The sequence below is a fragment of the Mycobacterium sp. ML4 genome, from assembly GCF_054515735.1.
In genome coordinates this window covers 1-103,973 of the sequence record NZ_JBTNSY010000020.1, presented here as the reverse complement: position 1 = coordinate 103,973, position 103,973 = coordinate 1, and the positions used below count along the sequence as shown (strand labels likewise).

The following is a 103,973-nucleotide window of genomic DNA, read 5'->3' as shown; positions in this document are numbered from 1 at the left end:
CGACGGCGACCCTGGCCAGCAGATCGGGGTTGGCCACGACCGCCGACAGTTGCGCGGCGGCCTGGGTGAGCGCCGCCGGGTTGGCCGCGACCGCCGACAGTTGCGCGGCGGCCTGGGTGAGCACGGCCGGGTTGGCCGCGACCGCCGACAGCTGCGCGGCGGCCTGAGTGAGTGCCGCCGGGTTGGCCGCGACCGCGGACAACTGTGCGGCGGCCTGGGTAAGCACGGCCGGGTTGGCGACGACGGCCGACAGTCGCGCGGCGGCTTGGGTGATCGAAATCGGGTCGGCGGCGATCGCGGCAAGCACTGTCGGGGCCGCGCTCACCGCGGACAACTGCAATGCCGCCTGGCTCAACACTTTCGGGTCCACAACGGTGGCGGACAACTGGGATACAGCCTGGCTGATCAACGCGGGGTTGTTCGCGACGGCGGAGAGCTGCGCCGCCGCCTGGGTGATCAACGCCGGGCCGATCTTCACCCCTGGCACCACCTGCGCCGCCCGGCTGAGGGCGGCGGACCAGAAGGGAAGATCAGGCAGGTTCGCACCGAGCCTCAGGCCGGAAGCAAGCCGCGGACCCAACAGGCCAGCGATGAGACCGTACTCAACCGCGGTGGCCGCTGGTGCCGGTGGCAAAGGAGTCGATCCCAGTCCGGTCGCGGCGGCGACCTGGGACGGCAGGCTACTCAAAGCCCGCTGCCACGGTGCCAACTGCTGGGCCACCGCTGAGGCCCCGCCGTGGTAGCCCACCATCGCAGCGACATCGGTGGCCCACATCTCTTCGTATTCGAATTCGTTTGCGGCGATGGCCGGCGCATTCAGGCCGAAGATGTTGGACCGCGCCAGAGAGATGAGACGGTTGCGATTGAGCGCGATCTCGACAGGGTGGATAACGGCGGCCCGTGCCGCCTCGAAGACCGCGGCCACCGCCTTGGCGCCACCGGCGGCCCCCAGAGCTTGGATCGCGGCACTACCGAGCCATTGGGCATACGGCGCGGCGACGGCTGTCATCGCCGACGCCGCCGGCCCCTGCCACCCCGATGAAGTCAGTTGCGAGATGAGCGACCCGAACGAACTCGCCGCCGTGTCGAGTTCGTCGGCCAATCCCTCCCATGCGGCGGCAGCCTCCAACATCGGTGCCGAGCCCGGGCCGGTGTATATCTGCGCTGAAAGGCTTTCCGGTGACGCCACCAAGAAGCTCATCTAGTCATACCTTTCTGATCAGCGTTCCCGGTCCGGCCGGCGGCCGCCGCCCGGCTTTTCAGGGGGTGACTTTGTATCTGATGCCACTACCGGCGCGGAATGCGCGGCTGGTGTCCCGGGCGCGTCATCGATGGTCGCCATTTCCATCCGCATCACGACCATTACGTGCGTCCTTCGTCTGAAGCGCTTAGCGATCGACCCGATCACCGGGAAATCACGACATAAGAAAACATAATGGTCCTTGCGGCGAATGTCAGCCCCTTTCTGCGCCTCAAATCATTCTCAGATTCGGAATGCCATTCGAGTATCCCCAGAACGGTTCGGGTGAGGCGTGGTGCGGTCCGGCGTGCAGTCATCGCGGCGGCCCGGTTTCGGTGTCACGAACCGAAATATCCCGTCGGCCCGCCACTATTTGAATGGATTCAACTCATCGCGAAGGTCCACGATTTGGAGGGCGGCGATCTCTTTCGTGAGGCAACCGGAGTCTGCGCAACCCGACCGAATGGCGCTCGTAGCGTCCCCGAAGGCCGGCGTCACCGGCGCAACCGACTCGGACACTACGACCGACAAGGCCGTCTCTTCGGCTGGCGCGGGGCGGACCCCGTCGTCGGGTCGACGTCAACGTCTCACGCTGCCAAGTGATTTCGGGCTGTCCCGCGTCCTGTGCGATATCGGGTCGCCTCGCGGTCGCCTCGCCCGCACGCCCATGCCCGACATGAGTGCGCCGCCGGGTCCTGCGCGCGCAATGCGGCCGACCCGCGGCACCGGTCCGATTAAATCCATCTGCGTCAGCCCGGTCCCGCCGAGCATGCAGTAACCTTTCGGCAGCTTCGGGATGACGGAGCGTGTGTCGCCGCATCGCGCTCGCGACGATCGCATCAGTGACATCGGGGGGCGAGAAATCACCGCGGGCCAGACTGCACACCCTGCCGCTGAGGCTGCCCTTGACGCGGTGCTGTTTGACGCCGCCTTCGGTGGGAGTCCGGGCAGTTGGCCACTGCCGACAGCCACTACTGTGCGCCAGCTCTGGTTGCGTGCCGTTGCCGCCGGCGGACAGGGCCGCTACGGCAGCGCGTACGCCGACCTGGCCACGCTGCGGGGTCAGGTGCCCGCCCGCCCGCTGGCGTCGCTGGCTCACAGCACGCACGGCTCGTTTCTGCGCCAATTGGGTTGGCACACGCTGGCGCGTGGCTGGGACGGGCGGGCTTTCGCCCTGGCGGGAGACGACCCCGAGGCTCGGACCGACGCTCTGGTCGGACTGGCGGCGGACGCGCTGGGCGTCGGACGCCTCGCGGCGGCGTCGACGCTGTTGACGCGTGCGGACGCCGCACTGCGGGGAGCCGAGTTGGGGCCGCTGACGGCAGACCGGCTCATGGTGCGCCGGGGGTGGGTCGGCGCCGAGCTGGCGATGGCTGCCGGTGACGGATCGACGGCCGTTCGCCGCGCAGAAGAAGCGGTCGAGAAGGCGCGGAACATGACCGGGGGATCGGCGCGGCACCGCGTCAAGAGTGATGTGGTGCTGGCTGCCGCCCTGTGCAGCGCCGGAGCCGTAAAGCGGGCGCGCGCCGTCGCCGAACGGGCATTTCAGGATGCGCAACGGCTGGGACTCACACCGCTTCGGTGGGCGCTTGCTTGCTTGCTGATCGATACCGGAAGCGTCACGGTTGAGCCACAGGGGCTGCCCGAACTCGCCGAAATTCGGGATATTTGCGCAGGTGAAGTACAACGCGCCGGTGGCACCTGGCGTACCCCCTGAAATCCTGTCCGCCCGATATTGTCGCTCAACGAGTTAGCCCGGGATGAGTCCCGTCCGTGACTTTGGAGAAACCACCGTCGATGACAATGCAGGGAGAACGTCTCGACGCTGTGGTTGTGGAGGCCGCCGCAGGGGACCGCAACGCGCTTCGGGAGGTGCTGGAAACCATCCGCCCGATCGTCGTCCGATACTGCCGAGCGCGAGTCGGCACCGTCGAGCGCGGCGGATTGTCCGCTGATGACGTGGCTCAGGAGGTGTGCTTGGCCACCATAACGGCGCTGCCGCGCTATCGGGACCGAGGACGCCCGTTCCTGGCATTTCTGTACGGCATCGCCGCGCACAAGGTCGCTGACGCCCATCGCGCCGCCGGTCGCGATCTGACGTATCCCGCAGAGGAAGTACCCGAGCGCCGCTCGTCGGACGCGGGCCCGGAACAGCGGGCCCTCGAGGCCGATTCGGTAAGCAGGATGAACGAACTGCTCGAGATCCTGCCGGCGAAGCAACGCGAAATCCTGATTCTGCGCGTCGTGGTGGGCCTGAGCGCCGAGGAGACCGCTGCCGCCGTCGGCAGCACGACGGGTGCGGTTCGGGTGGCCCAACACCGTGCACTTCAAAGGTTGAGAGACGAGATCGTCGCGGCAGGTGAATATGCGTAATTCTGATTTCGGCAACTCCCGCGGTGATCAGCCGGCCTTCGACGAGGTGGCCCACACCGACCTGCTTCTCGACGCGCTGGCCGCACGCACCGAGGTCGCGCTCGGCGATCCCGACGGCTTCGATGATCAGGCGCTGACTGCATTGTTGGGTGAGTGGCGCGACGATCTGAGGTGGCCGCCGGCCAGTGCGCTGGTGTCGCAGGACGAGGCCGAAGACGCGCTGCGGTTGGGGATGATGGACCGCAACGGGGGCCGGCGCGGGCTGGCCGCCGTCGGATCGGTGGCGGCGAGCCTGCTGTTGCTGAGCGGTTTCGGCGCCGTGGTGGGCGACGCCCGGCCCGGCGACCTGTTGTACGGCCTGCACGCCATGATGTTCAACGAGCCGCGAGTCAGTGACGATCAGATCGTGTTGTCCGCCAAGGCGGACCTGGCCAAGGTCGAGCAGATGATCGCACAGGGCAAATGGGATCAGGCCCAGACGCAGCTGGCTGAAGTTAGCACCACCTTGCAGTCTGTCAACGACGGAGGCCGGCGGCAGGGCCTGCTCGATGAGGTGAACCAGCTCAACACCAAGGTCGAAAAGCGCGATCCCTACGCCACCCCGCGGCCCGCCGCACCGCCGTCGGAGTTGGCAGTTCCGGAAGCTCCGGCGAATTCCCGGACGCCGCAACCGTCGGCGCCCGGCACCGAGACGCCACCGCCGATCGCGGTCGACGAGTCGACGTTCCCGCAGCAGCCCGGCCCGGCCGCATCGAACAGCCCGGCACCCGACCAGACGACGACCCTCGCGCCGCCGGCGGCCACGACCACATCTGCGACACCGTCGACGACCACATCCAGGCCCAAGGCGTCGACCACGACGCCGTCCACGTCGCCGACGCCGTCCGGCACGCCCACCACGACCACTCCGACGCCCAAGAGCAGGTCCAAACCGGGCACTGCTGTGACACCCAGCGCGACACCCAACTCACCCGTTGCCGGCCCGAGCTCACCGGCTTCGTCGACACCGCCGGGAGGATTGTGGGACAGGACTTCCGGGCCCGCTGCGCCGAGAACGCCCTTCCCGACCGGCACACGGCCTTGAGTCGGAACGTCAAGAGATCAGAGGTGGCGGAACCCGTCCGCGTCTGATGTCGCTTCGTTGAGCGAGGCGTCGGCGTACCCGCGGCAGTAGTCCCACGTGACGTAGGCGTCCGGCTCCGGGTCATACGCCGGCTCGTGTGGACGGACGGTGCCGTCGATCAGCAACTGCAGGAGATTGGCGCGCAACATGTCCCAGTCGTGGTAGTGATCCTGCTGACACTCGTCGCAGCAGACCACCAGGCCGCGGATTCCCCGGTGCGCCAGCAGCGCCTCGTAGACCGCCAAGTCGGCCAGGTCCGCCTCGACGGCCATCCGTTCCTGCTGATCCAGCGGCTGGCCTGGCTCGACGGCCTCCAGAGCCGCCGACGGGTCGCAGGGGTCGTCGGCGAAGGGATCGGGCGGCAAACCCGGCGGGAGGTGGTCACGCACCCCCATAGCCTACGCAGGCCGGTAGTGATAACGCCAGAAATTGCCGAGGCACGTCGAAGGACACAGCGAAGTCGCCAGACGGGCCGTCTCCCCGAGCCGATAAGATGATCTTTCTCACCCCAGCCTGCATTTTGGAGGGCCTCGCCGATGTCACGTGGCATGTCCGGCCTCGAAGACAGCTCCGACCTGGTCGGCAGCCCGTACATGCGGGTGGGCGGTCTGTCCGGGGACTCGGTGCCCACCGGCGGGGACGACCCGCACAAGATCGCCATGCTGGGGCTGACCTTTGACGACGTTCTGTTGCTGCCGGCCGCTTCCGACGTGGTACCTGCCACCGCGGACACCTCCAGCCAGCTGAGCAAGCGCATCCGGCTCAAGGTGCCCCTGGTCAGCTCGGCAATGGACACCGTGACCGAGTCCCGGATGGCGATCGCGATGGCGCGAGCCGGCGGTATGGGCGTGCTGCACCGCAACCTGCCGGTCGCCGAGCAGGCCGGCCAGGTCGAGATGGTGAAACGTTCGGAGGCCGGCATGGTCACCGATCCGGTCACCTGCCGCCCGGACAACACGCTGGCCCAGGTCGACGCCCTGTGCGCGCGGTTCCGCATCTCCGGACTGCCCGTCGTCGACGACGACGGCGCGCTGGTGGGGATCATCACCAACCGGGACATGCGCTTCGAGGTTGACCAGAACCGCCAGGTCGCCGAGGTCATGACCAAATCCCCGCTGATCACCGCCCAGGAGGGCGTCAGCGCATCGGCGGCGTTGGGTCTGCTGCGCCGCAACAAGATCGAGAAGCTGCCCATCGTGGATGGGCACGGCCGGCTGACCGGCCTGATCACGGTGAAGGACTTCGTCAAGACCGAGCAACACCCATTGGCCACCAAGGACAGCGACGGCCGGCTGCTGGTGGGGGCGGCGGTCGGCGTCGGCGGTGACGCCTGGGTACGCGCGATGATGCTGGTCGACGCCGGAGTGGACGTGCTGGTGGTCGACACCGCACACGCGCACAATCGCCTGGTGCTCGACATGGTGAACAAGCTCAAGCTCGAGGTCGGCGACCGGGTGGAGGTGGTCGGCGGCAACGTCGCCACCCGTTCGGCGGCCGCGGCGCTGGTCGACGCCGGTGCCGACGCCGTGAAGGTGGGCGTGGGACCGGGCTCGATCTGCACCACCAGGGTGGTAGCCGGTGTCGGTGCACCTCAGATCACGGCGATTCTGGAGGCCGTCGCGGTGTGCCGCCCGGCAGGTGTGCCGGTGATTGCCGACGGCGGCCTGCAATATTCCGGCGACATCGCCAAGGCGCTGGCCGCGGGCGCGTCGACAGCCATGCTCGGCTCGCTGCTGGCCGGCACGGCCGAGGCGCCCGGTGAACTGATCTTCGTCAACGGCAAGCAGTACAAGAGCTACCGCGGTATGGGTTCACTCGGGGCCATGGCAGGACGGGGTAGTTCCGGCGGCGGGGGCAAGTCTTACTCCAAGGACCGCTACTTCGCCGACGATGCGCTCTCCGAAGACAAGCTGGTTCCCGAGGGAATCGAAGGGCGGGTGCCGTTCCGCGGTCCGCTGGGCTCGGTGATCCACCAGTTGACCGGTGGCCTGCGGGCTGCAATGGGGTATACGGGCTCACCCACCATCGAGGTGCTGCAGCAGGCGCAGTTCGTCCGGATCACGCCGGCCGGGCTGAAGGAAAGTCACCCGCACGACGTCGCCATGACCGTCGAAGCACCGAACTACTACGCACGCTGACGGTGGCCATGGTTGAGATCGGCATGGGCCGCAGTGCCCGTCGTACCTATGAACTCAGTGAGATCAATATCGTGCCGTCGCGGCGCACCCGCTCGTCGCAGGACGTGTCCACGGCGTGGCAGCTGGACGCTTACCGGTTCGAGATCCCGCTGCTGGCCCACCCGACCGACGCCCTGGTCTCCCCGGAGTTCGCCATCGAATTCGGCCGCCTTGGTGGTCTGGCGGTGCTCAACGGCGAAGGCCTGATCGGCCGGCACTCCGACGTGCAGGCCAAGGTCGCCCAGCTCATCGAGGCGGCAACTAAGGAGCCCGAACCGTCGGCGGCGATCCGGTTGCTGCAGGAGTTGCACGCGACCCCGCTGAACCCCGAGCTGCTGGGCGCGGCGGTGGCCCGCATCCGCGAGGCCGGCGTCACCACCGCGGTGCGGCTGAGCCCGCAGAACGCCCAGGCGCTCACCCCGGTGCTGCTGCAGGCCGGCGTGGACCTGTTGGTCATCCAGGGCACCATCGTCTCGGCCGAACGGGTGGCCAGCAACGGCGAGCCGCTCAACCTCAAAACCTTTATCTCCGAACTGGACATACCTGTTGTCGCGGGCGGCGTGCAGGACCATCGCACCGCCCTGCACCTGATGCGCACCGGCGCGGCGGGCGTCATCGTCGGTTACGGCTCTACCAGGGGCGTGACCACCACCGACGAGGTGCTGGGCATCAGCGTGGCAATGGCCACCGCGATCGCCGACGCCGCCGCTGCCCGGCGCGAGTACCTGGACGAGACCGGCGGGCGCTATGTGCACGTGCTGGCCGACGGCGACATCCACAATTCCGGTGAGCTGGCCAAGGCCATCGCCTGTGGTGCCGACGCCGTGGTGCTGGGCACCCCGCTGGCCGAATCGGCCGAGGCCCTGGGCGAGGGCTGGTTCTGGCCGGCGGCCGCGGCGCACCCGTCGTTGCCGCGCGGCGCGCTGCTGCAGATCGCTGTCGGGGAACGCCCGCCGCTGCAACGCGTGCTCAACGGGCCGTCCGACGACCCGTTCGGCACGCTGAACCTGGTCGGCGGTCTGCGCCGGGCGATGGCCAAGGCGGGGTATTGCGACCTCAAGGAGTTCCAGAAGGTCGGTCTGACGGTCGCCAGTTGAGGCCCCCGTTCGATCGCGAGCAGACACAAAATCGCATGGTTTGGAGCCAAAACGTGCGATTTTGTGTCTGCTCAGCACACCTCTTGACGGGTCTGATGTAAAGCGGGTCATACTGCACCGATGAAACCGGACTTCGACGTCTTGATCATCGGTTCAGGCTTCGGGGGCAGCGTCAGCGCGCTGCGCCTTACGGAAAAGGGTTACCGGGTCGGCGTGCTCGAAGCCGGCCGCCGGTACGCCGACGAGGACTTCGCCAAAACCTCCTGGGACCTCCGTAAATTCCTCTGGGCGCCCAAGCTGGGCTGCTACGGCATCCAGCGCATCCACCCGCTCAAGAACGTCATGATCCTGGCCGGAGCGGGCGTGGGCGGCGGTTCGCTGAACTACGCGAACACGCTGTACATCCCGCCGGACCCGTTCTTCAACGACCAGCAGTGGAAGCACATCACCGACTGGCGTGACGAGCTGATGCCGCACTACCAACAGGCGCAGCGGATGCTCGGTGTGGTCTCCAACCCGACCTTCACCGATGCCGACCGCATCTTCAAAGAGGTCGCTGACGAGATGGGCTGCGGCGACACCTGGGTGCCCACTCCGGTCGGGGTGTTCTTCGGTCCCGACGGCAAGCAGACGCCGGGGCAGACCGTGCCGGACCCGTATTTCGGTGGCGCCGGACCGGCGCGCACCGGCTGCCTGGAATGCGGCTGTTGCATGACGGGTTGCCGGCACGGTGCCAAGAACACGCTGCTCAAGAATTATCTCGCCCTCGCGGAATCCGCCGGCGCGCAGGTGATTCCGATGACGACAGTAAAGGGATTCGAGCAGCGGCCCGACGGGTTGTGGGAGATCAAGACGGTTCGCACCGGCAGCTGGGTGCGCCGCGACCGGCGCACCTACACCGCGTCGTACCTGATCCTGGCCGCCGGCACCTGGGGCACCCAGCATCTGCTCTTCCACATGCGTGATAAGGGAAAGTTGCCCAAGCTGTCCGAGCGGCTGGGTGTGTTGACCCGGACCAATTCCGAATCGATCGTCGGCGCGGCGACGCTGAAGGTGGATCCCAAGCTGGACCTGACCCACGGCGTGGCGATCACTTCGTCGATCCACCCGACCAGCGACACCCATGTCGAGCCGGTCCGCTACGGCAAAGGTTCCAACGCGATGGGGTTGCTGCAGACGCTGATGACCGATGGCCCGGGCCCGGAAGGCCCCAAAGCTGGGGATGTGCCGCGCTGGCGGCAGTTGCTGGACCAGGCCCGCGCGCATCCCAGGCTGATGCTGCGGATGCTTTATCCCAGGCAATGGAGTGAACGCACCACGATCGCACTGGTGATGCAGCACCTGGACAACTCGATCACCACGTTCACCAAGCGCGGCAAGCTCGGCATCCGCTGGTACTCGAGCAAGCAGGGCCACGGCGAGCCGAACCCGAGCTGGATCCCGGTGGGCAACGAGGTGACCCGGCGCATCGCGGAAAAGATCGACGGCGTGGCCGGCGGCACCTGGGGCGAGTTGTTCAACATCCCGCTGACCGCCCACTTCCTCGGCGGCGCGGCGATCGGCGACAGCCCGTCGAACGGGGTCATCGACCCCTACCACCGGGTGTACGGCTACCCGACGCTGTTCGTTGTCGACGGCGCCGCCATCTCGGCCAACCTGGGTGTCAACCCATCGTTGTCCATCGCCGCCCAGGCCGAGCGGGCCGCGTCGCTCTGGCCCAATAAGGGCCAGAACGACGAGCGGCCGCTGCAGGGCGACGCCTACCGCAGGCTTGACCCGATCGCCCCGGACAACCCCGTGGTGCCCGCCGACGCGCCGGGCGCGCTGCGGTGGTTGCCGATCGACCCGGTCAGCAAGACCGGCTGATCAGCTCGCCAGCGCCAGGGGCGCTCCACTGACAACACGGCTGCGCTGCCCGTACACGTCCACCGGCACGTCGCCCATCAGCGTGATCCGGTTCATCAGCCGGTACTGGTCGTCGTAGTCGTCGACCGCCCGGTGCTGGGTGGCCCGGTTGTCCCAGACGGCCACGTCGCCCGGCTGCCAGTTCCAGCGAATCGTGTTCTCCGGTTGGGTGATCCGGTTCTGCAGGATGTCGAACAGCGCGCTGGATTCGCGGCTGTCCAACCCGACGAAGCTGGAAACGAAACCGCCGGCGACCAGCGTCCGTTCGCCGGTCTCCGGGTGGACCCGCACCACCGGGTGTTCGGTCTGGAAGTCGGGGGTCTCGAACGCCTGCCGGAACGCGCGCTGCAGGTCGGTCATCGATTCGGTCTGGACGTAGTCGTAGCGGTTGGTGTGCAGTGCCCACAGGTTGTCGGCGAGACACTTCAGCGGCTCGGGCAACTCGGCGTAGGCCGTCGCGGTGTTGGCCCACAGTGTCGAACCGCCGTAGCTGGGCAGGGTGACTGCCCGCAGGATCGAGGCGGCCGGGTAGTTGGCCGCGAACGTGACGTCGGTGTGCCAGCGGTTGGCCTTACCGAACTCGGAGTTGATCGGCGTGACGACCGGGGCGTCCGGAGCCAGCGAGGTGGCCGCCGGATGGCCGATCGGAGTGCCCAGCAGAGTGGCGAACGCGAGTTGCTGCTGGTCGTCGAGGTGATGCTGGTCGCGGAAGAAGATCACTTTGTGGGTCAACAACGCCGCGCGGATTTCGTCCACCGCCGCGGAGGAGAGGTCGCCGCCCAGGCGGACACCGTCGATCTCCGCGCCGATGCGGCTGCCCAACTTGTGCACTGCTATCAGGTTTGTCATCGCTGTTCCTTCACGGAAGAGGGGTGTAGTCAGTTGACTACCTGCCGGCGAGTGTAGTCAATTGACTACGCCGCGGCAAGGGGACTCCGCTGGTTACCGACGGCGCTCGGCGCTGACCGGCGCGTCACCGAGGAGGGTGAGGCGGTGTATGAGCCGGCGCTGGCCGCCGAAGGAGATCACCTGGTGGGTCGGCAGCGGCTGGTGGATCTCGTCGACGGTGGCCTCGTCCAGGTCGCCACCCAGGCGCACCCCGTCCAGGCGGGCGCCGATGCGGCTACTCAGCGTGGTGACGGCTACCTTGTGCGCCATCTCTGCTCTTTTGCGGGCGATCTGGTGTAGTCAACTGACTACCACGTTAACGTAGACGCGTGACTACGCGGGCGGCAAGCGTTTCGCGCGGCGCGATTCCCACCGGTCGAGAAGAGGTGGCGGCCGCGGTGCTGCAGGCGGCCGCCGAGCTGTTCGCCGAGCGAGGACCCGCCGCGACCTCGATTCGCGACATCGCCGCTCGGTCAAAGGTGAACCACGGCTTGGTGTTTCGTCACTTCGGCACGAAGGAGAAACTGGTCGGCGCGGTGCTCGACCACCTGAGTGCGGCCACCACCGCGGCGCGGCAACGCGGCGCCTCGGAGGCCGAGGTCGAGCAAGCCGTAGAGCAGCATATGCGGGTGATCGCGCGCACGCTGCTGGACGGCTACCCGGTAGGGCAGCTGCAGACGCAGTTTCCCGGCATGGCGCAGCTGCTCGAGGCGGTGCGCCCCCATTTTCCCGATGATCGCAGCGCGCGGCTGGCGGTGGCCAATGCCGCTGCCCTGCAATTCGGCTGGCGCCTGTTCGAGCCGTTCCTGCGGGCGTCGACCGGGCTGGACGACCTGACGGACGCCGAGCTGCGGCAGTCCGTCATTGCCGAGTTGGCCCGTATGGTCCAACCGCACTGAGTCCGCGGCGCCGCTGAGAACTGGGCTGCCTGCGGCGCATGAATTCCGCAGGGATTTCCCAAAGATCTGGCCAGCGCTTGAGCCGATCCTCTGCATCATGACGATGAAGGCAGCAAACCAGTTGGGATTCGCGGGCGCGCTGGTAACGCTGGCGGCCGCATCAGTGATCGCATATCCCGTTGCGGCGCAGGCTAATCCGGGGCGCGACGGCGCCCGGATGTATGGCGACCCCACCGCGGCGGCACCTTTCTGGCGCCGGCAGCACGGCTTGGACTGCGCAGAGGTCGCGGTGGCCGATGTGGTCGGTGAGCTCACCGGCAACCAACCCAGCGAGGACGAGGTCAGGGCGCTGTCCGAGAACACCCCGAGCTCGGTTCGGCCTGGACCGATCTTTCAAAACGGGGGCACCGACAATCGGGACATACCGATTCTGCTGGGGCACTACGGTATTGCGACCGTAATGGGCCTGTTCACCATTGGGTCGCTGGCACCGGAGTTGGGCGCGGGCCGCAAGGTGATCGCCGGGGTCAACGGCGAGACTTTGTGGAATCAGCGTGGTGACCGTACCCACGAAAACCACTTCGTCGTCGTCACCGGCATCGACACCGGGGCCGGTGTTGTGCACCTCAACGACAGCGGCATCGACTGGGGCCGCGACGAGGTGATTCCGATGGCCGTATTCGAAGCGTCGTGGGCCACCAGCAACCACTTCGCCGTTGTGGCCAAGTGACGGGTGGCGGTGAGCCCTAAGTGATCCGTATCAACGATCGCCGGTGAATCGGTTCACGACCCGGCGGCTGGATCGGCGCAGGCAGCAATGCCTCGCGTCGACGCACCGCGATGGTCGACGGCTCTTCGGTGGTCAAGGTGACCTCCTCACCGGCGTGCTGGATGACCAACTCGCCGTCGGGACCGTCACGCAGCGAGTAGGTGACGTTCTCGTGGTCGGCGTCCACGGTGACCCGAAAACCGCGCCAGCGTAACCGGAAGCGCAGCCGCGAGATGCCGTCGGGCAGTTGCGGGTCGAGGGACAGAATGCCCTCGTCGTCGCGTAGTCCGCCGAACCCGGCGACCAGTGCCGTCCACGCGCCGGCCAGGGAGGCCATGTGCAGACCGTCGCGGGTGTTGCGGTGCAGATCGCGCAGGTCGATGAGCGCGGCCTCGTAGGCGTAGTCGTGGGCCAGTTCCAGGTGGCCGACCTCCGCACACATCACCGCCTGGGTGCACGCCGACAGCGACGAGTCGCGGACAGTCCGCCGCTCGTAGTAGTCGACGTTGCGCGCCTTCTGTTCGGGTGTGAACTCATGGCTCTGCCACTGCATGGCCAGCACCAGGTCGGCCTGCTTGATCACCTGCGCGGGGTAGAGCCGGACGTAGGCTTCGTGCATCAGCAGCGGATAGGTGGCGTTGTTCTGGAAGTCCCATTCGGCGAAAGTGGTGAATCCTTCGCACTGTTGATGGACGCCCAACTCCTCGTCGTAGGGGATGTGGGCGGCACTGGCCGCGTCGCGCCAGGCGGCCATCTCCTCGGTGGTGACACCCAGCGCGCCGGCCTTGTCGGGGTGGCGCTTGGCGGCCTCGGCGGCGATACGCAGATTGTTGGCCGCCATCAAATTGGTGAAGACGTTGTCCCGGACGATCGCGGTGTATTCGTCGGGGCCGGTCACCCCGTCCAGATGCCACACGCCGTGCCGGTCGTGGTGTCCCAGCGACATCCACAGCCGGGCGGTCTCGATCAGCACCGGCAACCCGCACTCCTCCTCGAGCGAGTTGTCCCCGGTGACGACGCGGTAGCGCTCGAAGGCCATCGCGATGTCGGCGTTGATGTGCCAGCCTGCCGTGCCGGCCGGCCAGTAGGCCGAGCACTCCTGCCCGCGGATGGTGCGCCAGGGGAAGGCCGCACCGTCTAGACCGAGTTCGGCCGCCCGCTCCGTGGCCAGATCCAGTGTCGACGCTCGCCAGCGCAGCGCGTCGGCGACCGCATGTGGGACGGTGTAGGTGAGTACCGGCAGCACGAAACCTTCGGTGTCCCAGAATGCGTGGCCGTCATAGCCAGTTCCGGTGAGTCCCTTGCTGGGAATGGCCCGGCGTTCGGCGCGCGCGCTGGCCTGCAGCAGGTGGAACATGCCGAACCGCACGGCCTGCTGGCTTTCCGGATCCCCCTCGACTTCCACGTCGGCCGCGTCCCAGAACAGGTCCAGGTAAGCGCGTTGGCCGTCGATCAGACCCTGCCATCCGCTGTAGCGGGCGCTGGACAGTGCTGCGGCGGCCTGGTCCCGCAGCCCTGGACGGGACCGCAGGCTCGACCAGCCGTACGCCAGGTATTTGACGATGCGCAACTTCTGCCCGGGCCGCAGGCCGCAGATCACCGTGGTGCGCGCCAGGTCGGCGCGGACGTCGGTGCTGATCTCACACCGGCCCGGAACCTCGACCTCGTGATCCATCGCGGCCGCCATCATCAGCGCGCTGCTGCGGGTCCGGTGCATGAGAAGCGCTCTGCCCTCGGTGATTTCGTGATCGACGGCCTCAAGTGGATTCTCCAGGATGGCCGAAACGCGGGGGTCGTCGGAGGTCTCGGGCTGGTCTTCGTTGGTGACCAGTTCTGATTGCACGGTGACGCGGGAGAAATCGTCAATGGCTTCGACCACGTACTCGATGGCCGCGACACCGCGGTGTGCCAACGACACCAGCCGGGTGGAGGTCACCTTCACCTGCTTGCCGGTGGGGGAGCGCCAGTGTGCGCAGCGGGTCAGCGTTCCGGCGCGCAAGTCGAGAATCCGCTCGTGGTCCAGCAATTCGCCGTAGCGTACGTCGAAGGGCTCGTCGTCGACCATGAGCCGGATGATCTTCCCGTTGGTGACGTCGACGACGGTCTGCCCGGCTTCGGGGTATCCGTATCCCGCCTCGGCATAGGGCAGCGGCCGGATCTCGTAGAACGAGTTCAGATAGGTACCGGGTAAGCCGTAGGGTTCGCCTTCATCGAGGTTGCCGCGTAATCCGATGTGCCCGTTGGATAAAGCAAACAGCGACTCCGACTGGGCCAACAGGTTGAGATTGAGACGGGTTTCGCGGATCTGCCACGGCTCGACCGGAAACGCTTCCTCGGAGATCATGATGCTTCCCCGTCGTCGTCGAGCAGTTCGGCCAGATCGGTCACCACGACGTCGGCGCCGTTGTCGCGCAGCTCGTCAGCTTGACCCACCCGGTCGACACCTACCACGAGTCCGAAGTTACCGGCCCGGCCGGCCTGCACGCCGGAGATTGCGTCTTCGAAAACCGCGGCGGCCGCCGGCTCGACATCGAGAAGCTGGGCGCCGCGCAGGTAGGAGTCCGGGGCCGGCTTGCCGGCGATGTTCTCCTCGCGCAACGTCACGCCGTCCACGCGCTGCTGGACGAACCGGTCCAGGCCGGTGATCTCGAGCACGTCGCGGGTGTTGGCGCTCGATGACACCACGGCCACTTTGAGGCCCGCGGCCTGCACCGCCTCCAGGTAGCGCCGGGACCCGTCGAACACCGTGACACCGTCTTTGCGCAGAACCGCTTGAAATGCATCGTTTTTCCGGGTGCCCAGACCGTGCACGGTCTCGGCGTCGGCTGGATCGTCGGGGCCGCCGTCAGGAAGGTGGATGTCGCGGCTCCGCAGGAACGATCGGACGCCGTCCTCCCGCTTCTTGCCGTCCACGTACTGGCGGTAGTCGGAGTCCGCATCGAAGGGCACGAATCGTTCCCCGGACTCCTCGGCGCGCTGCCTGAGGAAGGCGTCGAACATCTCCTTCCAGGCCTTGGTGTGCACGCTCGCGGTGTCAGTGAGCACTCCGTCGAGGTCGAACAGACAGGCCCGCACTTCCTCTGGCAGACCGAGCGTCGATACCACTGGCACAACCCCACTTCCCATGTAGTTTGGCGATGTAGTTGGCAACACCCCTCCACATGCCCGGTGCTGCGCCGGCGGCAAACTATGAATCTATCAAGCCGTGTTTGCGCGCCACCTCTTCGAAGCTGCTGCGCACCGCGAGGATCTGCTGGGCATTCAATGCCGGCGTTATGTGTAATAGCTTCTCGGTTATTGTGTGCCGGAATTCCTCGGGCGAAAGCACATCGAAATATTCGTCGCCAGCGCCTGACGGATCGTCTTCAACGGGCGCAGAGCTGTTCGACAAGCGTACTTCCCGGGCGAATTTCCCGCGATTTCCCTCGTCAATTTCGAAAGACACCCGGGCGCCACGCACTGCGAGCTGTTTGTCCACTTCAAGGTCGTTGACGTGGAGAAACACGTCTTCTCCGCCGATATCCGGCGTGATGAAACCATAACCGCGCACCCCGTCGAAACGCACAATTCTACCCGTGACCCGCACCCTTTTGACCCCTGATTGATCCGTCACCTACTCCGGCGATCATACCGGGGGAGACCGGTCTGACGATGCGGGGGCGAATCGCTGCAAGCGGCAGAAATTGACGTCGGCCGCGCCGGCGGGGGGTCAGGTTCCGGCGGCGGTCAGCAACTGCAATGACGAACGATCGAAGTAGACATCATTTCGCGCCAGGTGGTCGCCATCGGCCAGCGCCAGGTCCATGCCGTCGATCTCCACCTGCATGTCGTTGCCGGCGAGGCGGAAGGTGGCGCGCCACAGAACGGCGGCGCCTTCCCCGTCGCGCAGCGGATACGCCTCGCGCAGGGCCCAGTGCATCTGCCAGCGGTCGAACAACTTCGTCAGATAGCGGCGCATCGCGTCGGCGCCCTCGACAAAGCCGCGGGTGTTGGGATCGCGGTAACGGACGTCATCGGTGTAGCAGTCGACGACGCGTTTCACCTCCTGGGTGTTCCAGGCTTGGAGGAGCCGTTCGGCCAGCGCTGTGGCCCGTTGGTGGTCCATCATTTCCCTCCTAGAGCAATGCTCCATATTAATGGAGTGATAGTCTAGCAGTGTGGCCGCCACCCGTACAGCCCGTCGCGCCGGCGCCGACCGCCGGTCGGCGATCATCGACGCAGCATTGAATCGGTTTCTCGCACAAGGCATCAGCGCAACGTCGCTGCGGCAGATTCAGCGCGATGCGCAGGCCAGCAACGGCAGTTTCTTCCACCACTTCCCGAGCAAGGAGTCGCTTGCGGGCGCGGTGTACGTCGACTGCGTGACGAAGTATCAGCAGGCTTTCCTGGTCGAACTCGCTCAGCAGGCAGGCGCGGAGGCGGGCGTGCGGGCGATTGTCGCCATGCATCTGCGGTGGTGTACCGATCACCCGCAGATGGCCCGGTTCCTCATCACCATGACCGAGCCGGCGGTCCTCGACGCGGCGGCGACCGAGCTGAAGGAACTCAACGAGCGCTTTGCGGGCGCGCTGCAGGCGTGGTGGCGACCCCACGCTCACTACGGGACGTTGCGGCCGCTACGACCCGCGCACAGTCAGGCGCTCTGGTTGGGTCCAGCTCAGGAATTGGTACGCGCCTGGCTGCTGGGCGTGCTGGCGGATCCCCCGGACAGCGAGGACGCCATCGTGCTCGCCGACGCGGCGTGGGTGTGCCTGCGCGCCGACGGTCTACAGGATGCCGGCGACATCGCTGACGATCGACCTGGCCGCGCTGTAGTAGGCGTAGGCAAGGAAGAAGCTCAGGAAGGTCAGTAGTCCGGTGTCGGCCGCGACGGGATATCCGACCGCGTTGAGCAAGCCTGCGGGATCGCCGTCCACCGCTTGCCGGATGCCGTCCAGGAAGAGGTTCACATCGTAGGACGGCAGCGAGAAAGCAATGGCGCTCAAGGTATCGGCGGTCGGAAGCAGCGTCGAGTAGGCCGTGGCCGTGGCACTCGTGACCGCGCTTGCGAGGCTGGTGTTCGCCGTCTGCATGCCGTCGATGACACCGTCGATCGACGGCAGCGAGAATGCCGGCTGGGTCAGGCGTGGGACGCCCGACGGGGACAGGCTCGGCAGCGACGGCAGGTGCCAACCGCGCAGATCGGTCGCGGCGGAATCGATGCCCTGCTGCGTGCCGCTGAGCAGGTCGTTGCACACGGTCACCGCGCTGACGTCCGGGAACAGCCCGAACGGGGTGGGGACATTGGCCGGACCGGTCGAATAGCCGTAGTCGGGGTTGCCGTAGCCCAGATTCACGATCACCTTCAAATCGGGCTGAATCAGATCGGCGATGGTATTGCCCACGAACGTCGTCCGCAGCGGCTCGAGTAGCGGCAGATTGTGAGTGGGAATCATGTAGTAGGTGGTCATCGTCAATCCCTCGGTTGGCAGTTGGACAGCCGTGGCGACCTGCGCGGGAGTAAGGGTGGGATACAGCGGGTGGACATAGAGCGCGCCGAGCATGGCGTTGGCGTCGGCAACGACATTGAGCGGGTACTGGGGAAAGTCCGCGAAGCCGTCGTACTCGATCGTGTACATGACGGTCGGATAGTCATTGGCCGGGGTGGACCCCGGGAACGACTTGCCCAGACTCGGCAGGGTCAGACCGTCGAAGCGCGAATACAACCCTCCGTTGGGGTTCATCGGGTTTCCGACCAACGAAAAGCTCACCGCATCGCTGGGCACGCCTGCGGCTTTGAGGTTGGCCATCTCCAGCGATGCGATCCCGGCGCCCTGCGAGAAGCCCTGAACGACCACGTGATTTCCGGCTGCCAGCTGTGCATCGATCGCCTTGTCGAGGATCTGCAGGCCCTGCGCCCACGACGCGTCCTCGGTGAGAGTCTTGACGCCGGTGATCCAGTAGGACTGTGCCGGTGTCTGCAACGCCTGGGCGTTGGTCACGGTGAAGCCGGGGAAACGGGGTGTGACGTAGTCGGCCAGCACGGTGTTGACGTAGCTCTGCGACGGCAACGGGAATCCGCTGCCGCCTATCACCAGGGTGACGTTGGACGCGGCCGCCGGAGCCGACTCGGTCGCCGCGCCGGCGCTATATGCCGTCGCGGCGCCCGACGGCGGGCTCAGCGGCGTCTGCCATCCCGTGAGCCGGGCGACCGCGGCCGAAGTCGCGCCGTAGTAGTCCGACATGGCGACCACATCCTGGGCCCACATCCGTTCGTACTCGGCCTCGGTGGCAGCGATCGCTGGTGCGTTGAGCCCCAATATGTTTGACACGACCAGCGAAAGCAGCTGAGTCCGGTTGCCCGCCAACGTCTCCGGTGGCACGGTGGCGGCCAGTGCGGCGTCGTAGGCCGCTGCCGCGGCCGTTGCCTGGCGGGCGCTGTGCGCGGCCCCCGTCGCCGCGTCGCGCAGCCAACGCGAATACGACGACGCCAGTTCGGTCATGGCTGTCGCCGAGGTTCCCTGCCATGCCGATCGCGTCAGATCCGATACCACGGACGTGAATGCGTTCGCCGTGGACGTCAGGTCTTCACTCAATCCCTGCCATGCCGATGCCGCCGCCAGCAGGGGCAGCGGTCCCGGTCCATGCGCGATGCGGGCAGAAGTGACCTCCGGCGGCGAGACCATGAAGTCCACCACAACCACCTCACCTGCCCCCTTCGAACTGACAACCTGAGTAGACGATTCATGGGACTATAGGAGCGGTCCTCAGTTCCGTCAACTATGGTTGACAAAGATCGGACTCGTTGCATGGCTAAACTCGATGCCCGTGGAATCAGCCTCGCCGCGGCCCGTGTTGGTGGTCGACTTCGGTGCCCAGTACGCCCAGTTGATCGCCCGCCGGATCCGGGAGGCGCGGGTGTTCTCGGAGGTGATCCCGCACACCGCGTCGGTCGAGGAGATCCGGGCCCGCAATCCGTTGGCGCTGGTGCTCTCGGGCGGTCCGGCCAGCGTGTACGCCGACGGCGCCCCGCAACTGGATCCGGCGTTGTTCGACCTCGGTCTGCCGGTGTTCGGCATCTGCTACGGGTTCCAGGCGATGGCGCAGGCGCTCGGTGGCACCGTTGCCCACACCGGCACCAGCGAGTACGGCCGCACCGAGTTGAAAGTCTCTGGCGGGGAACTACATTCGGATCTGCCCGGAGTTCAGCCGGTATGGATGAGCCATGGCGACGCGGTCACCGCTGCGCCGGAGGGATTCCAGGTGGTGGCCAGCAGTGCAGGGGCGGCGGTGGCCGCCTTCGAAGCGCGCGACCGTGGTCTGGCCGGCGTGCAGTACCACCCCGAGGTCATGCACACCCCGCACGGGCAGCAGGTGTTGAGCCGGTTTCTGCACGAGTTCGCCGGAATCGGTGCGGAGTGGACTCCGGCCAACATCGCCAACGCTCTCATCGAGCAGGTGCGCGAGCAGATCGGCGACGGCCACGCGATCTGCGGGCTCTCGGGTGGGGTGGACTCGGCGGTCGCCGCCGCACTGGTGCAGCGCGCCATCGGCGACCGGTTGACGTGCGTCTTCGTCGACCACGGTCTTTTGCGCGCCGGTGAGCGAGCGCAGGTGGAGCGCGACTTCGTCGCCGCCACGGGAGCCAATCTGGTCACCGTCGACGCGGCGCAGACCTTCCTCGCGGCGCTCTCGGGTGTCAGCAATCCCGAGGGCAAGCGCAAGATCATCGGCCGGCAGTTCATTCGTGCCTTCGAGGGTGCGGTACGGGATGTGTTGCACGGCAGCACGATTGATTTCCTGGTGCAGGGGACGCTGTATCCGGATGTGGTGGAGTCCGGCGGCGGGAGCGGCACCGCCAACATCAAGAGCCACCACAACGTGGGTGGTCTGCCCGATGACCTGAAGTTCACCCTCGTCGAACCATTGAGGTTGCTGTTCAAAGACGAAGTGCGCGCGGTCGGACGCGAGCTGGGCCTGCCGGAGGAAATCGTTGCGCGCCAGCCATTCCCGGGTCCCGGCTTGGGCATCAGAATCGTCGGCGAGGTGACCGCCGCGCGGCTGGAGACGCTGCGCCGGGCGGACTTGATCGCGCGGGAGGAGCTGACGGCGGCGGGCCTGGACAACCAGATCTGGCAATGCCCGGTGGTCCTGCTGGCTGACGTCCGTTCGGTCGGCGTGCAGGGTGACGGGCGCACTTACGGACACCCGATCGTATTGCGCCCGGTATCCAGTGAGGACGCCATGACCGCCGACTGGACCCGGGTGCCCTATGAGGTGCTGGAACGCATCTCGACCCGCATCACCAACGAGGTCCGCGAGGTGAACCGGGTGGTGCTCGACGTCACCAGCAAACCGCCCGGAACCATCGAGTGGGAATAGCCCGACGACGATGCGGGCCGCGTGCGGCCCGAGGAGAAGTCGGGCCGTCGGGAATAGCCCGACGACGATGCGGGCCGCGTGCGGCCCGAGGAGAAGTCGGGCCATCGAGTGGGAATAGCCCGACGACGATGCGGGCCGCGTGCGGCCGGTCCTGCACTGGGGCGGGCGCGGCAGCCGGCTGGGAACTGCGCCGCGGATCAGCGCCGCCTTCGAGTTCCAGCGTGCCGACCGTGCACCGTTCAACAATCCGCTATTGGATCCCGCCGGGTTGCCGACGTTTCATGTGCGGCTCGGGTTGATCGGCAAGCAGGTGCTGCAGCACCGCCATATGTACCCCTCGGCGATGAGATCGCGCGGCGATTGCGACGTCCCTGTTCCAGCGGTTCATGCCGGGTGTCCCGATGCCCACCGCGTTTCCCGTTCCGTCCGGCGTGGCCGCTAACTCAACCGCTACCTGCTCGGTAACAGTATTTGCTGGATCAGGGGTCACAACAGCGCCACCAGCTATCAGCCGCCACATCAGCACCAAGCGCTGCCACCCGGTGGCCCGACCGCGTCTTGACGCTGTCGGGGGGTGGGTGTTTACTCGAAACGTATCGAACATACTTTCGAAAGAGTTTGATGGGGAGGCTGGTCATGACCGCGGCTGTTGCCTCTGATCAACACCGGGAAAACCGGGTTGAGCAGCTGAAACAGCTGCGACAGAAGATCGCTGCGCTGTCTGGCAAAGATACCGCCCGGCTTGATGAGCCGGTATCGGCGGGTCCGGCGCTGTTGCCGCGTGGCACGGTGGCGGTGGTGTCGGGAGCGCGGTCGTTGGTGTTGCGCATGGTGGCCGATGTGACGGCCGGCGGGGGGAACGCGGTCATCGTCGGCCAGCCGGATATCGGGTTGCTGGCCGCGGTGGAAATGGGGGCGGACCTGAGTCGTCTGGCGTTGATTCCGGATGCCGGAAACGATCCGGTGGAGGTGGCCGCGGTGCTCGTCGACGGGATGGATCTGGTGGTTCTGGGCCTGGGCGGCCGTCGGGTGACGCGGACCCGGGCGCGGGCGGTGGTGGCCCGTGCCCGCCAGAAGGGCTGCACGGTCCTGGTCACCGACGGTGATTGGGAAGGGGCGTCAACGCGATTGGAGGCCCGGGTCTGCGGCTACGAACTCACTCCGTCTTTCGGGGGCGAGCCACCCCCCGGGGTCGGGCGCATCAGTGGGGTGCGGCTGCAGATCCACCGGTGCGGCCGGTCGATCGGCCGAGCCCGAACCGGGTGACGCTGATGGCTTCTCGAGCGCTGGCGATCTGGTGCATGGACTGGCCGGCGGTCGCGGCGGCAGCGGCCGCGGGCCGGTCCGCAACGGATCCGGTCGCGGTCACCGTGGCCAACCGGGTGATCGCCTGTTCGGCGACGGCCCGGGCGGCCGGGGTACGGCGCGGCCTCCGACGCCGGGAAGCGGCGGCGCGGTGTCCGCAACTGCACATCGCGGCCGCCGACGTGGACCGCGACGCCCGCTTCTTCGAAGGGGTGATCTCCGCGGTGGAGGATCTGGTGCCCCGTCCCGAGGTGCTGCGCCCCGGGCTTCTGGTGTTGCCGGTGCGCGGTGCGGCCCGGTTTTTCGGATCGGAGCAACAGGCGGCTGAGCGGTTGATCGACGCGGTGGCCGCAGCCGGTGCCGAGTGCCAGGTCGGGATCGCCGACGGGCTGTCCACCGCGGTCTTCGCCGCGCGCGCGGGTCGCGTGGTGGAGCCGGGAGGGGATGCGCGGTTCTTGTCCACACTGTCGATCCGTCAACTCGCCACCGAGCCGAGCCTGTCCGGTCCGGGTCGCGATGAATTGACGGATCTATTGTGGCGGATGGGAATTCGCACCATTGGACAGTTCGCCGCGCTGTCCCGCACCGACGTCGCCTCCCGGTTCGGAGCCGACGCGGTGACTGCGCACCGGTTCGCCCGCGGCGAATCGGAACGGGGTCCCTCGGGGCGTGAACCGCCGGCGGAACTCGGTGCCGTACTGGACTGCGATCCGCCGATCGGCCGGGTCGACGCCGCGGCATTCGCCGGCCGCTCGCTTGCTGCCACATTGCACCAGGCGCTGCTTGCCGCCGGAGTGGGGTGCACTCGGCTGGCCATTCACGCGGTCACCGCCAGCGGCGACGAGCTGAGCCGGGTATGGCGGTGCGCCGAACCGTTGACCGAGGACGCAACCGCCGACCGGGTGCGCTGGCAACTCGACGGGTGGCTGAGCCATCGGATCGCGCGCGGTCGCCCACTGGACGCACCGGTGACGCTGTTGCGGCTCCAGGCCGTGGAGGTGGTCTCGGCCGAGGCGCTGCAGTTACCGCTCTGGGGTGGTCTTGGTGAAGAGGACAGGCTTCGGGCCCGCCGGGCGCTGGTGCGGGTTCAGGGGTTGCTGGGCCCGGAGGCGGTGCAGGTGCCGGTGCTGTCCGGCGGCCGCGGACCGGCCGAACGCATCACGCTGACTCCGTTGGGCGACGAGCCGGTGCCCCGGGCTGACCCTGCTCAGCCGTGGCCCGGCCAACTGCCCGACCCGTCGCCGGCGGTTCTGGTCGACGACCCGGTGGAACTGCTTGATATGCAAGGAAGCCCGGTCCGGGTGACCAGCCGGGGACTGTTCTCCGCCGAACCCGCGCTACTGGCTGTCCAGGGCCGGGATGACCGGCTGCGCTGGTGGGCGGGACCGTGGCCTGTCGACGAGCGATGGTGGGATGACCGGCCTGAGGCCGGTCACAAGGTTGGCCGCATCGCTCGTGCCCAGGTGCTCTTGGAAAGCGAGCGTGCGCTCTTGCTGTGTTACCGGCAGAGGAGGTGGTTCTTGGAGGGCATCTATGAGTGACTCACTTGCCGCAGGGGGTGGGGTGACCATCGGTCATGGCGTCTGATCAGCGAAAACGCCGCGGATTTACCGACGGGCAAAAATCCGGCCGAACCCGTGCGCCTCGTGCGGCCGCGAACCTGTTGTGGTGCAGGCGAATTCGCCGATCCAGGCCGGCGTACCGCTCGCAACGTAACAAAAAAGTAATGATGAGATGAACGGCGTGGGTCTCAGCCGGCGCTGCGAGAATTGCGCTTGTTCAAGAACGACGACCAGGACACCACATCGGGATGTTCCTTGAGCAGGGCCCTGCGTTGCCGTTCGGTCATCCCGCCCCACACGCCGAATTCGACCTTGTTGTCCAGAGCATCTGCGCCGCACTCCCGCAGCACCGGGCAGTGCCGGCAGATCGTCGCCGCCTGACGCTGCGCCGCCCCGGTCACGAAGAGCTCGTCCGGGTCTTTTGTCCTGCACAGACCCCTCGATACCCAGCCTCGTTCGCCGGCATCTTCGGCGAGCTGGGTGTTACTGACGGCGACAAGGTTCAGCCGTCGCGCGGCCGGGCGTGTTCCTGACACGAGATGGTCCCCTTAACTATCCGGCCGCGCTGTGCGACCGCCTCCCTCGGTGCAGACCAAGTTGTGACCGTTGCTCCATTGCTTTATAGCGCCACACGTGATCCGAATCTCACCGTTCCTCCAAATTAGGGGGTCGAGGGTCGATTGCGCAACAGTTCAACCATATTTTTTGGCACGGTTGTCCCATACTGTAGGTATGGTTTACGGGCCTGACCTTCACTTTCGGTATTTTGGCTGGTGAGCAGCGCATCGGGCGTCAGGTCGGTCAGCGACGGGTTTTCCTTGCGGGGGCAAACCCCAGCGCATGAAAGCCGCGCCGTTAGCCCGCCGAGTGTGGTCGTCACCGGCTCCGTCCGCGAGCTCGGGTGACCGCCGGCCGGCGACCCGTCAGCTCAGCCGGCTCGCAAACGCACCGATCCGGTGTATGAACCGGTCGAAAAAAGCTCTGGAATCGACGTCAATGCCTATCTGCGCGTTCGGCGTTCGTGTGCCACCCCAGTCGGCTGTGGTCATCCCGCGGTCGTCGGTGAGGTCGACGTCCACCGTGGCCGCCCGCGTCACGATCAGGTGGGGGTCCAGCGCTACGGCTGCGGCGAGCGGATCGTGCAGATGGGCCAGGTAGCCGAGGCCGCGGTCACGGTAGGTCTCGAAGTAGAACCGCATCGCGTCCTGGATGAATCCGGTCAGCGGCGACGGCCCGGACAACCCACCGAGGCGTTCGGGCGTCATCACAACCTTGCGCGTCAGGTCCAGTCCACACACCATAGGAAGTCGTGGGCGGCCGGTCCAGGCGGAGAACACCTCGGCCATCGCCTGGGCGTCGACTCGGGCGTTCCATTCGGCGGGGCCGCTGCCGTCGAACACTCCACCCATGATCACCAGTCGCTGCAACAGCCTCGGCATTTCCGGCTCGATGCGCAACGCCAGCGCCAGGTTGGTCAGCGGGGCGGTCGCCAACCCGATCAACTCGCCGGGATAGGCGCGCGCCGCGCGCACCCAGGCTGTAGCGGCATCGTGCTCGGTGAGCCGCCGATCGGTGTGCGGCAGCACCGCATAGCCTAATCCGTTGGGACCGTGTGCATCTCCACGCTCGGGAGGGTGCCCGTGCAATGGCGTGTCGGCGCCGCGGGAAACCGCGACGGGGCCGGCCCGGCACAATTCCAGCAGGCCGAGGTTGTTGGCGCACACCCGTTCCACGGGGACATTTCCGCCGGTGGAGGCGATACCCACCAGCTCGGGGTCGCTGGCCAGCAAATAGATCAGGGCAAGTGCGTCGTCGATGCCGGTGTCGACGTCGGCGAACACGGCGCTCACCGGGGACACGATACGCTGACCCGATGCCCGATGATCTGACCCCACACTTCGACGACGTGCAGGCGCACTACGACCTGTCCGATGACTTTTTCCGGCTGTTCCTGGATCCAACCCAGACTTACAGCTGTGCGTACTTCGAGCGCGACGACATGACGCTGGAAGAGGCGCAGATCGCCAAGATCGATCTCGCACTGGGCAAACTCGGACTACAGCCCGGCATGACTCTGCTCGATGTCGGCTGCGGCTGGGGCGCCACCATGATGCGCGCGATCGAGCGCTACGACGTCAACGTTGTGGGCCTCACCCTGAGCAAGAACCAGGCCAATCATGTCGAGGGGCTGTTCGCGAAATCCGACAGCCCCCGCACCAAACGCGTTCTGCTGCAAGGCTGGGAACAGTTCGACGAGCCGATCGACCGCATCGTCAGCATCGGCGCGTTCGAGCATTTCGGGCACGAACGTTACGACGCGTTCTTCACGCTGGCGCACCGCTTGCTGCCTGACGACGGCATCATGCTGTTGCACACCATCACCGGGCTGCACCCGCTGGAGATGAAGGAACGCGGCCTGCCCCTGACCTTCGAATTCGCCCGGTTCGTCAAATTCATTGTCACCGAGATCTTTCCGGGCGGCCGGCTGCCGTCGATACCGATGGTGCAGGAGCGCGCCACCGCCAACGGGTTCAACGTCACTCGCGTGCAGTCGCTGCAGCCGCATTACGCCAAGACTCTCGACATCTGGTCGGCCGCGCTGGCAGCGCAGAAGGATCAGGCGATCGCGTTGCAGTCCGAGGAGGTTTACGAACGCTACATCAAGTACCTGACCGGGTGTGCCGAGATGTTCCGCATGGGCTACATCGACGTCAACCAGTTCACCTGCGAGAAGTAGGCGCAACGGTCATCACCAGCACATCGCGTTGCGCCGGCCCTGAGCCGTCGATCGGCCGCATAGGCGACACACCGTGCAGCGTGCGGCGGTCGTCGCCGACCAGCAATGCACCGGGCTCGGCCAGCGTGGTGGTCAGCAGTGGGCGCCCACTCGAATCGCACTGCGCCGTCACGGCCACCGGGTCGGGGTGTCGTCTGTGATGGTTGCGGATGGGGCTCACGGATACCGCGCTCGGACACGGCTAAACGCCGGCCCGCAGATTTACCAATGCACCCCGGGCACCCGCCGTGCCAACCGCTTGACCGGCTTGGGTACCCCGACGCGCGGGACCGCCCGGACCGGCCGTCTTGGCCGAGGCGGTTGTGTGGCAACAGGTTCGGTGAGGCCGCGCGCGGCAGGCGAATCGGGGTAGCCGAGGTAGAGCTGATGCAGGATCCGGCGAGACAGCCTCGGTGCGAACTGGTGACCGGCCTGCGCGAGGGTGCCCATCGGGGTGTCGATGCGGACGGGCTTGTCGACCAGGCCGCGCACCACCATCGCCGCCGCGCGTTCGGCGCTGATGGGCGGCACCGGGTTGAGCCGGTTCGAGGGGGCGATCATCGGGGTCGCGACCAGCGGCATGTGGATGTTGGTGAAGGTGATGTGGTCGGACAACGTTTCGGTGGAGACCACGTCAGCGAACGCGTCCAGCGCCGCTTTGCTGGGCAGGTAAGAACTGTACTTCGGGTTGCGGGCTTGGACCCCGGCGCTGGAGACGTTGACGACATGACCGAACCGGCGCTCTCGCCAGTGCGGCAGCAACGCCAGCACCATCCGCACCGCACCGAAGTAGTTGACCGCCATCACCCGTTCGTAGTCGTGCATGCGGTCGCATGCGTTGACCACCGAGCGGCGGATCGAGCGGCCGGCGTTGTTCACCAGATAGTCGACGTGGTCGAAGCGGCCCAGGATGTCTTTGACGGTGTGCTCCACCGACGCCGCATCGGTGATGTCGCAGGTGAACGCGTAGGCCTGCCCGCCCTGCGCGCGGATCTCGTCGACCAGCTCGTCGAGCGCCTCGCCGTTGCGGGCCAGCGCGAAGACGGTGGCGCCGCGCTCGGCCACGGCTATCGCGGAGGCCCGCCCAATGCCGCTGGACGCGCCGGTGATGATGACGTGCCGCCCAACCAGCGGGCCGGTGGGATCATCGCGCCGGGCGCGGTCGGGATCCAGATGCTCGGCCCAGTAGCGCCACAGCCTCGGCGCGTACGTCGCGAATGCGGGTACTTCAATGCCGCTGTCGCGCAACGCCTCCTGCGTCCGGAGGTTGACGAACGTGGGAGCCAGATCGATGACGTCGAGAACCTCGGCGGGTACCCCCAATTGGGTGGCGGCCATGTTGCGCACCACCTTGGCGCGCCCGCCGGCCTTCAGCACCGAGGTCGCGACCGACCGCGGCAGTGACCCGCGCAGCGGGGGCAGACCCGCTTCCCGTGCGATCCCGCGATAGATGCCACGCAGCCCGACGCTATCGGGCGCGGTCAGATGGAAGGTCTGCCCGTCGCGACCCTCGGCATGCATGAGTGCCACCAGCGCATCCGCCACGTAGTCGACCGGGACGATGTTGGTGCGCCCGGTGTCGGGTAGCAGCACCGGCGTGAACGACGGCAGCACGGCGAGCTTGGCCAGTACGCCGAAGAAGTAGTAGGGCCCGTCGATCTTGTCCGTCCCACCGGTGCGCGAATCTCCGACGACCACGGCCGGGCGGTAGATGCGGTAGCGCAGCCCGTGGGTGTCCCGTATCAGCGCCTCGGCTTCGAACTTCGTCCGGTGATACGGGGTCGGCAGTCCCTGGCCGACGTCGAAGTCGTCCTCGGTGTACTCGCCGCGGAAGTCGCCGGCCACCGCGATCGATGAGACGTGATGGACGGTCGCGCCGAGCCGACCCGCCAGCGCGACGACGGCGCGGGTGCCTTCCACGTTGGCTTCCCGCTGCTCCGCCTCGCCGGCGGTGATGTCGTAGATCGCCGCGCAGTGCACCAGGTGGTCGACATGACCGAGCTCCGCGATCACCTGGTCGGCCAGATTCAGCTCGGGCAGCTCGCCGACCAGCGGCTTCACCCGTTCACCCCAGTCCAGGGCGAGACGCTCGAAGCGGCCCAGCGAACGGCTGCGGACCAGCACCCAGACCTGTGCATCGGGCTGGTCCAGCAGACGGGAAACGACTTGGCGGCCAATAAACCCGGTACCGCCGGTAACGACATACCGCATGCTGCCCATCGTGGCGGCATCCGGGCGCGCACGTCAACCGTGACGCGCGAAGCAAGCGTGCAGCCGTTTCACCCAGACTGAAAATCTGCAGCGGAATGCGGGGGTATCGGCCTGCTGAAATACAGCCTTTGCGAGGCGGGCGAGTCGGCTGCGATCAGCTGAAGCTGCGCACGCCGTCCCAGTCCACCAGGGTCCAGCCGGTGACGGGGTTGCCGGTGATCACCACGCGTCCGACATTGGGCAGCGGGTGGCTGTTGAGCAGACTGAGCTTGGGATTCTTGACGTTCATCAGCGTCCACACCATGATCGCCGTGCCCTGGGAGAACACCGCCGGCTTGTTGTGTCCGCTGTCGTAGATCTTGCGGATGGCCGTGCTGAACTGGGAATTGAAATCGCTGCCGCTCACCGAGCCCGGGATGCTGGTGTTCACGTCGCCGTCCACCCAGCGGACCGGTGCCAGCATGTATGTCGAATTGGCCATCGACTCGGGTTTGCCGTTGTACCAGCCGGCGTTGATCGACTGCAGGCCCTGCAGGACCTCGACCTGCCGGCCGACCTCGGTGGCCAGCGGCCCGGCGGTCTGCTGATCGGCGGCCATGGGGGAGGAATACAACGCGTCGAACTCGGTGTGTCCGACCTGATGGGCGAGCTGTTGGGCCTGGCCCTTGCCGTCGAGGGTGAGGCTGGGACCGGGGACCGCGGTGTCGATGATGCCGTCGGCGTTGGCCTGGGATTGCGCGTTGCGGATGAACGTCACCGTGATGCTGCGTGCCTGCGGGTTGCTGCTGCCGCAGGCGCCGACGGCCACCACTACCGCGGCGACAGCAACGAATTGGGACGCCCGCCGAATCAATGTGCGCTTCACCATGGCGATAGCCTGCCCTGCCGACACCGTCGGAGGGAAGGGTTTGCGATGGTTACTTCAGCGAAATTGCGGAATTGAAATCTGGAGGAGACGCATGGCGATTGACCCGAGTGCCGTCGGTGCGGTGACCGAGCCGCAGTTGTTCGAGTGGACCGACCGCGACACGCTGCTGTATGCGCTGGGAGTCGGTGCCGGGATCGAGGATCTGTCCTTCACCACCGAAAACAGTCACGGCATCCCGCAGCAGGTGTTGCCGACCTACGCCGTGATCTGCTGCCCGGCGTTCGGAGCGGCCGGCAAGGTCGGAACGTTCAACTGGGCCATGCTTTTACACGGGTCACAGACCGTCCGGCTGCGCGCGCCGCTGCCGCCGGCGGGCAAGCTGTCGGTGGTCTCCGAGGTGACCGACATCCAGGACAAGGGTGAGGGCAAAAACGCCATCCTGATGTTGCGCGGAACAGGCACCGATCCCGAGACCGGGACACTGGTCGCCGAAACGCTCACCACGCTCGTCATCCGCGGCGAAGGCGGCTTCGGTGGTGAGAAGGGGGAGCGGCCGGTGGCGCCGGAGTTCCCTGAGCGCGAGCCCGACGTCCGCGTCGAACTACCGACCCGCGAGGATCAGGCACTGATCTACCGGCTGTCGGGAGACCGCAACCCACTGCACAGCGACCCCTGGTTCGCCACGAACCTGGCCGGATTTCCCCGGCCGATCCTGCACGGACTGTGCACGTACGGGGTGGCGGGCCGCGCTCTGGTTGCCGAACTGGGTAACGGCGTCGCGGCCAACGTCACCTCGATTGCCGCGCGCTTCACCAAGCCGGTGTTCCCCGGGGAGACCCTGTCGACGCTGATCTGGAAGACCGGACCGGGCAGGGCGGTGTTCCGCACCGAAGCATCCGGGGCCGAAGGTCACGGGCCGCGGTTCGTGCTCGACGACGGTGAAGTGGAGTACGCGGGCTGACACGGCGATCGCAAGCGCGGCGGAGCCGGGCGCTGGGGGCACCTCCCGCTTGCGGGGGACGGGTCGTCGTCATCGGGACGGGCGATCGCGGCGCGCGTCAGCCGGTGCGGTCGGTCGCCGCCACCGGGCCTCGCGTTCGGTGGACCGGTAGTAGTGGATGTAGGCGGCAGCGGGCACCGCGATGAAGGTGCCCGCGATCAGCACGATCGAAAAGTAGTTGGCACCGCCTTGCGGGGTCAAGAGTATGGTCCGGTAGTCGAAGGACACCGCCAACGCCCCCGAGATGACGACGGCAACTATCGGTAACACCTTGTCGGTCAATGGGTTTCGGTTCCCCTCGGGTTGGCCTGCGGGCCGCCCGCGCGCCAGTTCCATCAGCGCGATCGGAACGATGATGAATTGGATGAATCGGGCGATCACCGCCAGCCCGGTCAGGTTGTCGTTGTCGAAGCGCAGCGCCAGCGGAAATGCCAGCGCCAGTGCCGCGGTGATGCCGAAAGCCGTCATGGGAACCCCGAATCGGTTCTTCTTCGAGAGTGCGGGCGGCAAGGTTCTGGTGTCCGCCAATGCCGTCCACAGCCGGGGTGCGCCGAATGATGCGGCCACATTGATGCCGAACATCGATACCAGGGCGCCCAGAATGACGATGGTGCGGAACGCGTCGTTGCCGATGGCCGCCGCCAGCTTCACCGTAGCGGTCGATTGGACGATCTTGTTGGATCCCAACAGCATTGCCACCGTGACCGCGAGGGCGTACACGGTGCCGACGGCCAGGATTGCCAGCGGGATCGCTCGCGGCAGGGTGCGTTCGGGTTCTTCCATCTCCTCGGCGGCGTTGGCGATCGATTCGAAACCGGTGAACGCATACAGTGCGGCCACGGTGGCCAGGACCACGCCGCTCAGGCGGCTTTGCCCGAGGTCGACGAAACCGAACAAGGCGTATGGGGCGGGTTGAAAGACGCCCGGGTCGCTTGCCGTGCCGTAGTTGTTCACATGCTGGGTCGCGACGACCCACAATCCGCCGGCGATGAACACGGCAAGGGCGGAAACCTTGCCCGCGGTGGAGATTCCGTTGGCCCACCTGATCACCCGGTTGCCGAACAGGTTGATCGCCAACAGCACCGCGATGAAGAGCAGGAACGTCAACGTCTTGACGCTGACCAGATCCGTGTCCTGATCCCAATGTTGTTGCGGAAAAGCAACTCGCAGCAGCGTCGAGACGAACAGTGACGCGAGTACCCCCCACGCGATGGACGCGATGACGGCATGCGTGACGCCGACGTAGATGGCGACTCGCTGGCCGAATGCCGCGTTTGTGTAGGCATAGGAGGCGCCGTTGGTCTTCACGTACCTTGCCGCTGTCGCGAAGACGATCGCCATGATGCCGGCGAACAGGCCCGCCAGTAGGTAGGCGACGGGCGCCAGTGGACCCGCGAGTTTGATGACCGCGCCGGGGGTCAGGAAGATGCCTGCCCCTATGATCGCGTTGATGCCGAGCATGACAACGCTCGAGAAGCCGAGCTTGCTGATAGCGCCCTCCCTCACCGCGCGTTCCCAGCGCCAAAGCTAGAGAGTGCCATACAGGCGGCGCCCGGCCGGATCAGGTGCCGTTGCCGCCGTGCGCGCCGGCAATGCCGAACAGCGTGCCCTTGTTTCCGCCGGCGGCGCCGAGCCCGCCGGTTCCAGGGACGAGACCGGTTCCGCCGTTGCCGCCGTTGCCGATCGTCTGCGCGCTGCCGCCGTTTCCGCCGGAGCCGCCATTGGCGCCGTTGCCGGTGCTACCGCTGGCGCCGCCGCCGACACCGACCCCGGCATTGCCGCCGTCGCCGAACCAGGCGCACAGCGTGAACCAAACGGCGGCTACGCGGACTGTTGCGCCGTGCATTTCACACTCGGCGCGTGGTCAGGGCTGCCGCACGCCCGTGCCGAGAGTGCCGGCGTTCATCGTGCCCGTGTGTTACCCAACGCTGACCCGACACGTTGCCGCACCGCACCCGAAATGTGCGGCGACGGCGTTGCGGTCACGACGACATACCAAACGGAAGCCGCCAGCGTAGGCCCGGAAATCGAGCGAATGAGCGGTCGGTGGTAATCCACGTCGCGCCGTTTTCGATTGCGAGCGCGGCATGATAGGCGTCGGGGACAATGTTGGCCTTGGCGCCGACTTCGGCGCATAGGGATTCGAAGATGCCCCAATGACGAGGTCCTGGCCGTAACGCGACGGCGGCTGGTGCTGAACGCAACGCACGACACGAGTCCAACGCTTGCCGCGTGGTGCTCGGCTGCCGAAACACTCGATGGTTGGTGAGCAGCCGAACTACCGAAGACAGCGCGAGTTCGCTTATCCCTACCGGTTCATCGCCGGTAAGAATCTCGGTAAGCCAGGTCCGGTATGTCGGATGGTCTACGCTGTTGTCCTCGCGAATAGCGAAAATGCAGACGTTCACATCAAGGAGCAGCATTGTCGCCCATCAGTTCGGCGAGGGCTTCCTTGTCGTGCAGATCGAGGCCGGTCTGAAAACCCCCGGCGCCGTGCGTTGGCAGCCGGAACTCGCGGCTACCACCGTTGTCCTCCTCGCGCCGAAGCATGGCGCGTAACGCGTCCTCCAGAACAGAGCCGAGTGAACGGGATGTTCTCGCGGCTATCACCTTCGCTTCGGCCAGCAGGTGGTCCGACAGGTTGCTCTCAAGAGTGAACGGGGCGCCGAGCGTGAACTTCACGACGGCCAAACGGCGCGTCGCGTCGTGTATTTTACCTACGGCGGCCCGATTTGCGCGACGTGGCAGTCCTCCCGAACGAACTGCCCGGGAGACTGACTCGGATCGCGAAGCCGCATACGGATTTCGGCTAGCGGAATTGCGAAGTTTCAGTGGTTAATTCACGTCAGCGTCAGATAATTGCCGGGCCAGTCGACGGGTGAACTCGGCGACCTGGGCCGGACTGTCGAGAGCGAACAGCGCCGCGGTGGCTCGATCGCCGTCGTCGTTGTGCCGCACCAGAATTGGGATGCCGTCGGCACGCACCGCGTCGAACGCGTCCTCGTCGGTAATGTCGTCGCCGAGATAGACCGGCAGGAGCTGGCCCGCCCGGGCACCGAGATGGTCCATCACCCAGCGCAGCGTCTTGCCCTTGTCCCAGTCGAGGTCCGGGCGCAGCTCGATGACTTCGCGACCGGTGGTCACCCGTAACGCATCGCGCTGTCCCGCAGTACGCACCGCCGCCGCCACCTCACCGACCCGGTCGCGGGCGGCGTTGCGGTAATGCACGGCCACGCCAAAGCGCTTGTGCTCCACCACAACACCGGGAACCGGTCCGAGTTTCCCGCGCAGCTGGGCCGCGGCCTCCTCGAGCACCGGTATGGCCGCCGCCGCTTCCTCGTTCTGGTGATGGGTGCCGTCGGGTGCGGTCAGCTCGAACCCGTGACTGCCGGCATACCAGATGCCGGGCAGGCCCACGCGTTTGGACACATCGGCCAGGTCGCGGCCGCTGAGTATGGCGACCGGACATTGCGCGGCCAGCTCCTGCAGTGCCTCCGGCGCACCGGCGACGGGCCGGGCCGCGTCGGGATCGTTGACGATCTCCGACAGGGTGCCGTCGAAGTCGAAGAACACCGCGGGCGCCCGGCCGGCCAGGTCGACCGCGACCCGCGCATCGGGAAGCTCGGACATGTGCTTGTCTCCGGTGCGAACGCGGACCTCATCTTGCGCGGCAACCACCGCGTCGGCGCCATCGACCGGCGCGCGGCCGACGGCGATCACCAGCGCGAAACCGGCGCGCCGGGCGGTCGCGACACCGGGTGCATCCGATGCGACGACCGCGCATCGGCCCGGCCGGGTACCCAACCGCTGGGCCGCACCGACCATCCCGTCGGGTGCGCAGACGGCGGTACCGACCCGAACATCGTGCAGGCGGTCGAGCAGCGGTGGCGAAGACGGCAAGGCCGCGTCGAACAACACCGCATCGTGATGGCGTGGATCGATGGTCACCGGCATGCCCCACCTTCTCACGGTGGTCGATGCGGGTGTTCGTCAGTGGCGTACTCGCGCGGGCGCCGGTGACGGCCGCCACCGTGCCGCGCCGTTGGGCAGTGCGCGGCGCTTGCGCCGGCGGTCGAACAGCACTACCGAGTCCCGGCTGAACGCGATCAGCCGCGCCATGCCCGATTCGATGCCGGCGGCAAGCCGGTCGATGTCCAGGGCGGCGTCGTAGTCGGCGGTGATGCCGAAGACCAGGTCGCCGTCATAGCTGAGCACCGTGACCCCGATACCCGGGTGGGTAGGTGGGATCGGCAGGATCCGCTCGAGCCGTCGACCCATCAGCCGCAACCGGAATCGTGGTCCGGGAGCGGCGGCAGCCAGCGTCACGGCGTGTCGCGGTGAACGGGTCAGCGCCTGAAATGCCCTGGCGCACAATGCGAAAGGGGACGCTGGTGCGGCGCTGGGACCGGTCTGCCCGCACAGCGCGCGCAGCTGCTGGATGGGGTTCTGGTGATCGACGGGCAGGTGCGTCAACGCCGGCCCGGACACGCGCAGCGAATCTGCCCGCGGCTGTTCACCGCGTTGCATCAGCACCGCGCGGAATGCCGCGGTGATCGCCGTGAACGCGACGTCGTCGGCAGGGACGCCGAACTTGCGGGAGAGGTGGTCGACGGCGCCGCGGGGGACGACCACCGCACGGTAGCGCCGCATGGTGGGCGGCCGATTGCCGGCCCGTGCAGGGCGCAGGGCACCGCTGACGGCGCGGCTCGCCGCCTGCCTCACGATGTCGGCCCAGCTGGCCGACCCGACGGGTGAACGGGTTTCGGCGGCTTGTGGATCGGTGTACATGTCGCTGGCGTCCTCGCAGAGCCGGGCGAGTAGGTGTGCCGCAGCGGACTCTTGAGCCGATTTGATCAGGACCGCCCAGCAGTCGTCCGGCAGACCTTCGATGATCCAGCATTCCCACGGTGGGCGGTCGGCGTCGAGCGGCCGTTGCAGGGCCTGGGCGATGACGCCGAACAGTTCGCTCTCGTCGCCGGGGACCGGGAGAGCCGCTCGTTGCACGTGCGCAGAGATGTCGTATGACAGCGCGAACCGTTGCGCCAGCAGATCTTTCATCTCGCTGGGGCCGGGGATGGGGCCGGCCACCACGGCGAGTGCTCCGGTGGTCATTGCGGCGTGTCGGCCCGAGTCCGGAGCTCTGGATTGTCCCGGGTGCGGTGTCGTCTTGTCCGGTGTCGTGTGTCGTGCCATGCCCAGCCCCCGCCGTCGTTTCTCCAATCTGTACCAGTATCGGGGCGGTGCCCGCACCTGGGGAGGTCAGCCAGGTTAAGAACGTGTTTTGCAGATAAAGGCGCTTTTAACAGCGGCGATGCGCCGGCGCGCGGCGCTGTTCGCGAATCGTTCGGACGCCGTTGTCACACTGTTCGAGGGGCCGTCGCGTGCCGTAAGCCTAACTGGCTGATCGAACAGACGTTCGATAAGCTGGACGACATGGGTTGGTATCACGGGCCACCGAGTTGGGCTGAAATGGAACGGGTGCTCGACGGCAAGCCGCGCCATGCCGGTGAGGTGGTTCCCGTCGTGCCGGCCGGTGACGCTCCGTTGTCGCACAAGCGCGGGTCCTACACCGCTAAACCGGCCGGCCCGCCGGCGCGGTCGTCGGTCGCCTACGCCGAGCTGCATGCGCATTCGGCGTACAGCTTCCTCGATGGAGCCAGCACGCCGGAAGAGATGGTCGAGGAGGCCGCCCGGCTGGGTCTGCGTGCCCTCGCGCTGACCGACCACGACGGCCTCTACGGGGCGGTGCGGTTCGCCGAAGCGGCTACCGAACTCGGCGTGCGCACGGTGTTCGGCGCCGAGCTGTCGTTGTCGTCGGTGGCGCGCACCGGGCAACCGGATCCACCCGGTCCTCATCTGCTGGTGCTGGCGCGTGGTCCGGAAGGGTACCGACGGCTGTCCCGGCAACTGGCCGCCGCGCATCTGGCCGGTGGCGAGAAAGGCAGGCTGCGTTATGACGTCGACGCCTTGACCGAAGCGGCCGGCGGACACTGGCACATTCTCACCGGATGCCGCAAAGGGGCGGTGCGGCAAGCGCTTTGCGCGGGCGGCCCGGAAGCGGCGAAACGGGCGCTGGCCGATCTGGTGGACCGGTTCACCGCCGAACGGGTCAGCATCGAACTCACCCATCACGGTCAGCCTCTCGACGACGAACGCAACGCGATGCTGGCCGAACTTGCGCCGCATTTCGGGGTCGGCGTCCTCGCCACCACCGGGGCCCATTTCGCGGCACCGTCGCGACGCCGGCTGGCCATGGCGATGGGTGCCATCCGAGCCCGGCAATCCCTGGACGCCGCTGCCGGATGGCTGGCCCCACTGGGCGGCTCACACCTGCGCTCGGGTGAGGAGATGGCCCGGTTGTTCGCCCAGCGGCCCGAGGCGGTGGCCGCCGCCGCCGCGCTCGGCGAACAGTGTGCCTTCGGCCTGGCGTTGATCGCGCCACAGCTGCCGCCGTTCGACGTCCCGCACGGCCACACCGAGGACAGCTGGCTGCGCACGTTGACCATGGCGGGCGCCGCCGACCGCTACGGGTCGGCCGACCTCGCCCCACGGGCGTATGCCCAGATCGAACATGAACTGAAAGTCATTGCCCAGCTACAGTTTCCGGGCTACTTCCTGGTGGTGCACGACATCACCCGGTTCTGCCGGCGTAACGACATTCTGTGCCAGGGCAGGGGGTCTGCGGCCAACTCCGCGGTCTGTTATGCACTGGGGGTGACCGCGGTCGATCCGGTGGCCAACGATCTGCTGTTCGAGCGGTTCCTGTCACCTGCCCGCGACGGGCCGCCCGACATCGACATCGACATCGAGTCGGATCAGCGCGAAAAAGTGATCCAGTACGTCTACGACAAATACGGTCGCGACTATGCCGCTCAGGTGGCCAACGTCATCACCTACCGGGCGCGCAGCGCGGTGCGCGACATGGCGCGCGCCCTGGGGTTCTCGCAGGGACAGCAGGATGCGTGGAGCAAACAGATCAGCCACTGGAGCGGGCAGCCCGCCGATATCGAGGGCATCCCGGATCAGGTGGTCGACCTGGCCGAGCAGATCCGCAACCTGCCACGGCACATGGGCATCCACTCCGGTGGCATGGTGATCTGCGACCGTCCCATCGCCGATGTGTGCCCGGTGGAATGGGCGCGCATGGAAAATCGCAGCGTGCTGCAGTGGGATAAAGACGACTGCGCGGCAATCGGTTTGGTGAAGTTCGACCTGCTGGGGCTGGGTATGCTCTCGGCGTTGCACTACGCGCGGGACCTGGTGGCCGAACACAAGGGCATCGAGGTGGATTTCGCCAGACTCGACCTCTCCGAGCCCGAGGTGTACGAGATGCTCTCCCGGGCCGATTCGGTGGGCGTGTTCCAGGTGGAGTCGCGGGCCCAGATGGCGACCCTGCCGCGGCTGCGGCCCCGGATTTTCTATGACCTGGTGGTGGAGGTTGCGCTGATCCGTCCCGGGCCCATCCAGGGCGGGTCGGTACACCCCTACATCCGGCGACGCAACGGCCTGGACCCGGTGGTCTACGACCACCCCTCCATGGAGCCGGCCCTGCGAAAGACGCTGGGCGTGCCGCTGTTTCAGGAACAGCTGATGCAACTGGCGGTCGACTGCGCCGGATTCTCCGCCGCCGAGGCCGACCAGCTGCGGCGCGCCATGGGTTCCAAGCGCTCGACCGAACGCATGCAGCGGCTACGCGGCCGGTTCTACGACGGCATGCGCTCCCTGCACGGCGCCTCCGATGAGGTGATCGACCGGATCTACGAAAAGCTGCAGGCGTTCGCCAATTTCGGTTTCCCGGAAAGCCACGCACTGTCCTTCGCGTCGTTGGTCTTCTACTCGTCGTGGTTCAAGCTGCATCACCCGGCGGCGTTCTGTGCGGCACTGCTGCGTGCCCAGCCGATGGGTTTCTATTCGCCGCAGTCGTTGGTGGCCGACGCGCGCCGGCACGGGGTGCTGGTGCACGGTCCGGACGTCAACGCCAGCCTGGCGCATGCGACCTTGGAAGACGCGGGGAATGCGGTCAGATTGGGGCTGGGCGCCGTCCGCCATATCGGCGACGACCTGGCCGAGAGGCTGACCGAGGACCGAAAAGCCAAGGGCCCGTTCATCTCTTTGCTGGACCTGACGTCCCGGCTGCAACTCACCGTGCCGCAGACCGAAGCGCTGGCCACGGCCGGAGCGCTGGGCTGCTTCGGAATGTCCCGACGGGAGGCGCTGTGGGCGGCAGGGGCCGCGGCCACCCAACGTCCGGACCGGCTGCCCGGGGTGGGCTCGTCGTCACACGTCCCCGAGCTGCCCGGGATGAGTGAGCTGGAGTTGGCCGCCGCGGACGTATGGGCCACCGGCGTCTCCCCGGACAGCTATCCGACCCAGTTTCTGCGGGCCGATCTCGACGCGATGGGGGTGGTGCCGGCGGCCGAGCTGGGTTCGGTGCCCGACGGAGACCGGGTACTGATCGCGGGGGCGGTGACGCATCGCCAGCGGCCCGCGACCGCCCAGGGGGTGACGTTCGTCAACCTGGAGGACGAGACCGGGATGGTCAACGTGCTGTGCACGCCGGGGGTGTGGTCGCGGCACCGCAAGCTCGCGCATTCGGCGCCGGCGTTGCTGATCCGGGGCCAGGTGCAGAACGCCAGCGGGGCCATCACCGTCGTGGCCGAGCGGTTGGGCCGCATCAGCCTGGCCGTCGGCTCGAAGTCCCGGGACTTCCGCTAAGCCGTTTCACCGGAAGTGATTTCACAGCGGGAAAATTCCTCAATGCTGAGCAGGCGCATAAAAGCGCCTCGTCCACGGCTCGCAACGTTAGGGTGGTTCTCGCTGCACGACGCATGGAGGGTGAAGATGGCTGCTTCGGGTGTCGGTGGCCCCGAGCGGCCAACGGATGCGGCGCTGTTCGTCGGCGACAGCGAAATGGCGGCGCGGATGGCCCGCTTCGACTGGTCTTCGTCAACACTGGGGCCGACCGAGGACTGGCCGGCCAGCCTGCGCGCCGCTGTTGGCATCTGTCTGAGCTCCAGGTATCCCATGGTGATCTGGTGGGGTCCCGACCTAGTGCTCCTCTACAACGATGCCTGGATTCCGATCCTGGGACCGCAGAAACACCCCGCGCTGGGCCGACCGGGTAGGCAGGTCTGGCCGGAGGTGTGGCATATCGTGGGTGCCCAGCTCAACAGCGTGCTCGAGACGGGCAAGGCGACGTTTTCCGACGACCAACTGTTGCCGACGTTCCGTCCCGGTTATCTCGAAGAGTCCTATTTCACCTATTCCTACAGCCCGATACACGACGAATCCGGAGCAGTGGGCGCTGTTTTCACCGCGGTCGTGGAGACCACCGAACGGGTGATCAGAGAGCGCCGGCTGCGCGGGCTACGGGCTCTCGGGGAAAAGACGGCGTCGGCTGCCACCCAGGATGGGGCCGGCGTGGAGACGGTGTGCGTAGCCGCTCTATCGGCACTGGCCGAGGACCGCTCGGATATCCCCTTTGCGGTCGCCTATGCGCGTGGTCCCGGTTCGGAGACGCCGTGCCTTATTGCATCGATGGGCCTCACGGACTCGTCGCCCGTATCGACCGTGCCCCCGTCGTTGCTGGACGGAGGGTGGGGTGGTGACTCCGCGCCGTCAGGTGGTGCCTCGGTGCGGTTCGTCTCGATGCCACCCGAGTGGCAGGTGTCCACCGGAGCGAACGCCGTCGGGGACGACCGGCCGGCGACGGTGGCCATGCTCTTGGTGCAGCCGGGGGATCACGATCTGCCTGCGGTAATGGTGGCGGCGGGCGTCACACCGCATCGGGTGCTCGACGACGAGTTTCGGGGGCATCTGCAACTGGTATCGGCCCAGTTGGGCCGCGCGATCGGCGATGCTCAGGCGTATGAATCATCGCGCCGCCGTGCCGAAGCGCTGGCCCAACTCGACAAGGCCAAGAGCGATTTCTTCGCCAACATCAGCCATGAGCTGCGGACCCCACTGACCCTGATCGCCGCGCCGGTCGAAGACAGCTTGCACGACGTGCGCGAGCCGTTGGGGCCGCTGCAACGGCAGCGGCTCGAAATCATCCAACGTAACGCCACCCGGCTGCGTCGGCTGGTCGATGATCTTCTCGATTTCGCCAGCATCGAAGCCGGCAAGAAGCAACCCGAGCGCCAATTCGTCGACCTGAGCGCGGTCACCAGAGAGCTGGTCGATTCCTTCGCCCCGGCCGCGGAGCGAGCGCGGTTGCGGCTGTTCAGTTCCATCGATACCTTCGCGCAACCGATTGCCGTCGACGTCAGCATGTGGGAGAAAGTCGTGCTCAACTTGCTGTCCAACGCGGTCAAATACACCCTGGCAGGGGAGATCGAGGTAGTGCTGCGCCAGGGTGCCGGCGTAGTGGAGTTGTCCGTGCGCGACACCGGAGTTGGTATCGCCGACGAAGAGCAACCAATGCTGTTCGACCGGTTTCACCGCGTACGGGGACGCCCCGGCCGCAGCCACGAGGGCACCGGAATCGGCTTGGCTCTGGTCGCCGAAATGGTGCGTCTGCACGGCGGCAGCGTGGGTGTGGTTTCCGAAGAAGGCGTCGGTAGTACTTTTACGGTGCAATTGCCCCTGCACTGCGAGGCCATCACCAGCGAGGTGATGGCGCCCGCCGCGTCGACTCGTGCGGCGATGTCGGCTATCGACGCGTTGTGGGATGACGCGAAGGACATACCCGCCCGCAAAGATGGTGAGCCCGCCGGTACGACGGACGACGCGGCAAAGGCGTGTGTTCTGGTGGTCGAAGACAACGCCGACATGCGCACGTTCATCGCAGGTGTACTCACCGCGCACTGGCGGGTGTTGCAAGCGGCCGACGGCCTTGAAGGTATCGAACTAGCACTGGCCCACCGCCCGGACCTGATTCTGACCGACGTCATGATGCCGAAACTTGACGGCTTTGGGCTGTTGAAGCAATTGCGTGCGGATCCGCGCACGGCTTCGCTGCCGGTGATCATGCTCTCGGCCAGGGCCGGCGCGGAGGCAGCCTTCGGTGGCCTTTCCGCGGGGGCGGACGATTATCTGGCCAAGCCATTCTCGACCGCCGAACTCCTTGCCCGGGTGCAGTCCAACGTGGAGATGGCGGCGTTCCGCAATCGGGAGGCGGAGTTTCGCCGCACCTTGACCGACTCGATGCAGGAAGGCTTCTTCCTGGCCGACGAACGCGGAACCGTCATCGAGGCCAATCAGGCCTTTTTGGCGATGACCGGCTATGACGCGGGTGGACTTCCCTACCCCTGGCCGCAACCGTGGGTGCCGACAGCCCAGTCCGATCCGCAAGCTTGGTCGCTCGTCGAGGATGCCCACAAGCAGGCTCTCGACGAGGGCCGTGGTCACTTCTGCCTACCTTTGCGCCATCGCGACGGGCGTCGGGTGTGGATCGACTGCACATCCGCGACGGTGACCGATACTCATGACGGCCGGCGAATGTTCGTTGGAACCGCGCGAGATGTCACCGTCGAGCGCCTCTTCCGGCAACGTGAGGCGACGGTGTCGCGTTTCGCGGCAGCTTTGGCGCCCAACCGGTCAACACGCGCTCTGCTCTCCGCGGCGGCTGAGCAGCTGATGAGCATTTTCGGAGCGATTCAGCTCGTCGCTTCGTGGACGCTGGACCCTGGCCAGCGCATGCTCCTCAGCTGGCCAGACGCAGTTGAGGACGGCGAACTCGATCCGCAAGTGCTGGAAGCCCTGGGTGCCGCCCTGAATCGTCCCGCCGCGTCGGTCCGGAGCGAGCCGACCACGCGTGGCACCCGGCTGCTTACCGCCTCGCTGGGCCGACCGGGAGCGGCGGCGGCACTCGCGATGGAACTGGACACAGAGGTCGAGGACGGTGACCTCTTTCGGGACCTGGCCCGAGATCTGGCCCATGCGTTGATCATCGCTCGCGAGGACGAACTGACCCGGGCAGCGGCTCTCACGTTCCAGCACGCCATTCTGGGGCCGACGCAGCTGCCGCATGGGTTCGCCGTGCGGTACACCCCGGCGACCGAGCCTTTGGCGGTGGGTGGCGACTGGTATGACGTCGTGGTACTCGACGAGACCCGCACGGGAATCATGGTCGGCGATTGTGTTGGTCACGGCCTACCGGCCGCGGCCGTCATGGGACAGCTGCGATCCGCTGCCCAGGCGCTGCTCCTGCGAGCAGCCGAACCCGCTCAGGTGCTGACCGACCTGGACCTGTTCGGGCGCCGCATGCCGGCGGCGATGTGCACCACTGCGTTCTGCGCGGTCATCGATAAAGCCACCTCCACCATCCGTTACAGCAGCGCCGGCCACATACCCCCGATCGTGATTGCCCCCGGTAACTACCTGCAACTGCTCGACAGCGCGATGTCGCTGCCACTGGGAACGACTGCCGATCTGCCGCGCCCGGAGGCGCAGATGGTGTTGCCGGCCGGTGCGACTTTACTGCTCTACACCGATGGGCTCATCGAGCGCCGGGGTGAATCCCTGACCGTGGGTATCGACAGAGCGGCTGCGCTTCTTGACCACTGCGCCGAACTGCATCCGGAGCAGGTGGCCGACCGCGTGGTGACGGAACTGATGCCCCCGGACGGATACGACGACGACGTCGCGGTGTTGATCTATCGTCATGCCCCGCCGGCTTTGCGGGTGCGGCTGCCCGCCACCGCGTCGAATCTCGCCGCAGTGGGCGCCCGGCTGCGGCGTTGGTTGTCAACTGCGGCTATTGATGGCGATACCGCTGGGCAGGTGCTGTTGGCTATCGGCGAAGCGACATCCAACTGCGTCGAGCATGCCACCCGAGAAAGCTCCGGCCCGGTTCTGATGGACGTGACAGCCGAACTCACGGCGCAGGGGCTGGCGGTGACTATCGCCGACAATGGTCGCTGGCACCGGCCGCGGGTCGTCGACCCTCATCGTGGTCACGGCATCGTGGTGATGAGGGCCAAGTTCGACGTGGTTACGGTCATCCCCACCGACGACGGGACCAGAATCGAGATGCTGAAGAAATTGTGAGTTCGCTTGGCGCCGATTCAGGTTGACGGTCAACGCTGCGTGCGCAAGGTGCGCCGGCTGGATGTCGCGTGTGCAGCTGCGTCTGTGCCAGAATTCGCCGGCCGGAGCCCGAACAATGAATAATGCCTGCATGAGCGGGCCGCATTTCACTGTGTCTGGCGGTACTCCAACCGATCCGGCGACGATCACCGCCGACGGCGACATCGATCTGGCGAACGTCGAAGCATTCGGCTCTCTACTCGAAACGGCGGCTCGCAGCGCCTCGTCGCTCATCGTGGATCTTCGGAGCGTCACCTACTGCGACAGCGCCGCGATGCGAGCCCTATTTTCCGCGGCAGCGCTCACCAAGGTGACGCTGCTGACTCCCTCGTCGGCTCCTATCACCACCTTGCTCGAAATCTCGGGGCTGGACCGCATCACGACTGTCAGAAAGACGGACTGAATCCAGCGGCGATTCGAACGTAGGCGGCATCGGGAAGGCGTGCCGAGGTGAATGCACTCGAATCACAGGTCTTGGCTCAGTCGCCGTTGATCATCGTGCTGAACGCGATACTCGAGCGCATCAGCGACGACATTCCCGGCGTGATCGGTTCGTCCATCGTGTTTAACGAAGCAGCGGGCGACGGCAATCTCGCTGTTTGGCCGCGAGCGGAGTCGAGTCCGGTCTGATCGCCGCTCAAGTGAAAGGGTCAGCCGGCCCGCTTGTCGACGCTCTTCGCCATGAGGTGCCCGTCATCAGCTTGGACCTCTGGTCGGACGAACGTTGGCCGCACCTGAACAGGGAAGCCTTTGCCCGGATAGAAGGCGGGGCGAAACAGGCTTGGAACGACGTCAAAGGCGCCGCTGCGTTGCCGGGAATCTGCGGGCCAGGCTGCACCATCGCACTCACCTGCACCCTCAGCGGACCCGCCGATGCCAGCACAATCACGACGCTGATCGGTTATGAACAAGTCGTTTGTGCAGCGCTCATCGTCGCGACCGCTCAAGATGGTGCCGCCGTTGATGATGCGTTGAAGCTGGTGGTCTCGCGCAGTGCCATCGATCGAGCCAAGGCGCGATCATGGGTCGATTGTCCTGCAATGCGGAATTGGCCTGGGCGAGACTACGTGCCGCCGCTTGGGAGATGGATGTCGACGTGCAGGACCTGTCCATCGCCTTGCTCGATTGCATCAGCGACGCGCCAGTACGAGAGCCGGACTCCTCGGCGACCACATGTCTGCCTGATCAGCGGACCCGTGATGCGGCCCGACGGTTCTGGTCGACGCTGTACTGCCTGCAATGAGCCCCGACGGTAATCTCCACGGGTGGCTCTGAACCTGACTGTCGACGAAGTCCTCACCACCACCCGCTCGGTTCGCAAGCGCCTCGACTTCGACAAGCCGGTGCCGCGCGAGGTGCTGCTGGAATGCCTCGAACTTGCCCTGCAGGCGCCGACCGGTTCCAACTCCCAAGGGTGGCAGTGGGTGTTCGTCGAGGACGCGGACACGAAGAAGGCCATCGGCGAGGTCTACCTGTCCAACGCCAGCGGCTACCTCAGCTCACCGGCACCCGAGTACGACGACAGCCGCGGCGAGCGGATGGCAAAGGTCCGCGACTCGGCGACCTATCTCGCCGAGCACATGCACGAGGCGCCGGTCCTGCTGATTCCGTGCATCAGCGGCCGGGAAGCCAGCTCGCCGATCGGTGGGGTGTCCTTCTGGGCATCGTTGTTCCCGGCGGTGTGGAGTTTCTGCCTGGCGTTGCGCTCGCGGGGGCTGGGCTCCTGCTGGACCACGCTGCACCTGCTCGACGACGGCGAACGCACGGTGGCCGACATTCTCGGCATCCCGTACGACGAGTACAGCCAGGGCGGATTGTTTCCGATCGCCTACACCAGGGGCACCGACTTCCGCCCGGCCAAACGTCTGCCGGCCGAGAGCCTGACGCACTGGAACACCTGGTAACCGGTGCACCGTCCCCTGTTTGTCCCCCAGTCGGTGGACACGGAGTTCAACCCCCAACAGGGCCTATCGGGGGACCCCGCTGATGTCCTGCGTCGGGCAATCTAAGTGACAACAAAGACATCGCAAAAGCTTCGCCTGAAGGGAGTAGCAAATGAGCCACGAGATTCTGTTCCAGGAGACCGAAGACGCTTACACCGCCCCTGCCTTCCACGCGGAGGACTGCGCCTGATATCTGCGCCGACATAACGGCGCCCCCAAGCTGTGGCACGTTTCCCCCTGCCCCCCCAAAACGTGCCCTGTGGAAAGCAGGCTCGTGCTCAGCACGAGCCTGCTTCTGCGTGTGCGAGGCCTGCTACCGGCCGCCACGCGTCCGATCAGCCTCATCTCGCCACGCCCGCCCGGCCGGATCCGCGGTTGCCGACCAGCCGCCCGGCCAGGCGCCGCCCCGTCGGCGCCACGCAACGTGCCCGCGGTCGGCGCCCCGATACGCGCAGGCCCGGCGGATCAGACCGCTCCGGGATATCCCTGCTGCCGCCACGCCTCATAGACCGCCACGGCGGCGGCGTTGGACAGATTCAGTGAGCGCCGCCCACCGAGCATCGGAATCCGCACCGTAGCGGTGACGTGCGGATCGGCCAATATCGTCGCGTCCAGCCCCGTGGGCTCCGGGCCGAACATCAGCACGTCGCCGGGCCGATAGGCGACATCGGCGAACCGCACGGTGGCCCGGGCGGTGAACGCGTAAACCCGCGCCGGTGCCAAAGCCTGCCATGCCTGCTCCAGCGAACCGTGCACGGTCACCGACGCCAGGTCGTGATAGTCCAGCCCGGCCCGGCGCAGTTTCGGTTCCGACAAATCGAAACCCAAGGGTTCCACCAGATGGAGCTCACAACCGGTGGCCGCGACCGTCCGGATGGCATTGCCGGTATTCGGCGCGATGCGCGGGGAATGGAACAGCAGCCGAAACATCCGTCGATCATGGCAAAGCGCCGGCGCGGCTTGCGAAATCCTTGCGCGTTTCTTGGCGTGGGCGCCAAGCACTTTTCAAGAACTCATCAAGGGCCCTGCCGAAACCTTGGGACATACCCACCGGGGAGGTGCCGAGATGTCAGTCGAGTCAGTCCAGGTCAACAACGTCTACCCGCACACCGACAGCCGCTACGAGAACGTGGAGGCGACGGTCACGTTCGCCGTCGACCCCGAGTACCGGGCTAACGAGCGCATCGCCGACCTCGACCTGGCACCACGCGACAGCGACGGGATGGTGCGCTTCGAGGCCGACCTGCGTCTGATCCGCCCGGTCAGCGGCGGCAACGGCAAGCTGCTGTTCGTGGTGCCCAACCGCGGCGTTCCGACCAACGCGCCCTGGCTGAAGAACGGATTCCTGCTCGAGCGCGGCTGGACCATCGCCTCGTGCGGCTGGCAGTGGGATGTGCAGCGCGGTCCGGCGATCCTGGGGCTGACCGCACCGCAGGCCGACGTGGAGCCCGGTTTCATGCGGCTGGAATGGCGCTCGGACTCGGCGCACGACGACCACCGGCTCAGCTTCTCCGCACCCGAAATCGAGTCGATCCCCGGCGCTGACGTGCTGTTCAACTTCACCGACTACCCGACCATCGACCTGCAGGACCCCGACGCGGTACTGACCGTGCGGACCGCCCCCGACGCCGACCCGACCGTCGTTGCACGCCAGAAGTGGCGTTTCACCGACCAGACCCACGTTGCCCTGGACGGCGGGTTCCAGCCCTTCCACTGGTATGAGTTGGTGTACCGGACGTCGCTGGCCCCGATCGCCGGCTGCGGATTGCTGGCGATCCGGGACGTCGTTTCCCACCTGCGGGCCGACCACCTGCTGAGCATCGAACACACCTTCGCCTACGGCGTCTCCCAGGCCGGCCGGCTGCTTCGCCAGTTCCTGTCCGATGGCCTGAACATCGACGAGTCCGGGATGCGGGTGTTCGATGGCGTCTTCAGTGACTTCGCCGGCGCCAACCGCGGCGAGTTCAACCAGCGGTACGCTCAGCCGTCCACGCCGGGCGGGGGCAAGGCCGGGGCAGCCGGCCCGGTCGGCAACGCGGATCTGCTCGCTCGGCAGCGCGAACTCGGCGGCGTGCCCAAGGTCGTGTTTGCCAACAGCGCCACCGAGTACTGGCAGGGCGATGGTGCGCTGGTGCACGTCGACCCGCGCACCGGTGCGGATCTGCCCGAGGACCCCGACGTGCGCACCTACCTGTTGGCCGGCACCGACCACTTCGGCAGCAGCAAGATCAAGAACGCCCTGCCCGCTGCCAACCCGGTGCACCACATCGACGTCACTCCCGTCACCCGGGCACTGCTGATCGCGCTGGAGGCCTGGGTCGTCGACGGGATCGAGCCGCCGGCCAGCCGGGTGCCACGGACCAGCGACGGCACCGCGGTCGCCCGCAAGGAGGTGCTCTCAGGCTTCGGCTACGCGAACACCCCGGCGCCCGCCTGGCTTCCCTGCTCGTCACACGTCGACCTCGTGTCGGCGGTCGACGAGGACGGCAACGAGGTGGCCGGCATCCGGCTGCCCGCGGTCGCGGCGCCGCTGGCTGCCTACACCGGCTGGAATGCCCGGCAGTTCGTCGAGGAGCTGCCGGACGTGCTGTACGAGCGCATCGGCAGCAAGCTGCCGTTCGCGCCCGGGTGCCCGCCGATCGCCCAGCGCTACCCGACCCGCGACGACTACACCGCCGCCGTGCGGCGTGCCGCCGAAGGGCTGGTCGCTGACCGGTTCCTGCTGGCCGCGGAGCTCGAGTCGGTGGTGAACAAGGCGGTCACCGACTACCCGGGTCTCGGCGAATGAACCCACGAGCATTTGCTGAGTGGTCCGCACCGCCGGTTAGCCGTGAGCTTGGTGTCCTGGCAGAACACGATGCGATCGCGCCGCCGGACGGCGACGCGCGACCCCGCCCCGCTCTGGCCAAATTCAGATCTTTCGGTATAAAAGCTTGTCGCCCAATGCCTTTGGACTGTGCTGGCGCCACGCAAGCGGAGCCGGAAGCCAAAAAACTTGGTAATGTCTCGCCAGGTCGCCGAGCGGACACGGGGGAGCTGTCGACAACCATGCTGATGCGCAGCCATGCTGACCGGGCCGCCGGTGGCCATAAGAAGCATTTGCTGGGCTACGGCGCCGTGCTGGCGCTGACCGCGGGCTTCGTCAACGCGGTGGCGCTGTTGATCCTGGCTTTTCCGGTCGGCAACCTGACCGCGGTGACGACGCAGATCGGCATGAACACCGCCAACCCCTGGATGTATGAAGGCCACCTGCTGGTGGCCATCCTGTCGGGGTTCCTGGTGGGTGCGGTGCTGGCAGGACTGCTGCTGGGCCCTTCTCAAACCCCTGCCGACCGGCGTCACGCCGTGGTGTTGGTCCTCGAAGCGGTGCTCTTACTGGTCGCCGCCGGAGTGGAGGAGAACCTGATACGGGCCCAGCTCGCGGCGCTCGGGGTGGAAGAGTCGGTGTTTCAGGCGATGTTCGCCGCGGCGGCTCTCGGTCTGCAGAACGGACTGAGCTCGAGTTTCCGGGGAATGGCCGTGCGCACCACGCACTTCACCGGCACCGTCACCGACCTCGGGCTGATCATCGGTCGCAGCGTCCGGCACCGGACCGAGAAGTGGAAGGCCGCGATCCTCGCGGTGACACTGCTGCTCTTTGCCGCCGGTGCGGTGGCAGGGGTCGTCTTCGGAGCGCGATTCGGGTCGCACGCGCTGATCGTGCCGGCCGTCATCTGCATGATGGCTGCGACGGTCAGTGCCTGCCAGAGCCGCGTGCACCGGTCTCGGGCCAATCGGTGACACCGGAGCCGTCGACGCATTAGGGCGGAGTTTGCCCGGTCGGCTCGGCAGGTCCGCGGACCGGTTGCGGCGAACCTTATCTACTCAGTAACAATTATGGAGACCTCGGCTGGGGGCTGTCATACTCGTCGAATTGCCAGGCATTGCACGCCCGCGGCCATCGGCCGGCGCAAAAAAGCAGCAGGAAGTTCCATGAGCCTCTCGTTTCACGCGACGCCATCCGAAGGTGCGGCCGCCCCGGCCGCCACCAAGTGACGATGTTCGCCCGCCCGACCAGCCCGGTCGCGGCGGTCCCACCCGGTGCTCCCGCTGTCCCTGCGTCCGTTACGGCCCAGCCGCACAAACGCCCGCCCAGATGGTCGTTGGGCAACTGGCCGGTGCGCTGGAAGGTGCTGGCGATCGCCCTGGTGCCGCTGCTGCTGGCGACGACGTTCGGCGCGTTGCGTGTGCAGTCCGAGATGGCCGGCTCCGGGCGCCTGCGCCTGGAAGCGGCCCGCGCCAACGTGATACCGGCGATCACCAAATACATGTCGGCACTCGATGTCGCCCTGCTGGCCAGTTCCACCGGACGCGACGTGGAGGGCGCGAAGAAGAACTTCTCGGCCCGCAAGTACGAGCTGCAGACCCGGCTGGCCGACACCGATGTGATCCCCGACGTCCGGTCCGGAGTCAACACGCTGCTCAACGGTGGGCAGTCACTTCTGGACAAGGTGCTGGACAACAGCATCGGCCTGCGGGACCGGATCACCACCTACGCGCCGCTGCTGCTGGCCGCCGAGGACGCGATCAACGCGTCGGTGCAGGTCGACAGCGAGCAGATCCGCGCCCGGGTGGAGGGACTGAGCCGCGCCGTCGGTGCCCGCGGACAGATGACGATGCAAGAAATACTGGTGACCCGTGGCGCCGACCTGCCCGAGCCGCAGTTGCGCACCGCGATGATCACGCTGGCCGGCACCGAACCGTCGACCCTGTTCGGGATGAGCGAAGTGCTGGGCACCGGTTCACCGGAGGCCAAGAACCTGCAGCAGCAGATGGTGGCCCGGATGGCGATCCTGTCCGATCCGGACAGTTCACTGGTGGACAACGCCGACCTGCTGCGCTCGATACACACCACCCAGGGCGTCGCCGAGCAGATCATCGGTGACGCCACAACTTCGGTGACCAAGTCCGTGGGGAGCCAGGCGACGGCGCGCCGCGACGCAGCCGTCCGCGACGCGGTACTGGTGTTGATCGCTATCGGGGCCGCGCTGGTGATCGTCCTGCTGGTTTCGCGGGCCCTGATCAAGCCGCTGCGGGTCCTGCGCGACGGCGCTCTGCAGGTGGCCCATACCGACTTGGAGGCAGAGATCGACCGGATCCGGGGCGGCGCCGAGCCGGTCCCGCAACCGTTGGCCGTTTACACGACCGAGGAGATCGGGCAGGTCGCTCACGCCGTCGACGAACTCCACACCCAGGCCCTTCTGCTGGCGGGTGACGAGGCGCGGCTGCGGTTGCTCGTCAACGACATGTTCGAGACGATGTCGCGGCGCAGCCGATCGCTGGTCGACCAGCAGCTTGCGCTCATCGACCGGCTGGAGCGCAACGAAGAGGATCCCGAGCGCCTGGACAACCTCTTCCGGCTGGATCACCTGGCGGCGCGGCTGCGCCGAAACAGCGCCAACCTGCTCGTTCTGGCCGGCGCCCACATTGGCCGCGACCAGCGCGAACCGGTGCCGCTCGGCACGGTGATCAATGCCGCGGTCTCCGAGGTCGAGGATTACCGCCGGGTCGATATCGGTTCGGTGGCCGACTGCACTGTGCTCGGGGCGTCGGCCGGCGGCATCATCCATCTGCTCGCGGAGCTGATCGACAACGCGCTGCGTTATTCGCCGCCCGACACCCAGGTCAAGGTTTCCGCGGTGCGGGGCAGTGAGGGAGGCGTGCTGCTGCGTATTGCCGATTCGGGCCTGGGCATGACGGAGTCCGACCGGCGGATGGCCAACATGCGGCTGCAGGCGGGGGGCGAAGTGACGCCGGAGAACGCGCGGCACATGGGGCTGTTCGTGGTCGGACGGCTGGCCGCCCGGCACGGGCTGCGGGTCGGGCTGCGGGGACCGGCGGCCGGCGAAGCCGGCCGCGGGACGACGGCCGAGGTCTATCTGCCGCTGGCGGTGCTGGTCGAGGGACAGACGCAGCAACAGGCGCCGCAGCGGCAGTTCTTCGCGGTGCGCCCCCCCGAACCCGAGCCTGCCGCGGTCCCGCTGCACCCTGGCCAGACCGGAACATCGGTGACGTCGCTGCCGCGGCGCAGTCCCGGGTCCAGCGGTATCACCGGCGCCGCTACGGAAGCCCCTGCCACAGCCGGGCAGCCACAGTCCAAGCGCCCGCTGCCGACGCCGTGGTGGGAGAAGGCACCCGCGCAGCCGCCGGCATCCGCGCAGCAGCCGGCCGCACCCGCCCAGCAGCCGGCGCAGTCCGAGGCCGCCACAGCGTCGGACACCTCGTCCTTCTTCGCGCGGCGCCCGGCCGCCGCGCCGAACGCCGCCAAACCCGCGCCGCCGGACCTCACACCGTCGGGACCGCAGGACGACGACGTGATTTATCAGCGGATGCTGTCCGAGATCATGGGCGACCCGCACGACCTCGTCCAGAGCCCGGACCTGGACTGGCAGACCGTCTGGGACCGGGGCTGGTCGGCGGCCGCCGAGGCCGAGGACAAGCCCGTGCAATCCCGTACCGAGCACGGCCTGCCGATGCGAACCCCCGGAGCGCGGCTCGTCCCCGGAGCAGCCGCCGTCGATGAGCCCGCCGCGTCGAACGGCGGTCTGCGCGCCCGCGATCCCGACGCCGTTCGCACCTCGATCGGCAGCCACTTCAGCGGCGTGCGCTCGGCCCGCTCACATGCCCGCGAAACCGGTGAGGAAGGCCAGCAATGACGGTTCAGTCGTCGTACAGCCCCCTGGACTGGCTGGTGTCGAAATTCGTGCGCGAGGTTCCGGGCGTCGCGCATGCGCTGCTGGTGTCGGTCGACGGCCTGCCGGTGGCGGCAAGCGAGCACCTGCCCGCCGAGCGCGCCGACCAGTTGGCCGCGGTGGCGTCAGGACTGGCCAGCCTTGCCACCGGCGCGGCGCAGCTGTTCGAGGGCGGGCAGGTGCTGCAGTCGGTGGTCGAGATGCAGAACGGGTTTCTGCTGCTGATGCGTGTCGGTGACGGTTCGCACCTCGCCACGCTGGCCATGTCGTCGTGCGATATCGGTCAGATCGGCTACGAGATGGCCATCCTTGTCGAACAGGTGGGCAACGTGGTGCAGTCCGCCCGCCGCGCCGAATCCGGGCCGCAATGGACCAACTCGAGCCGCCGGTAACCCCCGGTCAACCGAACCTGGTCCGCCCGTACACTTTGACGGCCGGGCGGACCGGTACCGACGTCGACCTGCCGTTGGAGGCGCCGGTGCAGACCCTGCAGGCGGGACTGGTTCACCAATGGCCGCCCGGTGACGCGCGCGGCAGGATCCTGCAGCTGTGCGTCAGCAGTCCGTCGGTCGCCGAAATCTCGGCCCGGCTGGATTTACCCGTGGGTGTTGCGCGCGTCCTGGTCGGCGATCTGGTCACGGCCGGTTACCTTCGGGTGCACAGGACCTTGACCGACCGTTCGACGCGCGATGAGCGGCACGAGCTCATAGGAAGGACCCTGCGTGGCTTACGAGCACTATGAGGGGGGTGCTGTCCAGCGCGACACCGCGTCGACCAAGATCGTCATCGCGGGCGGCTTCGGCGCGGGCAAGACCACCTTTGTGGGCGCGGTGTCGGAGATCATGCCGCTGCGGACCGAAGCGATGGTCACCGACGCCTCGGCCGGCGTCGACATGATCGAGGCCACCCCGGACAAGCGCACCACCACCGTGGCGATGGACTTCGGCCGCATCACCCTGGCCGACGACCTGGTGCTGTACCTGTTCGGCACCCCGGGGCAGCGACGGTTCTGGTTCATGTGGGACGACCTGGTGCGCGGGGCGATCGGTGCGATCGTGCTGGTCGACGTCCGGCGCCTGCAGGACAGCTTTGCCGCCGTGGACTTCTTCGAACACCGCCGGCTGCCGTTTCTGGTCGCGGTCAACGAGTTCGACGGCGCCCCCAGGTACCCGGTAGACGAGGTGCGCAAGGCACTGACGCTGTCCGGCCACATCCCTGTCATCAGCGTCGACGCCCGCAACCCCCGGTCTGCCCGCGATGCGCTGATCGCGGTGAGTGAGTATGCGCTGGCCAGTTTGGCGAGCAGCTGACCGTCTTGGAGTGGACTGACCGCGAATTCACCGGCGAGGACTTCCGTGATTTCCAAGACGGGGACCTCAGCCGGTTGCACACCGACCGCGTGGTGTTCACCGAGTGCGACTTCAGCGGCGTGAACCTGGCCGAATCCCAGCACCGCGGATCGGCCTTCCGCAACTGCACCTTCACTCGAACAACGTTGTGGCACAGCACCTTCGCCCAGTGCAGCATGCTCGGCTCGGTGTTCGCGCAGTGCCGGTTGCGGCCGGTGGCGTTCGACGAGGTGGACTTCACCCTCGCGGTGCTCGGTGGCAACGACCTGCGCGGCGTCGACCTGAGCGGGTGCCGGCTGCGCGAGACCAGCCTGGTGGAGACCGACCTGCGCAAGAGCGTGTTGCGCGGCGCCGACCTGCGTGGCGCCCGCACCGCCGGCGCCCGGTTGGACGACGCCGATCTGCGGGGCGCCAGCGTTGACCCCGCGTTGTGGACCACCGCGTCGTTGCGCGGGGCCCGCATCGATGTCCCGCAGGCGCTGGCCTTTGCGGTGTCGCACGGGCTGCTCCTGGACGCCTAACCTAACAGGTGCCGAGCAGACGCAAAATCGCCCAAAAATGGACCATTTTTGGGCGATTTTGCGGCTGCTCGCGCACACCACGTCAGCGCTTGAGCCGGATGCGCCACCACACCAACGCCGAGTAGACGACCGACAGCGCGGCCAGCATCGCCATGTCGAACAGCCAGGCCGGACGCGAGTGGGTCCAGTGACTGTCCTCCGGGCTCACGGATCCGGGCACCAGGTCGCGCAGATCGACCGTTGCCGCCGACGCCGCATAGCCCCAGCGCGCAGGCACCAGCCAGGACAGCTGGTCGAGGAACATCCGATTGGTCACCGGGACTACGCCCCCGGCCAGCACCAGCTGCAACATCAGCGACACCACCAGCAGCGGCATGATCTGCTCGTTGGACCGCGTGATGGACGACAGCAGCAACCCGAGAATCGCCGAGGCCACACATGTCGCGGCGATGCTGACGAACAGTTCGAAGCTGGGATTGCCCAGCAGCAGCGCCCGTTGCGTCGGTGCGCCCTTGCCCAGTAACACGATGGCGGTCGCGATCGCGGCCTGCACGATGGCGAAGGCGCAGAACACGCTCACCTTGGCGCCGAGGTAGGCCGAGGTCGACAAACCCACGGCCTGCTCACGCCGGAAGATCGGACGCTCGCCGATCAGGTCGCGGATGGTCAGCGCGGTGCCCATGAACACGGCGGCGATGCTGAGCAGGTTGAGGATCTGCGCGGCCTCGTCCGGGGTGTCGCTGTTCGCCTCGGCGAACCCGAAACCGCGGTCACCGGGAACCGTCAGCGACAACGCGCCCAGGATGAACGGCAGCACGGCCAGGAAGATGAAATAGGCGCGATCGGCGATGACGAGCCGAACCTGGCGCCGGGCGATCGTCGAGAACTGGCGCGCCGCACTGGTGTGGGCGGGGGCGCCCAGGTCAGTGGGCGTCTGCGCCGCTGTCGACACGACCGGCCGGCTCTGAGCCAGGAAGCGGCGGTTAGCTTCGTCCGGGTCGGCACCCACTTTGGCGAAGATGTGCGCCCAGTTGGTGGTGCCCATCGCGGCACCGATCTGGTCGGGCGGACCCAGAAACGCCGTCTTGCCCCCCGGCGCCATCAGCAGCACCTGGTCGCACACCTCGAGGTAGGTCAGCGAATGCGTGACCACCAGCACCACCCGTCCCGCGTCGGCGAGCTGGCGCAACATCGTCATGACCTGCAGGTCCAGGGCCGGATCCAGGCCCGAGGTGGGTTCGTCCAGAATCAGCAGCGACGGGCCGGTGAGTAGTTCGAGCGCCACCGACGCGCGTTTGCGCTGACCGCCGGAGAGCCGGTCAACCCTGGTGTCGGCATGCTGGGTGAGCCCCAGTTCCTCCAGTACCTGGGCGATGACCCGCGTCCGGTCGGCCTTGGTGGTGTCCGGAGGCAGCCGCAGTTCGGCGGCGTATCCCAGCGCCTGATTGACCGTCAGCTGCCGGTGCACGACGTCGTCCTGGGGCACCATGCCGATCCGGCTGCGCAGCGAGGCGTACTCCTTGTGGATGTCATGCCCGGAGAAGGTCACGGCGCCCGAGCCGGGCGCGGTATAGCCGGCGATCAGCCGGGCCAGGGTGGTCTTGCCGGCGCCGGAACCACCGATGATGGCGGTCAGGGTGCCGGGGCGCGCGGTCATTGACACCTTCTGCAGCAGTGCCTTGCCGTCGACGCTGAAACTGACCTCGTTCACCTCCAGTCCGCCGGTCTGGGTCGCGGCTTCGGTGCGCCGGACCAGAGTGCCGCCGGCGAAGGTCAGATCGACGTTGCCGATCGTGACGACGTCACCGTCACTGAGCACCGCGGAGCCCACCCGGATGCCGTTGACGAAAGTGCCGTTGATGCTGTGGTTGTCGCGGATTTCGGTGCCGATCGCGGTCTGAGCCAGGTAGGCGTGCCGGCGCGACGCCAGCACGTCGGGGACGACGATGTCGCACTCCGCCGCACGCCCGATCCATGCGGTGCGCCCGAGCGGCGGGGCCAGATTTTCGGCGGCGCCGAACACCGTGATGCCCCGGGTGGGGAACTGGGACACGCCGGTGACCGGCCCGATCCGGCTGGTGGTCGACGGTGCCGCTGCCGGCTCGGCGTCCGGGCCGCTAGGCGGCCTCAGCGGAATGGCGGAAGTCCGCCCCGGGTCGGCCACCGGGTTCGGATGCTGCCCGGTGGGCGGGTGCCGGCGCAACCGCCGCGGTGGCGGCCCCGACGGCAGGAACAGCCGCGGAGGCTGCCGGGGTCTGGCGGCCGCAATCCGGTCCGTCTCCGGAACCGGGCGCGCGATGCTGTCGGGTCGGCCGACGTCGAATGTGACCCGCGGTCCGTCGGGCTGGGCGAGGTTGACCGTCAGGCCGTCGTGGATGTCGACCAGCGGCACCCGTTTACCGCTCACGAAGATGCCAGTCGGCGAGTTGTTGTCGATGGCGACCCAGCTGCCCTGCTCGAAACGCAGCAACAGATGTGCCGAGCCCACCACCGGATGCGCGATCCGCACGTCGGCGTGCAGATCGCTGCCCACTATCACGTCACGACCGGCGGAGAAGGTGCGGTGCACCGGGCCAGTCCGAACGGTCAGCACTGGCTGCCCGGCTGGGGTCATGTGTTTCACCCTAAGCGTCAGCGTCGCTTGAGCCGGATCCTCCACCACACGACGACGCTGTACAACACCGAAAGAACGGCCAGCATCGCCATGTCGAACAGCCATGCGCCGCGGGTGTGCGTCCAGTGACTGTCTTCCGGGCTGAGCGAACCGGGCACCAGCTCGCGCAGGTTCACGGTGGCTGCCGACGCCGCGTAACCCCAGCGTGCGGGTATCGCCCAGGACAGCTGGTCCAGGAAGATCCGGTTCGTCACCGGGATCATGCCGCCGGCGAGCACGAGTTGCAGCATCAGCGACACCACCAGCAGCGGCATGATCTGCTCGTTGGACCGCGCGATCGAGGACAACACCAGCCCGACGACCGCCGAAGCCACACAGGTGGCGGCAACCGTGGCGAACAACTCGAAGCCGGGATTACCCAGAACCAGCGCCTTCTGCGTCGGAGCGCCCTTGCCGACCAGCACGATGGAGGTGGCGATGGCGGCCTGGATCACCGCGAACGCGAAGAACACCGTGAGCTTGGCGGCCAGATAGGCCCAGGTGGACAGGCCGACGGCCTGCTCGCGCTGGAAGATCGGGCGCTCGCCGATCAGGTCGCGGATGGTCAACGCGGTGCCCATGAAGACGGCGGCGATGGAGAGCAGCGTCAGGATCTGGGCGGCTTCGTCGGGTGTGTTGCTGGTCGGCGAGGCCATATGAAATCCGCTGTTGCCGGGCACGGTCAGCGCCAGCCCGCCCAGGATGAACGGCAGGATCGCCAGGAACAGGAAGTAGGCGCGGTCGTTGATCACCAGCCGCATCTGGCGGCGGGTGATGGTGGAGAACTGGCGACGCACGCTAGTGTGCGCGGGGGCGCCCAGGTCCGCCGGCTGGGTGGCCGGCGAGGTCGGTGGCGGCTGCTTCTGCGCGAGAAACCGCCGGTTCGCCTCGTCGGGGTCGGCGCCGACCTTGGCGAAGATGTGCGCCCAGTTGGTCGTTCCCATCACGTCGCCGATCTGGTCCGGCGGCCCGAGATACGCCGTTTTGCCGCCGGGCGCCATGAGCAGCACCTGATCGCAGACGTCCAGATAGGTCAGTGAATGGGTGACCACCAGTACCACGCGGCCGGCGTCGGCGAGTTGCCGCAACATGGTCATGACCTGCAGGTCGAGCGCGGGGTCCAGGCCCGAGGTGGGTTCGTCCAGGATCAGCAGCGACGGTCCGGTCAGCAGTTCCAGCGCCACCGAAGCACGCTTGCGCTGCCCCCCGGAAAGGTTGTCGACGCGGGTATCGGCGTGCTTGGTGAGCCCCAGTTCGTCGAGAACCTGCGCCACGACCTGGTCGCGGTCGTCCTTGCTTGTGTCGGGCGGCAGGCGGAGCTCGGCCGCATAGCCCAGGGCCTGATTGACCGTCAGCTGCCGGTGCACGACGTCGTCCTGCGGGACCATGCCGATCCTGCTGCGCAGCGACGCGTACTGCTGGTGAATGTCGTGACCCTCGAACGTCACCGCGCCGGAGCTGGGTGTGGTGTTGCCCGCGATCAACCTGGACAGGGTGCTCTTTCCGGCACCGGACCCGCCGATGATCGCGGTCAGCGTTCCCGGCCGCGCCGTCATCGACACGTTGTTCAGCAATCGGTTGTTGTTGATCGAGAAGATGATGTCGCGAACCTCGAGGCCGCCCGTGCGGGTCGCGGCTTCGGTGCGCCGCACCAGGACGCCGCCGACGAACGCCAGATCGACGTTGCCGATGGTGACCACGTCGCCGTCGGACAGGATCGCCGATCCGACCCGTATGCCGTTGACGAAGGTGCCGTTGATGCTGTTGAGGTCCCGGATCTCGGTGCCGACGGGGGTGGGGGACAGTTGCGCGTGGTAGCGCGAGGCCAACACGTCGGTGACGACGATGTCGTTGTCGGACGCGCGGCCGATGCGGGCGGCCGCGGCGCGGACGGCAGTGCCGGGCGCCACGCTCGGGGTCCGGACCGTGCCGGTCTGCAGCTGCGACACGGTCTCGTCCCCGGCCGTGTGCGCGGGTGGTTGCCGGTGGGCGGGCGTGATCGTGGGGATGGCGGTGGTGCGCTCCACGCTGTCGGGCGCAGTCGAAGGCCGGCCCGGCCCGGTCGGTCGGCCCTGCCGTGGCCCCCCGGGCGGGCCGATCACCGGCAGCCGCTCCGTCGGCGGCAACGCGCCCACGCTGCCCTGATAGTGCCCGACCTCGAAACTGAGGCGTGGGCCGTCGGACTGGCCCAGGTTGATGGTCTGCCCGTCGTGGATGTCCAGCGCCGGCACCCTTCTCCCGTTGACGAAGATGCCGCCTTGCGAGTTGTTGTCGATCGCGTGCCATCGGCCTTGATCGAAGCGCAGCAGCAAGTGAGCACGGGAGATCAGGGGATGCGCGACCCGCAGATCGGCGCGCAGGTCGCTGCCGATCACGACATCCGGCCCGGCGGCGAACTCGCGGTGCGAGCGATCCGCTCGAACTGTCAGCACCGGTGGAGTTGGATTCATCAGGACAGATTAAGGGGGCGCAGGCGCCGCTAACGGCGCTTCAGCCGGATCTTCCACCACACGATGGCGCTGTACACCAGGCACAGCAGTCCCAACATGGCCATATCGAACAGCCAGGCGCTCGGGGTGTGGTTCCAGTGCTGGTCCTTGGGGTCGGTCGGGCCGGGGGTGAGGCGGTGAGTGTCGATGGTCGACGACGCCGCCGCATAGCCCCACCGGGCGGGGGTGGCCCAGGACAGTTGGTCGAGGCCAGTCCGATTGGTCACCCAGATCATGCCGCCGGAGAACACCAGCTGAGACATGATCGCGGTGACCAATAGCGGCATGATCTGGTCCTGCGACCTGGCGATCGCCGACAACGCCATGCCCAGGATCGCCGACGCCACGCAGGTGGCGGCGACGGTCACGAACAGTTCGAACCTGACGTCGCCGAGCACCACCGCGTCCGAGAGCGGCTTACCCCAGCCCACCACCGCGATCGTGGTCGCGATGAAGGCCTGCATCACCGCGAAGGCGCAGAACACCACGACCTTGGCGGCCAGGTAGGCCCCGGTTGACAGGCCGACCGCCTGTTCGCGCTTGAAGATCGGGCGTTCACCCACCAGGTCGCGGATGGTCAGCGCGGTGCCCATGAACACCGCGCCGACGTTGAGCATGACCAGGATCTGCCCGGGCTGGTTGGGTGCACTGCTGAGCGGATCGGCCATGCCGAACCCGGTCTTGCCGCGCACGGTCAGGGTCAGCACGCCGATCAGGAACGGCAGCAGCGCCAGGAACACCGTGTAGCCGCGGTCGGAGACCACCAGCCGCACCTGGCGGCGCGCGATGGTGGAGAACTGGCGGAACCCGTTGTTGTGGACCGGCTCGCCCAGGTCGGCCGCGGGACTGGTCTGCGACGGACGTTCGGGCTGCCGGTTGCCTTCCAGGAAGCGACGGTTCGCCTCGTCGGGATCGGCGCCCACCTTGGTGAAGATGTCGGCCCAGTTGGTGGTGCCCATCGCTGCGCCGATCTGGTCGGGCGTGCCCAAGAAGGCGGTCTTACCGCCCGGGGCCAGCAGCAGGATCTGGTCGCACACATCGAGGTAGGACACCGAGTGGGTGACCACCAGCACCACGCGGCCGGCATCGGCCAGCTGGCGCAGCATCATCATCACCTGACGGTCCAGCGCCGGGTCCAGCCCCGAGGTCGGTTCGTCGAGGATCAGCAGCGACGGGCCGGTGATCAGTTCCAGGGCTACCGATGCGCGTTTGCGCTGACCGCCGGACAATTTGTCCACCCGCGTGTCGGCGTGTTTGGTCAGCTCCAGCTCCTCGAGGACCTGGGCGACCACCTGGGCGCGGTCGGCCTTGCTGGTGTCGGGGGGCAGCCGCAGCTCGGCGGCGTAACCGAGCGCCTGGTTGACGGTCAGCTGCCGGTGCACGACATCGTCCTGGGGAACCATGCCGACCCGGCTGCGCAAGGAGGCGTATTCGGCGTGGATGTCGTGGCCCTCGAAGGTCACGTTCCCGGTGGTGGGGCTGGTATATCCGGCGATCAGCCGCGACAGTGTGGACTTTCCGGCGCCGGATCCGCCGATGATCGCCGTCAGTGTCCCCGGCCGGGCCGTCAGCGAGATGTGGTCGAGCAGTTGCTTGCCGCCCTCGACGGTGAACGTCACCGAGTTCACTTCCAGGCCGCCCGTGCGGGAGGCCACCGCGGTGCGGCGCACCAGGGTGCCGCCGGTGAACACCAGGTCGACGTTGCCGATGGTGACCAGGTCGCCTTCGGTCAGGATCGCCGATCCGACCCGCACACCGTTGACGAACGTGCCGTTGACGCTGTTGTTGTCGCGGATCTCCGCGCCCAGCGGCGTCAGGCTGAGGAACGCATGGTGCCGGGAGGCCAGCACGTCCTGAATGACGATGTCGTTGTCTGTCGAGCGGCCGATGGTGACCGAACCGGCGGGCTTCTCGTGGGTGCCCGTACCGAGTAAGGCCTGGAACATCTTGGTGGCGATGTTGCTCTGCTCGGGCGGCTTGGCCCCCGCGGGCGGTCCCGGGACGCGGGCGGGCTGCCTCGGCGACGTCTGCTGCGCCGGTGGCGGGTGCGGTATGTGCGCCGATGAATGCGGAGGCGGTCCGCTCGACGGATAACCCGGAGGTGCCCACGGAGCGGCGCTGCTCGGGTACATCGGTTGGGCCGACGGCGGGGGCGGCCCGCCCGGGCCCGCGCGCCCCGGCGGCGGGCCCACCCACGTGGGCTGGCGCCCGCTGAGCTGCGCCGGCGGATGCCCGGGCACCGGGCCGGACGGTCCAGCCGGACCCGACGGCAGGATCGGCAGCGATTCGGTTTGCGGCGGGCGCCCTGCGGGGCCGCGGTGCCGCCCCACTTCGAAGGTCAGTAGGGGGCCGTCGGGGTTGCCGATGTTGACGGTCTGGCCGTCGTTGATGTCGACCACCGGCACCCGGCGCCCGTTGGCGTAGGTGCCGTTCAGTGAGTTGTTGTCGATCGCCAGCCAGCGGCCCTGATCGAAGCGCAGCAACAAGTGGGCGCGCGAGATCAGCGGATGAGTTATGCGCATGTCGGCACGCAGGTCCCGGCCGACCACCACGTCGTGGCCCGCCGCGAAGGTGCGCTCCGACCCGTCGTACCGAACGGTCAGCGCTGGCGGGACGGCTGGTGTGGGCATCGCTGACAACTTTAGCTTCTACGCATTGCCGGCAATTGCGGCGAAGGGCGGCGCCCGTTCCCGCGCCGTTCGCGGGAGCCCGTTTGTGCACGCTAACTTTATGAATCAATTACTCAACGTGCCCGTGCATTGCTGACATACGGCTGGCCCGGTCCCACCCTCACGGTATGCGCACTACCGCGTACGACTCGACGCCGGACTTGAGCGCAGTAGCAGCCTTGCGGCTGTCTTCGAAGCGTGTAACGTGATTTTTCGTCCGACGCACTGATGATCATCGGATACCAGCCGGGTTTTGGACAGATCTGGGAGCGTGCCGCAATGTCCTTTGTCGTAGCTGTGTCGCAGGAATTATCAACGGCCGCAACGAATTTGACCACTCTTGGCACGTCGGTGGGTGCGGCTAACGCGGCTGCGCTCGCTCCCACGACGACGGTGTTGGTCGCGGCCGGGGATGAGGTTTCAGCGGCTATCGCGGCGCTGTTTTCCGGGCACGCCCAGAACTATCAGGCGCTCAGCGCGCAGGCGGCGGCGTTTCACGCCCGGTTCGTGCAGGCGTTGACGGCCGGCGCGGAGTCTTACGCCGCCGCGGAGGCCGCGAGCGCGGCGGCGCTGGCGGCGGCCAACCCGGTGCAGGCTTTTCAGCAGCAGGTGCTGGCCGCGATCAATGCCCCATTCCAGGCACTGACCGGGCGGCCGCTGATTGGCAATGGTGCGCCCGGGGCTGCGGGGACGGGTCAGAACGGGGCGGCGGGTGGGTGGTTGCTCGGTGATGGTGGGGCCGGCGGGTCGGGTGCGCCGGGCCTGCGGGGCGGCGACGGTGGGGCTGCCGGGTTGTTGGGCAGCGGAGGGGCTGGCGGGAGCGGCGGAAGCTCGGTGGTCGGTAGTGGCGGGGCCGGCGGTAATGGCGGCGCTGGTGGGTTGTTGTTCGGCGGCGCCGGGGTGGGCGGGGCCGGCGGGGTGGCGACCACTGCCGGGGCCGGTGGGGCCGGCGGAGCCGGTGGGGCCGGTGGACTCTGGGGGGCCGGCGGGGCCGGTGGCGCCGGCGGAGCCGGCATCACGGCGGGCGGGGTCGGAGGCGCCGGCGGAACCGCGGGGGTGCTGGCCGGGCTGGTCGGAGCTCCCGGCGGGCAGGGCGGCAACGGCGGATTCAGCCTTGCCGACGGGGGTGCCGGCGGTGCCGGCGGGGCCGGCGGCCTGCTGGGCGGCGCGGGTGGCGACGGCGGAGCCGGCGCGCTCGGTGGGGCTGCCGGTGGCGCGGGCGGCGCCGGCGGAAAAGCGGGCTTCCTGTTCGGCGCAGGCGGGGCCGGCGGGGCCGGCGGCCAGGGTGTTGGCGCGGGAGGGGCCGGTGGACAGGGTGGCGACGGAGGTCTGCTGCTGTCCAGCGGCGGCGTTGGCGGGGCCGGCGGGATCGGCCTCACCGTGGGTGGGGCCGGCGGGACCGGCGGCAATGCCGGCCTGCTGGGCGTCGGCGGGGCCGGCGGGGTCGGCGGGTTCTGCACCAATGCCACCGGCGGTGCCGGTGGCATTGGTGGCCGGGGCGGGCTGCTGTTGGGTGGTGGCGGTGCGGGTGGCGAAGGCGGCCAGAGTCTTACGGCGACCGGTGGTGTCGGCGGGACGGGCGGGGCCGCGGTGCTGCTGGGCACCGCGGGCAACGGCGGCAACGGCGGATTCGGTGCCACCCTCGGCGCGAGCGGCGTGAACGGGGCCGCGGGACCACTACAGCCGGTGTTCAACGTTATCAATGCGCCCACCCAGGCCCTGCTAGGCCGGCCGCTGATCGGCAACGGCATCAACGGCACTGCGGGGACCGGGCAAAGCGGCACGCCCGGCGGATTCCTGCTCGGCGACGGCGGGGCAGGCGGGTCGGGCGGGCTGGGTCAAAACGGCGGTGCGGGTGGGGCTGCCGGGTTCCTGGGCAGCGGCGGTGCCGGCGGCACCGGCGGGGCTTCGTCGACCGGCAGTGGCGGGTTCGGCGGGGCCGGCGGGGTCGGTGGCCTGCTGGGCACCGGCGGCGGCGGCGGGGCCGGCGGACCCGCATTCGGTTTGACTGGCGGCGGTGGCAACGGCGGGGCCGGCGGGGCCGGCGGCCTGTTCGGCGGCGGCGGGGCCGGCGGGATGGGTGCCACGACGGCGGCCACCGGCGTAGCCGGTGGCAGCGGCGGCAATGGGGGGGCAGCCGGCGCGCTGGCCGGCCTGGTCGGCGCGGGCGGTGGCCGCGGTGGTGACGCCGGCTTCGGGGCTACCGGCGGTGCGGGCGGCGCCGGCGGCAACGGTGGCTTCTTCGCCGGGGCTGGCGGTGCCGGCGGCAACGGCGCACTCGGCGGCGACGGTGGAGTCGGCGGGGCGGGTGGCAAAGCCGGGCTGTTGTTCGGCGCTGGCGGGGTCGGCGGGACCGGCGGGGGCAGCACCGGCGCCGGCGGGGCGGGTGGGGTCGGCGGCGACGCGGGGCTGCTGTTCTCTACCGGCGGATCCGGCGGCGCCGGTGGGTTCGGCCTGGTTGGCGGGGCCGGCGGGGCGGGCGGCAACGCCGGGCTGCTGGGGTGCGGCGGGATCGGCGGAGCCGGTGGATACGGCACCTTCAACGTCACCGGCGGGACCGGTGGCGCCGGTGGCGCCGGCGGCAGGGGTGGTCAGCTGCTGGGCAGCGGCGGTGCCGGAGGCGCCGGCGGCCAAGGCGACGTCGTCGGCGGTGACGGCGCCAAGGGTGGCGATGCGGCGCTGATCGGCAACGGCGGCAACGGCGGCAACGGCGGCATCGGCCCAACACCCGCTACCGGCGGCACCCGCGGCGCCGGCGGCACCGGTGGTCTGCTGTTGGGTTTGAACGGAATCGACGGCCGGCCCTAACGCAGTTTGCGAGAACAGCCAGACATGTCAACCGGTCTCACAGCCTCATCGGGGCACCGGCCGCAGGTCCGGCGCTCCGGTGACCACGCAGTGCGTGCGCGTGTAAATGGTGGGCATGCACTTGTTGCAGTGCGTGCAGGCCGACCGGACGCCCGAGCCGTCGCGGGCGATCCGGTTGATCAGGTCCGGTTCGGCCAGCAGCGCCCGGCCCATCGCCACGAAATCGAACCCCTCGGCCATCGCCAGGTCCATCGTCTCGCGGTTGGTGATGCCGCCGAGCAGAATCAGCGGCAGTTTCAACTCGGCGCGGAACAGCTTGGCCTCGTCCAGCAGGTAGGCCTCTCGATACGGGTATTCGCGGAGGAATTTCTTGCCGGTCATGCGCATGCCCCAGCGCAGCGGCGGCTTGAAGGCGCCGGCGAATTCTTTCAGCGGCGCATCGCCGCGGAACAGGTACATCGGGTTGACCAGTGAGCTGCCCGCGGTGAGTTCGATGGCGTCCAGCCCGCCGTCTTCCTCCAGCCATCTGGCCGTGATCAGCGACTCCTCGTTGGAGATGCCGCCGCGCACGCCGTCGGACATGTTCAGTTTGGCGGTGACCGCGATCTGCCGCGGTCCCTGGTCGACGGCGCGGCGCACCGCCATCACCAGTCCGCGGGCGACCTTGGCCCGGTTGGCCAGCGAGCCACCGAACTCGTCGGTGCGACGGTTGATCAGCGGAGACAGGAACGCGCTCGCCAGATAGTTGTGGCCCAGATGGATTTCGACCGCATCGAAGCCGGCCTCCACGGCCAGCCGGGCGGCGCGGGCATGGTCGGCCAGCACTTCGTCGATGTCGTCCGCACTGGCCTTCCTGGCGAACCGCATGCCGATCGGGTTGAAGAAGCGCACCGGCGCCAGGGCGGTGGCCTGGTTGCTGCGGGCGTTGGCGACCGGGCCGGCGTGGCCGATCTGGGCGCTGACGGCCGCGCCTTCGGCGTGGATCGCGTCGGTGAGGCGACGGAAGCCGGGCACCGCCTCGGGGCGCATCCAGAGTCCGTTGCCCTCGGTGCGGCCGCCCTGGGAGACCGCGCAATAGGCGACGGTGGTCATGCCGACCCCCCCGGCGGCGGGCTGGCGGTGGTATTCGATCAGGTCGTCGGTGACCAGCGCATTCGGGGTGCGGGCTTCGAACGTCGCGGACTTGATGGTCCGGTTCCGAAGGGTCAGGGGACCGAGTTTGGCAGGGCACAAGACGTCTGGGGCGGCAGACATATAGGCAGCCTAACGGCTCGGGTGCGGGACGCGATCGCGCCCGGCCATGCCAAACTGTCTGGCGTGGGCGCAATCACGCTGGACGGCAAGGCCACCCGCGACGAGATCTTCGTCGACCTCACCCAGCGGGTCGCGACGTTGACCGCAGCCGGACGCACCCCTGGATTGGGCACCATCCTGGTCGGTGACGACCCGGGCTCGCAGGCCTACGTCCGGGGCAAGCACGCCGACTGCGCCAAGGTGGGCATCACCTCGATACGGCGCGACCTGCCCGCGGACATCTCGACCGAAACGCTCAACGAGACCATCGACGAGCTCAACGCCAACCCGGAGTGCACCGGCTACATCGTGCAGTTGCCGCTGCCCAAGCAGCTGGACGAGAGTGCGGCGCTGGAGCGGGTCGACCCCGGCAAGGACGCCGACGGCCTGCACCCGACCAATCTGGGCCGGCTGGTGCTGAACATGCCGGCGCCGTTGCCGTGCACGCCGCGCGGCATCGTGCATCTGCTGCGGCGCTACGAGGTGCCGATCGCCGGGGCGCACGCGGTGGTCGTCGGGCGCGGCGTCACGGTGGGCCGGCCGCTGGGGCTGCTGCTCACCCGGCGCTCCGAGAACGCCACAGTCACCTTGTGCCACACCGGAACTCGTGATCTGCCGGCGCTGACCCGGCAGGCCGACATCATCGTGGCCGGCGTCGGGGTGCCGCACATGCTGACCGCGGACATGGTCCGTCCGGGGGCCGCCGTCGTCGACGTCGGCGTCAGCCGGGTCGACGGCAAACTCACCGGGGACGTGCATCCCGACGTGTGGGAGGTCGCCGGCCACATCTCGCCCAACCCCGGTGGCGTGGGGCCGCTGACCCGCGCCTTCCTGCTCACCAATGTCGTCGAGCTGGCCGAACGGCGGTGACTTTCCGATGACGCTTCGGGCCATCCTGGGGCGCGCATTGCGCGCCCAATGGCCCATCCTGCTCGTCGGGCTGATCTTCCTGGTGGCGTTCGTGCTGGCGGGCGCCAACTTCTGGCGCCGCGGTTCGCTGCTGATCGGCATCGGTGTCGGGGTGGCGGCCGTGCTGCGGCTCGCCCTGCCCGATGAGCGCGCGGGCCTGTTGGTGGTACGCAGCCGGGGGACCGACTTCCTGACCACCGCGTCGGTGGGTGCGGCGATGGTCTACGTCGCGTGGACGATCGACCCGCTGGGGACCGGTTAGTTCCCGGGCAATCCCGGGATGTTGGCCAGTCCCGGAATGCTTCCCAAGCCCGGGATCTGCTGCAGCGCGCCCGGCACCTGGCCGCTGGCCACGTCGGCCAACACCGACGGGCAGTACATCTGAATCGCGATCGTGGTGAACATGCCGGCCATCTCGGGCGACATCATGCCGCTGCTGCCTCTGACGCGGGTCGCGGCCGCGGCGAAGTTGCCGCCTGGCTGGGCGAGCATCGGGCAGACCGACTGGCCCAGCGCTTCGGCGTTCACCGGGTCGCCGTAGTTGATGCCGGCACTGCTCAGCGCGGTGATGAACGCGTCGTCGACCGGGCTCGCCTCGGCGGGGGCGGCGAAGGCCGCACCCGCGGTCAGCAGGGCCGCGGAACCCGCCAATAGTCGAACGCTCAGGGGCTGGTGGCGCCATGGCTGCATATCAAGCTCCGTAATGTTGGAGAGCACCTTTATGCGGCACTCAAGCGACCAAGTGAACTGTTGTCGATGCCGGTCTCGTTCGGGACACGATGGCGTAAAGGTTTGGCAGGACCGGCGTTTTGTGACCGGCCGGACACAATCGCGTCACGCTGTGGCCGACATGTCGCCGGACCCTCGGATTCTACGTGGCGGCGTTTAACAATGCGCCTCATGATTTCTCGTCAGGCTTTTCTGCGGGGCGCCGCCGGGGCGTTGGCGGGTTCGGCACTGTTCGGCATATCGCGGCCCCGGGCGTGGGCGGAACCGACCGGCGCCTGGAGCAGCCTGGCCTCCTCGATCGGCGGCAAGGTGTTGCTGCCCGCCGACGGCGCCGCCTTCACCACCGGCAAGCAGGTCTTCAACTCGAACTACAACGCCGCCACGCCGGCGGCGGTGGTGGTGGTCACCTCGCCTTCCGACGTGGCGAAAGCGCTCGCGTTCGCGGCCGCCAACAAGCTTAAGGTGGCCCCCCGCGGCGGCGGGCACTCCTACATCGGCGCCTCGACCGCCAACGGCGCCATGGTGTTGGACCTGCGCGGACTGAGTGGCGGGGTGAACGTCGACAACGGCGCGGGCACCGTCACGGTGCCCGCCGCGACGGACCTGTATGCGGTGCACCAGGCGCTGGCCGCCGCGGGCCGGGCGATTCCCACCGGCAGTTGCCCCACCGTGGGTGTGGCGGGCCTGACGCTGGGCGGCGGGATGGGGGCCGACTCCCGGCACGCCGGGTTGACCTGTGACGCGCTGCGCTCGGCTTCGGTGGTGTTGCCCAGCGGCGAGACGGTCACCGCGTCCGCCGAGGAGCATCCCGACCTGTTCTGGGCGCTGCGCGGTGGCGGCGGCGGCAACTTCGGCGTGACGACGTCGTTGACATTTTCCACGTTCTCCACCTCGGACTCCGACGTGGTGCGGGTGGATTTCGCCCCCGCGGCCGGCGCGCAGGTGCTGACCGGATGGCAGAGCTGGCTTTCTGCCGCTGACCGCAACACCTGGGGGCTGGTCGACCTGTCGGTCAATGGGACCGAGGGAAGCTGCCATGTGCTGGCGACGTGCCCGGCCGGCTCGGGTCAGGCGGTGGCCTCGGCGATCCAGTCGGCGGTCGGGGCGCAGCCCACCGCGACCGAGCACAGGACGATGGCTCACATGGACCTGGTGATGTACCTCGCCGGCGGCAGCGCGACGAGCTCGCCGCGCGGCTTCGTGGCCGGTTCCGACGTGATCGGCACCATGAATTCGACTGCGGCGCAAGCGATTGTCGCCGCCCTGGGCAAGTGGCCGCCGGCCGGGGGGCGGGCGTCGGTGATCGTCGACACGTTGAGCGGGGCGGTCGGCGACGTCGACCCGGCCGGTTCGGCCTTCCCGTGGCGCCGGCACGCCGCCGTCGCGCAGTGGTACGTCGAGAACGGCAGCGGCCAGACGTCGACGGCCAGCACCTGGGTGGCCACCGCCCACACCACCGTGCAACAGGTTTCCGCCGGTGGCTACGTGAACTATCTGGAACCGAACACGCCGCCCTCGCGGTACTTCGGGTCGAATCTGGCGCGGTTGGCGTCCGTGCGGCAGCAGTACGACCCGAACGCGGTGATGTACTCGGGGCTGACCCTGTAACCGCGCACCCGCCGACATGTCATCGGCAGTCCTGCCGATTCCGCCCACCGACAATCCCCGGCCCGGTTCAATGTGCGTATCGCCCGGGATGAGTCGTCGAGTCCGGGGTCCGGTGGCAGCAGAGCAGTGGAATAGGGGCGCGTCGGTTGGAAGCGAGCGAGTTCGGTCGATACCGACTGTTCGAACTGATCGGCCGGGGCGGTATGGGCGAGGTCTACAAGGCCCATGACACCATCATGGGACGCGATGTGGCCATCAAGATCCTGCCTGCCGACCGCGGTCGCGACGCGCATTTTCGTGAGAGGTTCAGCCGGGAGGCGCTGATCTGCGCGCGGTTGACCGAACCACACATCATCCCGATCCACGACACCGGCGAGATCGACGGTCGCTTGTACCTGGTGATGCCGATCATCAACGGTGTCGACGTCGACACCGCGCTCAGGCGCGACGGTCCGATGGCGCCCGCGCAAGCCGTGCGGGTCGTCGAACAGATCGCGGCGGCGCTGGATGCGGCTCATGCCCACGGCCTGGTGCACCGCGACGTCAAACCGTCCAACGCGCTGATCGCCGATCACGACTTCGTCTACCTGATCGACTTCGGTGTCGCCTACGACAGCTCGGCCGCCAAATTGACCACCGCGGGCCGCACCGTCGGCACGTGGGCTTATATGGCTCCCGAACGGTTGATGACCGACGTCGCCGACGCCCGTACCGATGTGTATGCGCTGGCATGCATGCTTTACGAATGTCTCACCGGGGAGCGGCCGTTCGCCGGCGACCTGGTGGCACAACAGATGACGGCGCATCTCACCGCACCCCCGCCGCGGCCGAGCGAGCGCCGGTCCGGCGTCCCGGTCGGCTTCGACGATGTCGTCGCCCGGGGCATGGCCAAGGAGCCGGGCGAGCGCTACCCGAGCGCCGGCGATCTGGCGGCGGCGGCCGCGGCTGCGCTGGCGACGCCGGTGCGCGGCAGCAGCGGCGACACCGCACACCCCGGCCAGGTTGCCCCGGTAAACCCCGGCGAGGCACCGCGAAGCGGCGCCGCCCGGCCCGGATTGGACTCGCCGCGCGGCGCTATCGGCGCGGCGTCGTTCCCGTGGCCGCCGCCGTCGGAGCCCGACCGACCGCCGTACCGCGGGTGGGAACCCTTCCAGCCGATCGACGCGGGAGTATTCTTCGGTCGCGACGCCGAGCTGGTGCGCGCGATCGATGCCCTGCACGGGATGTGCGAGAGCGACGAGACCCTGTTCGTCGTGCTCGGCGCGTCGGGAGCAGGCAAGTCGTGTTTCCTGCGCGCGGGCATCGTGCCCCGGCTGCAGAAAGAGGCAGGCAGTTATCTCGTGCTGGACATCGTCCGGCCGGAACTCCGGGCGCTCACCGGAGCTTGCGGCCTGGCGCAGGCGATTTGCGCCACGCGGCAACGGGCAGGACTGACCGAGCCACCCCTGGGTGACATCAAGGACGCATGTACCCGCGGCGACGCCGCGCAGCTGCGGACCTGGCTGGTGCAGTGCCGGGACGCCGCCGGCGGACCGCGGTTCGACGCGGCCGCCGACTGCGCGCCGCCCACCATCGTGCTGCCACTGGACCAGGCCGAGGAGTTGTTCCTCGCCGATGCCGGCGGGGAGGCCGCCGGGTTCCTGACGCTGATACGGGATCTGGCGCTCGGCGCGAACCGTCAGGACAGGTTGCCGTTCGTCGTGGTGGCGACCGTCCGCACCGACTGTTACGGGCTCATGCAGACCGCGCCTCAGCTCGCCGGGCTGCAGACCAAGCAGTTCGATCTCCGGCCGATGGACGCGACCCAGTTCCACCGCGTGATAACGGGGCCGGCGCAGCGATCGACCGACGGCGGACGGCCGCTGTACCTCGACGAGGATCTGGTGCGCCTGCTACTGGCCGACGCGACCGCGGGCGCGGACACACTTCCGCTGCTCTCGCTCACCCTGGCATGGCTGTATCGCGACTACGGATCGACGGGCCGGCTCACGGCCCAGCCCTACGTCGAGCGGGGCGGTATCGACGGCGTCGTCCAAGCCGAGATCCGCGAGCTGCTGTCATCGGAACCGGGTGAGCGCGCCGAGCAACTGAAACGACTCCGGGCGGCGTTCATCCCGTGGCTGGCCACCATCAATCCCGACAACGACCAGCCGATGCGGCGTCTGGCCCGCTGGGACGACCTGCCGCGGGACAGTCGCCCGCTGCTGGAGCTCTTCATCGCCCGGCGGTTGCTGATGAAAGACCTGCGCGACGGCGTGGTGGTCGTCGAGGTCGCCCTGGAAAGCCTGCTGCGTCATTGGGAAGAACTGGCGGGCTGGCTGGCCGAGGAGTCCGAAGACCTCAAGGCCGCCGACGCCCTGGAACGCAGTGCCGCCGAATGGCACAAGAAACACCATGAGGACGCCTGGCTATTGCACGGTCCCCGGCTGTCCGCGGCCGAAAACCTGGCCGGCAAGCCAGGATTCCGCGACCGGCTCAACATCGTGCGCGACTATCTGCTCGCCTCGCGACAGCGTGAGAACGACCAGGCTGCGCGGGAAAAGCAGCGCCAGCAAGCCGAACTCGAGGCCGCCAAGAAGCTTGCCGCGGCGGAGACCCAGGCGCGCGAACAGGCTCAGGACAGCGCCGTGGCGCTGCGACAGCGCAGCCGGATCCTGCGTGCCGTCCTCGCCGGAACGTCCGTCATCGCCGTCCTCGCCGTCATCGGCGCCGCGGTGGCCGTGGCCAGCTTCAAGCAGGCCACCCGTGAAGCGCGCAATGCACTGGCCGCTGAACTGGACGCCCAAGCCGCTGCCGTGTTCTCCGGAACCATTACCGACAGCAACATCCGCGCGCTCACCGCCACTCTGGCGGCACAACGCATGCGCTCGGACCCGGCTGCCGGCCGCGGCGCGTTGTACACCGCCGCCGCGGCGCTGAACACCACTCGCATCATCATCTCCACGCAAGCGCCGGTCGCTACTGTGGCGGTGAGTCCCGACGGGCGTGTCCTGGCCTCCGGTGGTGGCGATGGCACCGTGCGGTTGTGGGATGTCACCGACCCGGCGCACCCGAGCTCACTGGGCGGGCCGCTGCAGGGCCCGGACGCGGGCGTGGCCAGTGTGGCATTCAGTCCCGATGGGCACGTGCTGGCCTCCGGCGGCGCCGACGGCACGGTGCGCTTGTGGGACGTCGCCGATCCCCGGCACTCCGGTCCGCTCGGCGCGGCGCTGCTGGGCCCGGGCGCCGGTGTGGCCAGTGTCGCGTTCAGCGCCGATGGGCGCCTGCTGGCCTGCGGCGGCGGTGACGGCGCGGTGCGCTTGTGGGACGTCGCCGATCCGCGACACTCCGGTCCGCTGGGCGGGCCGCTGCCGGGCTCGGGCGCCGGTGTGACCAGTGTGGCGTTCAGCCCCGACGGGCGGATCCTGGCCTCCGGCGGCGGCGATGACACTGTGCGTCTGTGGAACCTGGCCGACCCGGCACATCCGACTGCGCTGGGTGAACCGCTACGCGGACACACCCCGTTCGTCCAGGATCTGGCTTTCGCCCCCGATGGCCGCACCCTCGCTACCGGCAGCGGCGACGGCACCATCCGGTTGTGGAATGTCGCCGACCCGGCACACCCGAGCCCGTTCGGTGAACCGCTGCGGGGCCACACCGACCTGGTGGCAAGTTTGGCCTTCAGCCCCGACGGGCACATCCTGGCCTCGGGCAGCGACGACGACACGGTGCGACTGTGGGATGTCACGGATCCGGCGCATGCCGGTCCGTTGGGCCGCCCCCTGGCCGGTCACAGCGGCAACGTGCCCAGTATCACGTTCAGCCCGGACGGGCACACGCTGGCTTCCGGAAGCCGTGACGGCACCATCCAACTGTGGGACCTCGACGCGGCGCTGCCCCTGCAAGGACACGCCGGCCCGGTGCGCAGTGTGGCGTTCAGCCCCGATGGGCACACCCTGGCGTCCGGCAGCGGCGACGCCACCATCCGGTTATGGGACCTCGCGGACCCGGATCACGCGCGGCAGCTGGGCCAGCCGCTGCGGGGTCAAACCGGCGCCGTTGAAAGCGTGGCGTTCAGCCCCGACGGGCGCACGCTGGCCTCGGCAGGTAAGGACGCGACCGTCCTGTTGTGGGATCTGGCCGACCGAGCGCACCCGGTGGCGTTGGGCGGGCCCCTTTCCGGTCACCGCGCTGCCGTGCGCAGTGTCGCGTTCAGCCCCGACGGGCGCACGCTGGCCTCGGGAGGCGACGACGCGACCGTCCTGTTGTGGGATCTGGCCGACCGAGCGCACCCGGTGGCGCTGGGCGGGCCCCTTTCCGGTCACCGCGCTGCCGTGCGCAGTGTCGCGTTCAGCCCCGACGGGCACACACTGGCCTCCGGAGCCGACGACGCCACCATCCGGTTGTGGAATCTCACCGACCGCAACCACGCGAGACCGTTGAGCCAACCCTTTCGTCGCTACATGAGCGTCGTGTTCAGCGTGGCCTTCAGCCCCGACGGCCGCACCCTCGCGTCCGGCAGCAGTGATGACACCGTGTTGCTGTGGAACCTGACCGATCCGGCGCATCCGAGCCCACTGGGTCGTCCTCTGCACGGGCACACCGGATACGTGTATCAGGTGGCGTTCAGTCCTGACGGTCACACGCTGGCCTCCGGCAGCGCGGATCACGCAGTGCAGTTGTGGAACCTCACTGATCCGGCTCACGCGGCGCCGCTGGGACAAGCCTTGATGAGCGACACCGACGCCGTTCTCAGTGTCGCGTTCAGCCCCGACGGGCGCAGCCTGGCTTCCGGCAGCGCCGACACCACCGTGCGCCTGTGGCCCACCCCGCTCGATGCCACCGTCGAGCTTCTCTGCTCGAAACTCACCTCCAACGTCAGCCACGAGGACTGGCAGCAGTGGATATCACCCAAGGTCGGCTACCTCACCCTGTGTCCCAAGCTGCCGGTTCCGCAGTAGGGGCGGTGATGGCACCGGGCATTCTGTGGCGGTCCGGGGCGTGATCACCAGGTGGGCTGCCTGGGCCTGGCGGTAATACTGCAACCGCCGCCGCCACAGGGCGATGTGCTGCAATTCGACTGTCGCGAAGGTTCGTTGCAGGTAATAGCGCCACGCGAAGCGCGCAAGCACCGCCGCCGGCGGGGCGCCGGGCAGCGCCTGGGCACATCCGCCGACGATCAGTCGTCGGGACCTGGTGTCGTCTCGCTCGCCGCCCAACAGCAGGGCCACCCGCGGGCAACACGCCACATTGCGGACTGCCCATGACGATGCCGAGGTCGTCGCGTAGATGCGGCCGTGGTGGGCCACGAACCACAGCGGTACCGCGAAAGGGGTTCCGGTCCGGGAGCGGCTGGCCAGGATCATCACTCGCGATTCACGCACCGCCGCGTCAAGTTTCGCCGGGAAAACCTGACAGGGGTCGCTTCCCGCATCGAGGACCGAAGCCGACGTTTGTTGCGCCGCGGCGGGCCGGGTGGGTGGGGCGGGTACCTCGCGGAGCGCACCGTAGTCGTAAGCCACGACGCGGATGGGCTCAACCCGGTAGGTAAGAGTCTCCACGGGTTCGGCGATTCCCCTGATCGTCAACGAGCGCAACCGAAACCATTGCGGGCCGTCGTCGGCGACCAAGACGACCTTGCGGCCCGAGAGGTCGGGCCCCCCGGCGGGGAGTCGCACGATACGCGCCGACACCGCTGGACATGCTGGTGCTTCGAGCTCCACGCCCACCGGCACCACGACGACCCCGTCGTCCGCGATCGTGGCCAACGACGCACGAGACGGTCGAAGAGCCAAGTCAGCGACCGCACTCACCGCGACATCCCGGATAATCACCGACGGTGCGCCCTTCCGTGGAAGTGTTGCCGTAGACAGTATGCCGCTCGGCTCATCGGCCGGCGCGGCAGCGATATCGGCCCTTACCCGTCGAGCTCCACGGTGCATTGCCAGAATCCCGGCGCAGCGATGGGCGGCCGCATTGTGTAGGTCTCATCCCGTTGACGACGCCGGTTCCGGTCACATCCGTGCTACCCCGTTCGTCGTCATAGAAGAAAGGGGATAACACCACGATGACCGACATCAGCGAACTGCATCGGGCGCTCGTCGCCCGCATCCTCACGGGCCCGGCACAGGCACCCACCGAGCTGCGCAGGGCCGCGTTCGACAACGCGGGCCTCAGCGAGCCGGTCCGCACACTCGTCGACACGATCGCCTACCGCTCCCACCAGGTGAGCGACGACGACATCGCCATGCTGCGCGCGGCCGGATTCACCGAGGACCAGATCTTCGAGATCGCGGTGTGCGCGGCCGTCGGCCAGGCGGGCCGTCACTACGACAGCGCACTGGCCGCACTGGCAGCAGCCACCGGAGCAGGCCGATGAGGCTGGCGATCCTGGATCGCGGCCATAGCATCCCGACCAAGGCACTGTTCGCGGTGATCCGCCTGATGACCCGCCAGCCCGTCGTCGACGCCGCCAAGCTGGCCCGCTACCGGACCGAATTCTACGGCGCCGGGCCCCTGACCCACGAGGCCATGCGGGGACCCTCGCAATGGTCTGTCGGCGACCGGGAGTTGATGGCAGCGGTCGTCTCCCAGGCCAACGACTGCCCGTTCTGCATCGCCGCACACTCCGCCACATCAAGCCAGTGGTACGGCGACCCGGCCAGGGTGCAGGCCACCCTGGCCGACCCGGGCACCGCGCCGGTCGACGACCCGCTGCGCGCCACCCTGCGGTTGCTGGAGAAGCTCGCCCGCCGGCACACCGTCGGCCCGGACGATGTGCAGGCCGTGCTGGCCCACGGTGTTTCTCCGCAACAGATCACCGACGCGCTGGCGGTGGCGCTGGCCTTCGACATCACCAACCGGCTGGCCAACGCCTTCGCCTTCGAGGTGGCCGGCCCGGCGGCGATGAACGCCGGGGCCAGACACCTGCTGAAGCGAGGCTATCGCTGAGGTCCCGCCACCGAGAAGATCTGCGACAGGGCGTTGCGAGCGGCGATGCGGCCCGCCTCACGAGCCCGGTCGATCTGGTGGTACTCCATGAGGCCCACGTCGTGCGGGTTGGGCCTGATCACCACGTCGGCCTGCTGCAGCGCTGCCGCCGAGGCCATCGCCCCGCTGATCGTCATGGTGCGCATCAGGGTGTCGACCATGCCGGGAACCCGCGGAGTGCGCCCGTGCCTCGGTCCTGACGTCTGGCCGGGGTTGCCGCCGGTGGCGACGCTCACCGCGACCAGCGGACCGTCGGGCCCCGCCAGCGAGGTGACCGGCACGTTGTCCAGCACGCCGCCGTCAACGTGCAGCGCGCCCTTGTAGACCATCGGCGCGTACAACACGGGCAGCCGCAGCGAGCACGCGAGAACGTCGGCGAGCCGGCCGCTGCGGTGCACAACGGGTTGCCGGGCCAGCAGATCGACGCTGACGCAACGGAATTCCTTCGGCAGTTCCTCCACCCAGGTATCGCCGAAGGCGGCCTGCAGCGCGGCCGTGGTCCGGCGCCCGCGGATCAGGCCCTTGCTCGGCAGGGTGTAATCGCCGTGGCTTCGGCGAACGAAGTACTCGTAGATGTGAGCGTCCACACCGGCGGCATCCAGACCACTGGCCGCCAGCGCGGCGATGATCGCGCCCATGCTGGTGCCGGCGAAGCGGTCGATGACGATGCCCGCCGACTCGAGCTCCTCGAGCACGCCGATGTGCGCCAGGGCCCGCGCACTGCCACCGCTGAGCACCAGCCCGACGGACTGGCCGGCAATCCGCGCGGCCAATGGGCGCAGGTCGTCGTGGCAGGTGTGCGGGCTCACCGCGTGCATCGACCGCGGCGTGATCAATTCCTCCCACGCCCGGCGGTCGGCGCCGGGCCGGGGCAGCACCAGGTCGGCGTGCCGGGCGCGGGGCGGCAGCGTTTCGGCAGCCGGAACGGAGTCTCCGGCTACCACCACGACGCGGTCGGCGACGCGCAGACAGAAGTCACGCCACACCGGTTCGTCCACCGTTGCCTGCAACACCACCCGGTCGGCATCGCGCTCGGCCCGCTCCAATCCGTCGCGGTCCACGCGTCCGGGGGCGACCACCCGCAGCCGGTCCGAGAGGGCCACGCAGAGGTTGGCGGCGACCATCGCCACCGGGGCGGTGTGGTCGGCGCCGATGACGGTCACCACGGCTTCGGGGGTGGACCGGTACGTCGCGCGGGGAGGCTGGTGTTGGCGCTGGGCCAGCACCCTCAGCAATGCCCCCAGTATCCGGGCGTCGGCGATCCGCTCGAACTCGTCTCTGGTCAGCTGGGTCAGAACCGAGTCTCGCAACGCGCGCACTGACGCGAACCGCGGGGTTCCGATGAGCGCGCCGCGCTCGCCGACCACGTCGCCACGGCCCAGTTCGGCGACGACGCCGTCGGAGTCGAGCACCTGCAGACGGCCCTCCTGCACGATGAACAGCGAATCCGCCGCATCGCCGGCGTGAAACAGATACGAGCCGGCGGTCAGCACGACCTGCGTCCCGTTGCGTCGGAGCTGTACCAGGATGGCCGCATCCAGGGCTGTCGACGGCAGCTCGACGGTCGGACGGCTCGGCGGCGGCTCCGGCGCCGGGGGCAGCGGGTCGGCGGGGTCGCCGGCAGTATCGGGCACCGCGGGGGTCTGGGGGCGACCCAGGAAAACCGCCCCGAGTGCAACCACCGCCAGGCAGACCGCGGCCATCACCCAGCCGCGACGGAGCACCGCTTCGGCGGCACCGGGTGCCGGCGTGCCGATCAGGATCACCAGCAGCGCAACGCCGATCACGGCGCCGACCTGACGGACAGTGCCGGTCACCGCCGACGCGGTGGCGTAGCTGCCGCCCGAGACCAGTTGCGACAACGCCGCGCTTGCCAGCAGCGGAAAGGTGGCGCCCACCCCGACCCCCTGCAGCAGCTGGCCGGGCAGCCAGGCACCGAGAAAGTCGGGCGTGGACCCGACGCACTCGATGTACCACACCAGGCTGCCGGCCCATATCAGCGCGCCGATCGCGACGATGACGCGGTATCCGCGCCGGTCGGCGACGCGGCCGAGCACCGCCGCGACGACCGCGGCCACAAACGCCGATGGCGCGACCGAAAGTCCGGCCTTCAGCAGGCTGTAGCCCCAGACGTAGTTGAGAAACAGCACGTGGGTCAGCAGATAGGCGTAGAAAGCGACGGCGCAGACCGCGGTCAGGACGGTCCCGGCGACGAAGGAACGGATGCGCAGCAACGCGGGTTCGATCAGTGGCGCCGGGTGATATCGCGAGCTGATCACAAATCCCGCCATGGCGACCGCCGCGGCGGCGAACGAGCTGATGGCCGCGGCGCTGGCCCATCCCCAGTCCGAGCCCTTGATGAGGCCGAGGGTCAGCAAGCCCAGCGCCGCTGCGAGCAGTACCGCACCACGGAAGTCGGGTACGCGGCGACGGCCGGCCGCCCGGCTCTCCACCAGCAACCGGCGAGCCGCGATCAGCGCCGCGATCCCCATCGGGACGTTGACCAGGAACACCCACCGCCAGCTCGCCGCCGCGACAAGCGCACCGCCGATCGGTGGCCCCAGCCCCGCCGCGATCGCTCCGGCCGCACCCCACAGCGCTACGCCGTGCGCGCGCCGGTCGAGTTTGAAGCCCTCGACCACCAGGCCGAGGGATGCCGGAACCAGGATTGCGGCGCCCAGACCCTGCACTACGCGAAACGCGATGAGCTGGTCGACGGTGTCGGCGGCGGCGCACAGCGCCGACGCCGCGGTGAACAGCGCTACGCCCTGCAGGAACATGCGTTTGCGCCCGAGCAGATCGGCAAGCCGGCCCGCAGCCACCAGGAAGGCCGCGAAGACGATGTTGTAGCCGTTGAGCACCCAGGACAGGCTGCCCATGTTGCTGTGGAAATGCCGCTGGATGTCGGGAAATGCGACGTTGACGATGGTCGAATCCAGAAACGCCAGGAAGGCGCCAAAAGCCGCCACCGACAGGATGATTGACGACGACGGCTGTTGCCGCCGCCGCAACGAGCCGTCCGGCATGCTCGGTCTGGCCGCGTCAACGCGCGGAAGATCAGTGGTGGCAGGGGCGTAGGCGGTAATGACTGGCTCCAAATCGTACTGCTATGCTAATGTTTCCCAGGGATAGGATTTGCAAACTGTAGCGGATCCCGGCTGCGGGCGCCAGTGGGCGTGTGACCCCCCATCCCCCAGGTGCGCCGGCGCACCGTCCAACCGGCCGAGCCGACGTTTGTCGAGTTTCAGCGGCGCGCTTAAGGAGAGACCACATGGCCCCTGCCGATACTCACGTTGTCATCGCCGGCGCCGGCATTGCGGGTATGGCTGCCGCAATGACGTTGGCCGAGGCCGGCGTGCGAGTCACATTGTGCGAAGCGGCATCTGAGGGTGGAGGCAAGGCCAAGAGCCTGCGCAACGCCGAGGGCCAGCCGGTCGAGCACAGCCTGCGAATCTATCTGGACTACTACCAGACGCTGCTTACCCTGTTTTCGCGCATCCCGGCCGAAAACGGCCTGAGCGTGCTCGACAACCTGGTCGGCGTGAGCGCGGTGCGGGTAACCGGCAAAGGAGTGATCGGCCGGCCCTCGGCCCCGGTCGCGCTGCAGCGCCGGAGCCGCGGCGCCGCACGCATTCGCGCGCTGATCAACCCGCTGCAGCTACTCGTCCGGATGGCGTTGCGCAGCACACTCGTCGTCGCCGGGCTGGCGCGCGTGGGCGTGCCGGTCTCGGACACGATTCACTATCTGCGCGCTCACCTGCGTCTGTTGTGGATGTGCCGGGATCGGTTCTTCGCCGAGATGGGCGACATCTCCTATGCCGACTTCCTGCAACTCAACCGCAAGTCCGCGGCAGCCCAGGCATTTTTTGCCGCGCTGCCGCGCATCTTCGTCGCGGCGCGCCCGACGGCAGAGGCCGCGGCGATCGCGCCCATCATCCTCAAGGCGCTGTTTCATCTGACGAGTGTCCCGGTGGCCCTGGGCGACACCCGATTGCCGTCGGTGATGATGATGAACGGACCGACCAGCGAACGGATGGTCGACCCCTGGATTCGTCACCTGCGTGACCTCGGGGTCGATGTGCAATTCGAGCTGCGCATCGATGACATCGAGTTCGAGCGCGGTCGCGTCAGCGCGTTGACATCGATGGATGGCCGCCGGATCGCTTGTGACTACGCCATTCTGGCGCTGCCGTATCTGACGCTGCGCAAGCTTGCCGGGAAAGATCAAGCACGGCAACGCCTTCCGCACCTGATCCAGCAGCACGCGATTGCCCTCGAGTCGTCGAACGGAATCCAGTGCTTTCTGCGCGACATCCCGGCGACCTGGCCGTCTTTCGCGCGTCCGGGAGTCCCGGCCAGCCATATCGACAGCGAATGGTCGCTCGTCTCGGTGATCCAGGGCGAGGGCTTCTGGCAAGACGTCCGGCTGCCCGAGGGCACCAGGTACGTGCTGTCGATGACCTGGAGCGATGTGGACAGGCCGGGACGGATCTTCGGCCGGCCGCTCTCCGAATGCAGCCCGGAGGAGATCCTGACCGAATGCCTGGCGCAATGCGGCCTCGACCGGTCGGAGATCTCTGGCTGGCAGCTCGATTACGAGTTGCTCCATCTCGGCGATGCCGACTACCGGGCCGGCGCCCTGCCTCCACATCTCGCATATCCGCCCGCGGCGGGACGGCGCATGGTGAACCTGTCGCCGCTGACCATCCTGATGCCCGGTGCCCGCGAGCGATCGCCGCGTGTGCACACCGAAGTGCCCAATCTCTACCTGGCCGGTGAAGCCGCGTATTCGCCCGAGCTCACCTTCTTCGTGCCGACCATGGAGAAAGCCGCCAGCTCCGGTTATCTTGCCGCACAAGGAATTTTGAGTAGCGTGGGTCCGCACGCCGGAGTGCCGATGCAGCTGCGCGATCCCGTGCCGTTCGCGTTCCTGCGCCGGGTGGACCAGTGGCGGTGGAACCGCCGCGCCGGCGTGCGGCAACTCAGGACAGCGTCGCCCGCACACACACCGTGACGTACGGCAGGGCCAAACCAGCCGAATTCGCCAGCGCGGGATGCGTGGCCAACAACTCGCGGACCTTGTCCAGTGTTCGACTGCGCACTTCCGCCGGTGAGGTGATGCAATATGTTCGAGATGCCACCAGATCGATAAGTGCTTGCGGTGTCAGGTAATTGGTCCACTCCACCTGGTGGCGCCGCACGTCGGTGAACGGTTTGGGCAACGTCGCGCGGTCGCGCAACGGGTCGTCGTCGCGACCGATGATCTCACCCAGCTCGCGCACCCAGCCCAGCCGTTCGTCGCGGGTGTTCCACACCAGGCCCAGCCGTCCGCCCGGCCGTAGCACCCGCGCCACCTCTGGAATCGCCCGGGCCGGGTCCACCCAATGCCACGCCTGGGCGACCAGTACCGCGTCAACACTGTTGTCCTGCAACGGAATCTCTTCCGCGGTACCCAGCAGGGCGCGGGTTTCGGGCAGCGAAGCGGTCAGGACTTCCAGCATCTCGGGCACCGGATCGACGGCCACCACGTCCAGGCCGCGTTCGACCAGACGGGTGGTCAGCTTGCCGGTGCCCGCACCCAGATCGAGCACCTCACGGGCGCCCGCCGGCAACAGCCAGTCGATCGCTTCGGGTGGATAGGTGGGACGACCGCGCTCATAGGCGGCCGCCACCGAGCCGAACGACAGGGAGCGGTCACGCCTGGATCGGGTCACCGCGAACACGCGCCTTGGGTCAGAGCGAGGTCGAGGGTCTCGCGGATCAAGACGGCGACGGCGTCCGACTCCACCAGGAAACCGTCGTGTCCGCACACGGACTTGACCACCCGCACCCCCGCGCAACCCGGCAGCAGCTCGGCCAGCTCGTCCTGCAACCGCAACGGGTAGAGCCGGTCGGAGGTTACCCCTCCGACCACGACGGGCACCGCGCACCTGGTGAGCGCCGCGTGCAGCCCGCCGCGGCCACGACCGACGTCGTGGCTGTTGAGCGCTTCGGTCAGGGTCACGTAGCTGCCCGCGTCGAACCGGGCGAGCAGCTTGTCGCCCTGGTGTTCCAGGTAGCTCTGCACGGCGTAGCGGCCGCCCGCCGTCGGGTCTTCGCCGTCCTGTGCGTCGTTTCCGAAGCGCCGGTCGAGTTCGACCTCGCCGCGGTAGGTCAGATGCGCGATGCGGCGCGCGATCCGCAGCCCGTCATCGGGTGCGCGGCCCGTCTCGTGGTAGTCGCCGCCCTGCCAGTTCGGGTCGGCTTTGATGGCGGCGATCTGGGTGGTCTGGGTGCCGATCTGATCGCCGGTGGCGCGTGCGCCGACCGCCAGCAGCAGTCCGGCCCGCACCCGGTTCGGATGGCCGACCAACCATTCCAGCGCTCGTGCGCCACCCATGGACCCGCCGATCACGGCGGCGACATCGGTGATACCCAGCGCGGCCAGCGCGGCCATATCCGCCTGGACCTGGTCACGCACCGTGATAGCCGGAAACCTTGAGCCGTAGGGCTTTCCGTCGCGAGCCAGCGAACTCGGGCCGGTGGAGCCGCGGCAACCGCCGAGCACATTGGTGGCCACCGCACACCAGCGATCGGTGTCGATCGGCGCACCCGGGCCGGCGACCCCGTCCCACCAGCCCGGGGTCGGGTGCCCGGGTCCGGCGGGCCCGGTGATGTGCGAATCACCGGTCAGCGCGTGCAACACCATCACGACGTTGTCCCGCGCCGGCGACAACTCGCCCCAGCGCTGCACGGCGATGTGGACGTCGTCGATCACCGCGCCGCTTTCGAGTCTCAGCGAGCCGATGTCGACGACGCCGATCTCGCCTTCGGCGGGCAGCGTCTGGGTTGGCACGTCGGAGATCGTCATGTCAGAAGGTCTCCTCAGAAGGCCGCCACGGCTTGCGGGTCGCTAGTGTCAGCTGAGGCGCCGGATACCCGGGCTGCGGCGAAACCACGCTCCAGGTCGGCCAGGATATCGGCAATACCTTCGATGCCTACCGCTAACCGCACCAGACCCGGAGTCACGCCGGTGGCCAGCTGCTCGGCGGCGCTGAGCTGAGCGTGGGTGGTCGACGCCGGGTGGATGACCAGTGAACGGACGTCGCCGATGTTGGCGACGTGGCTGTGTAATTGCAGGGCGTCGACGAAGGCCTTGCCGGCCTCCACACCACCGGCCAACTCGAACGCCAGCACGGCACCGGTGCCTTTAGGCGCCAACTTCCTGGCACGCTCATGCCACGGCGAACTCGGCAGCCCCGCGTAGTTGACCGACAGCACGTCATCACGCGCTTCCAGGAACTCGGCGACGCGCTGGGCGTTGGCCACATGCCGCTCGATGCGCAGGCTCAGCGTTTCCAGGCCCTGCGCCACCAGGAACGCGTTGAACGGCGACGCCGCCGAGCCGAGGTCGCGCAGCAGCTGGACCCTGGCCTTGAGCGCGTAGGCCGGCGGCCCCAGCTCGGCGTACACCACGCCGTGGTAGCTGGGGTCGGGGGTGGTGAAACCGGGGAAGCGGCCCTGCGTCCAGTCGAAGGTGCCTCCGTCGACGAGCACCCCGGCGATCGCCGAGCCGTGCCCGCCCAGGTACTTGGTGGCCGAATGAACCACCACGTCCGCGCCCTGGGACAGCGGCTGAATCAGGTAGGGCGTGGCGATGGTGTTGTCGACGATCAGCGGGACGCCGTTGCGGTGCGCGACCTCGGCGACCGCGGGCGTGTCCAGGATGTCGATCTGCGGATTGGAAATGGTCTCGGCGAAGAACCCCTTGGTGTTTGGCCGGACTTCGGCCTGCCAGGAATCGGGGTCGTCGGGGTCTTCCACGAAGCTGACCTCGATGCCGAGCTTGGCCAGCGAGTAGTGGAACAGGTTGTAGGTGCCGCCGTACAGCCTGGGACTGGACACGATGTGATCGCCCGCACCGGCGACATTCAGGATCGCGAACGTCTCGGCGGCCTGCCCGGAGGACAGGAACAACGCGGCCACCCCGCCCTCGAGGGCGGCGATGCGCTGCTCGACCACGTCGGTGGTCGGGTTGCCGATGCGGGTGTAGATGTTGCCCGGCTCGGCCAGCGAGAACAGCGCGGCGGCGTGCGCGACGTTGTCGAAGGTGTAGGACGTGGTCTGGTAGATCGGGAGGGCGCGCGCGTTGGTCGTCGGGTCCGGCCGCTGGCCCGCGTGGATCTGCTTGGTCTCGAAAGACCACTGTGCGGTCGGGTCTGTGTCGTTGTTGTCGGAGCTCACTCTGATCGCTTTCTGCTCAGCAATGGCGGTTAGGCAAAGAACGGCACGGCAGGCCGGGTTAGGTGAGTGAGGAGAGTGCGCATCACGTTTCCCTGTCAGCTCAGGGGCCCGTCACGGCGGACCCGCGCTTGCCGCGTAGCCGTTTGGGGCTACTCAACCTGGTCATCACCCGGGGCACCCCACCGCGGTTGGAGGGTTGCCGGCCAGCAAGCCGGGGCTTGACGCTGGCGCTCATGACCGATTACGGAGTTTAACGTATGGCAGCTGGACCCTGCCAATTCCGTGGCCGTGGCGGGGTCAGCCGGCGGGCGGTTCGAGAACGCGAGCAGACGGTGCGACCTCTTCGAGGAATTCCACGATCACCTCGGTGACCCGGCCGGGCGCCTCGAACATCGGCACGTGCCCGACGCCCTCGAGCACGGTGAACCAGTGGTCGTCGGGCAGATGGTGGCGGAAGTGCCGGCTGAACCGGGGCGAGGGGACGATGCGGTCCTTGGTGCAGATCACCAAATGTGCCGGGACGGCGTTCTCCGCGAGTTCCTGCAGGCCGGGCATCAGCAGGGCCTTGAGCAGAAGCTGGATGTATGCCGGGCAGTGCGCGACGTCGTCGATGATCACGCTGAGCTCGCGCTCGCTGACGCCTTCGGGTTTCGCGCTGATCGCATAGGTGGCCAGCGGACGGCTGAACGGGAGCCGCAGCACCCGCGGCCCGAACAGCCAGGCGAATATCAGCAGCGGAATGCCAAGAATGAACTTTCCGATCACCTCGAACTTCGCCAGACTCCACCGCGTCCAGCCACCGGCCGGGGCGATCCCCATGACGCTGCGCGCGCGTCCACGTCGCTCCAGCTCGAAGGCGACCCACCCGCCCAGTGAGTTGCCGACGATGTGCGCGGTCTGCCAGCCGAGTTCGTCCATCTGGCGCTCCACGTGGTCGGCCAGCACCTGCGACGACAGGAACCAGGTGCCGGCGCGCGGGCCGCCGTTGTGGCTGGCCATGGTGGGCGCGAACACCTCGTAACGGCCGGTGTCGGCCAGTTGCCGGGCGACGACCTCCCACACCGTCTGTGACATCAGAAACGGGTGTAGCAGCAGGACCGGCTCGGCAGAGCCGTCCTTGGGGCCCAGGTGGATGGGGACGCGAGCGGCCCCGGCCGGGGACGGTCTACGCAGACGTCGCATCTATCCGACATTAAATGCGGTACCGGCGGTACCGCAAGCTACCCCCGGCGGGCTCGCTCGCCGGGTCGCCCAGGTCGCCCGGGTCGCCCAGGTCGCCCAGGTCGCCCAGCGTGAAGCTGGCTTCACGTTCGGCGCCGAGCGTGAAGCTGGCTTCACGCTCGCGGCGGCGCGGGCCGTGAAAAGATCGGGGCATCATGAACACCCCTACCGCAACCCGCCGGATCTTCTCCGGTGTGCAGCCCACCTCCGACTCCCTGCACCTCGGCAACGCCCTGGGCGCGGTGGCCCAATGGGTGGACCTGCAGGACGGCTACGAGGCCTTCTTCTGTGTCGTCGACCTGCACGCCATCACCATCCCGCAGGATCCCGATGCGCTGCGGCGGCGCACCCTGATCACCGCCGCGCAGTACCTGGCGCTGGGCATCGACCCGAACCGCGCCACCATCTTCGTGCAGAGTCACGTACCGGCCCACAGCCAACTGGCGTGGGTGCTCGGCTGTTTCACCGGCTTCGGCCAGGCCTCCCGGATGACCCAGTTCAAGGACAAGTCGACGAAGCAGGGTGCCGACTCCACCACCGTCGGACTGTTCACCTACCCGGTGTTGCAGGCCGCCGACGTGCTGGCCTACGACACCGACCTGGTGCCGGTGGGGGAGGACCAGCGCCAGCACCTGGAGTTGGCCCGCGACATCGCCCAGCGGTTCAATGGCCGCTTCCCGGACACTTTCGTGGTTCCCGACGTGCTCATTCCCACGATGACCGCGAAAATCTACGACCTGCAGGACCCCACGTCGAAGATGAGCAAATCTGCGTCCACCGACGCCGGGCTGATCAGCCTGCTCGACGATCCGGCGAAGTCCGCCAAGAAGATTCGCTCGGCGGTCACCGACAGCGAGCGTGAGATCCGCTACGACCCGGCGGCCAAGGCCGGCGTGTCCAATCTGCTCAGCATTCAGTCGGCGGTCACCGGCGTCGCCATCGACACCCTGGTGGACGGCTACGCCGGTCGTGGCTACGGCGACCTGAAAAAGGACACCGCCGAGGCCGTCGTGGCATACCTCAGCCCGATCAAGGCCCGGGTGGAGGAACTGACGGCCGACCTCGCCGAGCTCGAGTCCGTGCTGGCCGTCGGTGCGCAACGCGCCAACGACGTCGCCAGCAAAACCCTGCAACGGGTCTACGATCGCTTGGGTTTCCTTCCGCAAAGGCAATGATGTGACATGAACGAGCAGGGGCGGTCGCACCGTCTCGTTGGCGTCTGTCTTCGTCGCGGGCAATGCACCGGCAATCGTTCAGTGCGATGACCGAAGAGACGCAGAAGCCGGGGATCCTCGACCGGCTGCGCAGCCGCCATCCCTGGCTCGATCACCTGCTGCGGGCTTACACACGCTTCGCCAAGCAGAAGGGCACGTTCTTCGCCGCGGGCCTGACGTACTACACCATCTTTGCGTTGTTCCCGGTGCTGATGGTGGGTTTCGCGGCGGCGGGATACGCGCTGGCGAGCCGCCCGGAGCTGCTGAACACCCTGGACGGCCGCGTCCGCGCCGCAGTGCCCGGCGAGCTGGGACAGCAGCTGGTCGATCTGATCGATTCGGCGATCGACGCGCGGGCATCGGTCGGAGTGATCGGTTTGGCCACCGCGGCCTGGGCCGGTCTGGGCTGGATGTGGCACCTGCGCGAAGCGCTGAGTGAGATGTGGGAACAGCATGTCGAGCCCGACGGCTATGTGCGCACCAAGCTGTCCGATCTGGCCGCCATGGTGGGCACCTTCCTGGTGATTACGGCGACGGTCTCGTTGAGCGCTCTGGGCCAGCGCAGACCGATGGCTGCGGTGTTGAAATGGCTGCACATTCCCGACTATTCGGTGTTCGACGAGGTGTTCCGGGGTGTGTCGGTCGCCGTCTCGGTCCTGGTGTCATGGTTGCTGTTCACCTGGATGATCGCCCGGTTGCCGCGGGCGTCGGTGCGCTTGGCCACCTCGGTCCGGGCCGGGATGATGGCGGCGCTGGGATTCGAGGTGTTCAAGCAGGTGGGTTCGATTTACCTGCAGACGGTGGTGCGCAGCCCGGCGGGCGCGGCGTTCGGACCGGTACTGGGCTTGATGGTGTTCGCGTTCGTGACGTGGTCACTGCTGTTGTTCGCTACCGCCTGGGCGGCGACGGCGGTGCGGGAGGATCCCAGAGACAAGCACGTCGACCCCCCACCGCCCGCGATCATCAGCCCGCGGATTCTGGTGGAGGAGGGTTTGCGGCCCCGGCAAACGGCGGCCGCTATGGCCGCGGGAGCCGTTGGGGCGCTGACACTTTCGCGATTGTTCAGGCGTCGCCGCTGAACGCGGACAGTTCGGTGCGCATCCTGCCGGCGAACGCGGCGACCGCCTTGAGCGGGCGCATCATCACCGTGATCTCGTCGATCAGCCCGTCGCAGCCGGTATGCAGGACATCGCAACCCTGCAGGTCGCGTCCGTCCACGTTCGCTGTGAAGATCAACGCGCCGTCCAGCTCATCGACGAAACGAAAATCGTCGAGCACGTTGGCGACCGTGCCGATGATCACCGTGATCGCCTCCCGGCCCCGATACGGCCGATACGTGATCGGGCTGTGCAACACAGCTTCGGCGGCGAGAATGTTGCCGATGGTGTCGAAGTGGCCGGCCTCGACCGCCGCGCGGAACCGTGTCGTCCCAGTCTGTTCGATCGTCACGGTGCCTCCTGATCCTCGGGTACACGTCGGTTCGGGTACACATCGATGACGTCGCAGCCCGGTCTGACGTGACGTCTACGGGCGATCAGGTGAACTTCCGGTGAAGTCCACCGCGACTGCTCCGAATTCTGCGCACACTGGATGAAGTCTTTGCGCAGCCGGCCGGGGCGCCGGGTGGGAGGTCGTATGTCGTTTGTCGTGGTAACGCCGACGGCGTTGGCGGCGTCGGCGAAACAGCTGGAGGACATCGGTTCGGCGTTGAGCACGGCCGGTGCGGCCGCCGCCACCTCGATCACGACTTTGATGACGGCCGGTGAGGATGAGGTTTCGGTAGCCATCGCGTCGTTGTTCTCCGAGTACGGCCGCGCCTACGAGCGGCTGAGCATCCACGTTGCGGGGCTGTATGCCCAGTTCGTGGAGGCGACGAAGGTCGCCGCGCAGACGTATCAGGCGGCTGAGGCCGAGTTCTCCGCCTGGCTCGTGGCTCGGCAGGCTGCTCGCGCCTCATTGCCACGCCCTCAGCCCAACCCCAACGAGACCAGCCCCGCCGGCGGCGGCGGATAGCGGCTAGTCCAACTCGACTTGCCAGGAGCCGTGCACCATCACGGCCTGCACGTGCAGATCCCGTTCCAGCACCACGAGGTTGGCGTCGTATCCGGCACGGATGGCGCCCACCCGGTCGAGTCCGAGAGCGCGGGCCGGGATCGTGGAGGTCGCGCGCACCGCGGCGGCCAGACCCGCACACCCCGCGACGGTACGGAAGAGTTGATCCATGGTCGCCAGGCTGCCCGCGATGGTGGAGGTGCCGCGCACCGTGGCTACCCCGCCGGCTACCACCACGGGCACCGCGCCCAGCAGGTACTCGCCGTCTCCGCATCCGGCCGCCAGGGTCGCATCGGTGATGACGGCGACGCGTTCGGGGCCCGCCCACCCCAGTACCGCGTGCACCATGGCGTGGTGCACGTGCACGCCGTCAGCGATGAGTTCGAGCGTCACCCGCGGGTGCTGTAGCAGAGCGAGCGCGGGTCCGGGATCGCGGTGATCCATCGCTGGCATGCCGTTGAACAAGTGGGTGCCGACGGATGCGCCGAGCGCCACCGCGCGCTCGGTCTCTTGATATGTCGCATCCGTATGTCCCACGGCGACAACGGCGCCCGCATCGAGGAAGCGCCGGATCGCATCGTCGCTGCCGGGCAACTCCGGGGCCAGCGTGACCATCCGGATGGTGCCGTCGGCCGCGGCGAGCACGGCGTCGATCTCGGCGGGGTCCGGCGGCCGGATCTGTTGGGGGTCTTGGGCGCCGCACCGCGCGACACTGAGCCACGGTCCTTCCAGGTGGATGCCCGCCACGACGCCCTGACGGGTCGCCTCCGCGAGAGTGCGGACGCCGGCGAGCATTTCGGTGGGCGCTGTGGTGACCAGGCTGCCCAGGGTCGTGGTGGTGCCGTGCCGCCGGTGGAACTGCGCGGCCGCGGCCGGCGCGTCGCTGAACGACGCCCCGCCGCCGCCGTGCACGTGCATGTCGACAAAGCCTGGCACCACGACGGAATCGGGCAGGTCGACGGTCGCTGCGGCGGGCGGTGCGCCGGTGCCGCAGGCAACGATGCGGCCGCGGTCGGTGTGCACCCAGCCCGGCCGGCAGACCTCGCCGTCGATGACGACGGTGCCGGCCCGGACCACAGTCATGCCACCTCCGTGGGCCAGCGGCCGCCGTTCTCCCAAAAATGCCGGATGTCCTCGAGTTGACGACCTTTGGTTTCCGGCGCGTACCGGTAGACCACCCAGAACGCGAACACCGAGAAAACCCCGAAAACCGCGAAAACGCCAGCGCCGCCGAGCCAGTGCAGCATGGTCAGAAAGAATCCCGCGACGATCGCGTTGGCCGACAGGTTCGAGGTGAGCATCACGCTGGACCCCTTGGAGCGCAAGTGTGAGGGGAAGCTCTCGCCGGCGAACACCCAGACCAGTGAGCCGAAGCCGAAACTGAACCCGATGATGAACAGCAGCACGCCGCCGAACCCGAGTACCAGAGCACCCGAGGCGTTGGGGTCGCGGGCGAACACGACGACCAACACCGCGTCGGCGACGATCATCAGGGCGATGCCGGACAACAGGATCGGCCGCCTGCCCACCCGGTCCACCAGAAACAGTGACGTGCACACCGCCACCAGCCCGGCGACCTGCACCAGCGCCGGCAGCGCCAGCAGCGCGAAAAAACCCTGAAAGCCCATGGCGGCAAACAGCCGGGGGCTGTAGTACACGATCGCGTTGATGCCGGTGATCTGCACCAGAAAGCCGAGCGTGACCACGAACAGGGTGGCCCGCAGATACGGCGGCCGCAGCATCTCGGAAAGACCGCCGCCGGCACCGCGCTGGTCGGCGGCCACCGCGGTGGCGATCTCGGCCAGTGCCGCGTCGACGGTGGCTTCGGGCTCCACCCTGAGCAACGCGCGTCGCGCATCGTCGCGGTGGCCGCGCAGCAGATACCACCGGGCGGTGTCGGGCATCCGTGCCAACAGCGGTAGCAGCAGCGTGGCCGGCACGGCCGCCAGCCCGAGCATCCAGCGCCAGCCCTCGTATCCGGCCAGGAAGTAACCGGTCAGATAGCCCAGGATGAGGCCGCTGATCGTGGCCAGCTGATAGCCGGCCAGCAGCGACCCGCGCACCGCCGCCGGCGCCGATTCGGCCACATACACCGGGACCACCACCACCGACACCCCGATGGTCACGCCGAGCAACAGGCGTGCGCCCAGCAACATGGGCACCGAAGTCGCGGCCGCCCCCAACAGGGCGAACAGCGCGTAGCCGATGAGAATCAGCACCATCGTCTTCTTGCGACCGATCGCGTCGGCAAGTATTCCGCCGCCGAGGGCGCCGCCGATCTGGCCGATCACCACCGTCGTCGTCACCAACTCCTGCTGGCGGGTGGTGAGGTCGAACTCCTTGGTGATGAACAGCAGCGCGCCTGCGATGGAAGAAAGGTCGTAGCCGTAGATGACACCGACGCTGGCCGCGGTCAGCCCGACCAGCAAACCCCGGCCGATCAGACCTTTACCTTGGCTCTGAGTATTTCGACGACCTTGTCCGGGTCCTCGGGAGTGATGCAGGCCCGGACCCGGCGGCCCACGTCGATCACCAACAGCGTGGACTTGCGGCCGCGGCGGGCGTCCAGCGGGAACCAGTAGCGGGGATCGCCGGCGCCCCAGATCCGGCCTTTACCGGACGCCCAGCCCATCTTCTGACTCTTGATGCCCTGAACGTCTGAGTAGGCGATGCGCTTGGCATTGGCAAACGGGAAGTAGTAGCGCTTGATCGTCATTCCGCCCTCGTCCAAGCTGAGTCCGGCGTCTTCGTAGAGTGCGCTCATCCGGCAGATTGTAGTGCTTCCAGGTGCCCGAACCGACCGCTCTCCGCACGGGCCGACACCCCGGCAGTGCGGAGCAGCCGCCAGCGGCATCACAGTGTGACATGCGGGACAAGAGCAAATGGCCGACCGCTTTCGTCCTCCGACCGGAGGAACGGGACCGTCCCCCGCCTTCATCCGATCGTAGTATTGTTTTGCCTGGTCAACGGCAATAAACTGGTCAGCCATGGCAGCGCTGGTGCCCGCGACACAGACCGCGCCCTACGGGCGCCTGCTGTCGCAGGGCAGCTTCTACACCGCCGGAATGCAGCTCAGTAATGGCGCGGTGGTGCTGCCCTACATCTGCGCACACCTGGGCATCACCTGGGCTGCGGCGCTGCTGTTTCCGGCATTCGGCCTCGGGTCGATCATCGGGAACTCGTTGTCGCCGGTCGTCCTGCAGCGGGCCGGCCGGATGCGGCACCTGCTGTTGGCCGCGATCGCGGCAAGTGCGGCTGCGCTCTTCGTGTGCGATGTGGTGATCCCCTGGGATGGCCGCCTGGTCGGCGTGGTTTTCCTCATCACCAGCGCGGGAGGCGGAGTCGTTGTTGCGATCTCCAGCATCGCCTACACCGACATGATCGCCTCCAAACTGTGCGCGGTACGGCGCGGAGAGCTGTTACTGGCCCAGGGCGCCATCGGGTCGGTGCTGGCCACCGTCGTCGCGCTGGTGGTGGTGCCGGCGCTGGCCCACGGCAATGAGATGGCGTTGCATCGTGATCTGTTGTGGCTGGGCGCGGTAGGGCTCGCCGCCTCCGGCATCGCGGCGCTGTTCGTCGGTCCACTCCGGTCGAACTCGGTGCCCGCCCGCCTGTCGTTGCGTGATACCTACCGGCAGGGTCTCGTGGTTGCGCGATCGCAGCCGTGGTTTCGCCGGTACGCGACGACCTACCTTTTGTTCGCTCCGGTCGCCCTCGGCACCACCTTCTACACCTTGCGTGTCGCCGATCGGACCGGCAGCCTGCACCTGCTCGTGATCCTGTCCAGCGTCGCGCTGGTATTCGGTTCGGCGCTGTGGCGCAAGATCTACGGTCGCTTCGGCGTGCGTGGCATGTTGCTGGGCAGTGCCGTGCTGAGCGCCGTGAACTCCCTGTTGTGCATCGTCGCCCAGACATCCGGACAGTGGGACCGCGTGTGGGCCTTCGGCACGGTGTTCTTCGTGGCCACGATCGCCGCTCAGGCCGTCGTCGTGGCGGCGGTGTCGTGGATCACGATCGTCGCGCCCGGACAGCACCGGGGGACGTTGCTCGGCTTCTGCTCGACGCTGGTAGCGGTCGAGTCCGCGGTGCTGGGAGGGATCCTCGGCGGTATCGCACAGCAGCGTTCCGCCATCTGGCCGGACTTCGTCGTGCTGGTGCTGTCCCTGCTCGCCGCTGTCGCGGCTGCGGGCGCCCCGCGGTCCGAGGCCCTGCGACCAGCAAACAGGTAAGCGGCCGCTTCATCGCAGCGGGGTCTGAGGTGACCGGTCGGTGGGCGTCAGCAACAGCGCTCGCACCAGCCGCCGGGGTCCATGGGGACGAAGCATCTGACTGGCCGGGCGCGGGCGCACCCGTTGCGGCCACCAGAACCAGCGGCCGAGCAACGCGGCGATGGACGGTGTCATGAACGAACGCACGATCAGAGTGTCGAACAGCAAGCCCAAACCGATCGTGGTACCGATCTGCCCGATGATGCGCAAATCGCTGAACACGAAGAGAGACATGGTGACGGCGAACACCATGCCGGCGGCCGTCACCACTCCGCCGGTGCCGGCCATCGCGCGGATGATTCCGGTGTTCAGGCCGGCGCCGATCTCCTCCTTGAGCCGCGAAATCAGCAGCAAGTTGTAGTCCGAGCCCACGGCCAGCAGCAGGATCACCGACATCGCCAGCACCAGCCAGTACAGGTCGACCCCGAGAAGGTCCTGCCAGACCAGCACGGACAGGCCGAACGAGGAACCCATCGACACCAGCACAGTCCCGACGATCACCGCGGCGGCGATCACGCTGCGGGTGACGATCATCATGATGATCACGATGAGACTGATCGCTGCCACGCCGGCGATCAGCAGATCGTAGACAGCCGCCTCCTGAATGTCCCTGAACGTCGCGGCGGTGCCTCCCAGGGCGACCAGAGCGCCCTGCAGCGGCGTGCCTTTGATGGCCTCGGTGGCCGCCTGCTTGATCGGCCCGACGCGGGAAATGCCTGCGGGCGTCGCCGGGTCACCATCGAGAGCGATGATGAAGCGCGCCGCCTTGCCGTCGGGCGACAAGAACATTTTCAAGCCCCGCTTGAAATCGGGATTGTCGAAGGCCGATTGCGGCAGATAAAACGAATCATCAATTTGTGCAGCGTCGAAGACGCGGCCCATCGCGCCCGGGTCCTTGCTGTTGATCTCCGACTGTTTGTAGAACGATTGCAAGGTCCCATGCCAGACGACCAGCATGTCACGCATTATGGTCATGGTGTTGATCATGGGCGGGATCTGCTCGCGCATCTGTGGTAGCAGAGTGATCAATATGTCCATGTCTTTGACCAGATGTTCGAGCTTTTCGCTCAGCTGGTCCACGCTGTCGAACATGTCGAATATCTGCCGTATTGACCAGCACGCAGGGATGTCAAAACAATGTTTCTCCCAATAGAAATAACTGCGAATCGGGCGGAAGAAATCTTCGAAGTTCGCCAGTTTGTCCCGCAGCGCATCGGTGATATTCGACATGTCGTGGGTGAGGTGGTCCATATCGACCGTGTTATCGATGACCTGGCCCATCAGGTCGTACATGTGGTGCATCACCTCGATGGACAGATCCATCGCCTGCTGCTGCACCACCATGTCGTCCAACCGATCTTTCATGAATTGCATGTTCTCGGCATTGGTGACGCCCTGCATGCTGATGATGAACGGGATGGACGTGTGTTTCATGGACGTGCCCAGCGGCCGGGTAATCGCTTTGACCTGCGCGATTCCGGGGCTGTGAAAGACGGCTTTGGCCACCTTGTCCAACACCAGCATGTCCACCGGGTTGCGCATGTCGTGGTCGGATTCGACCAACAACACCTCGGGATTGAGCCGGGCCTGCTGGAAGTGACGCCCCGCCGCCGCGTCACCGACATTGGACGGCATGCTGGCCGGCATGAACTTGCGCAGATCATAGGTGGTCCGATAGCTGGGCAGGGCGAGCAGACCGATGAACGCGACGATGCACGTGGCGGCGAGGACCGGGCCGGGCCAACGCACGATCGCGGTTCCCACCCGCCGCCAGCGCCGGGTGTTCATTCTGCGCTTGGGCTCGAATAGTCCCATCAGGCTTGCGACCGCCAGCACGGCGGGGCCCAGCGTGACCGCGGCGAGTACCGCTACCAGCATGCCGATGGCACAGGGGGCCCCGAGCGATTTGAAGTAGGGCAGGCGGGCGAAGCTGAGGCAATACATGGCGCCTGCGATGGTCAGGCCCGATCCCAGAATTACGTGGGTGGTCCCGTGAAACATGGTGAAATACGCCGTTTCCCGATCCTCCCCCGCATAGCGCGCCTCGTGGTAGCGGCCGAGCATGAATATCGCGTAGTCGGTGCTGGCCGCAATGGCCAGCAGGGTGATAAGACTGACCGCCAGCGTAGAGAGCCCGAAAATGTGGTGATAAGCGAGAAAAGCGACAACACCCCGAATTGCGCCGAGGTTGATGCCGACCATGGTGAGCACCAGAAGCATGGTGACGACCGATCGATAAATGAAAAGCAGCATCACCGCGATCACCACACTGGTGATCAGGGTGACCCTCGCGATGCTTTTGTCTCCCGCCTCCGCCTGGTCGGCATTCAGCGCCGTCGGCCCGGTGACATACGCCTTGACGCCACGTGGCGGCGGAAAGCTTTCCACACTGTGCCGGACGGCGTGCACGGAGTTGTACGCGGCCGTTTCGTCGCTGCCGACGAGATACACGACGACGTAGGCGGCCTTGTCATCCGCACTCTGTGATCCCGCCGCAGTCAACGGATCACCCCAGAAATCTTGGATGTGGGCGACATGGCGGGTATCGGCGGAAAGCCGTCCCATCAGCTCGTTGTAAAACCGGTGAGCGTCGTCGCCGAGGGGATTGCCGGACTCCAGCACAATGGTGACCGCGTAATCGGAGTCAAACTCGTGGAACAACTGACCGATACGCTTGATGGTCTCGATCGAGGCCGAGCCTTTGGGACTCATCGATACCGACCGCTCTTTTCCGACCTCTTCCAATTGCGGAATAGCGAGATTGACGACGGCGGTGAGCCCCAGCCACAGCAGGATGATGAGCACCGCGAATCGGCGGATTATTCGAGATGGTAAAGGGGGAGCGGATGCCGGTGTGCCGTCCGTTGGCGTCATGCGGACGTCACTTGACAGAAAGTCAACGCCTTCGGCCCGGTCTCAGACCGTTCGTCCTTGACTGCGCCGTTCACCAACAGCCGGCACCCGATCTGGTCGCTGTTGCTCTGCGCCAGCAGGTTGACAGTGACGGCGGGAAGGGCGGTGGTGACGGTCTGCGACCAGGGCAAGGGCACGCTCGCCAGTCGTTGCACGCGGGCGTCGGGGTCCAGGTATGAGATCTTTGCGGTCGGCGCGGGGCCGAAGACCTCGTAGGTCACGCTTTTCGGGGCGAATTGCGGGACGTCGTCGTCGGCCGCGATCCTGATCGGGGGCAGCGGGTGCACGCCGAGCATGCTGTGCAGGCGGTAGATGCCCAGTGTCGCCACGAGGGCCACGATGAAGACAGCCAGCAGCAGCCACGTTCGCCTCAGCGCGCGGGTGATCGACAGCTTCCTTACTCGTGAATTCATCCGCGGCGAACGTACACCCGAAATGGCTGATGCAGCGGAAATTTGAGGGATTCGTTATCTAGCGATACGAAAGTGTCCGGCTCAGCGGGGAAATGCGCGTCGAGCAGTTGAATTTCAGTGCTGTGTCCGGCCGTTCATCGAGCGTGCGACCAGGATCAGACCGAACACGATGACAGTGCCGACCACGGCTACCCCGACCCGGATGGGCAACGAGTCGGCAGCGGACATCAACCCCGCGGCCTGCCTGTTGTCGGGGGCGCGGTTGGCCGGGCTCTCTCTGGTGGGCACCAGCGAGGGATCGGGTTCGATCAGCGACCCCACCTGAGTGCCCTGCGCGGTGCTGAACCCGTAGTCCAGCAAGTGCGCGGCCTGCTCCCACGGCGCGATCGGCTGCCGGGTGCCGTGCAGCAGGACCGCCATCAGCCGCCGGCCGTTGTGATTGGCCGCACCGACAAAGGTCTGGCCGGCGTCATCGGTGTAGCCGGTCTTGCCGCCCATCGCCCCCGGGTAGTGATAGAGCAACTGGTTGTCGTTCTCCAGCTCGTAGCCGGGATGGTCGCCGTGGCCCGGGAAATTGAAGGTCCGGGTCGCGACGATGTCGGCGAAGACGGGATTGCGCCAGGCGTACCGGTAGAACAGGCCCATGTCATACGCCGACGTGCTCATCCCCGGTCCGTCCAGCCCCGATGGAGTGGCCACCCGGGTGTCATGTCCGCCCAGCTTGGCGGCCAGCACGTTGAGCTTCTCCAGGGCCTGCTGCATGCCGCCGAGCTGCATGGCCAGCGCGTGCGCCGCGTCGTTGCCGGAATGCATCAGAAGACCGTGCAGCAACTGGTTGATGGTATACACGCCACCGGCGTCGACACCGACCTTGGTGCCCTCGGCGGCCGCGTCGTCGTCGGTGCCGGAGACGGTCTTGTTTTGGTTGAACGCGTTGATGGAGGCCATGGCGACCAGCACCTTGATGATGCTGGCGGGGCGGTGTCGTCCGTGGGGGTCGCGGGCAGCGATGACCGCGCCACTATCCAGGTCGGCAACCAGCCACGCCTCGGCTGAGATGTCGCCCGGCACCGGGGGAGTATCCGGCGCGGCGATGATGCCGCAGCCCGACAGCGCATTGCCGCCGATCGGCGTCGGCGGCAGGGCCAGCGGGAGCGGGGGCTCACCGGCGCGGGGCACTTCGGAGGAGTCCACGGCGGGCGGGGTGTTGATCTTGTACGGGCAGTTGGCGGCCTGCGGATTCACCTCGGCACCGGGCTCGGCGTTGGCGAGCGCGCCCGACCCGCTGATCGTGAAAATGGCTGCGGCCAGGCACGATGCGGCGCGTAAAGAGGTCCGTGTGAAGGGCATCGCTGAGCAGATTAAAGGATCGCGGCCGGGATCGCAGGTCGCCGCGCTGTGACTGGTGTTACGGAAGTTGCCAGATGGTCATGACGATATTTGACAGTGTCGTATTCGTATATGACACTGTCAAATATTATGGAGTTGCTGACCCTGCCGGAATTCGCCGCCGCCGCAGCACACGCCGTTCAGGCGTCCGGCGCCGCGCCGGACAACCGCCAGGCCAAGGCCGTACCCGCGGAACGGATGGTTCGTTACTACACCTCGCGGGGACTGCTGCCCCGCCCGGGAAACCGCGGCCGGGCCCTGATCTACGGACGCACGCACCTGGTGCGGTTGGTCGCGATCAAGCGGCTGCAGGGTCAGGGTCTATCGCTCGACGAGATCTCCGAGCGCCTGGCGGCGATGTCGGCGGCGCAGGCGGAGGAACTGGCCGCGATCCCCGACAGCGCCATCCCGGCCGGCCTGGGTGATCTCGAGCCCGCCCTCGAACCCTCCCGAGCGGCGAGCGCGTTCTGGCGTGCCGTGCCCGACGCTCCCGCTGCGGTCGGCGCGTCTGATGTCGCCTGCCTGCAGGCCGTTCGGCTTTCCGACACCGTCACGTTGCTTGTCGACGGGCCGCTACCGCCGCTTACCTCGCTGCACCGCGCCGCCGGCCCGCTGCTGGATCTGCTCGCCAACCCCGGAAAGGACTTTCAATGAGCTCTCAGTTGTTACCCCTGCTTCCCGTCGAACCCGCCCAGCCGGTCCGCACCGGCCGCCCGGGCTGTGGCCGGCTCAGCGCGGCCGACGGCCGGTCCCTGCCGCTGAAGGCGCTCAGCGTTGACACGGTGCTGGTCGGCATGACGGCCAGTTCGACTGTCCGCCAGCGCTTCGTCAACGCCGGTGACACGACCATCGAAGCCACCTATGTGTTTCCGTTGCCGGCCCGCGCCGGTGTCACCGACTTTGCCGCTGATCTGGCCGGACGGCGGGTTGTCGGTGTGCTGAAGGAACGCGGGCAGGCTCGCGCGGATTATGAGCAGGCGCTGGTGTCCGGCCAGCGCGCCGCAATCGTCGAGGAGGACCGCTCCGACGTGTTCTCGGTGCGGGTAGGCAATTTGGGCCCCGGTGAGGAAGCCATTATCGAGATGCGTCTGACCGGGCCGTTGTCGTTCGAGGACGGCCAGGCCACATTCCGGTTCCCGCTGGTGGTCGCACCCCGCTACACCGCCGGCACTCCGCTCCCGGGCGACCAGACCGGGCCGGGGTTGGCGCCGGACACCGATGCGGTGCCTGATGCCTCCCGCGTGACTCCGCCGCGCCTCCTCGACTCCGACGAGCGCCCGGATCTGCAGATCTCGCTGAGCATTGACAGCGCCGGCCTGGCGGTGTCCGATCTGCGGTCATCGTTGCCGACCGGGGTGACCGAGTCCGACGGTCTGACGCGATTGCGGGTCGAACCGGGTGCGCGCGCCGACCGGGACTTCGTGCTCAGGTTTCGGGTCGACCGCAGCGAACTGCTGTCGTCGGCGCTGTTGGTCCCGGACGCCAACGGGGCGGAGGGCACCTGGTCGGTGACGCTGTTGCCGCCGGTGCGGACGTCGAGTGCGCCGAGGGATGTGGTGGTGTTGCTGGATCGCTCGGGTTCGATGCGCGGCTGGAAGATGATCGCCGCGCGCCGGGCCGCGGGACGCATCGTGGACATGCTCGACACCGGTGACCGGTTCTGCGTCCTGGCTTTTGATGACCGGATCGACACGCCGGCGGGTCTGGGCGACGGCCTGGTCGACGCGACTGACCGCAACCGGTTCGCGGCGGCGTCGTGGCTGGGCTCGCTGGACAGCCGCGGCGGCACGGTGATGGCCGAACCGCTGTACCGGGCGGCGCACGCCCTGGCGGCGTGCGGCGAAGACCGGCAAGCCAGCATCGTGCTGGTGACCGACGGCCAGATCACCGGCGAGGACCACCTGTTGCGGACGTTGGCGCCGGTCATCGGGCGGACCCGCGTCTTTTGCGTGGGTATCGACCGCGCGGTCAACGCCGGGTTTCTCGACCGGCTCGCGGGGCTGGGGCGCGGTCGCTCCGAGTTGGTCGAGTCCGAGGAGCGCCTCGATGAGGCGATGGCGCGGTTGGCCCGGACCATCGGGCGTCCGGCGCTGACGTCGGTGCGGGTGAGCGCGGAGGGAGTCGCGCTCCTCGACGGCACCGTGACGCCCAGCCGGCCGCCCGACGCGTTCGCGGGCGTACCGTGCGTGATCGGCGGCCGGTATCGCGGTGCGGGGGCCGCTACTTTCCAGGTGACGGCCGACGGCGGGTTCACCACGGCGCTGGCCGCCCGGGTGGCACCGGAAGCTGTTGCGGTGCGGACCATGTGGGCGCGTTCGGTGGTCCGCGACCTGGAGGACGAGTACGCGTCGTACTCCGCCGATGACGAGCTGGCGGCCACGTTGGTCGCGCACTCGGTGCGGTTCGGGGTGTTGTCGCGATTCACCGCCTTCGTCGCCGTCGACCCCGAACACACCGATGCCGGGCCGTTGACGGAAGTGGTTCAGCCCGTCGAGCAACCGTCGGGGTGGGTGACGAATGTCGGCTTTGCCCGGGCGGCACGCGGCTTCGCGATGCCCACGCCCGCCGGATCGATGCCGGTGCTTGCCGAGGTGGCACCCGAGCAGGCGGCCGCCGGCGCGCCGGTGCCGCCGCGATCGCTGGACAAACTGCTCAAGCAGGTGGAAAAAGGCGCCCAAGTCAGGCGTTCGGGCCTCGACGCGGTGCTCGACGAGCTCAAGCGGCATCGCGATGCCACCACCGATCCCGAGTTGCGGGCGGCGCTGGACCAGCTGTGCGCCGCGTTGGCGCGGTTTCTCGCCCACCCCAGCGGGCCGCAGAGCCGGCAGCTGCTGGTGGCGGTCGATGCCGTCAAACGGGCCCTGGCAGGCAGCGGACGGCAGACGGTCAAGCGGCGCTTCTGGCGATAGCTTCGAGCCGCACCGATATTCACGAAAGCATTGACACGTATTATAGTTCGTATATTATTCGGTCGATACCCGAATCTATCCGGAGGCGTGCGCGATGACCATGGTCGATGTTCCACCTGCTGTGCACATCGGCGCGGGGGAACTGCCTTTCGTCGATGTCGGCGACGGCTCCCTGTTGAAGGTTCTGCACGTCAGGGCGGCGGAGGGGTTATGGATCGTGGAGAACGTGTTCCGCGCCGGCTATGAAGTGCAACGGCACAAACACACCGGGCCGGTCTACGCCTACACCACGTCGGGAGCGTGGAGATACCGTGAATACAGCTACGTCAATCGTGCTGGCTCGTATCTCTACGAACCCGCAGGATCCGTCCATACCCTGCAGGTACTCGAGGACGACACGCACGTGTGGTTCCAGATCTACGGCGCCAACCTCAACCTCGACGCCGACGGCAACGTAGAGAGCGTTTACGACGGATCCAGCACCCTGTCGAACTACCTGGCGTTGTGCGAGGCCGCCGGCCTGCCTCGGCCCGATGTGCTGCTGGGATGAACGCCCCCACTGCCCCCGGCCTGGTCGATCTCGCCGACCCTGACGCCTTTGTCAACGGTGTCCCGCACGAGGCCCTCTCGGTGCTACGGCGCACCGATCCGGTGCACTGGCAGCCGATGGACGGCGAGCCAGGCTTCTGGGCGGTGTTGCGTCATGCCGACGTGGTCGAGGTTGCCCGCCACCCCGAGATTTTCTCGGCCAACCAGGGCGGCATCGTCATCGAAAACCTGCCGTCGGAGACGCTGGCCAGGATGCGCAACATGCTGGCGGCGATGGACCCACCACGCCACCACGCTCATCGAGCGCCGTTGTCCGCGCATTTTCGGCCACGTGCGATAGCTCAGCTCGAGGAGCGGGTTCGGCAGATATGTCGTGCCATCATGGCCCAGGCCCGCGAGCGGGGTGAGGTCGAATTTGTCCACGACGTGGCGGCGCCGCTGCCGACGCACGTGATCGGTGAGTATTTCGGCCTGCCGCAACAAGATTGGCGCTATCTGCAGGGGCTGGCCGAGCGCATCACCTCTAGTCAGGACCCGGAGCTGGCGGGGCCGGAATACGGTGACGGCGCCGGCGGGGCGGAGATGGCCGGATATGCCATCGAGTTTGCCGCCGAGCGGCGGCGCAGCGGCCCGGCGGACGATCTGACCGCAGCGATTCTCAACGGCGACTTCGGCGGCCGGCCGATGAGCGATCTGGAGTTCGGCGGCTTCTTCGTCCAGCTGGTCACTGCGGGCAACGACACCACCAAGGGGATGCTCTCCTCGGGGCTGCTCACCCTGCTGCGGCACCGCGACCAGCTGGCCGAGCTACGGGACGACCGGTCGCTCATCGCGGGAGCCGTCGAAGAGATCATCCGGTACGACAACCCGCTGCACTACTTCCGGCGTACCGCGCTGGTCGACACCGAGCTGGCCGGAACCCGGATCAGAGCCGGCGACAAAGTGGCGATGTACTACACATCGGCCAACCGCGATGAGAGCGTCTTCGACAATGCGCAGGCCTTCGACATTCACCGCCGTCCCAACCCGCACCTGTCATTCGGGATGGGCGTGCACTTCTGCCTCGGCGCCCACCTGGCAAGGCTCGAAGGCCGCGTCTTCTTCGAGGAGCTGCTGGCCGCCTTTCCGGCGATCGAGCTCAATGGCGAGCCGGTGCGAATCCGCTCGAACCTGAACAACTCGCTCAAGCGCCTACCGATCAGGCTCGGTGCTAGCCGGGACTCAGCTCAGTAAGCACGCCGCGCAGAATCGATTCGATGGTGTCGAACTCGGCCTGACCGCTGATCAGCGGAGGGGCGAGCTGGATGACCGAATCGCCCCGATCGTCGGTGCGGCAGTACAAGCCGGCCTCGAACATGGCCGCCGACACCCGCCCGAGCAACGCTGAACGCTCGTCGCCGGTGAAGGTCTGTTTGGTGGCCCGGTCCTTGACCAGCTCGATGCCGAAGAAGAATCCTCCGCCCCGGACGTCGCCGACGATGGGCAGATCGTAGAGCTTCTCCAGCGTGCTGCGCAGCGCCGGGGACTGCTCTTTGACGTGGTCGTTGAGGCTCTCGCGCTCGAAGATGTCCAGGTTGGCCAGCCCGACTGCTGTCGACACCGGATGCCCGCCGAAGGTGTAGCCGTGCGGGAACGTCGTATTGCCGTTGTTGAACGGCTCGAACAACCGGTCGCTGGCGATCATCGCGCCCAGCGGCGAGTAACCCGACGTGAGTCCCTTGGCGCACGTGATCATGTCCGGCACGTAGCCGAAGTCGCTGCACGCGAACATCGACCCGATCCGGCCGAACGCGCAGATCACCTCGTCGGAGACCAGCAGCACGTCGTATTCGTCGCAGATCTCGCGGACCCGCTCGAAGTAGCCGGGCGGTGGCGGGATGGAGCCGCCGGCGTTCTGCACCGGTTCGAGGAAGACGGCGGCGACGGTATCGGGTCCCTCGAATTCGATCGCCTCGGCAATACGGTCGGCGGCCCACTGACCAAAGGCCTTCTCATCGCCGGCGTTACCGGCTTGGAATGCTTCGGGTGCGCGGTAGAAGTTCGTGTTGGGCACCCGGAATCCGCCCGGTGTGACGGGCTCGAACGGCGCGGTGAACTTCGGCAGACCGGTGATGGCCAGGGCGCCCTGGGTGGTGCCGTGGTAGGCGATCGAGCGCGAAATGACCTTGTGCTTACCGGGTTTGCCGGTCAGCTTGAAATACTGTTTGGCGACTTTCCATGCGGTTTCGACCGCTTCGGTGCCGCCGGTGGTGAAGAACACCCGATTGAGATCGCCGGGGGCGTAGCCGGCGATGCGTTCGGCGAGCTCGATCGCCGTCGGGGTGGCGTACCCCCACAGCGGGAAGAACGCCAGCGTCTGCGCCTGGCGGGCAGCGACTTCGGCCAGTTCGGTACGGCCGTGACCGACCTGCACCACGAACAGCCCGGACAGCGCGTCGAGGTAGCTCTTCCCGCGGTTGTCGTAGATGGTGACGCCCTGCCCACGGGTGATCACCGGAGGCGTGAAGTCCGGACCGTGTCGGGTGAAATGGAGCCACAGGTTCGTTGACATGTTCCTCGCGAGCGTAG

83 protein-coding genes, 1 pseudogene and 1 riboswitch are annotated in these 103,973 nt (G+C 67.7%); of the genes and pseudogenes, 43 read left to right on the top strand and 41 right to left on the bottom strand.

Going from position 1 to position 103,973, the window contains the following annotated elements; all coding sequences use genetic code 11:
- A partial coding sequence (locus tag ACX9NE_RS21835; RefSeq protein WP_459363084.1) for a PPE family protein occupies nucleotides 1-1,201 on the bottom strand: 1,201 nt, incomplete at its 3' end.
- 952 nt (nucleotides 1,202-2,153) lie between these two features.
- Here ACX9NE_RS21835 and ACX9NE_RS21830 point away from each other — a divergent pair.
- From ACX9NE_RS21830 to ACX9NE_RS21820, 3 genes are all read left to right on the top strand, one after another.
- A complete protein-coding gene (locus ACX9NE_RS21830; RefSeq protein WP_459363157.1) occupies nucleotides 2,154-2,957 on the top strand; it encodes a hypothetical protein in 804 nt (267 codons plus the stop codon).
- 80 nt (nucleotides 2,958-3,037) lie between these two features.
- On the top strand, nucleotides 3,038-3,613 hold the full coding sequence (locus ACX9NE_RS21825; RefSeq protein WP_459363085.1) for a sigma-70 family RNA polymerase sigma factor: 576 nt from the start codon (nucleotides 3,038-3,040) through the stop codon (nucleotides 3,611-3,613).
- Nucleotides 3,606-4,697, top strand: coding sequence for an anti-sigma-D factor RsdA (locus tag ACX9NE_RS21820; protein WP_459363086.1), 1,092 nt, complete (start codon nucleotides 3,606-3,608; stop codon nucleotides 4,695-4,697). The genes ACX9NE_RS21825 and ACX9NE_RS21820 overlap by 8 nt, the downstream gene beginning before the upstream one ends.
- A gap of 17 nt (nucleotides 4,698-4,714) precedes the next feature.
- Here ACX9NE_RS21820 and ACX9NE_RS21815 read toward each other — a convergent pair whose 3' ends face one another.
- Nucleotides 4,715-5,125: a DUF5319 domain-containing protein gene (locus tag ACX9NE_RS21815; RefSeq protein WP_459363087.1), complete on the bottom strand. Its 411-nt coding sequence runs from the start codon at nucleotides 5,123-5,125 to the stop codon at nucleotides 4,715-4,717.
- A 147-nt stretch (nucleotides 5,126-5,272) separates the two neighbouring features.
- Between ACX9NE_RS21815 and guaB the strand changes: the two genes are divergently transcribed.
- From guaB to ACX9NE_RS21800, 3 genes are all read left to right on the top strand, one after another.
- The gene (gene guaB / locus ACX9NE_RS21810) at nucleotides 5,273-6,874 is read left to right on the top strand and encodes an IMP dehydrogenase (protein ID WP_459363088.1); all 1,602 of its coding nucleotides are present in this window, start codon (nucleotides 5,273-5,275) and stop codon (nucleotides 6,872-6,874) included.
- Between the two features lie 8 nt (nucleotides 6,875-6,882).
- The gene (locus ACX9NE_RS21805) at nucleotides 6,883-8,010 is read left to right on the top strand and encodes a GuaB3 family IMP dehydrogenase-related protein (protein ID WP_459363158.1); all 1,128 of its coding nucleotides are present in this window, start codon (nucleotides 6,883-6,885) and stop codon (nucleotides 8,008-8,010) included.
- 120 nt (nucleotides 8,011-8,130) lie between these two features.
- On the top strand, nucleotides 8,131-9,876 hold the full coding sequence (locus tag ACX9NE_RS21800; RefSeq protein ID WP_459363089.1) for a GMC oxidoreductase: 1,746 nt from the start codon (nucleotides 8,131-8,133) through the stop codon (nucleotides 9,874-9,876).
- Here ACX9NE_RS21800 and ACX9NE_RS21795 read toward each other — a convergent pair whose 3' ends face one another.
- Nucleotides 9,877-10,764 (bottom strand): TauD/TfdA dioxygenase family protein, encoded by an 888-nt coding sequence (locus ACX9NE_RS21795; RefSeq protein ID WP_459363090.1) that lies wholly within the window; start codon nucleotides 10,762-10,764, stop codon nucleotides 9,877-9,879.
- Nucleotides 10,765-10,857: 93 nt separating this feature from the next.
- On the bottom strand, nucleotides 10,858-11,073 hold the full coding sequence (locus tag ACX9NE_RS21790; RefSeq protein WP_459370798.1) for a hypothetical protein: 216 nt from the start codon (nucleotides 11,071-11,073) through the stop codon (nucleotides 10,858-10,860).
- A 59-nt stretch (nucleotides 11,074-11,132) separates the two neighbouring features.
- Here ACX9NE_RS21790 and ACX9NE_RS21785 point away from each other — a divergent pair, with 59 nt between their 5' ends.
- Nucleotides 11,133-11,702 (top strand): TetR/AcrR family transcriptional regulator, encoded by a 570-nt coding sequence (locus tag ACX9NE_RS21785; protein ID WP_459363091.1) that lies wholly within the window; start codon nucleotides 11,133-11,135, stop codon nucleotides 11,700-11,702.
- Between the two features lie 97 nt (nucleotides 11,703-11,799).
- A complete protein-coding gene (locus ACX9NE_RS21780) occupies nucleotides 11,800-12,432 on the top strand; it encodes a C39 family peptidase (RefSeq protein ID WP_459363092.1) in 633 nt (210 codons plus the stop codon).
- A gap of 16 nt (nucleotides 12,433-12,448) precedes the next feature.
- Here ACX9NE_RS21780 and ACX9NE_RS21775 read toward each other — a convergent pair whose 3' ends face one another.
- The 4 genes from ACX9NE_RS21775 to ACX9NE_RS21760 all read right to left on the bottom strand — a co-directional run bounded on the left by ACX9NE_RS21775 (nucleotide 12,449) and on the right by ACX9NE_RS21760 (nucleotide 16,576).
- Nucleotides 12,449-14,815, bottom strand: coding sequence for a glycoside hydrolase family 65 protein (locus tag ACX9NE_RS21775; RefSeq protein ID WP_459363093.1), 2,367 nt, complete (start codon nucleotides 14,813-14,815; stop codon nucleotides 12,449-12,451).
- Nucleotides 14,812-15,576 (bottom strand): beta-phosphoglucomutase family hydrolase, encoded by a 765-nt coding sequence (locus ACX9NE_RS21770; protein ID WP_459363159.1) that lies wholly within the window; start codon nucleotides 15,574-15,576, stop codon nucleotides 14,812-14,814. The genes ACX9NE_RS21775 and ACX9NE_RS21770 overlap by 4 nt, the downstream gene beginning before the upstream one ends.
- A gap of 82 nt (nucleotides 15,577-15,658) precedes the next feature.
- Complete coding sequence (locus tag ACX9NE_RS21765; RefSeq protein WP_459363094.1) at nucleotides 15,659-16,036, bottom strand: cold-shock protein; 378 nt, start codon at nucleotides 16,034-16,036, stop codon at nucleotides 15,659-15,661.
- Between the two features lie 144 nt (nucleotides 16,037-16,180).
- The gene (locus ACX9NE_RS21760) at nucleotides 16,181-16,576 is read right to left on the bottom strand and encodes a nuclear transport factor 2 family protein (protein WP_459363095.1); all 396 of its coding nucleotides are present in this window, start codon (nucleotides 16,574-16,576) and stop codon (nucleotides 16,181-16,183) included.
- Between the two features lie 52 nt (nucleotides 16,577-16,628).
- On the opposite strand from ACX9NE_RS21760, the gene ACX9NE_RS21755 reads away from it, so the two are divergent.
- Nucleotides 16,629-17,324: a TetR/AcrR family transcriptional regulator gene (locus tag ACX9NE_RS21755; RefSeq protein WP_459363096.1), complete on the top strand. Its 696-nt coding sequence runs from the start codon at nucleotides 16,629-16,631 to the stop codon at nucleotides 17,322-17,324.
- Here the strand turns inward: ACX9NE_RS21755 and ACX9NE_RS21750 are convergent.
- Nucleotides 17,238-19,136, bottom strand: coding sequence for a PPE family protein (locus ACX9NE_RS21750; RefSeq protein ID WP_459363160.1), 1,899 nt, complete (start codon nucleotides 19,134-19,136; stop codon nucleotides 17,238-17,240). The two genes, ACX9NE_RS21755 and ACX9NE_RS21750, sit on opposite strands and share 87 nt — an antisense overlap.
- 136 nt (nucleotides 19,137-19,272) lie before the next feature.
- Between ACX9NE_RS21750 and guaA the strand changes: the two genes are divergently transcribed.
- The 3 genes from guaA (at nucleotide 19,273) to ACX9NE_RS21735 (ending at nucleotide 23,678) form a co-directional block, all read left to right on the top strand.
- On the top strand, nucleotides 19,273-20,832 hold the full coding sequence (gene guaA, locus ACX9NE_RS21745) for a glutamine-hydrolyzing GMP synthase (RefSeq protein WP_459363097.1): 1,560 nt from the start codon (nucleotides 19,273-19,275) through the stop codon (nucleotides 20,830-20,832).
- Nucleotides 20,833-21,468: 636 nt separating this feature from the next.
- Nucleotides 21,469-22,098 carry a hypothetical protein gene (locus ACX9NE_RS21740; protein ID WP_459363098.1) on the top strand — a complete coding sequence of 210 codons (630 nt, stop codon included), beginning with the start codon at nucleotides 21,469-21,471 and terminating at the stop codon, nucleotides 22,096-22,098.
- 2 nt (nucleotides 22,099-22,100) lie between these two features.
- Complete coding sequence (locus tag ACX9NE_RS21735) at nucleotides 22,101-23,678, top strand: DNA polymerase Y family protein (protein WP_459363161.1); 1,578 nt, start codon at nucleotides 22,101-22,103, stop codon at nucleotides 23,676-23,678.
- A 209-nt stretch (nucleotides 23,679-23,887) separates the two neighbouring features.
- Here ACX9NE_RS21735 and ACX9NE_RS21730 read toward each other — a convergent pair whose 3' ends face one another.
- Both ACX9NE_RS21730 and ACX9NE_RS21725 read right to left on the bottom strand, forming a co-directional pair.
- The gene (locus ACX9NE_RS21730) at nucleotides 23,888-24,235 is read right to left on the bottom strand and encodes a WhiB family transcriptional regulator (RefSeq protein ID WP_459363099.1); all 348 of its coding nucleotides are present in this window, start codon (nucleotides 24,233-24,235) and stop codon (nucleotides 23,888-23,890) included.
- A gap of 387 nt (nucleotides 24,236-24,622) precedes the next feature.
- Nucleotides 24,623-25,558 carry a nucleoside hydrolase gene (locus ACX9NE_RS21725; protein WP_459363100.1) on the bottom strand — a complete coding sequence of 312 codons (936 nt, stop codon included), beginning with the start codon at nucleotides 25,556-25,558 and terminating at the stop codon, nucleotides 24,623-24,625.
- A 14-nt stretch (nucleotides 25,559-25,572) separates the two neighbouring features.
- Between ACX9NE_RS21725 and cmaA1 the strand changes: the two genes are divergently transcribed.
- Nucleotides 25,573-26,436 carry a cyclopropane mycolic acid synthase CmaA1 gene (cmaA1, locus tag ACX9NE_RS21720; RefSeq protein WP_459363101.1) on the top strand — a complete coding sequence of 288 codons (864 nt, stop codon included), beginning with the start codon at nucleotides 25,573-25,575 and terminating at the stop codon, nucleotides 26,434-26,436.
- Here the strand turns inward: cmaA1 and ACX9NE_RS21715 are convergent.
- The 3 genes from ACX9NE_RS21715 to ACX9NE_RS21705 all read right to left on the bottom strand — a co-directional run bounded on the left by ACX9NE_RS21715 (nucleotide 26,420) and on the right by ACX9NE_RS21705 (nucleotide 29,554).
- A complete protein-coding gene (locus tag ACX9NE_RS21715; RefSeq protein ID WP_459363102.1) occupies nucleotides 26,420-26,656 on the bottom strand; it encodes a 2OG-Fe dioxygenase family protein in 237 nt (78 codons plus the stop codon). The two genes, cmaA1 and ACX9NE_RS21715, sit on opposite strands and share 17 nt — an antisense overlap.
- 41 nt (nucleotides 26,657-26,697) lie before the next feature.
- A complete protein-coding gene (locus ACX9NE_RS21710; protein WP_459363103.1) occupies nucleotides 26,698-28,686 on the bottom strand; it encodes an SDR family oxidoreductase in 1,989 nt (662 codons plus the stop codon).
- Nucleotides 28,687-28,840: 154 nt separating this feature from the next.
- On the bottom strand, nucleotides 28,841-29,554 hold the full coding sequence (locus ACX9NE_RS21705) for a histidine phosphatase family protein (RefSeq protein WP_459363104.1): 714 nt from the start codon (nucleotides 29,552-29,554) through the stop codon (nucleotides 28,841-28,843).
- Nucleotides 29,555-29,645: 91 nt separating this feature from the next.
- Between ACX9NE_RS21705 and ACX9NE_RS21700 the strand changes: the two genes are divergently transcribed.
- Nucleotides 29,646-30,515 (top strand): MaoC family dehydratase, encoded by an 870-nt coding sequence (locus tag ACX9NE_RS21700; RefSeq protein WP_459363105.1) that lies wholly within the window; start codon nucleotides 29,646-29,648, stop codon nucleotides 30,513-30,515.
- A gap of 69 nt (nucleotides 30,516-30,584) precedes the next feature.
- On the opposite strand, the gene ACX9NE_RS21695 is transcribed toward ACX9NE_RS21700, so the two are convergent.
- The 6 genes from ACX9NE_RS21695 to ACX9NE_RS21670 form a co-directional block, all read right to left on the bottom strand.
- Nucleotides 30,585-32,015 (bottom strand): APC family permease, encoded by a 1,431-nt coding sequence (locus ACX9NE_RS21695; RefSeq protein WP_459363162.1) that lies wholly within the window; start codon nucleotides 32,013-32,015, stop codon nucleotides 30,585-30,587.
- Nucleotides 32,016-32,115: 100 nt separating this feature from the next.
- On the bottom strand, nucleotides 32,116-32,400 hold the full coding sequence (locus ACX9NE_RS21690; RefSeq protein ID WP_459363106.1) for a hypothetical protein: 285 nt from the start codon (nucleotides 32,398-32,400) through the stop codon (nucleotides 32,116-32,118).
- Nucleotides 32,401-32,536: 136 nt separating this feature from the next.
- Nucleotides 32,537-32,977 (bottom strand): TA system VapC family ribonuclease toxin, encoded by a 441-nt coding sequence (locus ACX9NE_RS21685; protein WP_459363107.1) that lies wholly within the window; start codon nucleotides 32,975-32,977, stop codon nucleotides 32,537-32,539.
- On the bottom strand, nucleotides 32,964-33,236 hold the full coding sequence (locus ACX9NE_RS21680) for a hypothetical protein (protein WP_459363108.1): 273 nt from the start codon (nucleotides 33,234-33,236) through the stop codon (nucleotides 32,964-32,966). The genes ACX9NE_RS21685 and ACX9NE_RS21680 overlap by 14 nt, the downstream gene beginning before the upstream one ends.
- A 153-nt stretch (nucleotides 33,237-33,389) precedes the next feature.
- The gene (gene otsB, locus ACX9NE_RS21675; protein ID WP_459363109.1) at nucleotides 33,390-34,508 is read right to left on the bottom strand and encodes a trehalose-phosphatase; all 1,119 of its coding nucleotides are present in this window, start codon (nucleotides 34,506-34,508) and stop codon (nucleotides 33,390-33,392) included.
- Nucleotides 34,509-34,544: 36 nt separating this feature from the next.
- Nucleotides 34,545-35,666: a wax ester/triacylglycerol synthase domain-containing protein gene (locus ACX9NE_RS21670; protein WP_459363110.1), complete on the bottom strand. Its 1,122-nt coding sequence runs from the start codon at nucleotides 35,664-35,666 to the stop codon at nucleotides 34,545-34,547.
- Nucleotides 35,667-35,987: 321 nt separating this feature from the next.
- On the opposite strand from ACX9NE_RS21670, the gene ACX9NE_RS21665 reads away from it, so the two are divergent.
- From ACX9NE_RS21665 to ACX9NE_RS21640, 6 genes are all read left to right on the top strand, one after another.
- Nucleotides 35,988-39,269, top strand: coding sequence for an error-prone DNA polymerase (locus tag ACX9NE_RS21665; RefSeq protein WP_459363111.1), 3,282 nt, complete (start codon nucleotides 35,988-35,990; stop codon nucleotides 39,267-39,269).
- A 126-nt stretch (nucleotides 39,270-39,395) separates the two neighbouring features.
- On the top strand, nucleotides 39,396-43,544 hold the full coding sequence (locus ACX9NE_RS21660; RefSeq protein WP_459363112.1) for a SpoIIE family protein phosphatase: 4,149 nt from the start codon (nucleotides 39,396-39,398) through the stop codon (nucleotides 43,542-43,544).
- Between the two features lie 61 nt (nucleotides 43,545-43,605).
- Nucleotides 43,606-43,986, top strand: coding sequence for an STAS domain-containing protein (locus ACX9NE_RS21655; protein WP_459363113.1), 381 nt, complete (start codon nucleotides 43,606-43,608; stop codon nucleotides 43,984-43,986).
- Nucleotides 43,987-44,033: 47 nt separating this feature from the next.
- Nucleotides 44,034-44,213: a hypothetical protein gene (locus ACX9NE_RS21650; protein WP_459363114.1), complete on the top strand. Its 180-nt coding sequence runs from the start codon at nucleotides 44,034-44,036 to the stop codon at nucleotides 44,211-44,213.
- 391 nt (nucleotides 44,214-44,604) lie between these two features.
- Nucleotides 44,605-44,826, top strand: a complete 222-nt coding sequence (locus tag ACX9NE_RS21645) for a hypothetical protein (protein ID WP_459363115.1) — start codon at nucleotides 44,605-44,607, stop codon at nucleotides 44,824-44,826.
- A gap of 22 nt (nucleotides 44,827-44,848) precedes the next feature.
- The gene (locus tag ACX9NE_RS21640; protein WP_459363116.1) at nucleotides 44,849-45,487 is read left to right on the top strand and encodes a nitroreductase family protein; all 639 of its coding nucleotides are present in this window, start codon (nucleotides 44,849-44,851) and stop codon (nucleotides 45,485-45,487) included.
- A 504-nt stretch (nucleotides 45,488-45,991) separates the two neighbouring features.
- Here ACX9NE_RS21640 and ACX9NE_RS21635 read toward each other — a convergent pair.
- Complete coding sequence (locus ACX9NE_RS21635) at nucleotides 45,992-46,456, bottom strand: tRNA (cytidine(34)-2'-O)-methyltransferase (RefSeq protein ID WP_459363117.1); 465 nt, start codon at nucleotides 46,454-46,456, stop codon at nucleotides 45,992-45,994.
- Nucleotides 46,457-46,592: 136 nt separating this feature from the next.
- On the opposite strand from ACX9NE_RS21635, the gene ACX9NE_RS21630 reads away from it, so the two are divergent.
- From ACX9NE_RS21630 to ACX9NE_RS21600, 7 genes are all read left to right on the top strand, one after another.
- Nucleotides 46,593-48,314, top strand: coding sequence for an alpha/beta hydrolase domain-containing protein (locus tag ACX9NE_RS21630; RefSeq protein WP_459363118.1), 1,722 nt, complete (start codon nucleotides 46,593-46,595; stop codon nucleotides 48,312-48,314).
- Between the two features lie 266 nt (nucleotides 48,315-48,580).
- Entirely contained in the window at nucleotides 48,581-49,306 is a 726-nt protein-coding gene (locus ACX9NE_RS21625) for a YoaK family protein (protein ID WP_459363119.1), read from the top strand.
- A gap of 251 nt (nucleotides 49,307-49,557) precedes the next feature.
- Nucleotides 49,558-52,221, top strand: coding sequence for a sensor histidine kinase (locus tag ACX9NE_RS21620; RefSeq protein ID WP_459363120.1), 2,664 nt, complete (start codon nucleotides 49,558-49,560; stop codon nucleotides 52,219-52,221).
- Nucleotides 52,218-52,649, top strand: a complete 432-nt coding sequence (locus tag ACX9NE_RS21615) for a roadblock/LC7 domain-containing protein (RefSeq protein ID WP_459363121.1) — start codon at nucleotides 52,218-52,220, stop codon at nucleotides 52,647-52,649. Before ACX9NE_RS21620 ends, ACX9NE_RS21615 begins: the two co-directional genes overlap by 4 nt.
- A complete protein-coding gene (locus ACX9NE_RS21610) occupies nucleotides 52,625-52,999 on the top strand; it encodes a DUF742 domain-containing protein (RefSeq protein ID WP_459363122.1) in 375 nt (124 codons plus the stop codon). The genes ACX9NE_RS21615 and ACX9NE_RS21610 overlap by 25 nt, the downstream gene beginning before the upstream one ends.
- Nucleotides 52,980-53,567, top strand: a complete 588-nt coding sequence (locus ACX9NE_RS21605; RefSeq protein WP_459363123.1) for a GTP-binding protein — start codon at nucleotides 52,980-52,982, stop codon at nucleotides 53,565-53,567. The genes ACX9NE_RS21610 and ACX9NE_RS21605 overlap by 20 nt, the downstream gene beginning before the upstream one ends.
- Before the next feature lie 5 nt (nucleotides 53,568-53,572).
- Nucleotides 53,573-54,127, top strand: a complete 555-nt coding sequence (locus ACX9NE_RS21600) for a pentapeptide repeat-containing protein (protein ID WP_459363124.1) — start codon at nucleotides 53,573-53,575, stop codon at nucleotides 54,125-54,127.
- Between the two features lie 82 nt (nucleotides 54,128-54,209).
- Here ACX9NE_RS21600 and ACX9NE_RS21595 read toward each other — a convergent pair whose 3' ends face one another.
- Genes ACX9NE_RS21595 through ACX9NE_RS21585 form a run of 3 tightly spaced genes read right to left on the bottom strand, consistent with a single transcriptional unit; the run spans nucleotide 54,210 to nucleotide 61,899 of the window.
- Nucleotides 54,210-56,741, bottom strand: a complete 2,532-nt coding sequence (locus ACX9NE_RS21595; protein ID WP_459363125.1) for an ATP-binding cassette domain-containing protein — start codon at nucleotides 56,739-56,741, stop codon at nucleotides 54,210-54,212.
- A gap of 17 nt (nucleotides 56,742-56,758) precedes the next feature.
- Nucleotides 56,759-59,230, bottom strand: a complete 2,472-nt coding sequence (locus ACX9NE_RS21590; protein ID WP_459363126.1) for an ATP-binding cassette domain-containing protein — start codon at nucleotides 59,228-59,230, stop codon at nucleotides 56,759-56,761.
- Between the two features lie 29 nt (nucleotides 59,231-59,259).
- Nucleotides 59,260-61,899, bottom strand: a complete 2,640-nt coding sequence (locus ACX9NE_RS21585) for an ATP-binding cassette domain-containing protein (RefSeq protein ID WP_459363127.1) — start codon at nucleotides 61,897-61,899, stop codon at nucleotides 59,260-59,262.
- Between the two features lie 318 nt (nucleotides 61,900-62,217).
- On the opposite strand from ACX9NE_RS21585, the gene ACX9NE_RS21580 reads away from it, so the two are divergent.
- Nucleotides 62,218-64,746 (top strand): PE family protein, encoded by a 2,529-nt coding sequence (locus ACX9NE_RS21580; RefSeq protein WP_459363128.1) that lies wholly within the window; start codon nucleotides 62,218-62,220, stop codon nucleotides 64,744-64,746.
- A gap of 45 nt (nucleotides 64,747-64,791) precedes the next feature.
- Here the strand turns inward: ACX9NE_RS21580 and ACX9NE_RS21575 are convergent, their stop codons facing one another.
- Entirely contained in the window at nucleotides 64,792-66,000 is a 1,209-nt protein-coding gene (locus tag ACX9NE_RS21575) for an NADH:flavin oxidoreductase (protein WP_459363129.1), read from the bottom strand.
- A gap of 63 nt (nucleotides 66,001-66,063) precedes the next feature.
- On the opposite strand from ACX9NE_RS21575, the gene ACX9NE_RS21570 reads away from it, so the two are divergent.
- Nucleotides 66,064-66,909 carry a bifunctional methylenetetrahydrofolate dehydrogenase/methenyltetrahydrofolate cyclohydrolase gene (locus ACX9NE_RS21570; protein WP_459363130.1) on the top strand — a complete coding sequence of 282 codons (846 nt, stop codon included), beginning with the start codon at nucleotides 66,064-66,066 and terminating at the stop codon, nucleotides 66,907-66,909.
- Nucleotides 66,910-66,916: 7 nt separating this feature from the next.
- On the top strand, nucleotides 66,917-67,210 hold the full coding sequence (locus ACX9NE_RS21565; RefSeq protein ID WP_459363131.1) for a DUF3017 domain-containing protein: 294 nt from the start codon (nucleotides 66,917-66,919) through the stop codon (nucleotides 67,208-67,210).
- On the opposite strand, the gene ACX9NE_RS21560 is transcribed toward ACX9NE_RS21565, so the two are convergent.
- Nucleotides 67,207-67,638 carry a DUF732 domain-containing protein gene (locus tag ACX9NE_RS21560; RefSeq protein WP_459363132.1) on the bottom strand — a complete coding sequence of 144 codons (432 nt, stop codon included), beginning with the start codon at nucleotides 67,636-67,638 and terminating at the stop codon, nucleotides 67,207-67,209. The two genes, ACX9NE_RS21565 and ACX9NE_RS21560, sit on opposite strands and share 4 nt — an antisense overlap.
- 201 nt (nucleotides 67,639-67,839) lie before the next feature.
- Here ACX9NE_RS21560 and ACX9NE_RS21555 point away from each other — a divergent pair, with 201 nt between their 5' ends.
- Nucleotides 67,840-69,285, top strand: a complete 1,446-nt coding sequence (locus tag ACX9NE_RS21555) for an FAD-dependent oxidoreductase (protein WP_459363133.1) — start codon at nucleotides 67,840-67,842, stop codon at nucleotides 69,283-69,285.
- Between the two features lie 146 nt (nucleotides 69,286-69,431).
- Nucleotides 69,432-74,225: an nSTAND1 domain-containing NTPase gene (locus ACX9NE_RS21550; RefSeq protein ID WP_459363134.1), complete on the top strand. Its 4,794-nt coding sequence runs from the start codon at nucleotides 69,432-69,434 to the stop codon at nucleotides 74,223-74,225.
- Here the strand turns inward: ACX9NE_RS21550 and ACX9NE_RS21545 are convergent.
- Nucleotides 74,172-75,032, bottom strand: coding sequence for a pyridoxamine 5'-phosphate oxidase family protein (locus ACX9NE_RS21545; protein WP_459363135.1), 861 nt, complete (start codon nucleotides 75,030-75,032; stop codon nucleotides 74,172-74,174). The two genes, ACX9NE_RS21550 and ACX9NE_RS21545, sit on opposite strands and share 54 nt — an antisense overlap.
- 299 nt (nucleotides 75,033-75,331) lie before the next feature.
- On the opposite strand from ACX9NE_RS21545, the gene ACX9NE_RS21540 reads away from it, so the two are divergent.
- Together ACX9NE_RS21540 and ACX9NE_RS21535 are read left to right on the top strand one after the other, a co-directional pair.
- Entirely contained in the window at nucleotides 75,332-75,643 is a 312-nt protein-coding gene (locus tag ACX9NE_RS21540) for a hypothetical protein (RefSeq protein WP_459363136.1), read from the top strand.
- Complete coding sequence (locus ACX9NE_RS21535) at nucleotides 75,640-76,215, top strand: carboxymuconolactone decarboxylase family protein (protein WP_459363137.1); 576 nt, start codon at nucleotides 75,640-75,642, stop codon at nucleotides 76,213-76,215. The genes ACX9NE_RS21540 and ACX9NE_RS21535 overlap by 4 nt, the downstream gene beginning before the upstream one ends.
- Here ACX9NE_RS21535 and ACX9NE_RS21530 read toward each other — a convergent pair.
- Entirely contained in the window at nucleotides 76,206-79,280 is a 3,075-nt protein-coding gene (locus ACX9NE_RS21530; protein ID WP_459363163.1) for an MFS transporter, read from the bottom strand. The genes ACX9NE_RS21535 and ACX9NE_RS21530 overlap by 10 nt on opposite strands.
- 245 nt (nucleotides 79,281-79,525) lie before the next feature.
- On the opposite strand from ACX9NE_RS21530, the gene ACX9NE_RS21525 reads away from it, so the two are divergent.
- The gene (locus ACX9NE_RS21525) at nucleotides 79,526-81,268 is read left to right on the top strand and encodes an FAD-dependent oxidoreductase (RefSeq protein WP_459363138.1); all 1,743 of its coding nucleotides are present in this window, start codon (nucleotides 79,526-79,528) and stop codon (nucleotides 81,266-81,268) included.
- Here the strand turns inward: ACX9NE_RS21525 and ACX9NE_RS21520 are convergent.
- The 5 genes from ACX9NE_RS21520 to ACX9NE_RS21500 all read right to left on the bottom strand — a co-directional run bounded on the left by ACX9NE_RS21520 (nucleotide 81,237) and on the right by ACX9NE_RS21500 (nucleotide 85,852).
- Entirely contained in the window at nucleotides 81,237-81,968 is a 732-nt protein-coding gene (locus ACX9NE_RS21520; protein ID WP_459363139.1) for a class I SAM-dependent methyltransferase, read from the bottom strand. The two genes, ACX9NE_RS21525 and ACX9NE_RS21520, sit on opposite strands and share 32 nt — an antisense overlap.
- Nucleotides 81,965-83,104 carry a homoserine O-acetyltransferase MetX gene (metX, locus tag ACX9NE_RS21515; protein ID WP_459363140.1) on the bottom strand — a complete coding sequence of 380 codons (1,140 nt, stop codon included), beginning with the start codon at nucleotides 83,102-83,104 and terminating at the stop codon, nucleotides 81,965-81,967. Before metX ends, ACX9NE_RS21520 begins: the two co-directional genes overlap by 4 nt.
- 14 nt (nucleotides 83,105-83,118) lie before the next feature.
- Nucleotides 83,119-84,483 carry a bifunctional o-acetylhomoserine/o-acetylserine sulfhydrylase gene (locus ACX9NE_RS21510; RefSeq protein WP_459370800.1) on the bottom strand — a complete coding sequence of 455 codons (1,365 nt, stop codon included), beginning with the start codon at nucleotides 84,481-84,483 and terminating at the stop codon, nucleotides 83,119-83,121.
- 113 nt (nucleotides 84,484-84,596) lie between these two features.
- Nucleotides 84,597-84,716, bottom strand: a riboswitch (SAM riboswitch).
- Nucleotides 84,717-84,774: 58 nt separating this feature from the next.
- Nucleotides 84,775-85,572 (bottom strand): alpha/beta fold hydrolase, encoded by a 798-nt coding sequence (locus ACX9NE_RS21505; RefSeq protein WP_459363164.1) that lies wholly within the window; start codon nucleotides 85,570-85,572, stop codon nucleotides 84,775-84,777.
- Between the two features lie 97 nt (nucleotides 85,573-85,669).
- Nucleotides 85,670-85,852: a hypothetical protein gene (locus ACX9NE_RS21500; RefSeq protein ID WP_459363142.1), complete on the bottom strand. Its 183-nt coding sequence runs from the start codon at nucleotides 85,850-85,852 to the stop codon at nucleotides 85,670-85,672.
- A 1-nt stretch (nucleotide 85,853) separates the two neighbouring features.
- On the opposite strand from ACX9NE_RS21500, the gene trpS reads away from it, so the two are divergent.
- Together trpS and yhjD are read left to right on the top strand one after the other, a co-directional pair.
- Nucleotides 85,854-86,873: a tryptophan--tRNA ligase gene (trpS, locus tag ACX9NE_RS21495; RefSeq protein ID WP_459363143.1), complete on the top strand. Its 1,020-nt coding sequence runs from the start codon at nucleotides 85,854-85,856 to the stop codon at nucleotides 86,871-86,873.
- A gap of 86 nt (nucleotides 86,874-86,959) precedes the next feature.
- Nucleotides 86,960-87,991 (top strand): inner membrane protein YhjD, encoded by a 1,032-nt coding sequence (yhjD, locus tag ACX9NE_RS21490; RefSeq protein ID WP_459363144.1) that lies wholly within the window; start codon nucleotides 86,960-86,962, stop codon nucleotides 87,989-87,991.
- Here the strand turns inward: yhjD and ACX9NE_RS21485 are convergent.
- Nucleotides 87,975-88,361: a nuclear transport factor 2 family protein gene (locus ACX9NE_RS21485; protein ID WP_459363145.1), complete on the bottom strand. Its 387-nt coding sequence runs from the start codon at nucleotides 88,359-88,361 to the stop codon at nucleotides 87,975-87,977. The two genes, yhjD and ACX9NE_RS21485, sit on opposite strands and share 17 nt — an antisense overlap.
- A 186-nt stretch (nucleotides 88,362-88,547) precedes the next feature.
- On the opposite strand from ACX9NE_RS21485, the gene ACX9NE_RS21480 reads away from it, so the two are divergent.
- Nucleotides 88,548-88,925 carry a PE family protein gene (locus ACX9NE_RS21480; RefSeq protein WP_459363146.1) on the top strand — a complete coding sequence of 126 codons (378 nt, stop codon included), beginning with the start codon at nucleotides 88,548-88,550 and terminating at the stop codon, nucleotides 88,923-88,925.
- A gap of 3 nt (nucleotides 88,926-88,928) precedes the next feature.
- On the opposite strand, the gene nagA is transcribed toward ACX9NE_RS21480, so the two are convergent.
- From nagA to ACX9NE_RS21465, 3 genes are read right to left on the bottom strand one after another with little or no spacing between them, the layout of a single operon-like run.
- Complete coding sequence (gene nagA, locus ACX9NE_RS21475) at nucleotides 88,929-90,047, bottom strand: N-acetylglucosamine-6-phosphate deacetylase (protein ID WP_459363147.1); 1,119 nt, start codon at nucleotides 90,045-90,047, stop codon at nucleotides 88,929-88,931.
- Nucleotides 90,044-91,405 carry a sugar porter family MFS transporter gene (locus ACX9NE_RS21470; RefSeq protein ID WP_459363165.1) on the bottom strand — a complete coding sequence of 454 codons (1,362 nt, stop codon included), beginning with the start codon at nucleotides 91,403-91,405 and terminating at the stop codon, nucleotides 90,044-90,046. Before ACX9NE_RS21470 ends, nagA begins: the two co-directional genes overlap by 4 nt.
- Entirely contained in the window at nucleotides 91,405-91,728 is a 324-nt protein-coding gene (locus tag ACX9NE_RS21465) for a PH domain-containing protein (protein ID WP_459363148.1), read from the bottom strand. Before ACX9NE_RS21465 ends, ACX9NE_RS21470 begins: the two co-directional genes overlap by 1 nt.
- A 235-nt stretch (nucleotides 91,729-91,963) precedes the next feature.
- Here ACX9NE_RS21465 and ACX9NE_RS21460 point away from each other — a divergent pair.
- Nucleotides 91,964-93,160, top strand: a pseudogene (locus tag ACX9NE_RS21460) (MFS transporter); the annotation flags it as partial.
- A 42-nt stretch (nucleotides 93,161-93,202) separates the two neighbouring features.
- Here ACX9NE_RS21460 and ACX9NE_RS21455 read toward each other — a convergent pair.
- The 3 genes from ACX9NE_RS21455 to ACX9NE_RS21445 form a co-directional block, all read right to left on the bottom strand.
- Nucleotides 93,203-96,106: an MMPL/RND family transporter gene (locus tag ACX9NE_RS21455; RefSeq protein WP_459363149.1), complete on the bottom strand. Its 2,904-nt coding sequence runs from the start codon at nucleotides 96,104-96,106 to the stop codon at nucleotides 93,203-93,205.
- Nucleotides 96,103-96,558: an MmpS family transport accessory protein gene (locus ACX9NE_RS21450; protein ID WP_459363150.1), complete on the bottom strand. Its 456-nt coding sequence runs from the start codon at nucleotides 96,556-96,558 to the stop codon at nucleotides 96,103-96,105. Before ACX9NE_RS21450 ends, ACX9NE_RS21455 begins: the two co-directional genes overlap by 4 nt.
- Before the next feature lie 114 nt (nucleotides 96,559-96,672).
- The gene (locus ACX9NE_RS21445; protein WP_459363151.1) at nucleotides 96,673-97,908 is read right to left on the bottom strand and encodes a D-alanyl-D-alanine carboxypeptidase family protein; all 1,236 of its coding nucleotides are present in this window, start codon (nucleotides 97,906-97,908) and stop codon (nucleotides 96,673-96,675) included.
- A 129-nt stretch (nucleotides 97,909-98,037) separates the two neighbouring features.
- Between ACX9NE_RS21445 and ACX9NE_RS21440 the strand changes: the two genes are divergently transcribed.
- From ACX9NE_RS21440 to ACX9NE_RS21425, 4 genes are all read left to right on the top strand, one after another.
- The gene (locus tag ACX9NE_RS21440; RefSeq protein WP_459363152.1) at nucleotides 98,038-98,601 is read left to right on the top strand and encodes a MerR family transcriptional regulator; all 564 of its coding nucleotides are present in this window, start codon (nucleotides 98,038-98,040) and stop codon (nucleotides 98,599-98,601) included.
- Nucleotides 98,598-100,856 carry a VIT domain-containing protein gene (locus tag ACX9NE_RS21435; protein ID WP_459363153.1) on the top strand — a complete coding sequence of 753 codons (2,259 nt, stop codon included), beginning with the start codon at nucleotides 98,598-98,600 and terminating at the stop codon, nucleotides 100,854-100,856. Before ACX9NE_RS21440 ends, ACX9NE_RS21435 begins: the two co-directional genes overlap by 4 nt.
- A 94-nt stretch (nucleotides 100,857-100,950) precedes the next feature.
- The gene (locus ACX9NE_RS21430) at nucleotides 100,951-101,406 is read left to right on the top strand and encodes a 2,4'-dihydroxyacetophenone dioxygenase family protein (protein ID WP_459363154.1); all 456 of its coding nucleotides are present in this window, start codon (nucleotides 100,951-100,953) and stop codon (nucleotides 101,404-101,406) included.
- Entirely contained in the window at nucleotides 101,403-102,638 is a 1,236-nt protein-coding gene (locus tag ACX9NE_RS21425; RefSeq protein WP_459363155.1) for a cytochrome P450, read from the top strand. Before ACX9NE_RS21430 ends, ACX9NE_RS21425 begins: the two co-directional genes overlap by 4 nt.
- On the opposite strand, the gene ACX9NE_RS21420 is transcribed toward ACX9NE_RS21425, so the two are convergent.
- Nucleotides 102,616-103,956 (bottom strand): aspartate aminotransferase family protein, encoded by a 1,341-nt coding sequence (locus tag ACX9NE_RS21420; RefSeq protein ID WP_459363156.1) that lies wholly within the window; start codon nucleotides 103,954-103,956, stop codon nucleotides 102,616-102,618. The genes ACX9NE_RS21425 and ACX9NE_RS21420 overlap by 23 nt on opposite strands.
- Nucleotides 103,957-103,973 lie beyond the last annotated feature (17 nt).

What these genes read in the sequence shown, in the direction of transcription:
- ACX9NE_RS21645 (WP_459363115.1), top strand. Translation starts at nt 44,605, where the DNA reads ATGGGTCGATTGTCCTGCAATGCGGAATTGGCCTGGGCGAGACTACGT.
- ACX9NE_RS21450 (WP_459363150.1), bottom strand. Translation starts at nt 96,558, where the DNA reads ATGAATTCACGAGTAAGGAAGCTGTCGATCACCCGCGCGCTGAGGCGA.
- ACX9NE_RS21580 (WP_459363128.1), top strand. Translation starts at nt 62,218, where the DNA reads ATGTCCTTTGTCGTAGCTGTGTCGCAGGAATTATCAACGGCCGCAACG.
- ACX9NE_RS21655 (WP_459363113.1), top strand. Translation starts at nt 43,606, where the DNA reads ATGTCGCGTGTGCAGCTGCGTCTGTGCCAGAATTCGCCGGCCGGAGCC.
- ACX9NE_RS21535 (WP_459363137.1), top strand. Translation starts at nt 75,640, where the DNA reads ATGAGGCTGGCGATCCTGGATCGCGGCCATAGCATCCCGACCAAGGCA.
- ACX9NE_RS21585 (WP_459363127.1), bottom strand. Translation starts at nt 61,899, where the DNA reads ATGCCCACACCAGCCGTCCCGCCAGCGCTGACCGTTCGGTACGACGGG.
- ACX9NE_RS21440 (WP_459363152.1), top strand. Translation starts at nt 98,038, where the DNA reads ATGGAGTTGCTGACCCTGCCGGAATTCGCCGCCGCCGCAGCACACGCC.
- ACX9NE_RS21750 (WP_459363160.1), bottom strand. Translation starts at nt 19,136, where the DNA reads ATGGTCTCGCCGCCGGAGGTCACTTCTGCCCGCATCGCGCATGGACCG.
- ACX9NE_RS21635 (WP_459363117.1), bottom strand. Translation starts at nt 46,456, where the DNA reads ATGTTTCGGCTGCTGTTCCATTCCCCGCGCATCGCGCCGAATACCGGC.
- ACX9NE_RS21705 (WP_459363104.1), bottom strand. Translation starts at nt 29,554, where the DNA reads ATGGTGAAGCGCACATTGATTCGGCGGGCGTCCCAATTCGTTGCTGTC.
- ACX9NE_RS21670 (WP_459363110.1), bottom strand. Translation starts at nt 35,666, where the DNA reads ATGACCACCGGAGCACTCGCCGTGGTGGCCGGCCCCATCCCCGGCCCC.
- guaB (WP_459363088.1), top strand. Translation starts at nt 5,273, where the DNA reads ATGTCACGTGGCATGTCCGGCCTCGAAGACAGCTCCGACCTGGTCGGC.
- ACX9NE_RS21800 (WP_459363089.1), top strand. Translation starts at nt 8,131, where the DNA reads ATGAAACCGGACTTCGACGTCTTGATCATCGGTTCAGGCTTCGGGGGC.
- ACX9NE_RS21540 (WP_459363136.1), top strand. Translation starts at nt 75,332, where the DNA reads ATGACCGACATCAGCGAACTGCATCGGGCGCTCGTCGCCCGCATCCTC.
- ACX9NE_RS21575 (WP_459363129.1), bottom strand. Translation starts at nt 66,000, where the DNA reads ATGTCTGCCGCCCCAGACGTCTTGTGCCCTGCCAAACTCGGTCCCCTG.
- ACX9NE_RS21455 (WP_459363149.1), bottom strand. Translation starts at nt 96,106, where the DNA reads ATGACGCCAACGGACGGCACACCGGCATCCGCTCCCCCTTTACCATCT.
- ACX9NE_RS21430 (WP_459363154.1), top strand. Translation starts at nt 100,951, where the DNA reads ATGACCATGGTCGATGTTCCACCTGCTGTGCACATCGGCGCGGGGGAA.
- ACX9NE_RS21615 (WP_459363121.1), top strand. Translation starts at nt 52,218, where the DNA reads ATGACGGTTCAGTCGTCGTACAGCCCCCTGGACTGGCTGGTGTCGAAA.
- ACX9NE_RS21795 (WP_459363090.1), bottom strand. Translation starts at nt 10,764, where the DNA reads ATGACAAACCTGATAGCAGTGCACAAGTTGGGCAGCCGCATCGGCGCG.
- ACX9NE_RS21500 (WP_459363142.1), bottom strand. Translation starts at nt 85,852, where the DNA reads ATGCCCCGATCTTTTCACGGCCCGCGCCGCCGCGAGCGTGAAGCCAGC.
- cmaA1 (WP_459363101.1), top strand. Translation starts at nt 25,573, where the DNA reads ATGCCCGATGATCTGACCCCACACTTCGACGACGTGCAGGCGCACTAC.
- ACX9NE_RS21630 (WP_459363118.1), top strand. Translation starts at nt 46,593, where the DNA reads ATGTCAGTCGAGTCAGTCCAGGTCAACAACGTCTACCCGCACACCGAC.
- ACX9NE_RS21480 (WP_459363146.1), top strand. Translation starts at nt 88,548, where the DNA reads ATGTCGTTTGTCGTGGTAACGCCGACGGCGTTGGCGGCGTCGGCGAAA.
- otsB (WP_459363109.1), bottom strand. Translation starts at nt 34,508, where the DNA reads ATGCCGGTGACCATCGATCCACGCCATCACGATGCGGTGTTGTTCGAC.
- ACX9NE_RS21790 (WP_459370798.1), bottom strand. Translation starts at nt 11,073, where the DNA reads ATGGCGCACAAGGTAGCCGTCACCACGCTGAGTAGCCGCATCGGCGCC.
- ACX9NE_RS21465 (WP_459363148.1), bottom strand. Translation starts at nt 91,728, where the DNA reads ATGAGCGCACTCTACGAAGACGCCGGACTCAGCTTGGACGAGGGCGGA.
- ACX9NE_RS21595 (WP_459363125.1), bottom strand. Translation starts at nt 56,741, where the DNA reads ATGACCCCAGCCGGGCAGCCAGTGCTGACCGTTCGGACTGGCCCGGTG.
- ACX9NE_RS21780 (WP_459363092.1), top strand. Translation starts at nt 11,800, where the DNA reads ATGACGATGAAGGCAGCAAACCAGTTGGGATTCGCGGGCGCGCTGGTA.
- ACX9NE_RS21560 (WP_459363132.1), bottom strand. Translation starts at nt 67,638, where the DNA reads ATGCAGCCATGGCGCCACCAGCCCCTGAGCGTTCGACTATTGGCGGGT.
- yhjD (WP_459363144.1), top strand. Translation starts at nt 86,960, where the DNA reads ATGACCGAAGAGACGCAGAAGCCGGGGATCCTCGACCGGCTGCGCAGC.
- ACX9NE_RS21665 (WP_459363111.1), top strand. Translation starts at nt 35,988, where the DNA reads ATGGGTTGGTATCACGGGCCACCGAGTTGGGCTGAAATGGAACGGGTG.
- ACX9NE_RS21740 (WP_459363098.1), top strand. Translation starts at nt 21,469, where the DNA reads ATGACCGCGGCTGTTGCCTCTGATCAACACCGGGAAAACCGGGTTGAG.
- ACX9NE_RS21625 (WP_459363119.1), top strand. Translation starts at nt 48,581, where the DNA reads ATGCGCAGCCATGCTGACCGGGCCGCCGGTGGCCATAAGAAGCATTTG.
- ACX9NE_RS21685 (WP_459363107.1), bottom strand. Translation starts at nt 32,977, where the DNA reads ATGCTGCTCCTTGATGTGAACGTCTGCATTTTCGCTATTCGCGAGGAC.
- ACX9NE_RS21690 (WP_459363106.1), bottom strand. Translation starts at nt 32,400, where the DNA reads ATGCACGGCGCAACAGTCCGCGTAGCCGCCGTTTGGTTCACGCTGTGC.
- ACX9NE_RS21695 (WP_459363162.1), bottom strand. Translation starts at nt 32,015, where the DNA reads ATGCTCGGCATCAACGCGATCATAGGGGCAGGCATCTTCCTGACCCCC.
- ACX9NE_RS21700 (WP_459363105.1), top strand. Translation starts at nt 29,646, where the DNA reads ATGGCGATTGACCCGAGTGCCGTCGGTGCGGTGACCGAGCCGCAGTTG.
- ACX9NE_RS21525 (WP_459363138.1), top strand. Translation starts at nt 79,526, where the DNA reads ATGGCCCCTGCCGATACTCACGTTGTCATCGCCGGCGCCGGCATTGCG.
- ACX9NE_RS21760 (WP_459363095.1), bottom strand. Translation starts at nt 16,576, where the DNA reads ATGGACCACCAACGGGCCACAGCGCTGGCCGAACGGCTCCTCCAAGCC.
- ACX9NE_RS21530 (WP_459363163.1), bottom strand. Translation starts at nt 79,280, where the DNA reads ATGCCGGACGGCTCGTTGCGGCGGCGGCAACAGCCGTCGTCGTCAATC.
- trpS (WP_459363143.1), top strand. Translation starts at nt 85,854, where the DNA reads ATGAACACCCCTACCGCAACCCGCCGGATCTTCTCCGGTGTGCAGCCC.
- ACX9NE_RS21775 (WP_459363093.1), bottom strand. Translation starts at nt 14,815, where the DNA reads ATGATCTCCGAGGAAGCGTTTCCGGTCGAGCCGTGGCAGATCCGCGAA.
- ACX9NE_RS21590 (WP_459363126.1), bottom strand. Translation starts at nt 59,230, where the DNA reads ATGAATCCAACTCCACCGGTGCTGACAGTTCGAGCGGATCGCTCGCAC.
- ACX9NE_RS21825 (WP_459363085.1), top strand. Translation starts at nt 3,038, where the DNA reads ATGACAATGCAGGGAGAACGTCTCGACGCTGTGGTTGTGGAGGCCGCC.
- ACX9NE_RS21435 (WP_459363153.1), top strand. Translation starts at nt 98,598, where the DNA reads ATGAGCTCTCAGTTGTTACCCCTGCTTCCCGTCGAACCCGCCCAGCCG.
- metX (WP_459363140.1), bottom strand. Translation starts at nt 83,104, where the DNA reads ATGACGATCTCCGACGTGCCAACCCAGACGCTGCCCGCCGAAGGCGAG.
- ACX9NE_RS21420 (WP_459363156.1), bottom strand. Translation starts at nt 103,956, where the DNA reads ATGTCAACGAACCTGTGGCTCCATTTCACCCGACACGGTCCGGACTTC.
- ACX9NE_RS21425 (WP_459363155.1), top strand. Translation starts at nt 101,403, where the DNA reads ATGAACGCCCCCACTGCCCCCGGCCTGGTCGATCTCGCCGACCCTGAC.
- ACX9NE_RS21820 (WP_459363086.1), top strand. Translation starts at nt 3,606, where the DNA reads ATGCGTAATTCTGATTTCGGCAACTCCCGCGGTGATCAGCCGGCCTTC.
- guaA (WP_459363097.1), top strand. Translation starts at nt 19,273, where the DNA reads ATGCCCGTGGAATCAGCCTCGCCGCGGCCCGTGTTGGTGGTCGACTTC.
- ACX9NE_RS21805 (WP_459363158.1), top strand. Translation starts at nt 6,883, where the DNA reads ATGGTTGAGATCGGCATGGGCCGCAGTGCCCGTCGTACCTATGAACTC.
- ACX9NE_RS21660 (WP_459363112.1), top strand. Translation starts at nt 39,396, where the DNA reads ATGGCTGCTTCGGGTGTCGGTGGCCCCGAGCGGCCAACGGATGCGGCG.
- nagA (WP_459363147.1), bottom strand. Translation starts at nt 90,047, where the DNA reads ATGACTGTGGTCCGGGCCGGCACCGTCGTCATCGACGGCGAGGTCTGC.
- ACX9NE_RS21555 (WP_459363133.1), top strand. Translation starts at nt 67,840, where the DNA reads ATGCGCCTCATGATTTCTCGTCAGGCTTTTCTGCGGGGCGCCGCCGGG.
- ACX9NE_RS21610 (WP_459363122.1), top strand. Translation starts at nt 52,625, where the DNA reads ATGGACCAACTCGAGCCGCCGGTAACCCCCGGTCAACCGAACCTGGTC.
- ACX9NE_RS21445 (WP_459363151.1), bottom strand. Translation starts at nt 97,908, where the DNA reads ATGCCCTTCACACGGACCTCTTTACGCGCCGCATCGTGCCTGGCCGCA.
- ACX9NE_RS21710 (WP_459363103.1), bottom strand. Translation starts at nt 28,686, where the DNA reads ATGCGGTATGTCGTTACCGGCGGTACCGGGTTTATTGGCCGCCAAGTC.
- ACX9NE_RS21565 (WP_459363131.1), top strand. Translation starts at nt 66,917, where the DNA reads ATGACGCTTCGGGCCATCCTGGGGCGCGCATTGCGCGCCCAATGGCCC.